Consider the following 115,343-nt stretch of genomic DNA (forward strand, 5'->3'; position numbering starts at 1 on the left):
TATTTCATTTCCAGCAGACCTGTCACTGGTTCCTTTATAAGCTGCAGTATCGAAAAGAAGATGGCCACGGAACGGGGCCATCTTCTTTCTGTTACTCTTCTTTTTTGTTTGCCATTACATTGAAAGGCAGCTTTTCGGCTGCAGCCTGAAGGATTTTGTGATTTTTCACATTTTCCATCAAGAATTCCGTGTACTCATCATCTTTGCACAGAGCGGCGGAATATTCTTTTTTAATATGATTTTCTGCATCAAGATAGGTTGGGAAATCGCCTTCAAATACCCCATTATACTCTACTTTCCAGCCTTCGCTGTCGATTGGGTAGACAAACAAATGATCCTCCAGCCTGTTTTTATAAAGAGAGCCATTTGGGGACTCCTTTAGATTAAAACGATTTTTAGGAGCATCGATTGGCAGCGGCTCAATGGTGAATACCTCTGTGACAAACAGCTTGAATGCTTCTGAAGTCAGGTTACACCCCGAAGCTTTGGCATGGCCGCCGCCTTCAAATTTTCCTGCCACTTCTGAGACATCCACGTGATCATGGATGGTTCTGAGGGAAATCCTTTTTCCTCCGACACTAATGATGGCAATGTAATCCAGGAACGGATAATCCTTCCCCAGCTCATTACCCAATTCGGAATGGTAGGATTCTGCATGAACAATACCCACACAGTAATCGTCCACAAACGACTTGGTAAGCTCCCTTCTTTTTCTGCGGATATACCTTTCAATCTTGGCTTCTTCCATTTCAAGGAGCTTCTGTTCAAATTCATCAAAGAAAAACTTTTCATGATTTTTAAGGCGCGACAGCATTTTTTCTTCAAACTCTTCTAAGGTGAGGAGAAAAAATAAATCATTCAACCTTTTTGCGGTTGTGTTGTTATTCACATCCCACTCCCAGGTATCGTATTGGCGGACAAGTTCAACAAATTCCTCAAGAATTGGTGTTGAGTCAATCTCGCCTTTTTCTTTAAGTTCCTCATAAAGAAGGGATGTTGCAGATGCAAGCCTGCCATCTTTATATTCTACTGTAACAGCTGCCCAGTCATATTCATTTAAGTGTTCTGCACTGCGGTGATGGTCAATCAGTTGCACTTTTCCATCTTTTTTATAATAACTTTCCAGAGCTTCTTCATTTTCTTTATTTACTGATAAATCGGTAATGAACAACTTTGTATTTTTTTGCGGCCTTTTCAAGAACCTGGCCACTTGGAAGTTCAAACCGCCTATGGAATTGTAACGGACTTCAGCCTCGTCTCCCCAGGCTATTTTTGCGATGATGCCGCATCCGACACCATCTAAATCATTATGAGATAGTAAAAAACGTTGCATTTTTGGCCTCCTAGGCTTCTCTATGTATTAATGGTTTTATGTTTTGTCATTTCCTTGCTAATATACAGCAAAAAGCTCCGTCTGTTAAATGATACGGAGCAATTTTTATTGATGGTTTGATAAAAAATGATACATATGTTGATTTCATCAGTTGGCAGGCCTCGGCAATAAACCAACATGAAGTCAATTTTCATAGCTTTTTGTTTTTAAAGACGCTTTTTTTGCAATTAATGTGGCTATTGAAAAGTAATGGATTTCCACTCTAATCAGACGACTCAGCGGGGCGGGCTTTGAGTCTCGGTATCAAAACCTACACTCCCCTTTTATTTCCCCAGACATACGTATGCAGCTGAGGAAGCACCCTGACATCATTCAAGCGTTCACTTTCCGTGACTGCCTCAATAAGATTTTCATAGTCTGTGATCAACCTGGATAGGAATCCACTGCCTTCGTCCACTGAAAGGTCGCTGTTTCCAACTTGAAGGAAAAAAGGCACACCTGGATATCTTTCATGCAGATTTGCTGCGTATTCGAGATCTTCCTCATTGAAGATAACAACTTTTAAGCTGTGACTTCTGCTCACTTTTAATCTCTCTATTATAAAGTCCAATTTTTCAAAGTCTGTTGCCATCCCTGAGCTGGGCGGCTTTGGAGAAAGTGTCAGCTCATCAATTTCCAGGAACCACTCCTGCCACCTGCTGCCCTGTGTTTCAAGAGCTGATGAGACACCATTTTCCTTAAAAATAGCCAGCAGTTCTTCTATCGCAGAGATGAGTGCCGGATTTCCACCTGATATCGTTACGTGATTAAATCGTCTGCCTCCGATGTCACGAAGCTCTTCCCAGATTTCTGCTGAGGTTAATAAACGGATATCGTCTTTGGCAGATCCGTCCCAGGTAAATGCGGAGTCACACCACGAGCAGGAATAATCACAACCAGCTGTGCGGACAAACATGGTTTTCTGTCCGATGACCATCCCTTCACCTTGGATAGTCGGACCGAATATTTCAAGCACCGGTATTTTCCTCATTGCTCTTTGCCTCTTTTCGGACGGAAAATGCAGTAGCTTGTCGGGGTTTCGCGCAAAAACACCTGAAGGCACTGAGCATTGTTTTTCTGTTGATCTAAATGATGTTGAATGATTTCATGCATAACTTCCGCCATGACTTCTGTCGTGGGAAACCTATTTGAACTGTCTTTAAACAAGGGGTCCTCATTAAGTAATGTATGATCAAACCGGTCATGGATGAGTTTTTTAATGGTTGCAAAATTGATAAGAAAACCGGATTGGTCCAGGGTGTCCCCGCCGATTGTAATATTGGAAAAATAAGTGTGTCCGTGTATTTTTTGGCATTTACCGGCGGCTTCGGATGGAATGGCATGGGCCGCAGCGAATTGAAAATCTTTATTAAGCTCGTAGGAATAGGAGTGCTGCGGTACAGGATAAATTTGGCCAATCATACTTTCGCACTCCCCTCTTTGCTGGATAAATAGGCAGACAAACCTTTTCTTCTAAGCTTGCAGGAAGGACAGGTCCCGCATCCATCTCCGCGGATACCGTTATAGCAGGTAAGGGTCTTTTCCCTGACATACTCGAGCATACCCATTTCATCTGCCCATTTCCATGTGGCTTCTTTATCCAGCCACATCAGAGGGGTGTGAACGACATACCCCTCATCCATCGCCAGGTTCAGTGTTATATTAAACGATTTCACAAACATATCACGGCAGTCAGGATACCCGCTGAAATCAGTTTCGCATACGCCAGTAATGATATGTCCTGCACCTATGTTTTTGGCCAGGACCCCTGCGAATGACAGGAATAGAAGATTTCTTCCGGGTACAAAAGTAGAAGGAAGTTCACCTTCCTTTTCAGTGATTTCCTCATTTCGAGTCAGAGCGCTTGGTGCCAGCTGATTCAGAAGACTCATATCCAATACGTGGTGAACCACGTTAAATTCCTTAGCAATTTCACTCGCACATATTAATTCTTCAGAATGTCTCTGTCCATAATTAAAGGTGACTGCTTCCACCTCTTTAAACTCTTTCATCGCCCAAATCAGGCATGTTGTGCTGTCTTGCCCGCCGCTGAATACGACCAGCGCTTTTTCGTTTTTCATTATTGTAACTCCTCTCTCTTTTTAGGTTTATCACCATTTAAAAGAAGAAGGAAGTTCATTGCGTTACTCTATAAGTCAGGAATAATTATTCAATAAAAAACGGCACCCAAGGAGATGCCGTTTCCTTAGTTTTTTATAGAGGGTTAAGCTAGAACCTCTCCTGCATTTCTGCAGCATTCTTCTATTGTTATTTCACTATAGCATACCAGCTGGAGACTGTCATCTCCTTGCAGGATTACTTTCGCAATACAGGCATTGAACAACACCTGAATGAACCTCCTGATTTTATAATCTCTGAAAAGTCCACTTCAACTACTTCGTATCCATGCTGTTTTAATGCACGGTTTACATCTTGATTTTGCGGCAGGCTGAGTACCTTTTTATTTCCGATTGACAGCACATTCGTGCCCATTGTGAACTGTTCTTCATCATTTACTTCAATTAAATTGAAATGTTCAGCCAGCATCTGCAGTTCTTTTGACTTGAACGCCGGGGTGAATACCAGCGCTTGATCAGGTGAAAGAATATTGAACACACAGTCAAGGTGCAAATACTTTTTTTGGAAGGGAACCGGGATGATAGTAAACCCTTCTGCCATTTCTCTCAGCTGGTCGATGGCACCCATGTTTGTTCGATGGCTGACTCCTACGAATACCTTATCCTTATCAACAATAACGTCTCCGCCTTCAATACTGCCGAAATCCAGTTTTTCATATTTATGACCATGTTCCTCCAGCCACTTCTGTAATACCTGATCTTCTCCAGCACGTATATCGCTTCCCATTTCAGATACATAGATGGTATCGCCGATGGTGAATCCAATGTCCCTTGTGAAAACCTGTTCGGGCAGTTGGGGGTCGGGAGTCATATTGATCACTTCTGTGCCATTGTCCTTAAGTGCTTTCACAAAATCATTATGCTGCTTTAAAGCTGTTTTGATATCTATGTTTTTATCAAGAAAGTGTTTTTGAGTTTCATTGATGACCTCATCTATTTTCATATAACGCGGCTGGCAGACAATCACCTTTTCCAACCTATCATATTCACTGTCACAATATTCCGTTTGGTTTTTCCTAATGGTAGTTGCCATTTTTAACCCTCCATAATATATTGCCTTTTAAGAGAATATTCCCATAGAGGCAATGATATTAAACCTTTCAGTGGAGGAGGAGGCTGGCCTCTGGCTTGCCAGCATGCATAAAGATTAATTTTTTAGCTGTAAATGTATTTTTATTCTAAAACCCTTGAAATTAATCCCTTTTCATGAATGAATATTTATATAGATTTTTTATTTTTTCTTGTTCTTTGTCAGGATGGATGCGAGAGTTCCTGCTCTTTTAATGGAATAGTTGATTCCGCTTGCAGCGCATGACTCAAGGGACTGGCACGTTGTAACCAGACTTGATGCCCAGCCCTCAGGAACCCGAGCAGTTCCCCTGACCCCAGCTAAAAGGGGAAAGGGCAAATGCTCATTAAAAAGCCCCTTATTAATTATTCTGTCAGACTAATTAAGGTTCTTTCTGAAGGCATAGCTGAATTTATTATACTCCAAATCTTCATAGAAACGGTGAGCATCTTTTCGCTGCATTCCAGAATCCAGCCCCGCGGTCACACAGCCCTGCTCTTCTCCCCACGCTTCGATAAACTCAAGAAGCTTTCGTCCATACCCTTTTGAGCGGGCAGTTGATCTAGTGACCAGGTCGTAAATAAAAACATGACGGCCGGCATAAAAATTCGTTCTGATTATGACACCTGCCAGCGACACAAGTTCCTCAGCATCATACAACCCGAACACCCTGTATCCTTCCGCTCTCATATCTTTTAAAAGTTTATTGAATGTCCCTTTCTGCAGGTCCGTTCTTAATTCAACCAGTAAGTCATAGACCTGTTCCCATTCATAGTCAGAAACGGCTTCCTTGATGTTCATAGTAATCATCCTCCTGTACCTCTATAAAACTTCCAGAACTATTACTTCTTCATGAAGTGGCAAAAGTCCTTCATTACCGCATTACCGCACTAAGAGGGACTGTCCCTTTCAGCGCTGTAACGTGGTAAATTCCCCAGCCCAATTTATAATGCAGCCCATTCACTGGATATTTGTCCTGCATATTGTTAGGGAGAGGATAATATCAGGAGGTATGATATGTATCAGTTTAGAAACTATCCACAAAATGAAATGGTGATGTCTATCCCAATGAACCAGGGAAATATCCAATCTCAGCCCATGTTTAACTTCGAACCCTATGTCTATGAAACGTTAAAATCTGTAATTGGAAAGGTATTAATTGTATCTACAGTCAGGGATACATTGCGCGGTAAACTAATAGATGTAAAACCTGACCATGTTGTTATGAATGTCGGAGATGAGACTTTCTTTGTGCGGACCTGCCAGATTGTCAGCGTCATGCCGGATTAAGATTTGTAAATTTCTATAATAGAAATGATCTGGCGAAGAGTATACAAAGTTCGGTTCTTTAATTGACCATTGTAATGCCGGAGTTAGTTACACTTTTGCTTAAAGACGAAAAAAAAGCATCTGCTCTACTCGAAGACACTGAAAATCTACCGAATTTTAGAATGAAACAGTGATTAGAAGCACTTATGAGCAAGGGGCAATGCATTTTAATAGATAGAGGGAAAAATTCCCCTTATTTACTAAAAAGCATTGAAATATAGCTTAAATAGAGGGAAAAATTCCCCTTATTTGAATTAAATCTCTAGAAAATAGGGGCTTTTTTTCAAATAAGGGGAAAAACTCCCTCTATTTACTCCAGTATGAGTTCCAAATTGCAATTAGCGGGAATATCTCCCCTTATTTACGTGGATACTTAATTAAGAAACAGACTGCTTCCGCTATAAAGCCCACACCATTGTAAAACCTAAAGAGAAAAAGGCAGGATCGCTCTCTGAAGTGAGCGATCCTGCCTTTTTACTTATTGTTGGATTTCTTCTGTGTCCTGCTCTACTCTGCGCTCTTTCTCCTATTCTACTACATTGCCTTCCGCCGGAATTGGCTGTTCCTTCAGCATTCTGGCAAAATGAATCAGATTGTAAGCCATGATTTTTGTGTTCTGTTTGGTGAAGTCATTATTAAAACCTTCCGCTTCCAGGAAGGAAGGACCTGGTCCTGCTTCGCCAACCCAGTAAACATCAACATTCGGCGGGATAGTGAATCCGAGATGGGACATGCCGTAAATAATGTCTTTAGCAGCGCTTTTCGCACCATCTTCGTTTCCTGTCACAACCGCCCCCGCTACTTTATTGTAATAGAGGTACTGTCCTTTATCATTTGTCAGGCTGGCACCACCATTGATACGTTCAATGACACGCTTGGCAATACTGCTTTTTTCCCCAAGCCAGATTGGCGTGCCAATAACAATGATGTCCGCCTCTTTGACTTTTTCGAAGATTTCCGGCCACTCATCACCTATTCCCTCATCAGGACTCATGCCAGGGGCAACGTTATAATCTGCGATGCGGATTGTCTCCGTTTCAACACCTTCATCCTTCATGATTTCGATGACTCTGTCCATCAGTCCTTGAGTGTTAGAGGTTTCAGGACTTTTCTTTAAACTGCAATTTAAATACAAAGACTTAATAGCCAATACAATTCCTCCTCCATTCTATCTCATTCCCCTTTTATCCTTAATAGCCATTTCTCAAACGGATAATAGAGAGCTATAATAGTATTTCAATAGAATCTATAATTAATCACCGTTTATAAGTTACCGTCATTCTTCTCCTCATTTCTTTCTTGATCAAAGAAAGATATTCTTCTGAAAGATTTTTCGTTTTGGCATGCCTCCAGACTGTCAGCAGCTGTTTATTCGTAAGGTACTTCAATGTTTTCGGACTCATGGATTCCTCCTATCGAAAAGAGAGAACGTCTAAACTTGACAAGTTGATTTCATAGCTTTTTACCCGTTTTTCAGCAAGTTATAACACAGTGTGCAAAAAAGAGAGCTAAAAGAGTTTCTTTACAGAACTTTTGTCCAAGCATAGGTTTACTTCTGCTTTAAAATAATTCTCATCTTTCTAAGTATCATCCTCACAAAAAAACTGCAGTACAAGCAGAATCTGGATGACTCCACTTGTACTGCAGCTGTTTACCTGACTTAATTAAAAATATATTATTAATTAAACACAGAATCCTTTCCTATTGTTTAAGCTGTTTTAATTGAGTCAAAACCGATTTATACTGCCTATCCAGTTCTGTTACATCATCTGCAGGAGATGGCAAGCTTAATCTGCCTATCAATTCTGTGAGCTTTGTCTCGAGCTTCAATATTTCTTCTTCATTTTCATCTAATGAATGGGCTGTTTCTGTCCACCCCTCTAACTGCTTTAATCCCCCATCAAACATACTGATAGTCCTATCATGGAATCTCCATAGCTTATCAGCCACATTTTCAACGAATCTTCTATCATGGGAAACCAGTAACACAGTTCCCGGATAATCTCTTAAGAGACCCTCTAAAGCTTGCAAGGTATCAAGATCTACATGATTTGTTGGCTCATCCAGCACTAGAAGGTTGTAGTCCCCGACAAGCAGCTTGGCAATGGCTGTTTTGACTCGTTCTCCACCACTCAGGACTGAAATCGGCTTGTGAACGTCTTCTTCAAAAAACCTCAGGCGCGCGAGAATGATTCTGATCACATGTTTGGGAATGGTGCTGCCTTCAGTTACAAATTCCAAAATGGTGGAAGAGTCCGGCAGGCCCTGAAGGCTTTGCTCAAAATATCCTGCTTTGACACTTTTGGACATGTCAATCTTCTCAGAAACTTCTTCTACTAGCTGCCTGATCAAGGTTGTTTTTCCGCATCCGTTCCTTCCGATGCAAGCGGTTTTACTGCCAGTTTTCAATTTCAGGTGAGGGCTTTCATAAAGCTTTTCTCCACCAAGATACTTTGTCAGATTTTTAGCTGTGAGCAATGTTTTTCTATGAATCGGAGATTGCAAGACATATTCCATCTTGACCGCATCCCACTCGAATGGTTTCTCTACTTCTTCCATTCTTTCTATTCGATCTTTAATCACTGTGGATACCCGCTCGACTTTCCCCCTTTTTCCTGCAGCCTTTCCTTTATACAACTGCCACTCTGAATTGCCCATTCTAGATGGGGGTTTATCCATGCCCTGGGCCTGCCTCTGTTTTTTATCATACCTTTCCAAAAGCCGCTTCTTTTCTTTAGAGTAGCTTTCATATTTAGCTTCCTGTTCCTTTTTTTCCCGTTCCTTCTCCACTAGATAATCTTCATAGTTACCCTGATATTCTTTTAACCGGCCATCATCCAGCTCCCAAATTTTAGTACATACCGTATCTAACAAACTCCGGTCGTGAGAAGCCAGAATAATGCTCCCGTTAAAGCTCTTTAAGCGTTTTTGCAATTCTTCCATTCTATCCCAATCCAGATTATTGGATGGTTCATCCAGGAATAAAAGACGGTGGCCTTCAGACAATAAAGAATTCAGTTTTTTGATCGTTAATTCCCCGCCGCTGAGATAAGCTTCCTTGGAAGGAACACTTAACTGTTCCATATAACCTATGCCGCAGAACCATTCCACATTTGGATGAAAGCCCGTCATCCCCTGCAGATATTTCAATAGAAGGGATTTCCCTTCTCCATTCCTTCCTATCAAGCCAATTTTGTCTCCCTGATAGATTGTTAATTCTTTCTCATCGAAATATGTTTTTTCTCCAATGGTGCAGACCACATTCTTAGCTCTCATTAATAACATAAAAAAACCTCCCCGAAATGCTCCGGAAAGGTTAGTATATATTCTATGCTCAATATTCAAAAAAAGTACACGCGCAGAAAAAAACAAGAAGCCTTCTTCTGCAGTATGACTGTATACATTTTTGAGCAAGAGTCTCAAATTTATAAAAGTGCTGTTAATTGAGAAGCTGTTCTTCAAAATTATTAACCGCCATAAATGGAGTTAACAGAGCCTTTTATATAAATGGACATACTTATCCTATCCGGAACGAGTCTAATTATTTCATATGCATTTTGCACTTCTCGTTTTTTGTGGGATAGGTAAATTACTTCATTGCTCAAAAATTCAGTCCTTTCTGTTTCGGCTACTGATAGTATATTGGGAATCCTTAGAAATTGCAACTGTTAATAAATTGGTTTTCCTGTTTTTTGAAAAACGTTCTTTTCGCAACGGTTGTGTCTGATGAGAATTAATGGATTTCCGCTCTAGACGGACGACTCCGCGGGGCGGGCGGTGAGCCTCCACGGCTGCGCCTGCGGGGTCTCACCTGTCATCAAAAGTGGAAGCGCCTTGGTCAGCCCCGACAGGAAAATGTTCTCAAGAGAAAAAAAGGCGGTCTTTCCTTTTATTCTCTTGGGGTTATTTGACCCCGAGGGGCTAGGCGCTGGAACTAGACGACGCTATTCCCGCAGGAGATCGTACGCCTTCTGCTCCAATCCTCCTACGTGAAGGAGAATGAAGGTAAAATCGCTCTCTATAGCAAAATTGGAAATCCTCTTGAATAGAAGGTTTTAGCATTTTTTGTTGCTTCCGAAAATATCCCAAGTGCAGGGTCGTTCCCGGATACAAAGATTTCTCTCTAGACGGGGGAACTACTTTTTTCTTCTTGATTACCAAAATAATTCCTGAATAATGGCGTTAGCTTAAGAAGTTAATATTAAATAGCAACAAAGTTTACGAAAAGATCCTTGAAAAATAATACCTCACACATTCTTTTTTCTTTTGCATAAAGTTTTCGTATAAGCCTGATCTGGCCTCTGTGATTGATTTCGTCCTCAAAAACATGGAACCATTTAAAAAAGTTATTGCCCTTTTGTTCGAACCACCAATCGGTCTCACGGTAAAGCCAGCTTTCATCAAGGGAAGCAAATTTCTCCTTCGTTATCAGCCTGGTCGATGAGAGTTCATCCAGATAAAATCCGACTGGTTTTCCTTTAATAGTAAATGCATCAGCCCCCAGCCCTACTGCCGGCTCAAGGGTATCAGCATAAGCATCTATCTCTTCATTGCTCACTTCTTCAAAGGTGAGCTTCTGAAAGACTTTTTCGATTGCTGCCAAATGAGCCAGCAGCATAGCAATCGAATTGAAATCACCGTCATGTCGATAATCGATTTCATCCTGCGTGACATTCTTCAAATCTGCCAATGTCGTAAACCTGGCATAGTCCATCGTAGAAACCAAAACCGAGAAATCCTGTTTGAATCCTTCTTTTTTCTTGATTAATAATAGTTCCTTATCTATATCCATTGCTATATCACCCTGCTCTTTCCCTAATCTACAACCCTATAGTATCATAGAAAATAGTAATATTGTCCAATTCAGAAGGAGATACTCTTATGCAAGAAATAATATCTTTTAGAAATATGACACTTGAAGATCTTCCCTTAATGGAGAAGTGGCTGCAATCACCGCAGGTCTATGAATTTTACGGAGGCAAACCGATGGAGCCTGACAATGTGCAGAAAAAATACAGGCCAAGAATTCTCGACAGCCACCCAGTCAGACCATTTATATTCAGGTACAACAGTAAGCCTGCGGGATTTCTTCAAAAATATGAAATCGAAAAAAAGACAGCGGCGGAGTGGGGATTTGCAGAAGAAAAATCTGTATATGGCATCGTCTGTTTCATCGGAGAACCACAATTATTCAACAAAGGCATCGGAACAAAAATGGTCAAAGAGTTTATAAAAAAAATCATACATGAAGATGCACCAGATTTCATCCTCCTCAATCCTTCCAAAACAAACAAAAGGGCTATCCGCTGCTATGAAAAAGCAGGCTTCAAGGTACGATGTGAGTTAGATGAAAGCACTTCTTTACTGATGGAATACAATTGTTCATTTATCCTGGACAGCCATTCTGTTTAAGACCTGCTCAATGACCGGACGGGTGTAGGAATCAAACCTTTCTACATTATTAAGGTTTATCCAAGCTGCCTCCAAAATATCAGCATTATCAGGAATATGTTTATCCAAGAACAGCTTACCTGATATTATTTCAGCAATGTATGTAAACTTTCCATGTAGAGAGGGCAGCTGTTCAATTACTTTTGTCTGGTACCCTGTCTCTTCCTTCACCTCCCTGATCATTGCCTGTTCTGGAGTTTCCCCTTTCTCTATACCTCCTCCAGGAAAATTCCAGATGATGGCGCCTCTTTGTACATATTGCCTGACCATTAAAACATGGCCATCCCTAATAATGACTCCACGAGAAATCACACAACTCACCCTTTCTTTAGTGGTTCTATTCAGAATTGTACATTATTTCCAAATAAAATTAAATCTGGTAAAATGAATTTCTACTTTTGAAGGAGGAGTGTTTCAATGAATCACCCAATTCGTGTAAAAGCAGGTGCATTAATTATTCAGGACCAAAAAGTCCTCTTGGCAAAATTCAAGGATGAAAACGGAATTCACTATAACCTTCCAGGCGGAGGAGTTGAAAAAGGGGAATCCACCTCTGAAGCCGCTGTAAGAGAAGCAAAAGAAGAAGCGGGTGTCGACGTAATTGTCGCAAACCTGGCGTTTATCTATGAGTATGCGCCTCATCAAAATGATTACATATTCGGAAATACACCGAATCTCAGTCTCTTCTTCGACTGCCGGATTTCCGGGATGGATTCACCCTTGCCTGACTCTCCTGACCTTAACCAGGTAGGAGCGGAGTGGATTCCCATTGTGAAGCTTGAAACGATCACTCTTTATCCTAAAATCCAGCCGCAAATCAAAGCATATGCAGCCGGTTTGTATTCCGCCGATCTGATTGAGGAAAGCAGGCTGGGTAAATAACGGAGGCAATGTTCGCAAGGTACTTTATGTTATTATGTAGAAAACACCTGAGAGGATGGTAGAAGTGTTAACAATAAAAATGACAAAAGAGGAAAAAGAAGAAATAATCGGCCGAATCCAAACTTTTCATTATGAACAGCACGGCGAGGAGATAGGCATGTTGGGAGCAGAAAACCTTTTTGAATTTTTCACTAGAGAATTGGGACCTTACTTTTATAATAAAGGAATAATGGATTCCAAAGATGTCCTAATGGATAAAGTGTTGATGCTTGAAGAGGATCTGTATGCGTTAAAGCGGCCGATTAAATAAGGCGGAAAACAGCCGGCTCCTTTTATATTAATGTAAAAAATCCTGCTTCTTCTTGGCCCGGACTAATTATATCTGCTGAAAAAACCAAAGGAAGAAATCTTCCTTTGGTTCACTCGCTGTTTTCCTGCTTAACTAAAAAATTATTTTACCTTATGAATTTCTTCCGTGGCAAACACTTTTTCAGTATTCAGCACATCAATTTCCAACGCGTTGTCATCTTGATCTTCAATGATACCCTTCAGCTTTTCTTGAGAAATTTCTTCGGTTAACGGTAAGGTTTCCTTAATTTCTATTACCTTGGGTTTTTCACCTTCTTTACGGCTCAGGTATTCTTCTTCAAAAACGAACAAATCTTTTCCAAGTGCCGCAACCAGTTTACCGTCGTTTGCAAAAAGCCTTACCTGAAAAGGAGTCTCAGGATCCATATTTTCATCATTCAAAATCACCTTGATTTCCAATTCCTTACCATCTTCTGATAATGAAACACTGGCATCCTCCACCATTTCGATCTTATTACTGCATCCTGCCAGGAAAATCAGCAAAGCAAGCATAGGCATAGCTATGTAAATCCTTCTCAAGAAAACAACCTCCAATTCTATTTTTCACTTTTTTATCATACTATAAGGAACCCCTGCTGTGAAATTGGTTTTTACAATTTTCAGTACCTGTCAATATAAACGACTCTAAGCTTGATTCCGCTGATTTACTAATCTTATAACTGCTTCAAAATAATTATGATAAACTATACTAGTCTTATATTTATTTCTTAAGGGCGTGATGAATTGAAGAAAAGGCTCGCTGTAACAATTCCTGTTTCTGTTCTTGTCTTTATTTTGGCACTTTGGTTCTTATCCAGTAACTATAGCGAAATTGACCTGTTGACAAGGATCTTGATTGCCTTTGGGGGCACAATTCTTTCTGGAGTGATTACCTATTTTCTATTTCCAGAGAATGAAAGAAAGATATAAAGGATTCTAATTATAACCGGGGTATTGACCCATTAAAAGAACCACCTGTCAGATTAGACAGGTGGTTCTTTCACTCTAATTCATGTATCTGAATCGGCGGCAGCACTTGCTTGATTTGTTCTCTATGGGGCTCGTATTGAGCAGGCAGCATCAGCCTGGAACCTAACTCTTCAGGAGCTTCATCTATTGTGAATCCTGGAGGATCTGTCGCAATTTCAAAAAGAATGTCTCCGTGTTCCCTGAAGTAGATGGCATTGAAATAATTTCTATCCTGGACAGGAGTGACCGGATAGCTGTTATTCTCCAAGTGCTCTTTCCACTCAAGTTGATTATGGTCATCATCGGAGCGCCAGGCAATATGATGAACGGTGCCGACTCCCATTCTTCCTCTCGGTACAGAATCCTTCTTCACATCCACAATATTTCCAATATCTGCTGTGGATTGGAAGCGGATTACTCCGTCTTCCTCACCCGCACTTTCTAGACCCATGACAGTCACAAGTAAATCGGCAGTCAGCTCAGGATTGGCAGATAATAAAGTGGCTCCAGCAAAACCTTTGACGGCAACATCAGAAGTAATTTCTCCAACATTCCATTGATTAAGTTTCCCGCCTTCTCTTTCCACCAGTTCCAATTGAAGACCATGCGTATCATTGAAAACCAGATAGGTTTCTCCGAATCGGATACTCCTGTTAAAAGAAACGTTATACTTTTTCAATCGGTTTTCCCAGAATGACAGCGATCCCTTCGGTACAGCATAAGAGGTAGTCCCCACCTGGCCGCCGCCAATTCTTCCTTTGTGAGCTCCGTCCCAAGGGAAGAATGTGATGATTGTTCCAGGGCTTCCCAGGTCATCACCAAAGTACAAGTGGTAAGTACCCGGATCATCAAAGTTAACCGTTTGCTTGACCATTCTCAAACCCAATACTCCAGCATAAAAATCAACATTCTCCTGAGGATTTCCCACTATTGCCGTTACATGATGAATTCCCTTTATCTTTTTCTCCATAGTATCACTCCTATTGAATCATTGAATGATTGCTGTATTTTGGTATGTCCATTATATGGTATAAGGAGTTTACCCTTCAAATTGCGAAATCTTCTATTTTAGAATAGTATGGCATCCAATGCATATTTCCCTGGACCTGTAAGCGCAAGACCCACTGAAACTGCCAGTAATGCAAGGTTGTATTCATAGCCATTATTTGTGGACCAATAACCGTTTGCATAGTGGACTTTCACAATGGCCGCCAACATAGTGATGGCTATCAAAGTTCCAGCAAGCGGGGTAAGAAGTCCCAGTACAAAGAAAATGCCTCCGACAAATTCAGCAAGTCCTGCCAAAAGCGCCATTAACTTTCCAGGTTTCATTCCTAGAGACTCCAGCCATCCTCCTGTTCCTTCCAAACCATATCCGCCAAACCAGCCAAACAGTTTCTGTGCTCCATGGGCAAAAAACGAAAGACCTATCACCAATCTAATAATTAATAAACCTGTGTCCAACATACCTATTCCTCCTGAAATTATATTTTGAATTCGAGATATCTTATTAAATTTTTTTCATGTAATCTCTTCAAATTAGTTTAATTTATTATTTGGCTTATCATTTTATAATTGTACGTTACCTCGCTAATCTTACCTTCAAATCTAGTTACATCAGTAGTATCGAGAGTTACATTTTTGAGTTGGCTTACATTTGCAGCCTGTTTCAATATGGAAGGATAAAAAGTTTTTTTTAGATAAAAAAGCGGGAATTAATAGAGTATATAGAACTATATTAGTAGTGGATGAAAATTATGGGGGGGGCTATTATGCTTGATGAATATGATAAGTACGATGGATTAGGACTTGCCGCTTTAGTAAAAGAAGGTGATGTCAGTCCCGATGAACTTCTTTCTTCAGCTATTGATCGAATCGAGAAATTAAATCCTGGTTTAAATGCGGTCATCAACAAGATGTATGAGGAAGCTCAAAAGGCTTTGAAAACCATTGACCTGAATCGGACATTTGCAGGAGTACCAATCTTATTAAAAAATGCCCAGCAGGATATAAAAGGCCAGCCCCTGTCAATCGGTTCCAAGGTTTTATCTAACTATATAAGTGACGCAGATGCTGAGTATGTAAATCGCATAAAGAGTACCGGTGCCATCATCTTGGGACAAACCAACGTTCCTGAATTTGCGCTTTTAGGTATTACGGAACCACAGCACTATGGACCATCCAGAAATCCCTGGAATCTTAATCATACACCCGGGGGGTCCAGTGGAGGATCCGCTGCGGCAGTAGCTTCTGGAATGGTTCCCATTGCAGGTGGCAACGATGGAGGCGGCTCCATACGGATCCCTGCCGCTTTCACAGGTTTATTTGGTATGAAACCCACTAGGGGAAGAACACCGGTGGGACCTAAGAAAGGACGATCCTGGCAAGGTGCATCCGTCGATCATATACTAAGCAGAACAGTCAGGGATAGTGCAGCGATGCTGGATGAGACCCAAGGCCTTGAAAAGACAGCCGCTTTTCATATACCTGAGTTCACCGGCTCCTATTTACAATCAGTAAATACCCCTTTAGATAAAGGTCTTAAAATTGCCTTCTCATGCGAATCACCAATTGGCACAAAAGTGCATCCTCAATGCAAGGAAGCCGTTATAAACACAGTAAAATTACTAGAGGATATGGGATTTGCGATCGAAGAAAAACCCCCTCATATCGATGGAATGAAACTGGCCGGAAGCTATATGACCATGTACTTTGGAGAAGTGGCCGCACAAATAGTAAATGCAGAAATTATCACCGGAAGAAATATAAGCATGAAGGATGTAGAGCCTTCGACTTGGCTTCTGAACCAGCTTGGCAAAACCATTTCTGCAGGAGAGTTTGTACAAGCTTTGCAGGTGTGGGATGACTCTGCAAGAATTATGGAGGCCTTTCACGAGGATTATACTTTTTACATTACACCGACCACCGCTTTTCCTCCTTCTAAAATTGGAGAATTGAACCCTTCAACACTGGAAGTCTTTTTGATGAAGGTAGTAGGAGCAACTAATTCCGCTGGTTTATTGAAAAAAAGCGGCTTTGTTGATGAATTGGCTTCTAGAAGCCTTGAAAGGACCCCTTTCACTCAATTAGCCAACCTATCCGGCCAGCCAGCTATGTCACTGCCAATGCACACTACAGAAGAGGGCCTGCCTTGCGGTGTTCAAGTGATGGCTGCCCGGGGAAGAGAAGATCTGTTATTCAGGCTGGCCGGAGAGGTCGAAAAATGCAGCTTATGGAAAGACCTGAGTCCTCCACTGAATCCCTAAACGATCAGCCGGGACATTACACGCAACTTGTTTAAAGCTCATTTTTCCTACAATATTTTTATCTTATAACTTTAGGGTCGCCTCATACTTCTGCATCCAAAAAAGCAGCTGAGTAAATTCAGCTGCTTTCTTAGCATTCTTTATAAGGGAAAATCACTGTAAAAGCAGTTCCCTGCCCTTCCACACTGTCGATATGAAGTTCACCTCCATATTCCTTAAGAATCCTGTTGCAGATTGTCAAGCCAAGACCTGTTCCCGTTCCTTTAGTCGTGAAGAAGGGTTCGTTGATCTGTCCAATTAAACTTTTAGGTATCCCGCATCCCTCATCTGTTACAGCTGCTTTCACCCAGGCTTTTTCAACAGACATGGCAACAGACACACGTCCTCCCCCTTCCATTGATTCTATTGCATTCTTCATTATGTTGATGAAGACTTGCTTAATTTGCTGCTTATCACACAGGATAGCGATTTCCTGTACTTCAATAATGTTATGAATAACCACATTTTTTAATGTTGCTTGAGGTTCAAGGAGCGTAATTACTTCTTCAATCAGAGCAACTAGGTTATGCTGCGAGCGGATGATAGCCTGAGATTTGGAGAGTGAAAGCATCTCACCTGTGATTCTTTCTATCTTGTCTATTTCTTCTCTCATAATTTCGGCATACCTTTTGTTTTCCTCAGGAATTTTGTGCTCCAGCAGCTGCAAAAAACCTTTGATTGATGTTAGCGGATTACGGATTTCATGGGCAATGCCGGCGGACAGCTGTCCGGCAGTCAATAATTTTTCGTTTTTCACTATATGTTCATGCTGCTGTTTATTTTCTGTTATATCTCTCAAAATCACCTGCAGTGAAGGCTTGTTATCTATATTGAAGGGCATGACCACAGATTCAACGAACCTGCTGGTGCCATCAAGCCGAATAAATTCCCGCTCCACCCTTTCGGCGGGCACTTCTGGATGATCAATGACTCTTATTGTCCTTTGGAGGACATCCTCATGATCTCTCCGATGGATAAAATCAAGAACAGATCTGCCGATGATCTCGCTTTCATGCTCTGCTCCAAAAAGCTTCAGTCCAGCCTTATTAATATATTGGAAAATATTATCCGTAACCAAAGCAACAGTGTCAATAGAATTGTCAATCAGCGTTTGATAGTGCTTCTTTTGCATCAGGTACCTATGTTGGAGTGTACTGCTTTCGCTTGAATCCTTCACTATGATATAGTCCAGCTTTTCACCATTCACAGTGATTTTTGACACTACCGTTTCAATTTCCAGCACATTACCTCTCAACGTCAATATATTTTTCAGGGAACTGCTTTGAGGAACATCCCTTTTTAGCAAGGCCAATTCTTTTAATGTGTGCTGATAAGAAGTTTTGTGAGTGAAATCAATTACATGTTTCCCTCTTATATGCTCAAGATCCTCTGCTTCCAAAAGCCTCAGCGCATGTTTATTTGCAAATAGAAAGATTCCATCCCTGCCGAGAAGGACAGGAAACGGAGTAGCTTCCATTGCATTCATGACAGTTGTTTTCTGCTGTAATATCTGTTGATCATTTTGATTCATTTCCATAACACCCTGTCTTCTTTTCATATTATTCACAGTATACCATTTATTGCCTCAGGGCAGACCATGAATTGACAGTCAGTTCTAATTTGTTCAATGATCAGAATGAACGAACTTGATGTGCTCTCAAGATTGGGCTTTATAAATTTAATAGCTTGATTGTCTGCTCGCTCTCTTCAGGAGGGATAGGAGGCAGCAGTCAGAATTCCAAAATAGATATTCAAAAATGCCGGTGAATCACTCCCTCAATAGAGAAACAATATTTGCTGACTGCCCTCTTCTAAAAACGTTTCACCCATTCTCAAAAAACACCAGATAAACGACACTATTGTCGTTATAAGTGGAGGCACTCTAGGGCATACAAAACTAAGACAGAACAAAAGTTTTATTACTTTGATTACGGCTCAAGCAATTTCCAGCAGAGGTGATTGGTTAAGGATTGTAGCAATCATTATACCTGTTGGGTTAAAATGGAAACAACAACCATGCAGATATCTCTGAGTATACTAAGTCTTGCCTTGCCAATGGCTTTATTAGGACCAGTATCCGAAATTACGGCCGACAGGATGGATCGATAAACATTATGATCGCCTCTGATGTTTTAAGAGGATTTCTCATTCTCCTGCTGACTCTTGCAAACATTGTTTGGATGGTCTATGTAATATTTTTCTCTATGAGAATTTTTTTATCTTAAAAAGTTAAGAGAATTGGTGCAGGATGCAAAAATTAAGGGAGCGATGCCCTTCACTTCGATGAACGATTCGAGCACTAAAGTACTGAGACTGCTGGTCAGTGGTATAGTGGTATCTTCATTCGGTACCTACAATGTTTTTATATCGATTCAGCGACTTTTTTCCTTTCTGCCTTCCTGATTATTCTGTTGCCGTAAACGGCGGGAGATTCACATTACAAAATAGAGCAAAGCCAGCAGGCACCTTCTTTCAAAGAAGAGTTCAAGGCAGGATTCAATTTCATCAGGCAGTGCAGTTATCATATTTACGGTTTGTTTCTGTTAGGAGTCAGTTTATTGATCCCGCAGCTATCCGATTCTCAAATTATTGTGCTTTTTCGCAAACTGACAAATGTGTCACCCGATTTATTCGATTATGCCGTAACCGCATCTGGGTTAGGAATGCTCTATACCGGCATCTATTTTTAAAAAAGACTGTTTATAATGCTTACTTATATGTGTCTGGGTGTATGGGGAATTGGAAAAGGATTCGGGGTAATGGCAGGACTTATCTACTTTGATCTAGCCTATTCTATTGTCTGTATTCCAGCGCTTGCCTTGTTGGTGGAAATCTCTGCAGGGATTGTATTCACCCCTTTTCATGCGGCAGTACAAGAGAAAACGACTGTGCATATGATGGGGAGAGTCAGTTGTGTTATCACTAGCATAAGAACAACTGCTACGATCCTATTGCTGAAGTATTTAAGGTGGGTCTTGGGGCTAAAGGAAGAAAAATAGAGAGTAGTGGTGCCAGGCACAAATTAATCAATTTGTGCCTGGCACCACCCTACTGACTTCTATGAAATCCTTTTAAAATATTCAGCAGCATTTATTCTTTTCGAGTGTTCCGCAGCAAGGTGTATCTTCTTTGGATGGAGCCGCTTCTTCAATGATTATGCTGCAGCAATCTTTAGATTTACCACTTTTAGTCATCATTAACTTCTTAAGAATATTCATTTTTCCATCTCCTTAATCAACTTATTTTGATTTATACTTTAAATATATTCTTTGCTCTATCCGTTTGCAACTACTTAATCAAAAAAAGTTGATTTTTTACCTATATAGACAATTAGTTCTGAAAGAAACAATGATTGGGCATTGATTTTTGTAGATTACTTGGAGAAACGGAAACCAAATTCCCTCTCCATAGCCCTCGAGTGAAAATCAACTTGCCATCCTATGCTCGTTTATATAAATGTATTTTTACCATACTTCATTCCCTCTTTTACTGAAAAAAATAATAAATCAATTTTTTTGATTAAACCCATTGACTTATGTAAATTCTGGAATTATGATGAATACATCAAGTAAATTTGATAAAAGAAGGTGAGATTAGGATGAGTAGTCGTCAAGAAATGAAAGATACACCCAAGGTTGAAATGTTTGAAGCTTATGAACGGAAATTCAAAGCCCTGGCTGATAAGAAAAGGCTGCATATAATGAATATCCTTACAGAGAAAGGTGAAATGTGTGTGTGTGATCTTGCACCACTAGTGGAAATGACTCAATCCAAACTTTCATATCATCTCAAGATACTGCTTGATGCAAATGTAATCTTGAAAGAAACCAGGGGAACCTGGAGTTATTATCAGTTAAACCAACAAGAAATCAACCATTTACTATCTGAAGAACTTTGCTGTCTCTTTAGGAAAAACAGTTGTTAACTTTCACTAGCTGCTTTCTTTAGGCTCTTTTCGTACCTTTGCTGGCATGTAGTATAAATTCCGAAATGATGAGTACATCATCAGAATTTTCCGGATAAGCAAGAAAGAAAAGAGCTGATCGCCCGTTAAGAGAAAAAAAACCTGAGTATCAAGGAATAAATATTCCGGCTCATAAGTTTTTTTCAAAATGAATAATTACAAAAACATTTTTTTACTCAATTAATCAATATTTTTTGATTAATTAATCAATTTTTTTTGATATAAAGTAGCAGGAGGGTTCATTATGCTGACCGAAACCATCAAAAGTTTTGTATTTATCGCTTTGGAGCTGACACTGCTTTTCATTGTCATTTCCTTCTTCATCAGTTTATTTCAAGGGATCATCCCTTATGAGAAAATCGAAAGAAAGCTTTCAGGGAAAAACAAAATACTTGCTGCCCTTGCAGCGGTACTTTTCGCGTTCGTCACCCCTTTTTGTTCCTGTTCAACGATTCCTATTGTCGTCAATATGCTGAAGCGAAAAATGCCGTTCGGGATTGTGATGATTTTTTTATTCTCTTCTCCTGTTCTGGATCCGACCATCTTAACAATTATGGGTGTCCTCTTAGGCTGGAAAGTGACCATTCTATATATCCTGATTACTTCAGCTCTCTCAATCATCATTGGTTTTCTGCTTGAAAAACTCGGTTTCGAAAAATCTGTAAAGAATGTGGTTATGACTGGGTATAGAGCAGACGAAAAAAATTTAATTTCAAACTGGCTTTAACTGAAACAATAAGTTTAATGAGAAGTGTTCTTCCCTATTTGATTGCCGGAGCAGCGATCGGAGCAGTCATCCACGGTTTGGTACCAACGGAGTTCATTTCTAACCTGTTTGGGAGTGAGAATTGGTGGCTGATCCCTTTGGCGGCAGTACTAGGAATACCTTTATATATCCGTCTGTCCAGCATGATTCCAATCTCTCAGATACTCATCATGAAAGGAATGGCCCTCGGGCCGGTCATGGCGATGATGATCAGCTCAGCCGGTGCAAGTCTGCCAGAAATCATATTGCTAAGGTCCATCTTCAAAAAAGAATTAGTCTTTACATTTGTTCTCTCGGTTGTTGCCATGTCCACTATTTCAGGATTCATTTTTTACTGGATCTGATTAATAATCGCAGCTATATATGGCGTGAATCGCAACTCCCAAAAACCATGGAGGTGTAAAAATGACAATCAATCATTCAGGAACTTTAGGCAAAGATTATTTCATTTCATATCTAAAACTGGTTATGAATTCAAAAGGCTGTACTGCAGAGCAGGCAAAAGACACTGCGTTGAGACAATTTTTCAAAGGAGAACACCATATCTATGGCCAGGAAACATACAGCGCATTCTTAGAGGCTTATTCTTTCCTCACTAAAAGATAGAGGTTTGCCTCACTCTTATAAAGACAGTTTTCGAAAAAATCCCAAGTGCTGGATTTCCCCCTGGGTACTACCCTGACAACAAGAAAAAGAAGATTACTCCTGCCTGCTTGAATCTTTATAAGGGCACACTGCTGAATGGCAATGCAGAATGTTTTTAAACCACAACATAAATCTGCTGAAAACACTGCACAGGACTGAGAAATAAGTGAATTAAACTTTAAAAAGCTATATAAAAGGACGAAATCTAAAATGATTTCGCCCTTTCTTCCGCTGTTATTCTCTTTTACTCTTACCTTTAACGAATCGATAAGACAAATAAGCAATGTATAAAGGAACAGCCACATAAATCAAATATGGGAACTGCTCATATGTCCCTCTGTAAATGATAAATAATAAACCTGCAATGAATACGGTGATAATCGTACCGTATTTAGGCAGCGGGATGTCCTTTAAACTTGGAATGCGGACCCTGCTTACCATCAGGAAGCATAGGGCCGTGAATACAACAGTTGTTACTATGTTGGGTATAAGATGGCCGAAAAGAGTCAGCAGCGCCAAGATTCCTCCGGCTGCAGTAATAGGGACACCTATAAAATAACTCAGGCCCGTTTTATCTGAACTGATGTTGAACCTGGCCAGTCTGTAAGCACCGAACAAAGGAAACAATCCCGCCACAGCAAATCCCAGCATGCCGAATTGAAAAAAATATGTATAATACACTAAAAAGGAAGGCGCAACACCGAAAGTAACTATATCCGCCAAAGAATCCAGTTCCTTCCCCAGGACACTATCCGCTTTAAGCATTCTTGCCAGACGCCCATCCATGCTATCAAGCATCATGCCGATCAATATCAGAATCGCGGCATTTTTGAATTGTCCGTTAGCAGCAAAACCAATGGACAAAAATCCGCAATATAAATTACCCAAAGTAAACATGTTAGGAATGCTTTTCTTAAGTCGCATTTTGTATTTTTCACTCTCCGTAAGATTCTTTCTAATTTCTATCATTATACCATTAAAAATAACTCGCTCACCCTTTTCTTTTGATTTGGCTTTTTCAAATTGGGTCATTTATTATAGTAATAAGTATTTGATTTTTAACTGAACGGAGGAAAAGCATGGAAACAAAACAAGAGTTACTCGCTGCACTGGAAGAAACAAACCTTTGGATTGAAGACCAGAAAAAAGCATGGTTTTGGGAAAAGTGGACAAGACTCCCATTTAAGGTTCTTGATAAAATCACACCTGAATTCATTCATAAAAAAGTCGGAACTCTGCTTGATGAAATGGGCGGATACATTCAGAATGGCGGCAAATATTTAACATCGAAGAAAAGCATGTACAAGTACATCGAAAAAAAGACAGGAAGAACATTAACCAGTTTAGAGGAAATTGCAGCTCTTGAGCTTATTGAAATGGACAAGCTCAGCAAGGACCTTGCCGGATCCAGAAAAAAGGCTGCTGCCGTACAAGGAGCTACGACAGGTATAGGCGGGCTCTTCACTCTGACGATTGACATTCCCGCACTGCTGGGCATTTCATTGAAAACCCTTCAGGAAATCGCAGTCATCCACGGATATGATCCTGATGATAAAAAAGAAAGAATCTTCATGATTAAATGTTTGCAATTTGCTTCGGCAGACATCGTTGGAAAAAAAGCGATTCTCGACAATCTTGCCGCTTATTACGAGGGGGAAGTTTCAACCAATGAAGTCATGGCTCAACTACAAGGCTGGCGTGAAGTAGTATATACATACCGTGATCAATTCGGATGGAAAAAATTATTTCAAATGGTGCCAGTGGCTGGAATTATATTTGGTGCCTTCACTAACCGGGCGATGATCGCTGATATAGCAGAGGCCGGGAGTGTTCTCTACCGTAAAAGAAGGATAAAAGACAGGCTTCTATCAATAGAAGAAACAGGATAAAATTAATCCCCTCCCTGCTTCTAGGCAAGGCGGGGATTGGTTTGTCAATTCATCCATGAACCTCTCCGTGTCTCAGTTGGGACCGTTCAACCTGGATTGTTGTATGCTTAATATGAAATTCTTCCTCAAGAATATCGATCGCCTTTTGCAAAATCTTCTGGTCGTCTTCCTCATCTTCAATTAATATATGACAGCTTAGCGAGTTCATGCCCGAAGTTATTGTCCAAATATGGAGATCATGAACGTTTCGAATACCCGCAATGCTTTCCAATGTCACTCTTACTTTCTGCACGTCCATTCCTGAAGGAGCTCCTTCCATAAGGATATGGACTGTATGAGTAATGATGCCCCATGCACTTTTAAGGATCAGCAAGGCAACAAAAACACTTATGAGGGGATCAGCCCAATACCAGTCAAACCAAAGCATGATGGCGCCTGCTATTATGGCCCCTACTGAACCTAAGGCGTCTCCAAGGACATGCAGATAAGCGCTGCGCAAATTGACATTTTCTTTGACATCCCCTTTGTTAATCAATGCCCATGCACTCAAAAGATTTGCCAGCAAACCGATAAAAGCGATCACCATCATTGTTCCACTGGCTACAGCAGGGGGTTCCAGCAAGCGTCCATAAGCCTCATACACTATAAATCCCGCTATCAAGAAAAGAGTGGTTCCATTAAGTAAAGCAGCCAGAATCTCAAAACGATAGTATCCAAATGTTTTGGAAGAAGAAGCCGCCCTGCCCGCTATCCACATGGCTGCAAGACTTAATGCCAGTGAACTTGCATCACTCAGCATGTGTCCTGAATCCGATAATAAAGCCAGGCTGTTGGTAATCAATCCGCCGAAAAACTCCAGAACCATAATGCCGGTTGTGATAATTAATGCAATTAGAAGCCCTTTTTGGTTTCCTTCTCTTGTATGATCGTGTTCATGTCCATGCCCGTGTCCATGGTGATGATGCATGTTACTCCCTCCTAGTCATGAAGTGAATGATTGATAACCTGCTTCAGTATTTCTATTACATGATTATCATCATAAGTGTAATAGAACGACTGTCCTTCCCTTCTGGCTTTGACAAGTCTTTGGTTCTTCAAAAAAGATAATTGGTGAGAAACAGCCGATTGCGACAAACCAAGAACTTCGGCTATGTGCCCAACCGAACACTCTTCCTGTGTCAGAAGATAAAGTATCCGAACTCTCGTTGGGTCAGAAAGAGCCTTGAAGGTCCTGGAAACCTTTTCTACAGTTTCTTCTTTTAAAAACTCATGTTTCCCCTGCTCCATTTCGACTACCTCATTTTGTATATATTTTATTATATGAACAAATGCTCATATGTTGATACTTAAAGCATAACATTTTTTCATGAGTATGTAATGTATTCCTGCCTTGATAGGACTAAATAAAATTCCTGAAGTCTGGAAGTTATCTTACAGCCTCTATGAACTCGAAACTATTAGTTGAGACCCGATATATTATCGACCACACTGGCACCCGCCTTTTAGTTATCTAAAATCTTTTGAAAACAGAAAAAGGCGCCTGTTCGAAAACAGGCGCCTTTGATGCGTATTGAGGCGAGAGACCGTGCGCCACATCGCACGTTGCTTAGAAAGCTTGTCTGTCGGCTTACACAATTAGCTCATCGCTTAATAAATATAGCACGCTCCCCTGCCTTTATCAAGCTTTCTTTTCTAGGAAAATAATGACTTTAATCCAGAATGGGCAGTTTGATGGTAAAAATAGTGCCAGTCCCGTCACTGGATACTCTCATATCTCCGCCATGATTTTCAATGATTTTTTTGCTCACGGAAAGTCCAAGACCGGTTCCGTCATCTTTGGTTGTAAAGAAAGGATCAAATACATGAGATATCATGGAAGGCTTAATTCCTGAACCATTATCCTTAAAATGTATTTCCAGGTCGGTCCTTATTTTTATTACGTCTATTGCTATCTTCAACGGACCAGTGCTTGCCTGGAAAGAATTGCTGAACAGGTTGATGAAAACCTGAAGAAATTCTTCTTTATTTCCATTGATAAAGCATCCTTTAGCTTCGTCCGAAATAGTACATTCAAAGGCAATATTATATAACAATGCTTCGCTGTTAAGGAACTTGCTGATGTATTCAATCATGAAAGTTCCAATTTCCATTCTTTCTGAGGAGGTTTCCAGCGGTTTAGCAATTCTCAGGAAATCTGTGATAATCTTGTTCGCCCTGTCTATTTCAGGGATGAGCAATCCTTTTATCAAGGACCCGGTCTCTTTATCCGACTGCCCATGGATCAGCTGCAGGTAGCCCCGCACAGTGGTTAAGGGATTACGGATTTCATGAGCGATTCCAGCAGCAATTCTGCCGGCAAGGCCTCTTTTTTCCGCTTCTTTTACTCCATTTAAAAACTGGAAGGTTCCCACCACTCTGAGCAGTTCGCCATTAGAGTCCCTAATGATTTGCGTATTATTGATTCCGTAGTTTTTATCTAAAACTTCCCGATTGACGATCGGAACTTCCGTCCGGAGAGTTTCCAGAAGGTTTATCTTTGAGTCTGGGAGACCTAATAGGTCGCGGATATGACTTCCAATCACCTCATCCCGCTCTACCCCAAGATCGGCAGCTGCCTGTTTATTACAAAGTGTCACCATCCCGTTAGTATCGATAAAAACAATATGGTGATGCACCAAGTCCAGAATCGGAGTTAAGAAATATTCCATTTGGTCAAATGGGATATCGAGTGTAGAAGTGATGGAGGGAGTTTCCGTTTCGGCAATTCCCTCAATTAAAGAGATGGCCTCCTGATTCTTGATGATTTGTTTCCCCGAAGCAGGGTCGTTGTATGTAAAACTGAAGGGCAGCTTCTTTATCATCTCACGGTAAATCTCAACTTCTTTTTCAAGTTTGTCTGCTCTTTCCTTCAATTCTTCCAGATTATTCTTCATAACATCGTCCTTTAACTGCATTTGTGCCAAATAATTACATAATTCCATTATAGCTTTCTCTTAATATGTATGTAAACAATAGTCTATTATACAGTTTACCCTCTTAAAGCAATAAAAGGGACTGTCCCTTTTAATGCTTCTACATACAAAAGAGGCTGGGTCAAAACCTTATAAAAAGCTCTTTTCAAAAGAATGTGTCTGAGTATAAAGAAAGGATTTCCGCCTGCGATCAGGAACTGGCGGATAACCTAATCTAAAAAATAACATCTTCAAGGTAAGAGCCTAATAACAAAAATGAACCGCATGAGATCAAGTATGTAACCTTGATCTCATGCGGTTTTACTTTTGATGATTTCTACTTGCATCAATTAGTTTTCTACTTTTGTCCCAGCCTCTTTCATCTATTGTCCTTCTGTTTCACTTTGGCAAGCGCCGGTTTTCTCTTAAGAAGTTTAAACAGGACATAACTTACTGTTGTTGTCAGAAGCAAGCCGTTTATAACCCATTGTACATTATTAAAACCTTCTTTTAGAGCAGCCAGATTCCCAATACTTCCGAGATAAAACATGGTGATTGAAACTGGCAGCACCCCTAAGAACGTCAGCATTCCATACCTGGCGGGTTTGATACTGCAGAAGCCGCCAAGGTAAGCAATGTACCCCATTCCCAGAATCCTTCCCAATGTTATGGTCCAATCCCCATACTTTTCAGTCCAGCGGTCGAATTTTTGCTGCTTCTTTTTGGATAGCTTCCTGCGTATATCAGTCTCATATTTTATGCTTAGCCAATAGGGGATAAAGCTGACCATCACATAAAAAACACTGACAGCCAAACTATATAGAATAATCTCCAAGGGACTCGGCTGCAGAATATATCCATATATCAATATGAAGAGTGCTGCCGGAAAAGGTAATGAAACTGCTTCTATTAAAACACCCAGCAATAAGCCCCATATTCCAAGGCCAACAAGGAAATTCATTATCGGTTCAATAGTTTACACATCCTCTAATCATTCTATCTTCCTATGCAATCCTACTATACCCCTTCTGCTTGCTATAGAAACAGTTATTACCCATATGTAAGCTTTATGAAATCTTAACAAACACCTGCAGAAATACAGGCTATAATAAAATTGTCGATTTTTGGCGACTTCTAAATTCAACATACTTCTAGGTGGTATCATTTTGTTACATAAGAAACTTTCTGCCAATATACTAATAATTCTACTGTTAGCCCTTTGTTATCTTGGAATGCTATTAAATATTGAGCTATTCCGGGGAATTGATCTGGTGTTTGGATCGATATTTACTTTTATCCTCATCCGTTATTTTGGCACTGCAATTGGCTTTCTGTCAGCCTTCATAACCGGGGGTTACACCCTCTTGTTATGGGGAAACCCCTACGGGATGGTTTCCTTGCTATTGGAAGCTTTACTTATAGGATTTTTTTATCATAAATACCACAAAAGTTTAGTTTTTCTAGACAGCCTGTTTATCCTATTCATATCCTTTCCTCTCTCTTCATTTTTCAGTCGATATTTACTGGGTATGGATTGGCTGGAAACAAGCCTGATTATGATGAAACAAGGCATTAATATGCTTTTGAATGTTCTTATTGCAAATCTGATGATCATCATTATTGATTCTTTCAGAAGATCGCATGCAGTAAGGAAAGTCTCTTACCAGGAATTATTGTTCACTCTTTTGATGCTCTGTTTTCTGATTCCGGTTGTGATTGGGCTTGTTTTTCAAGGAAGGGCTGAAGTGAATGAAGTAAGATCGGAAATTCAGTCCAAAATCAAGCGCACAAGTACTGAATTAACTCTGAATTTCTACAACTTGTACAGCGTGTATACAAAGCCCTTGGAACGTATTTCAGAAACCATAGCAGAAAATATTAACAATGAGAGGAATACCATTACCCTGCCTGATGAATATCTTTCTGCACAATTTAGAGAAGCATCCCAAGCCGCACCGGGACTTTTAGGTATCTCTCTATTTCAAGGAGAGAAAGAAATTCATCATTATAGTTCAAATACAAAGAATTACTACTCAAACAACACCAATTTATTATCAGAAGAAAAGACAGCAGCTGCCGTTTTTTCTTCTATTAAATCTCCCTACGGGGCCGTGACAGAACCTTACGTTACACTGAATCAGCCAATTACCCTTAGTTCCAATCTTCTATGGGGCAATCTAGTGGGGATAATACCGGTATCAGCTCTTTCTGTTTTAACGAGTGAACTAAATGCCAGGGATTTAAATATAACAATAATCGATGAAAAAAAGAGAATTCTTTATTCAACTCAAAGTGAATTGAATCCAAATGAAGTTTTTGCAAGAAACAAGAAAGAAATAGACTTTGAACGTCCTGATGTTAATAGAATTGAAGAGCATATTTCTTCTTTGAACGAGTGGTCCCAACACTCTTACAGTTCAACTTCTTCTTTCAGTAAAAGTATTCCTTGGAGCACTCATATTTCCATACCAATTTCCGGGTATAAAAATCAATTATATGGAAAGTTAATTACTTTGATGATCTTTGCTTACATATTTGCCGCCATAGCTTTTATTATTTCCATTTCCATCAGTTACTGGCTGCAATTTTCCTTAAGGAAGATAGCCCTCTTGACCAACAATCTCCCTGAGAGAATTGCCAGGGATGAGAAAATCATCTGGCCCCAATTTTTAATTAAAGAAGTGTCTGAAGTAGTCGATAACTTCAGAATGACAGAAAATAAAATAAGGAACATGTTCCATGATATCGTGTCAGCCCAGGAAAACCTCACCTACATGGCTCACTTTGATCTCCTTACAGATGTATATAACCGCAATTATATAATTGAAAAGTTCCATCAGTTTACTGAAAAAGCAGCGGATAGGAAAATGGCGGTATTCTTCATTGATCTGGATCGTTTTAAAACCATAAATGATACACTGGGTCACCATACTGGGGATCGAGTCCTAAAAGAAGTAGCCCACAGATTAAAAAAAGTTTGTGACAAACAAGATATCATTGCCAGACAAGGCGGAGACGAGTTTATTATTTTCGTTCCATTTATAACTTCTGAGGCAGAGGCTGAAATAAAGGGTGCTAAGATCGTAAAGGCTCTCTCCAAAAGTTACAATTTCTTTGGAGAAACCTACCATATTACAGCCTCACTTGGCATCAGCGTTTATCCTGAAGATGGGGAGGAAATACAAACTCTCATTAAAAATGCAGACATGGCTATGTACTCAGCAAAGGAACAGGGCAAGAATAATTACCAATTTTATAATACTGATATCAGGAAGCAGGCAGTTTCAAAAGTCAGGATTGAAAATGAACTCCGGCGTGCAATTGAAAGAAATCAATTGGAACTATACTATCAGCCGCAAGTTGACCTGAAAACAAATAAAATTACTGGAGTTGAAGCTTTGCTCCGCTGGTTTCACCCTGATCTTGGAATGGTCTCTCCCGTCGACTTCATTCCTATAGCCGAAGAATCCGGCTTGATAATAGAAATTGGTGAGTGGGTCATTGAGAAAGCCTGCAGAGATGCTAAACTCTGGAAGAGAGCAGGTGCAGGAAAGCTAAATATAAGTGTGAACGTGTCCATGAAGCAATTTCTTCATGAAGACCTTATCAGGACCATTAAGCACCACTTACATGAGAATAAGTTAAATCCAACGAGCTTAAAATTGGAAATCACTGAAAGTGCGGCTATGTCACAACCCGATAAAACCATCAACAGGATGCTTCTTCTTAAAGATATGAACATCGACCTGGCACTTGACGACTTCGGGACTGGATATTCTTCTCTGCATCATTTAAAAAACCTCCCGGTCGATATATTGAAAATCGACCGGGGATTCATTGCTGATCTGGAAACAAACCAAAATGATACAGCGATCGTCAAAGCCCTTATACAAATGGCTCACAGTTTAGGGATGGAAGTAGTTGCTGAAGGTGTGGAAACTCTTGCACAACAGAATATTCTTGAAAGTATTGGCTGTGACACTCTCCAGGGTTATGTATTCAGCAAGCCGCTCCCTAACAAAGACCTTCTGACAAAACTGCTTCAATATAATCCAAACATGACAAATGGCTGATCCAAAATGTAATTTCTCTGACAGTATCAGTCTGTTCACGTATAGATAGTAGTTTTCGGAAAAGTGTTAAGGGGCAGATTTTTCTTTGAATGAAAGAGCAGGATTTTTCATTCCTTCTTATAGGATTTATTGGTGAAATGTTACGGTATCTAGCAAATTTATATTAAATAGCATTAAAGTTAACCACACAATCTTTATAAAGAACTGCATGCTCCCCTCGTTGACGAAACGAAGTCCTTTCACTATACTGAGTAAAGCAAATCTACAGGAACAGGATGAAAACAATGGACTTTGAAATTAAATACTTGTCCTTTTATGTTGTAGAAGTGGAAGGAAAAGGAGAAAATGCTGATAAGAGATTCAAGCATTTTCAAACACTGGATGAACAAGGTTACGAGAACAACCCTTTAAAAGAATTTCTCGATGGAGAATTAACTAAAATCGCCAAGCGAAAAGTAGACCGGCACAGCAAGTCAGAAGGAGCACCGACTAAGATAGGCCGATTTATCGTGGAACCAGGTCATGAATTGGATTCAAATCCGAACTATAATTTGTTTGACCGTGCCAGGAACCCTGAATCGATCGATGCCTTTAAGGAAGCCTCCCTTCAGTTCGTCAACGCTTACGTAGATGCAAGCGCAGTCAGAGGCGGAGTTTTCATCGTTGCTCTCGCAAAGCTGCGAAAATACTTTGATGATCCCTTTCTATTCCTTATGAAGTGTGATTTTGAACCAAAAGTGGCAAGAATCACAGATGAATCCACTTTGATTCATAATGTTGAAATGGCCATCACCACCAAAAATATGAAATCGATCCAATATCCTTTCATGCCTGAAGAAGGAATGATGGACGAAGCAGAATTGAAAATCCATCAAGCTTCCCACGCCAGGTACTTTGAAGACTTTTTAAAATTCGTGGAGTATGAAAAATCCATGCCGGAAATCGTGAGGACTCAGGTAATGGGAATGGTTCAGGAACACATAGAAGAATCCTACGAACCTGAAAGTGAAGAGAGAGTCGAATTCGAATCAGCTGTAGAGGCCTGGTCAGTCAGTCCGAAACGCGAACTTCAAGAGAGATTCACCACTGAACAGGTCGTAGAAGCCACTTCGCAAATAATTGAACAGTCCCCTGAAGTTGAATTAAAGATGAAACTGGATCATATTGATGTGAAAGCCATGCTTTCTGATTTCGGAGATACCATCCATATGGCAAAAGTGAATGGAAGATACATGCTGTTAATCGAGGGAGATTCTGTTCAATTTGAAAAAGGCGCCTCCCCTATCGAGTTTCTTAAGCCGGATGATCTGCAGGATGTGATTGACCGTATTCAAAAAAGAAGCGAATAACCACCTACTCTTAAGCAGGTTTAATAAAAACAAAAAGGTCAGCCGAATTCCTGAGGCCACTGAAAAAGTTCAACAAAAAGTTAAAAGGCAGAATCGTTTACTACAAAGAGCGATTCTGCCTTTTTCATATAAGGTTTTATGAAAGAGTGTTGATTTCCGTTCCAGGTGCACGACTCCGCGGGGCGGGCGCCCGGCCTCCTCGGCTTCATAAAAAGCGGAAACGGCCGATCAGTGACGTACAGATTTTAGGGCTCTCGCATGAGATTAAGGAATCACGAAGAGCGATAGCGATTCGATGATAACTTATCTATATAAAGTGGAAAGGCCCCCGCTCAGCGGCGTACGGACTGGACTGACTCCGCATGAGATAAAGGAAACACAACGAACACAGTGAGTTGATGTTGACTTATCGCAAGGAGGAGGCAGGGAAGTCAGCTAGCCGTTGGGGCCTTGCAGCTAGATTCGCAAGAAGAGAGACCGAAATCTGCTAGTCGCTGGCCGCTGGAACTGGATTTGCCTGCGGGGTTACGTTCCAGTGGGTGCGTAACCTTGGTCTCACCTGTCATTAAAAGTGGAAGCGCCTCGGTCAGCCCCGACAGGCAAATGTTCTCAAGAGAATAAAAGGCGGTCTTTCCTTTTATTCTCTTGAGGTTATTTGACCCCGAGGGGCTAGGCGCTGGAACTAGACGACCGCTAGTCCGCAGGAGATTGTGCACCTTCCACTCCAATCAACGTTGAGAAAAAGAATAGCCTCAACTAATTGAACCGTCAATATAGGTGGTTGTTTCCAATGATACTACATCAAACAATGATGTTCAGTAAGTATATGGATCTTTAAATATCCTAGTTCCTCATAACAATATGCTTCCTAAAATACTAAATAGTCGACCTATCCTTTATTTTCAGAGAGCTAAAGGATAAATATTGTGGAGAAAAAAGCCGACTCTTTTTCCTTTATTTAGAGTCAGATTTTTCTTTATTAAACAAAGTGACATTCTAAAAATCACCAGATTTTCAGTGTTCTGTAATTCCTACGGCTGACTTTTTCTTTTCAAAATTCTTCACAATTAGAACGAATGGAATACTCTCGTTACCTTTTAACTTAATACTACGAGGAATAAACCCATAAATTACGTCCTTTGCAGTTCCTTTTCCTTTTCCTGACTTAATTCCCCAATGAACTACTCCTTACTGTTTACCTCTTAGAAAAAAATTCTTCAACTTTTCCTGCTATTCCTATTGAAAGGGCATATAATGAAAATTAGAATCTATGTGACCCGGGGGGATACTTTATGCTTACCGACATTAAGCTTAACGAAATAGAAGAATTACGGCTCCTTTGTGAAGAACATGACAACTGTAAGTTAAAACTCAATGAAGATATGCTCCGCTCACGCACCAGCCTGCTGGATGATTACTTCCATTATGAAGATGGAAAATTGACCGGTTATCTGGGGTTATATGGTTTTGGAAAAAGCTATGAACTATGCGGCATGGTTCACCCTCATTATCGCAAAAGGGGTATTTTTCAAAGTCTTTTCAACCAATCCATCTATTCCTTGAAAGAGAGAAAGATCAGCAAACTTCTCATTAATGCGCCAGGCTCATCTCAATCAGGAAAGTCTTTCATTGAAAACATTCCTGCAACTTATTCCTTCTCTGAATACCAGATGAGATGGCAGCCAAAGAAGATACTCAGCGGTAATACCGATATTAAATTGATTCCTGTTACAAAAGAGGACCTGCCTCTGATTCTAGACCTGGATAATTTATGCTTCAATGTAGAACGCGAGGATTCATTGGAGTTTATGCAAATGGTCAAAAATGATAATGAAAGCCATAGCTTCATGATTGAATACAAGGGTGATAAGGTCGGAAAAATCCATATCCAGCAGGAAAAGAACAAAAGTTACATATTCGGATTTGCTGTTCATCCCTCACATCAAGGAAAAGGTATCGGGAGCAGCGTACTGGAGAAAACGGTGAATAACGAAAGCTCTGCAGGCAGAGACATCTTTCTGGAAGTAGCGGCAAAGAATTCAAACGCATTAAAGTTATATGAAAAAGCAGGGTTTGTCTCCTATCAAGTTCAGGACTACTTTGCATATGAAGGTTTATAAGTAGAAGTAAAAAGGCTGTGTCAATTTCACAGCCTGAACCTGTAGACATGGTCCAAAATATGGACCATGTCTACAGGTTTTTTCTGTGTACACCTGAATAATTGGGTGTTTGGAAATGAAAAGTTGATTTCCGCTCCAGGCGAACGACTCCGCGGGGCGGGCGGTGAAGCGAAAGTAGAAGCGGCCGTTCAGCGACGTAAAGATTTTAGGGCTCTCGTATGAGATAAAGGAATCACGAAGAGCGACAGCGATTCGATGATGACTTATCTATATAAAGTGGAAAGGCCCCGCTCAGCGGCGTACGGACTGGACTGACTCCGCATGAGATAAAGGAAACACAACGAACACAGTGAGTTGATGTTGACTTATCTTATAAAGTGGAGAGGTCCCGCTTAGCCGCGTACAGATTGTAGGGCTCTCGTATGAGATAAAGGAATCACAACGAACAAAGTGAGTTGATGATGACTTATCGCAAGGAGAGAGACCGAAATCTGCTAGCCGTTGGGACCTCGGAACTGGATTCGCAAGGAGGAGGCAGGGAAGTTAGCTAGCCGTTGGGGCCTTGCAGCTAGATTCGTAAGAAGAGAGACCGAAATCTGCTAGTCGTTGGCCGCTGGAACTGGATGAGCCTCCTCGGGTGCGCCTGTTTAAAAAGTGTAAGCGCCCCGGGCAGCTCCGACAGGCAAATGTTCCGAAGAGAAAAAAAGGCGGTCTTTCCTTTTATTCTCTTCGGGTTATTTGACCCCGAGGAGCTGGGCGCTGCAACTGGATTGGGGGTTACGTTCCAGTGGGTACGTAACCTTGGTCTCACCTGTCCCGCTAGTCCGGCAGGAGCTCGTACGCCTTCTGCTCCAATCAACCCTTTGTAAACTAAGGCTGGGTTTTTTTGACACCAAAACCTTTGAAAAAATCTGTGTGGGATTCATTTTGTAATCAAAGCACGCTTCCAATCCATTGAAATGTAAAAACTGCCCGTTATTACGACGAAAATGCACTTCTAGTTAAAAACTAATTGATTTATAGACACCTTTCGCTGATTTACATAAACGAGTTTAAACATTCGAGGCACACTGAACTGAATAAAACACTTTACCCTTAGCAGAAAGAAACAACCGAAAGAGTTTTTGCTGATACGAAAACACGGTATGTGTGGGACGACGTTGAAAGGTCTAAAAAATACCAATGCAGGAGATGCTTACATTTCTGCCATGAAGCTTGAGACATCGATAAAACATGGCGAGGGTTATGCCCAGTTTAAACATCAACGATTTTTATTCAAAATTTTACAAACCCCACTCCACCTTTATGTTGGAGTGGGGTTTGTCTATGGTCTGAGAATGTGGACTTACACAGCCTTTTTACTCCCATCAACTCTTATCTCTATAAAAAACATGATACGACTTTATCTCATCATCTATCTCCAATACTCCGAATGAGTAGTAAGGCTGCTTTCGCTTATCCGTAGCTGAACCAGGGTTAAATAATAATGTGCCCTGTTCGAACCTCAGATATGGGATATGAGAATGACCGAAAATAATGATATCAGGTTTCTCATCGAATTCATCCAACACTCTTTTTTCTGTAGTTTTACCCCTACCATCCCCGTGTACGATCCCAATGGAAAATGAACCTGCCTTCAGGACCTGTTTTCGTGGAAATTGGCTTTTGATCTCCTGTGAATCTGTATTGCCATATACACCTTCAACTCTTCCGAATCTCTTTAACCTTTCATGCACATCAAGGCTGTTCCAATCTCCACCATGAATGATCAGGTCTGCGTTTTTCAATTCAGATATGAGGCGGTCTGGAAGCTCCTTCCCTTTATTCGGCATATGTGTGTCACTAATAACGACGATCCTCACGTTATCCCCCCTCTGGAGTTCATTAGTTATTTGTCCAGTTTAGCCCTCTCTATTTCGATTCTCTCTTGAGGTATAGGTGTAAAAAGAGATTCCCGGCCAGAAATTTCTGCCTTCACAGGAAGGCTGAAAGGTTTCCAGCGCCGTTGTTCTTTCAGCTCAAACTGACTATAAATCTTTTCAGCGGTAAATGGCAGAAAAGGAGAAAGCAGGACTGAGAGATTCAGGCTGAGATAGAGACAGCTTTCCAAGATGAACTTTGCTTGTCCCCTGTCTTCTTTTATGACTCTCCAAGGCTGCCCGTCATCGAAATACTTATTTCCCCATCGAATGATATCAAAGGCCCTTCTTGCTGCTTTCCTGCACTCGCCTTTTTCAAGCCATTCACCAGTTTCCTTGAAAACCGTTTCCAATTGATCGGTTACTTTAGGATCGACTTCTTTCATTACGGTTACATTCCCGAACTCTTTTTCATAAAACTTAACCGTTCTTTGAATGAAGTTTCCAAGCCCTCCCAGTAATTCACTGTTATGTTTAAAAACAAATTCCCTCCAAGAGAAATCAGCATCTCTTTTATCAGGATAATTCACACTGAAATAGTAGCGAAGAGAATCTGGATGGTAATCTTTCAATACATCCGGAAGCCAAACGGCCCAATCTTTACTCGTCGATATTTTTCTTTTTTCTAGTGTCACATATTCGCTAGAAACTATCCAATCAGGGAGACTTTCATTTTTAATCCCCTTCAAAACGGCCGGCCAGATGATGGTATGGAATGGAATATTATCTTTTCCATGAACGTAATAAGAAGTGGTGTCCCTATTCCAAAACTCTTTCCAATCACTTCCTGTTTCTTCAGCCCATTCTTTGGCCGCCGATAGATATCCGCTTACTGCTTCAATCCACACATAAATTTTCTTGTCCTCATATCCCTCGACCGGAACTGTTACACCGTTGCCTAAGTCCCTCGTTACCGCTCGGTCATGAAGCCCTTCTTTCAAGTAGCGCTGAGTTAAATTGTTTGCGTTTTCTCTCCATTTATCCCGGCTTTCATCTGCGTATTCCTTTAACTCACTCTGCAACTGTGATAAAGCAAGGTAGAAATGTGCAGTCTCCTTAAGAATAGGAGCTTTCAGGCAGAACTTGCAGTGCTTTTCATCTAATTCAGCAGGGTCCAGAATTCTTCCGCAAGCGTCACATTGATCTCCTCTTGCCCTTTCTCCGCAATCAGGACAATTTCCTTCAACAAAACGATCGGGTAAAAAGCGGTCACATTCCAAGCAGTAGGTTTCTTCTGTTGTTTTTTCATATAGAATATTATTGTCTATTAACTTTTTAAAAATGTTCCGGACTTCCCGGTGATGATAATCTGAATCTGTCCTGCTGTAAAAATCATAGCTGAAGCCGAGGTCCTGAAAGCAGCTCTGAAACTCTCGATGATATCTGTCAGCAATTTCACTAACCTGCAATCCTTCCTTATTCGCTCTGATTTCAATGGGAGTTCCATTACAGTCACTGCCCGAAACATACAGCACACTATCCCCTCTCAGCCGGTAATACCTAGCTAATATATCGCCGGGCAGCAATGCCGCCAAGTGTCCAATATGCAGGGATCCATTTGCATAAGGCCAAGCTCCTCCAATAAAAACGCTCATAACTGATTCCTCCTAAAGTGGTATGAAAACATAAAACCCCCCGTCCATAGATGTATAGACATCTAAGGACGAGGGGTCTGCTCGCGGTACCACCTTAGTTCACTGAAGACTCGCGCCGTCAGTCTCATCAAGTACGGAATGCAAAAAAAGAACATTCTTATACTGTGGCCATGATAACGGAAGCCAATTCCCGTTCCACCCTACACCACCTGGTTCGAATGGAATGCTCAGAGATCATCTTCAATCAACTTTCCCCCTGCTTCTTTTCAGCATCCGAAGCTCTCTGTTAAGGTTCCACATTGATTTACTCTTCTCTTCAACGCAACTAATTATTGTTTACTATATTATGAAATGCGGGAGAAAATTGCAAGTGTTTTTTTCAACCGCATCATTCTCAGCCTTTTTACCCCCTGCAATCTCTACAAGGAAAAACTTTAAGAGGCAGCAATAGAAAAGCTGTCAGCTCTGGAGCTGACAGCTTCTTTTTTAGTTATTCAGCATTTTCCTCTGTGTTTTCAACTGCGTTATTTTCAGTGTTAGTTCCTGTGTTGTTCTCTTCTCCATTATTGCTGCAACCTGCTGCAAAGCCTACTACTGTCAATGCTGTCAATACCATAAGTAACATTTTTTTCATTTTAATAGCCTCCTTTGGAATGTTGCATTGCGAATTACATGTTTATCTTACATGATTTTTTAATCCTGAAAAGGCATTTAACCTTTATTTAACAATCACTTATCAAGCCATTAACAATCCTTAAAAACCCTTTTACAATCCTGTCCTATTTAAGAGTTGACCCTTTTACATCCCAGAAGAACGGCTGCGGGGAATGGGTGATGTGGCTTAATGTATTCAAGAAAAAGCATCAAAAACAGCAGTAATAGAGGGAAAGTATTCTGATATTCACTTAAAAATCAGTTCCCTTTCCCCCCAAAAAACATTCCATTGTTTTTCTGAAATGAGTTCATTTTCTTCTTGAATCTTGCCAAAATGTTAAGACAAAAAAAGCACCATGAATTCTTTGGGGAATTCAAGTGCTTTTTATGTACTGTAGATTTTGAACCTCTAATGTAAATCCGGAACGATTAAGATAAGGGTGCTGATTTTCTATTAAAGATTGATCATCTTAGAGTCGCATACTGGCTCATAACCAATTTCCATATATATTTTGTTGGAAGTCGGATTATCTAAATCTGTGTACAAGGTACAGAATTGGTTGGTTTGAAGCAGTTTTTCACTCAGCTTGGCAACCACGGATCTTCCATATCCCTTTCGCCTGCAGTCTCTTGGCGTATATACGAAATTCACGGTGACTCCGTTATCCGTCTTTCTAGCCTGTCGAGCCATGGAAACCGGAACACCATCCACTTTCCAAAGAAAAACAGAGTCTTCCTCAACCATCTCGGCAGCGCGTTTTCTTGCATCCTCTTTTGGGATTGGTGTCTCTGGAGTATCTTCGGTGAAACCTTGAAGCCATTCTGTTACCAGCTCGATGTCTTTCTCATCAGCCAATTCCATCCTGCCTTGACTGATCTCTATGTCGTTGATGCTCTGCAGTTTATATATTCTCTGCCTCATATTCACTTCATAAGGCTTTTGAGTTTTTTCACTCCAAAATTCTGCCAGGGGTTCGACAGCCATGGTATTTCCTATGAAACCAGGAAGCCTTAAACTTTTCTCTTCAGTGTATTCCCACATAGCTTGCCCTATTGCAGCCACTTTGTCATAATCAAAGACCGTCACAATTAAATAGTGTGGCGGAGTTCTTACAAATACTGCATGGATGGTCTCGCCTTCTTTATAGACAGCCAAGAAAGGATCTTCGTACCGTCCTGTTCTAATTTGATCGAGCAACCCTAATGGCAGGTTGTTTTCTGCTTCTTCCCTTAACAGGAGGGGGCGTACAACTTCATCAAATTGATCTGCATCGGTATAAATAACTAAACTCATTTCCTTCACCTCTGCAGAACAATTCGACGTCCCGCCCTCAATTTCCTCCTGTAGCACTGTATAAAGGGAAATATCCACTTTCTGAGTTACTTAACTAAAGTATCCAAGAATTTTTTAAGTGTTGGGTTTCGTTTTTCTGCTTTCTGGTTCCCCTGCCCTGAAGTGAATTCTTTTGAAAATTCCTCTGAGGTTAATGACTTGGCAGTTTGAAGCCCTGATTTGGTTTTTCGGTTTCGTTTCGTCATGGTCATCATCTCTCCTTTCAATAATTAGTTTCCTCCCCCTTCGGTGCTTTCATTCAAGAGGAAACTGAAGATAATTTGGAAATTTTTATAGCCGATTGGCACATTATTCGTTATAATACTACACAATTCAGGAGGTGTATTTAGATGATCATTCGCGAACTCACTGCAGAAGATGCACAGAAATACTGGGACCTGCGTCTGGAAGCATTGATAAATAACGGAGAGGCATTTGCGGTTACATATGAAGAATCCACTTCCCGTTCCAACCCGGTTGAACGGGTAAGAAATAATCTAGTTTCATCAGGAAGCACTACGCTTGGTGCGTTTATAGATGGGAAACTGGCAGGCAATGTTACGATTTTATTCAACTCTCTTGAGAAAATGAAACATAAGGGTTCCATCGTGGCCATGTATGTTTCTCCTTCGTCAAGAAAACTGGGTATTGGAAGCGCCCTGTTATCTGAAGCTGAAAAAACAGCAAAACAATCAGGTGTTGAACGATTGCAATTGACCGTAGTGACAAGTAACTCTTCAGCTATTAAGCTGTATGAACGAGCTGGTTACAGTTCATATGGGGTCGAGAAACACGCTATGAAAGCTAATGGAGAATACCTAGATGAGATGTGGATGAGTAAGGAACTGCTCTAGCACTTCAAGTCCAGAACAAAAAAGAAGTGAGACAGTTTCTCACTTCTTTTTTGATAATCTTCATGCATTCTCTCAAGAGGGGGGCTCTTGTCACGTCAATGAGAATGATTTTCACTATCATTGTAGTCCATTTTTGGTAACCTGTCAACAAAGTAAATTATTCATCCTGCTTTTTTCAACATTTGGTTCAACGGCCTTCTGGCACTGCTCACATAAACCGCAGCTTTGTACAATAGAAAGCTGGTGAAAAAAATCACCAACGCAGCAAGCTCCAGGTTGATGTAATAACGTAAACCACTTCCAAAAAGGGATAGAGCAGTCTCCCCTTCAGGCGGACCATTAAGGAAAAAGTAGTTGCTTCCGAGAAGTTTATTGAGCAGGTATATTGGGAAGATCATTATATTCAGCATCAACATACCTTTCCAAATGGAGTTGAAGGGCAATGTATACTCCTTTGTTTTCAAAAGATAAACAGCCATTAATGGGATTGCCATATGATGCAGAAAAAACTTCAAAAAACGGTAATGAGGATAATCATAGATTAAATCCGGAGTGATCAAAGCTAAAATGGGAGGGATCAACCCTATATAGTAATAAAAGTAAAAACATTTTGATTTCGTTTCCAATAGAGAAATATTCCAAAAAACGTACTGAAAGAACAAAGCTGAAGGGGAAGAAAGAACCTTGCATCCCAAACACCATAAGTGACAGCCCATACCTGGTATGATATTTCAGAGGTTAATAAAATTAAAAGCAGAAGAACTCCTATCCAATTTGGCAGCTTGGCATTTTTTTGTAAAGTCATCCATAACATAAGCAGGAAGAATAGAAACAATACCACCATATGAGATAGGGAAAACAGTTGAAAGTCCGTCATTTCTCCTGGTATAAACATAAGGTCACCCTCCGTTTCTATATGTATATTTTACAGGGAAAGGGCACTTTCGTCCTCCAATACTCTACTATCTTAATAAAAAATTTACCTCTTCTCAATCTTTTTTCTGTAAATTCTAAATAATTTATCTTTTTAGACTTGCATAAAAAATATATTCCAACTCCCTAAATTGTGGTAAAATTCTAAATTAGAGAAATAGAATAAAAATTTGGGGGTACAATATGAAAGAAAAATTCAAAGCTTTTGGACTTCCTTTAGCAGTAATTTCGGTCTTAATAGGCATAGTTTTTTTTCAGCAGCTTCATACATTGACTGAACTGCCAGATGAGAATTGGAGCCGCTCCATACCTTTTGAAATGGAGACAGAGGAAAAACCGATCGTCTTCCAAAAAGAGAATGAAGTCTTCTACAGTGAAGAAGATAAGGTTCATCACTTCAGCGTAAATGATGGACTGGAAGTAAAGAATGAAGGCGATATCTCCTTTACAGTTCCACGCGGCTATTCTTTTTGGACTGACGGTGAACAATTTGTGACCTTGAGCCAGGGTGTCCTGAAGGTGAGTGGAGTAAGTGAGAAGATAATAGCTGAAGAGGTATCAGGTGTAGCCACACAGGAAGACAAGATCATATTCTGGCAAGAAAGTAATGTTTTCAACTTAGATCTCGAAACTTGGGAACCTATAGCTCTTCACAGCTTTACGAATGAAGTAGCAAATGTATTCTTTGGCAGTGATGGAGGGTATGTGATTGCCCAGCAGACAGATGATGTGAATGCAGACCTGTTCTATGTCACTGCAGACGATACAGTAAATGCAAACCCTTTCATGAAAGTTGCCAATAATAAGAATAACAAACTTGGAAATTTAGCCTATACTGTCCAAAATGGAGAAATCACTTTTCTCTATGATACTCAAATGAGATCACAGGGTGTCCTTTCATACAGTATGTATATGGCAAAAGCTCCATTAAGCGAACTTGGAAGTAATTCACTAAAACCAGAAACAGTAGAAATCATCAATGAAGCAAACGGAGCGAAACTTGAAACACCACGTTATGTGCAGTTCATGAAATCCACTGAAAACCCCACACTTCTCTTCACAGCAGAAGCTCAAGGTGTTGGAGCAGGTAATGCAGTCGCCCTTTATACTGGAACATATGATGGTTCATCTACCATACGTTCTTCATCGATTACAACTACTGATGGAATCTCCCACTTTCCTGTAGATGGATTTGGGGATTCGATTGTATGGCTGGATTATAAAGGAGGAAGTTACAGCCTGTACGGTGCTTCTCAATCACCAGAAGTGATGGCCGCAAGTACTGACCTTTCTTCCCGGTCATGGAAGGAAGCAGGCATAAATACCGTGTTGATGCTGGGGAGCAGCATGGTGACTATACTCGTTTCATTTTACTGGGTCTTGCCGTCACTCCTCTTATTGATTGTGCTTTACATGACCAAACCAAATATTTTCGAGAAGGAAGAAATCAATTGGGTAGAATATGTTTCAATCGCAATATTTGCAGCGATGCCATTTACTTTCATTGATAAAGCGATGAATGGCTACTTTTATGAAATTGCACCTTCTTATCTTACTTTTACAGGAAGCAGCTGGATTCTCCTGCTCATTATCACTGCAGTCTCTGCTGGTGTGTGGAAGTTAGGCCGAGACCCTGAGTGGGGAACATTCGGTGGGGCATTCTATTTCATAGGCGTTTATATCATGTTATATGTAACCAGTATCGGAACCTATGTCTTTAACCTTTTCTAGAGTATATTTTAAAAGAACACGGACTGGATGCCAGCCCGTGTTCTTTGTATTATGAAGATCAAAATGTGCTGATTTTCCTCCATGGCCTTCCACCTTTTATGAAAGTATACACGAGTATGGAGAAAGAGAGCCATACCCCGCCTGCTGAAAATCCTCCCAAAATATCACTCGGGTAATGGACCCCCAAATAAATTCTGCTTACACCAATTAGAAAAACTAACAGCATGAGTACCGCTGCGCCCAGTACTTTCGACCATGTATGATCATACAATCGGAATAAAGCAAAGGCAAGTGCTCCGTAAAAGATGAATGAGCTCATTGAATGGCCGCTTGGAAAGCTGTATCCTCCTTGTTCCACCAACGCCTCAATATCCGGCCTTTCCCTTTTAAAATATTCTTTAAGACCCCAGTTAAAGCCTCCTCCTATAGCAACTGTCAACAAGACATAAACAGCTAAAGAATACTTCTTAAAGACTATAAACAAAATGACAGCAATTGCGGTGAGAAAGGAAATCCATTCAATTCCTCCAAGGAAAGTGATTCCTTTCATGAATTCCGTAACACCTGGAGTCACGAACTTGCTCACCCCTGAGTATACAGCGGAATCGAAAGCTTCGATTTCCCTCTCCTGCCACTCCTCAACAATAGTGATAAAGCCGGCAGTCAATAAAGTGATGAGGCCAAGCCCTATGATGAATATAAATGTTTGCTTCCAATCGATTTGTCTTTTTCTCATTATCTCTCCCTTCACCTCTAGTACAGGTTATTGAGCTTTTACTTTCTTTGTGGTTCTTTTCTTTTTAGGAACTTTTGCAGCCGGAGCCTTTTGTGCTGCTTGTTCCTTTTCTGTTTTCGGCTTAGTATTGTCTATTGATGCCTGTAGGGCAGACATTAAATCTGTAACATTCGCAGCCGGCGCTTTCTCTTTAGGTGTAACAAATTTGTCCCCTGTCTGTTTGGATTGAATGAGATCCATCAATTTCTTACGGTAGTCATCTTCATACTTTTCTGGTTCAAACTCAGTGGACAACTGGTCAATCAGCATGATCGCTGTATCCAATTCCTTTTGCCCCACTTCATCTTCTGCAGGTACATTTGGAACATCACTTGTTTGCCGGACTTCATCTGGAAAATGGATGGTCTCCATCACCATCGTGTTTTGATAGATCCGCACTACGGCAAGCTGCTCCTTTGAACGCATTACGATTTTCGCGATTCCGACTTTGTTTGATTCGACTAATGCCTTTCTCAACAAACTGTATGCTTTCTTGCCTCCCTCATTTGGTGAAATAAAATAGCTGCGGTTAAAATAAATCGGGTCAATCTCTTCGATTTTTATAAAATCAACTATTTCAACTGCTTTTTCTTCACTATTGTCCCTTAACTCTTTTATTTCCTCATCTTCTATGACGACAAACTTCCCTTTTGCAATTTCATACCCTTTTACTATATCTTCGTATTCCAAATCCTTTTCACATACAGGACAAATCTTTTCATATTTGATTGGCGTGTGGCACTCTCGATGCAGCGACCGCATCTTAATATCCTTATCTTCAGTCGCAGCATGAAGCTTTATCGGGATGTTGACAAGACCAAAGCTGATACTTCCTTTCCATATTGTGTGCATGAGAATCCTCCAATTTCATTTGTCTTAGTGTTAATTTGGGGTATTCTGCTGTCAGGCTATCCTATAAAAGTTCTGGAAATACTTCTGAACAGACTGGGAAAGATATAGAATATCCTGTTAGTTTAGTGGTGATTGAAATGAAGCCTATGCTTCCTACATTATTTGAAGAAACACCTGTAAAAGGTAATTGGAACTATGAAGTGAAGTACGATGGATTCAGAGGGATACTGACCTTGCGTTCCGAAAAAGAAATAAGTCTGATCAGCAGAAACGGAAAGGAACTTCTTCCTCAGTTTCCTGAGATAAGAGATTTTTTTGCTGAGATACTCTCTGAGCGAACTCTGCCGCTTCCTATTGTACTGGATGGAGAAATCGTCTTATTGGAGAATGATTTCAAGAGTAATTTCAGCGGTGTTCAAACCAGGGGCAGAATGAAGTCAGCACAGAATATCGAAAAAGCAGCCGACCTAAACCCATGTACCTTTCTGGCATTTGATCTCTTGGAAATTGAGGGAATTAATTTCACAGGAAAACCATACCTTTCCAGAAAAAAGGCATTGAAGGATTTGTTTAAAAACGGAAACATCCCTCTAAAACCTGTTTTCGGCTCCTCTGCCAGGATACAAATGATTCCTGCCTATAATGACAGCAGTGAAGTCTTGAAAAATGTCAGGGATTTTGATGGAGAAGGATTGATTGCCAAAGATAGTGGAAGCTTGTGGGAAGAAGGCAGGAGGACGTCCACTTGGCGAAAAATGAAGAATTGGCGGAAAGCTTCCTGCTTCATTCTTTCTTATGACAGCAAGAATGGATATTATGATGTGGGTGTTTTTAATGAAGAAAAAATCATTTCAATCGGGTCATTCTATTTTGGAATCAGTCCTGAGGAAAAGCATGCGCTGAATTCAATTATCAAGGAAAATGCCTATAAATCCGAGAATGGGAAATCCTATGTGAATCCCGGCATCTGTGTGGAATTAAACTATCTTGAATGGTATGAGAACCAAATGAGAGAGCCTCACTTCCATCAATTTTTGTTTCATTACAAACCGGAAGAATGCACTTGGGAAAGATTAATGACGGATGAAGCGTCCCTTCCTGAAGTCGTTGAAATCACGCATCCGGATAAACCTCTGTGGGATTCACCCGCCATCGACAAACTCCAATATATCCGCTACTTAAGAAAAGTTTCTTCCAGGCTGTTATTCTTTCTTCGCCAACGGCCATTGACAGTAATAAGGCTTCCTCATGGAATGTTCGGGGAATCATTTTACCAAAAAAACTGTCCTGACTACGCTCCTGATTTTATAAAAACAATCAGGATTGATAATATCGACTATATCCTTTGCAATGATTTAGAAACCCTAATGTGGCTTGGCAATCAACTGGCCATTGAATTTCATATTCCGTTTCAAAAAGCAGAGTCGAGTTATGTAAATGAAATCGTCTTCGATCTTGACCCGCCTTCCAGGGACTATTTTCATCTGGCAGTTAAAGCAGCGCAGGAAATGAAAAAATTGTTTGACCAATTGAATCTGATAAGCTTCATTAAAACTTCTGGCAACAAAGGATTGCAGGTGTACATCCCCTTACCGGAGGGGTACTCATGGAGCGATACCCATCTGTTCACAGAATTCATAGCCGATTATTTAACAAACCAGTATCCCGCTGAGTTCACAACGGAAAGATTGAAGAAGAACCGAAACAATCGACTTTATGTTGATTATATCCAGCATGCGGAAGGCAAAACCATTATCTCCCCATATTCTCCAAGAGCCAACGAGGATGCACTTATTTCAGCTCCACTCTTTTGGGATGAATTAACTGAAGATTTGAAGCCTGAACAGTTCACAGTGAAAACCGTCTTAGAGAGGCTTAATAAGATGGGATGCCCTTTTGCAGGATACGAAGAAGCAAAAGAAAACAAAATATAAAAGACATACTCTCCTTTCTTAAAAGTAAAAGAGGGAAAGCGCATTGAAACTTCACCAAGTACAAACTTCTAGTCAGCAAAAGTGATGGTTGAGTGATTCGAACCCCAAAATAATGTCTATTGATTTCCACTCCAGGTGCGTGACTCCGCGGGGCGTGCGGTGAAGCAAAAGCGGAAGCGGCCGTTCAGCGACGTACAGATTTTAGGGCTCTCGCATTAGATAAGGAATCACGAAGAGCGATAGCGATTCGATGATGACTTATCTATATAAAGCGGAAAGGCCCCGCTCAGCGGCGTACGGACTGGACTGACTCCGCATAAGATAAAGGAAACACAACAAACGTAGTGAGTTGATGTTGACTTATCGCAAGGAGGAGGCAGGGAAGTCCGCTAGCCGTTGGGGCGTAGCAGCTAGATTAGCAAGGAGAGAGACCGAAATCTGCTAGTCGCTGGCCGCTAGAGCTGGATGAGCCTCCTCAGCTTCGCCTGCGGGGTTACGTTCCAGTGGGTACGTAACCTTGGTCTCACCTGTCACGCTAGTCCCGCAGGAGGTCACGCACCTTCCGTTCCCATCAAGAAAGTGTATAGGAAATTACGCCACAAATTTTGAAGAACAAAAAGTTCTGTCGTTTGCTATTAAGGGTACATTTTGCATTACCAATAGAGTAGCTTTACCAACAAGATTACAGTTAAATCAAAAAAAAGGAGTGTCAAAATCAATGCGATTTGGCACTCCTATTGATGCGTTATTGTTAATTTTGTACTCGAAATATAAGAACCCGATACATTATTATGCACCTGTCTTTGTTTTTGTATTTCTAAGCATTCAGAAACACACTTTTTTCTACGATTTCTTTTGCGTGATGCTGTAGTTCCGAATACCCTGCCTCTTCATCAAACAAGGTTTGATCCATTGTGATAAAGCTTTCAGGCTCTTTTACATCCACTTCAATGATGAATCGGCTCACATAAGTGGCGTTTCCGATGAGATCCATTGAGAATAGTTCCTCATTCTTATGGACGATGACTCTTACCTTGCCGCCGTTGTTATAAACATCCACTTCTTTTCCATACTCATTCAGCCCATCCAGACAAGTTACGAGCGTAGATGCCGACATTGCAGTTCCGCAGGCGTTCGTGAAACCGACACCTCTCTCAAAGGTTCTCACATAGATGCCCTCTTTGCCGAGATTCTGTACAAAGCTGACATTTACTCCATCAGGAAACAGATTATTAGGTCCATTGACTGTTTCCGAAATACACTTTTGTTCATTAGACAAAATATGTTGATTATCAACAATACTGATTAAATGAGGGTTCGGCACAGCAACTGCTGTAAAAGTCAAAGCATCAGAAATTTCCGGTATCTCTTCTGAAATCAGGGTTTCTTTCTCCATATTCATCGGTAAATGCTTTAATTCAAAAAGCACTGGGGAAATTTCAACCTTATAAGTTGGAATATCAGCGAAAATGGCCGGTTCTTTTGAAACTTTCAAGTCGGCTTTCATTGTTTCAATCGTGATTTCCTCTTTATTTTCCATTTCTGTTACATACCGCCCAACACACCTCAGGCCGTTTCCACACATGGAAGCTTCTGAACCATCTGCATTAAAGACTCTCATCTTTGCGTCACATTTATCACTCCGCAGAACAAAAAGAATACCATCGGCTCCCAGCCCCTTCTTGCGGTCACAAAGGGCAAGAGCTAAATTCTGGCGGTCCTTTTCAGTGAAATGATACGTTTCCGCAATTTCATCAATTAAGAGGAAATCATTCCCAGACCCATGACATTTTATTAAATTCAATTTCATATAAAACCTCCAAGGTGTATCGTTTTGAAGCGGGTATATTATTGCTCCACCTGACAATTTTATCTATTCACAATATATTTAGCTTGCCATATTAAAGCCCAATTCGCAATAGGCAGTAACCTAATTGGTAATATCCATTCATTGGGAAGCTCATTTAATTCAATAATAGGGCAAAACACGTTATCCTTAACAAGTATAACTAATAATCCAACAGGAGGAACAGTTAAATGAATGAGGAATTCAAGTTCTATTTCTCTGTAAAAAAAGTAGTTGTAATAGAAGATGCCCAGAATATTAAAGAAGTGCTTGTACATGCCAAAATAAAAAAAGGCAGAAATGTCTGCCTTGAAAATGAATTCCCTGTCAGGATAACAGAAATCGGCATCTTCCCTGTCCCAAAAGCAATAGCAGAAAGGGTTGAAGATCCAATCCTGCGCCGGATACTTCCTTTTGAGTTGAAAAGATATATTAAACCCCAGAAGAGGTTTCTCGAACCTGGAGACTATAGTTGATCGGCTTCTGCCAAACTTTCCGACTTCAAGTATTCCGCCCTCAAAAGCCCCTCTGCCCATTGACAGGACTGTAAGTAAAAGTGGTTGTACTCACTTTGAGACATAAGGGTATCCATTTCCATTCCGGCCGCTTTCTCCCAGTCTGCCTTCTCTATAGCCGTGACAAGGTCGAGCACCCTTTTCAAATTATTTTGCTTTCCTTTCAATGCGTCACATATTTCATCCTGCAGAGGCATGTCCTTTAACACTTTTTCTATCGGCTGTCCGATGATGTCTTCCATAAGGGAGAACATACCTGTTAAGAAATAACTGGATGGCTTTGCCTCATCTGACAACTTAGTTGAAACCAACTCACACATTTTCGCACGCGTAAGACAGAGTTTAATGACTTCATCTGATATCTGGACAGCGGAACCTGTCATGTCCCTGATTGCCAATACATATATCCACCGCTGGATTTCAATCAGACCCAATAAAATGATCGCCTGCCTGATTGAACTGATTTTGTGCTTGGGCCGGTACGCTGGTGAGTTAATGAGCTTGAGGAGTTTGTAGGAAAGTGAAATATCCTGCTCTATGAGCTCCGCTATCCTTTCCATATTGGGTTCGCTCAGTTCCAGGCTTTGTATAACTTCATAGTAAGAGTGAAAATAGACTGGAACATCATAGGTGCTTAAAATGACAGGCTTACTGAAGAAGAACCCTTGAAACAAAGAGTAACCTCGTTTCTTTGCTTCTTCAAAATCCTTCCGCGTCTCGACTTTCTCTGCCAAAAGCTTAATCTCCAATAGCCGGGCGATCAATTCGATCTCTTCCCTTTTAGCTTCCGATGTTGCCAGCATATCCACTTTTATATAGTCAGCCAGCTTCATCAGTTCTTTACAATAGGGATTGCTTTTGTCAAACACAAAGTCATCTAAAGCTATCTTGTAACCAAGCTGCTTAAGCTCCCGGCAGGTTTTTATGATTTCCGGTGATGGCTGGACAGTCTCCAATATCTCTACCACAATTTCCCGCGGCCTGAAGTAAGTGGGCACCTTCAGCTTCAGCAGGGTTTCCGTGAAATTGATAAAACAAGGCTTGCCCCCAGATAGCTGGTCGATTCCAATATTTAAAAAACTGTTGATGATGACATCAGCCGTCGCCCTGTCGCCGTTTATGTTAGGAAAGAAATTTTCCTGATTATTTCTATATAGCAACTCATAGGCAATTGCTTCCTCATTTTCATTGAAGATAGGCTGCCTCGCCACAAAAACTTCCATTCTCGTTCACTCCTACATGGTCTTAACAACCGATAAATGCAGTACAAAAATAACAGAAAAAAGGGTTATTTTTGAAGATTCCCACTACTAGAATACCAATAATAACTTTCCTCGTCCATCAAATTAAAGCTCTCACTTTACCACTTTAAAGCACTGGAGTTCCCAATTAACAAAAACAGCACCAAGAGCTGTGCAGCCCTGGTGCTGTTTTTGTTAATGGATTGAGTGGATAAGGAAATTGGCCAGAAACAATCCTGCTATTATATATAAAGGAAGCGATACATCTTTTGCCCTTCCATTTGCAACCTTAAGAATAGGATATAAAATAAATCCGATCGCAATTCCATCTGCAATACTATAAGTAAAAGGAATCATAGCAATAATGAAGATGGCCGGAAAAGCTTCAGTTAAATCTCTTAAATCCATATGCCGGATGTTCTGGATCATCAATCCGCCGATAATCATTAGTATCGGAGCAATCGCATGGTCCGGAATCCATTTCAAGTATGGAATGAATAAGGCAGAAGCAAGGAATAGCACTCCCGTTGTCAAAGAAGTCAGCCCTGTCCTGCCGCCTGCAGCTATAGCTGCGGCACTTTCCACTGTGGAAACCGTCGGACTCGTTCCAAATACCCCGCAAGTCGCTGCAGAGAAAGCATTGGACTGAAAAGCTTTTGGATACTTTTCAGGAGTGCCTGCCATATCCATATGGCCATGCACCAATCCGATATTTTCAAAAACCAATACCATTGTGATGGAAAATGCAGCAATCCAAAACGGAAGCTCCAGGATTTTCAGAAAGGACATTTGGCCGAAAACAGATGCATATTCCGATAAGCCCATCCCAGATTGACCTGTTTGCGGTTCTATCCCGAATAGAAACCCAAGCACTGTTCCAAAGCCAATGCTCCAAAGGAATCCGCCTTTGACATTCCTGAAAAACAGAAAAATCGTCACAAGGAAGGTCAGTATAGCCGCAATGACTTTAACGTCACTTATATCTCCCAAGCTGATCAAGGCAGTCGAGCCGCGCTCCACAATCCCGCCTTTTTCAAGACCGATCAGCAGCAGGAACATTCCAAGCCCCACGGTAATCGCTTCTTTAAGAGCTTTCGGAATCGCTTTTGATAAAATACTTGATAACTTCGTAAAAGCAACAACCATGAATAACAGTCCCGAAACAAAGACAGCCGCCAAGGCTTCCTGCCAAGTAAGCCCCATCGACTCCACCAATGTAAAGGTGAACATCGCGTTGATCCCCATCCCAGGTACAAGCAGTATCGGTGCATTGGCCCAGAATGCCATTACCAGGCATCCAAAGAAAGAAGCCAATATTGTGGCCATAACCGCACCTTCAAACGGCATTCCCGCCTCTGAAAGAATCATTGCATTGACAGCAATAATATAGACGATTGTAAAATAGCCGATTGCGCCTGCAGTCACCTCTTTTTTTACTGTTGTTCCATGTTGCTCTAAACGAAAAATACCTCCTGTTGTTTTCATAAATATCATGTCCTCACGACATAGCCCTCTCCCTACCCGCTTACCCAAAAAGGGAAGCCACAAGCATTAATTTTAGCAGATGTACGTACCTTTGCCAACATGTATATTTTTTTGTGCAGCAGCTCCAGAATGCGGTGTCTCTCAAACCGTCCACGAAGAACACTTAGCACCTAAAAATCTGCCGTTGATGGCTCTCACACAGATCACGAGGGATAGATACCTAGCAACTAAAATTCTGATGCTGGCGACTCTCAAACGACCCGGGAAGGACACCTAGCACCTAAAATTCAGCTCCTGGGGTCTCTCGCTCAGATCACTGGGGACACCAAACCATTTAAGGCATATACTTTGTACCACAAACAGTATTTTGTCTCTATGCATGAAAGAAAATGTTTTTCCATCTGATAATTCATAAGTGAATGAGAAGACATAAAAAATAAAAAAACGCAGACGGTTCAAAACCCTCTGCGTTTTCATATGGAAACCAGCACTTCAAAACGGCGTCGTACCGCTATAAATTATTGATTAATTTGGCGGATAAGATTAGCCATTTCAATCGCACTTACAGCAGCTTCCCAGCCTTTGTTTCCTGCTTTTGTTCCTGCCCGTTCAATTGCCTGCTCGATTGTATCCGTAGTCAGGACGCCGAAAATGACAGGCACTTCCTCTTGAAGGCCTACATTGGCTACACCTTTTGCCACTTCACCGCTTACATATTCAAAGTGCGCAGTCGCTCCACGGATAACGGTGCCCAAAGTAATGACAGCGTCATATTTTTTTGAGGCAGCCAGCTTCTTGGCGATGACCGGAATTTCAAATGCGCCGGGCACCCATGTCACTGTAATGTCAGCTTCATCGATTCCGTGTCTTTTCAGTGCATCTTCTGCTCCGCCAAGCAGCTTGCTTGTGATGAATTCATTAAAACGGGCAACTACGATTGCAACTTTTAATCCTGATCCTACTAAATTACCTTCATAAATTGTTTTCATTGTTTTTCCTCCTTAAAATTGAAGTAAGTGTCCTAACTTACTGTGTTTGGTTTTTAAGTATTTTTCATTTTCTGCTTTTGACGGCAGCTGGATGGCGACTCTTTCTTCAACCTCCAGCCCGTATCCTTTGATTCCCGTTATTTTTCGAGGGTTATTTGTCAGGAGCCTCATTTTTGATACTCCAAGGTCTTTCAATATTTGAGCTCCGATGCCATAATCCCGTAAATCCGCGGCAAACCCAAGTTTATGATTGGCCTCGACCGTATCCAATCCTTCTTCCTGAAGCTTGTAAGCTTTCATCTTGTTGACCAGGCCGATCCCCCTGCCTTCTTGACGCATGTAAAGCAATACTCCGCTGCCTTCTTTTTCGATTTGTGTGAGTGCTGCGTGAAGCTGCGGTCCACAGTCGCAGCGATTGGAACCAAATACGTCTCCAGTCAGGCATTCGGAGTGAACCCTTACCAGGACAGGTTTCTCAGGGTTGATTTCCCCTTTTATAAGTGCAACATGCTCCTGGCCTGTCAGCTTTTCCGTATAAGCGACTGCTTTGAAATCGCCGAACTCAGTTGGCATCTGTATTTCAACTTCTTTTTCCACCAGTTTTTCTTCTCTTCTTCTGTATGCAATCAAATCCTGGATGGTAATCATTTTCAGGTTGAATTTTTCTGCAATGGTCTTTAATTCCGGCACCCTCGCCATTGTTCCGTCCGGATTCATGATTTCACAGATGACACCCGCTTGTGTAGAACCGCAGAGTGCCGCAAGATCCACGGCAGCTTCCGTATGGCCGGCCCTTTTCAACACTCCGCCTTTTTTTGCTATCAGGGGGAATACATGGCCGGGACGTTTTAAATCACTTGGCTTTGCCTCTTCTTTTATCATTTCCAGAATGGTGGTTGACCGTTCGAATGCGCTGATTCCTGTGGTTGTATCGATATGGTCCACACTGATGGTAAACGCTGTTCCATATGGATCTGTATTCTGGTCAGTCATAGGGTTCAGTTGCAGCTGTGAAGCTTTTTCCGCAGTTATGGGAGTGCAAATCAAGCCCCTTCCCTCAGCTGCCATGAAATTTATGACTTCGGGGGTGGCCATTTCTGCAAGAGAAACAAAATCACCTTCATTTTCCCGGTCTTCATCATCTATAACAATGATGACTTTCCCCGCTTTTAAATCTTCCAATGCTTCCTGGATTGTATTGAACATTTAGTCCGCCTCCTTATCAACCACTTTTTCAGTCCATGAAGCCATGCTGTGTAAGGAAATCAGTCCCGATATCCTTGTTGCCCGGCTTGGCGGTTTTTCCGCCATTCATGAATTGATAAATATATTTCGCCATCATATCACACTCAAGGTTGACAGTATCCCCGGGCTTTTTGCTGCCGAGAATGGTATCATGCCTTGTCTGAGGGATCAGTGACACTGTTATCGAATTCTTTCCAAGCTCGAACACAGTCAGGGAGGTGCCATCGAGGCAGACCGAGCCCCTGTCAATGAAGTAACGCATTAATTCTTCGGGGATTTCTATCGTGATGTAAAGAGCATTCTCAACAAACTGAGTTGACACGATAGTCCCCGTTCCATCCACATGGCCCGTAACAAAGTGTCCTCCGAACCGTCCATTTGCCGCCATCGCTCTTTCAAGGTTCACAAATGCTCCTGCACCAAGAAGTTTTAGTGAAGTGTTCTCAAAAGTCTCGGGCATCACATCAATAGTGAATGAACGGCTGCTGAAGGAAGTCACAGTCAGACAGGTACCGTTGACCGAAATGCTGTCCCCGAGTTTCACATCTTCCAGTACTTTTTTTGCTGAGATGGAAAGCATCATGGAAGCAGACGATTTACTGATCTTTTCAATCGTACCGATCTCTTCAATTATTCCGGTGAACATCAGGCTCACTCCTTCCTTAATGGCTTGGCAATTATTTTCAGGTCGCTCCCGATTTTTTCTACAGAAGAAAACTCCAGTTCTTCACCTTCTGAGATGAGGCGGAACCCTTCCCCGCCAAAGTTCGGAAAGGCATTAGAGCCGCCAACCAGTTTCGGTGCCATATAAATGACCACCTCTTGGTAAGCCTTTTCTTTTAAAAAAGAAAAATGTACAGCAGACCCGCCTTCAACAAAGAGAGAAGTAACCCTCAGTTCACCCAGTCTTTTTAAAACAAGGTCAATTGAAAGGCTGGGGGAATCCAGTTGTTCAATTGTGACTCCTTTTTCCAGCAGGTATTTTTTCTTTTCGAATGAGGCATTACTTCCACAGAAAATAATCGTTTCTGCATCTTGCACGTCTAAAATTTTGCTTTCAATCGGAATTCTTAAATTGGTATCCAATATTACTCGAACGGGATTTTTTCCACCTCGGGGCAATCGGGTGGTGAGAAGGGGGTTATCTTGTATGACGGTATTTACTCCAACTAAAATGGCATCATGATTATGCCGGTACTTATGTACATCCAGCCTGGATTCTTCAGAAGTGATCCATTTGCTGTCTCCAGTATAGGAGGCTGTTTTCCCGTCAAGTGTCACCGCTGACTTCAGCGTGACATAAGGAGTTTGGTTCTGGATAAAATGAAAGAAATGCTCGTTCAAATCCAAAGCCTCTTCTTCACATATACCTGTCCTGACTTGTATCCCGGCTCTTTCAAGGATCTCTATACCTTTGCCGGCGACCAGTGGATTGGGGTCCACGCTTGCTATAAAAACTCTTTTTAATTTATTTTCAACGATAAGGTTTGCACACGGAGGGGTTTTTCCTGTATGCGCACAGGGCTCCAAAGTGACATAAATATCTGCACCCACGGCTTTTGCACCAGCCTGCCTAATGGCATGAACTTCTGCGTGGGGTTCTCCAGCTTTCAAGTGGGCACCCATCCCGACAATTTCACCATTTTTCACGACTACGGCACCGACTGCTGGATTAGGCGAGGTCTGTCCCTTACCAGCTTTAGCGAGTGACAATGCTAACTCCATATATTCTCTTTCCTGCAAGGATGATATCCTCCTTCTTTAGACAATATATCCCCAAACATATTGCCGGTAAATAAAAAACCCTGAGTGGTTGGAGCACTCAGGGAGATTGTTATCATACTTAAATAAGCGTATAAAAATTAAATTTTTACGCGCTTCTTCCTTCTCCCATCCAGACTTTCACTGTCGGCCTTGGAGTTTCACCAAATCCACCGCCATTTGCTAAAATGACGGGTCACGGACTAAGAACATTTTCGTTCATCACCGCCGGTAGGGAATTTCACCCTGCCCCGAAGGAATTCTATTCGATTGAGTTTACTATACCATAATAATAAAACAGTTGCATCACAGAATGCCTGAATGTTCACACGTTGTAATAATGTATTCAGCTGACTGTGGATGGCACATTAACCATTTTATATACCGGTAAGATTGTGGACAGTAAGCAGTGATTAGAGCTTTAGAGGCAATGTGGTTTTATTTTCGCAGGACCTTCGAGAACTCACTTGAGCAGTCCTTGGAGGCTTGTTGGTCTCTGAGAGCTCAATTGATAGACACCTAATGATCTGTTCTCGTATTCTGTTGTCTCTGAGATTCCAAGAAGGAACTTCAAAAGGCTTAATTCCTCTTTTTGTTCCAGATACCAAGCATCTGGGACCTTGTTTCTTCTTTATGGTAATTCACGGCAGCCTCTCGCTAAATAATGTAGTAATCCTCCATGAACAGCACCACAAAAAGGATGCACCTTACCTTGTCGACATCATCCACTTCTTCAAAATGCAGAATTATACTGGAAGGATCAAATAACTTCTGTATTTCCGCAGGCATACGCCCTCGAATTATCGAGCACACCTTTTTTTCATTTACGGTTAGAATCCAGCCTTCCCCTCTTCTGGAAATGGCAGCCGTATTTCCCCTAGAATCTTTCCAGCCCGCATATGTTCTATCAAGCTTCCTATAATCAACGAGACGATCGAGTGCTACTATGTCATTGCCTCTTTTCATAGCAGCCTGGTGATCATTCATCTTTACTATCCACCTGCTATTGGTACAAGAAGCGCTGCCTTTCATAATTCCATCAAACCCAAAGAAACTATAAGATTTGTCTTTTTTGGTTACAACCAGGCTGCCGCTTTTTCCATTGGCTGGAGTCTGAAGTGCGGCCATGGAACGTCCTACTTCCCTGTCATATATCAAGTACATAAAAATGAAGAATATGCCTGTTAAAAGCATAATGAAATAAAAAAGAATATGCAGACCCGGAATGAGCAAGCTAAGCAGCACAGCCAGAAGCAGCGTTGCTGTTGCTCTTTTAAAATAATGAAGGCTTATCTTTTTATAAAAAAGAGTTATATTCATCCCCTAGTCACTCCTTAAGAGAGTTCTTTTCATAGTATGAAAATGCTAGAGAAAAAAGAACAACTGAAAAATGTAAGCCTAATAGATAGAATTCATGTTAAAATATTCTAAAAAAAGGGGTGACGAAGGTTGATTTATAGAAGGAAAACGTATTTTGTTCATACTTCAATAGCAGAAGAGTTCAATGATCACTTCAATAAAACCCTTCTCCCGGCTCAAATAAGGTATGGAGCCCGCCTTGTCGGCAGATGGCAAGTAAAAAAGACCGGGATACTTTTGAAATTTTTGCTATATGGGAATATGACAGCCTAACAATCTACAAGACCATTGAAAATAAGGTTAAAAGTGATAAAGAGCATGTGGAGCGGGTACAGAATTGGTATAAAAGAATGGGAGGAAGAGAAAATCTTAAGAAGGTATTCTTTTCCATTGACCAGGATTTTATGGAATCCACAGTACTAAGAGAGAAAACAATTTTACATTAAAATGATAATAGGGGACAAAAAAGGCAGAAACGATTCAATTTAGAAATCGATTCTGCCTTTTAATATTAGGCTGTTTTCTCAAAGAATGTGTCTTTATTAAATGAAATGGATTTCCGCTCCAGGCGTACGACTCCGCGGGGCGGGCGGTGAGCCTCCTCGGCTGCGCCTGTTTAAAAAGTGTAAGCGCCCCGGGCAGCTCCGACAGGCAAATGTTCCGAAGAGAAAAAAAGGCGGTCTTTCCTTTTATTCTCTTCGGGTTATTTGACCCCGAGGAGCTGGGCGCTGCAACTGGATTGGGGGTCTCACCTGTCCAGCTAGTCCCGCAGGAGATCGTACACCTGCAGCGAAGATCCTCTTAACTAAAGGGTATGAAGGTAAAACCAGCCGGGAACACCAGTTGCTTCTAAAAATATCCAATAAAATAAAATGCTTTATTAGGAGCCTCCCCAGATAATCAGGTATATCTCTCTAAATTGGGGAGTAGCTATTCTTCTTGCTCTTCAGGATGGCGTTATTTTATATGAAATAGCAACAAAGTTTACGAATAGAGCCAAAATAAAGCAGAAACCGATTCGCTAAATAAATCTACTCTGCCCTGTTCTATTAAATGCGCCTATGTAACCTATCCTAATGTCACAAGTTGAGATTGTACATCCTTCCATGTCATAAGGTCTTCAAACTTGTTTCGGGCATCTGTATATCCCTGATTGTACAGCTCCTCAAGCTTCCTTGGATTCCGCTCAATTCTTCCTACCTTCAACGGAGTTTCAGGACGAATGATGAAAACATTGCCCCTGGCTTCTTCCTCTTCAAGATATTTGACAGTTTGATTATACAGCTTATAACGGTTTATCATCGCTTCTCTTAACCCAGGATACTGAGGATATTTTCTTTTAAGGAGATAATTAAACTTGGAAGGGCTTTTTTCATAACCTTTATTCCTTGTCAAGATAACAACATTCTTCTTAAATCCATCCTCTTCAGCTTTCCTTAATGGAATAGGGTCGCTGATTCCCCCATCAAGTAAATGGCGTGATTGAAATTCAACTACCGGCGCTACGAATGGAAGCGAACTGGATGCGCGAATCGGCGTCAGTACATCTTCACCGTAATCACGCCTATAATGATAGACCGGTTCCCCGGTATGGCAGTCGGTTGTCCCGATTACAAATTGAGATTTGCTGTTTTGAAAGGCTTCATAGTCATAAGGTACAATTTTATTAGGAATCTCATTAAATACAAAATCCATGCCAAACAGTTCTCTCTTTTTGAAATAGTTTCTCCAGGAGAGGTAATCAGGATTTCCAGCAAACCCGATATTCACTTTTTTGTTTCTTCCTTTTTGTTTGGACAGATAAGAAGCGGCAATACAAGCTCCAGCTGAAACCCCTATCACGTATGGAAACTCGACTTCATTTTCCAAAAGATATTCCAGGACTCCTGCTGTATATACCCCTCTCATCCCTCCGCCTTCTAAAACAAGTCCAGTCTGATCGAAAAGCATCAATCTGTCACCTCTTCATCAATAATACTTCACTAAATATAATTGCACTTCGCACATCTCCCAATTATTGTCTCACAAAAACAAATGGAAGTGTATTAATCGGCTTCCCTTTAAGATCGACTTAAAGGGATAAGAGCAGCACCGCATTCTTTTTCATAGTATTCAATAGGACCTGCTTCTCCTAAAACGATATAGGCATATCTCTTTTCCTTCATATCCTGCAGCGCTTCATGAAGAAGCCGGCTGCCCACTCTGCTGTTTCTTTCGTCTTTTAACACACCCATTGGCCCATATATTCCTTTCTGTCCGCGATACACATCATAGGAAGAAAATCCGATAAGCGATACCCCGTCCCACGCCAGAAAAATTGGTATCTCTTTTTGTAAGAACCCGTTATGGATCGACTCTGTCCATGATCCGCCAAAGTTTTCCTCCACAAACTTTAAAACGGCTTGTTGATCTTTTTTTCCCGCTCTTTCAATGACTGCCTGACCGCTTTTGAATTCTTTCTTAGAATATGTGTTCATGGATACAAGCAAATCACGGGCAGTCGTTACAGCCGCTTTTATTCTTTCATGTGGAAGCTCCTTAAGGAATCGGCGTTCATCTTCAGACCATAATTGGTAGAATGCCTTGATGACATGTCCTTCATTCAAATACTGCTGATTGTAATTATTCATGATTTCGAGTGCCCTCTTCCAGACCTGCTCAGTTCGCTTTGAAATACTTGTTGAAAAGTCTTTATGTGTCAGGCTCATCTCTTCTTTTGCCCTTTTGAGAACGAGTAAATCATGTATCTCTTCTTCTACGAGGAGATACATTTCGAGAAGTGTTCCCTTTTTCACAAGAGCTGCACCAAGAAACAGGTCCAAGGGTTCCACCGGTCCCTCGCTGATTGTCTCCGCATAGCTAATTAAACTTTTTACCTTATTGGTAAGAAAATACGCTTCCATGTCCTCTCCCCCTATAACAAAAGACCGATTCTTTAACAGAACCGGCCAGGATTTCTTTACTATATTCTACTTAAGTTCTTGATTTTCCTATGCTAATTCCCTTTTTTTGAAAAGAAATGGTGCGGCCGCCATTATAAGAATAATAATTACGAATGTGGCAATTAAGGTCATCGTCAAATCAGTGGGCCAATTTCCCTTTCCAAGAATTTCAGTTAAATAGGAAGTAATTTGCGAAGGAAACCATTTTAATTGGTTTGAAAGCACGCTGGAGAGAAATGTAATGAAAATCGATACTCCAATAGTCGAGAAAGCTGCCAAACCAGGTGAAGCTGTGAGGCTGCTGAAAAAGATTGTCAACGTTACAATGAAGGACAACCAAAATCCATAAGCCAGTAATGTTCTAATGAAATCAGACACCGCAATTCCATCAAATAATATATTGATATAGTACCAGCCGGAAACCATCCCCATTACATAGGAAACCCAGACAAGAATCATAGCAGCTGTCCATTTAGACAATAAATAGCTAAAATATGATACCGGTTTAACCAGCACAAGAGAGGCGCTTCCATTCTTTCTTTCTCCTGCCACAGTACCCATGAAACCCAGAACTATAATCAAAACGCCCAACGTGCTGTACTGACTGATCACTGCCAGAAGTACTTCTTGGGAGGATGGAGGCGGAATTTCAATCACTGCCCCTTCCGGAAGGTTTCCCACCGCATCCAAAATATCAGGCATATAAAAGGCTGTCAATGGCTCTGTGATCCCAAATAAGATGAAAACGATCGGCATCCAAATCCATTTTAAATTCCTCCTTGATTCAAGCAATTCTTTTCTAAGGAGAACGAAGAATTGTTTCATCACTTCACCACCTTCATGAATATATCTTCCAGGCTGCTCTCGCTTGTTTCGAATCTTATGAGTGGAATAGCATGCTGAACGGCAATCTCCAGCACCTCATTTCTCGCCTTACTGACATCTGAAACTTTAAAATGGACAGTGCCGCCATTTATTGTATGTTCCTGGATAAATGGACTGCCTGTGAAATACTTGATGAATTGATCGGCTGATTCTTCAAACTGTAGTGCAAGCACTGCCTCTTTATATCTCTCTTTAATCTCCAGTAAGGTTCCACCCTCCACTAGATTACCTTGATGGAGAAACAGGACATCATCACAGATTTCTTCTGCATCATTTAATATATGGGTGGAAAACAGGATGGTCGTTTCTTTTTTCAACCTTCCCATTAATTCCAGTACTTCTCTTCTTCCAAATGGATCCAGAGCTGACACAGGTTCATCGAGCATGAGCAATTGGGGTTTATGGATTAGTGCCTGCGCTATGCCCAGCCTTTGTTTCATTCCGCCGGAAAACTCTCCTATCTTCCGCGTTTTTGAGTCAGAGAGACCGACCAGATCAAGAAGATTACCGGTGCGTTTTTGAGCTTCTTTCTTGCTGATTCCAGCAATTTCACCAGAGAATATCATGTACTCCTCCCCTGACATCCAGTCAAAGAAGGATGGGTACTGCGGCAGATATCCGATTAACGAACGGAGATCCTTAGTTTCCGGCAGAAGGTCCGACTGCACACTTCCTGAGCTGGGAGTTATGAGTCCCGCGAGCATTTGAATCGTCGTTGTTTTTCCTGCCCCATTCGGTCCAAGAAGTGCCGTGCACTTTCCTTCTTCCAATTGAAAGGTCACTTTGTCCACTGCAAGCTTTTCTTTATATTCTTTTCTTAATTCCTTAACAGCAATGACATTCATCCATTTTGTCTCCTTCCAATGACAAAGTAGATAATGGGACCAATAATGTTGATGAATAATATGATCAATACCCAGAGCCATTTCGGTCCATTGGTATTCTTGATTCTAATTAAATCCACAAGGGCCGTTACCATTAAAATAAGCTGGATGATCAGCAAAGGAGCAACCAATCCCCAGTTGATTGAGTCTATAACTTCCTGTAGTTCTGCCATCTATATTCCTCCTCATTATTTCATTTTGTTTTCTCGATGATAATACGAAGAAGGGGGAAAATCGTTCACTAATCTTTAAGTTTTTTTTGAAGAAATCTTTGGTTCCTCGTAAAGTATCAGTTGCTTAATATTAGAAAAGCCGTCTGCACTTTTGCGCAGACGGCTTTACTTTCACAATGGCTCTATTCGTAAACTTTGTTGCTATTTTATATAAATACGTAAGATAACACTATTTTCCATTGAAAATATTCGGGTAAGTTAGAAGGAGAGCTGCCCGGTTAGAGAGATAGGAGTCCTAGTAAAGCAGTTTATTTTATCGTTAGGTAAGAGGATTGGAGCGGAAGGCGTTCGACCTCCTGCGGGACTAGCGGGACAGGTGAGACCCCAAATCCAGTTGCAGCGCCCAGTCCCTCGGGGTCAAATAACCCAAAGCGAATAAAAGGAAAGACCGTCTTTTTTCGCTTTGGAACATTTGCCTGTCGGTACTGAGCAGGGCGCTTCCACTTTTTATACAGGCGCAGCCGAGGAGGCTCGCCGCCCGCCCCGCGGAGTCGTACGCCTGGAGCGGAAATCCATTCTTTTTGGACAGCCACAATCTTTGCAAAAAGAGCCTTCACAATTAATCATGCTAACTTGCTCAATCCTATTCCTTATAAGATTCGGAAAATGGCTGGAATTCGATAGTATTCTCCCTCGTAAGCCTTGATTGCTCCAAGTATCGTAAAGATGAAGGCAAGCAGCCCGACAATCGGTGCCAGTATGAACCCAATCAGGACTAACATCAATAGTGAACTTATCAAGCCATAGACAAAATAGGAAATTAGAAAGTTCATATACTCTCTTCCATGGTGGTCAATATATTTAGATTCATCTTTCTTGATGAGCCAGATAACCAGCGGCCCGATAAACACGGTAAAAAAGCTGATAATGTAAATAAATGCGGCTAACAATCTTTCTTCCTTTGTTGATTCCACAAAATCCCTCCTCTGTAAGTAAGACTCTTATCGTAAACCTTGCTGCTATTTAATTCAAATGAAAAAAATCACCATTATTCAGAGATACATCTGTAAACAGAAAGAAAGAGCTGCTCTCCCTGTTCGCAGGAACTCCCTTAGTATCCGGGAGAAAACCCGGCTTCTGGGATTTATCCCAATGCAGCAATCTAAACGAGATGAGTCTTAGAAATTATCCTCTAGTTAACTATACGCATGACAAGTTGAAAAGTTTCGAGTGAAATATAAACTAGTGCCCTTTTATGCTATAAATCGCAAATAGGGACTGTCCCTTTTGGTGCTTTATTGCGGGAAAGTTAAGGTATTCTTCCGGCTTTTTTGAATATAAGTTAATAGATACCTTGTCCAGGAAGGATGAATTTTTATGATGTCTAAATTTGAAGCCTTGATCTTAGGAATGATTCAAGGCTTGACTGAATTTCTCCCGATTTCCAGCACCGGTCATCTGTATATCGGACGGAAAGCTTTCGGATTGGAAGAAGCGGGACTATTCCTTGATACCATGCTTCATTTCGGAACACTTCTTGCAGTCCTTGTAGTCTATCAGAAGGAATTAATGCATGTGATCCGCCACCCTTTCAGCAAGTTGAGTATGATACTTGTCGTTGGAACCATACCTGCTGTCATCATCGGCTTTTCCTTTGAAGATTACTTTGACAGAATTTCAACAACGGGCAGTACCATCGGTTGGGAATTTCTTATTACTGGGCTGGTAATGTATATAGCCGATGGAGTCAAGGATGGTTATAAAAAGCTTGAAGACCTTACTTATAAGGATGCCTTTGTTATAGGCAGCTTTCAGGCCGCTGCCATATTTCCAGCTCTTTCAAGGTCGGGGTTGACGATAGCCGCCGGTTTATTCCGCAAGCTTGACCGCCAGACTGCCGCTTACTTTTCCTTTCTCCTTTCAACTCCAGCCATCCTGGGCGGGCTGGTGATCAAAAGTAAGGATCTTTTCACCGGACATGTTGAAGCTGTATCTCTTACAGCTTTGATGGTCGGGACAGCCGCATCTGCCGTCTTCGGCTATATAGCCATTGTCGCCATGATTAATTTTCTGAAAAACCGCTCCCTGAAAATTTTCTCCTACTACGTATGGGGAGTGGGAGTGATTATTTTAATCCTTCAATGGACTGGAATTTTTTAAGGAGGTTGGGAAGTGGGAACAGAATGGATACTGCAATTGCTTGAGACCCTTTCTGAATGGGGATACCTCGGTATTGCCCTCGGCCTGATGATAGAAATAATTCCAAGTGAACTGGTATTAAGTTATGGAGGGTATCTTGTTTCCGAGAACAAGCTTCATTTCTTGGGAGCACTTCTTGCAGGTGTTCTGGGAGGTACAATGGCTCAACTATTCTTATACTGGCTCGGTCTTTATGGCGGAAGGCCCTTTTTTAATAAGTGGGGAAAATTTCTATTAATCAGTGAAAAACATCTTGAGGCTTCAGAGGAGTGGTTTACCAAGTACGGCACTTTCGTCATCTTTTCAGCCAGGTTCATCCCGGTGGTCCGCCACGCGATTTCCATACCAGCGGGGATAGGTAAAATGAAATTTTCTCTATTCTTCCTCTATACCTTTGCCGCAATGATTCCCTGGACTGTTCTGTTCCTTCTTATAGGAATGGAACTCGGAAATCACTGGGAACAAATTGAAATTGTTGGAAGCCAGTATCTCAAGCCTATTGCCTTTTTAGCAGGATCGTGCATATCTCTATATTTCGCGGTACAGGTCTGGAAGAGCAGAAAAAATAACAAATGAGAGATTGCTTCTGGCTTTTCTTAATATATCAGGTTCACCCAGCTTGTGTATAAGTTAAATTTCGATAAAGGAATTGAAGTCATGCACTCACTAATCTTAAAAAATGCTACTCTTTATACCATTACTTCCGGTATCATTCCAAACGGAAATGTGTGGATTGAAGATGGAAAGATTAAAAAGATATCGACTCACTGGCATCAAACCTTATCAGGTGTAAAAACAATCGACTGCAAAGGTAAACCCCTTTTCCCGGGATTCATTGATGTACACACCCATCTCGGACTATACGATGAAGGAACAGGGTGGGCAGGAAATGACGCAAACGAAACAATCGAACCGATGACCCCTCATATACGTGCGTTTGATGGAGTGTACCCCCTTGATCCGGGTTTTCAGGATGCTCTTAAATACGGAGTCACGACTGTCAATGTCATGCCAGGCAGCGCAAATGTCATAGGCGGAACAACTGCTGTCATCAAGACCTTCGGCAAAAATATTGCATCCATGCTGGTCCGGGAAACTTCCGGTCTTAAAGTTGCACTCGGGGAAAACCCGAAAAGGATACACAGCAATGGAAACAATGATTCCATAACCCGGATGGGAATTATGGGAATGCTGCGGGAAGCTTTTTTCACGCAAAATATTGTGATCAGCCTGAGGAACTTAGAGTGGCCCCTCTGGTCATGGCATTGCAAGGAGAGATTCCCGTCCGCATACATGCTCACCGGGCTGATGATATCCTCTCCGCCGTTCGCTTTGGGGAGGAATTCAACCTTGATATTAGGATTGAGCACTGTACAGAGGGTCATCTCATTGCACGAGAACTTCGCGGCTTAGATTTAAAAGTCTGTGTTGGCCCTACCTTTACCCGCCGCTCCAAAGTTGAGCTTAAAAACAAGAGCTGGCTCACTTATCAAGAACTGACGGATAATGGCGTCGAGGTTTCTATAACTACCGACCATCCATATACTCCTGTTCAGTATTTGAACATGTGTGCCGCCATTGCGGTCAGGGAGGGATGGGATCCCCATAAGGCATTGGAAGGCATCACGATTAACCCTGCCAAAAACCTGGGAATCGATCACAGGCTCGGCAGCATCGAGAGAGGAAAAGATGCCGATCTTGTGCTCTGGAGCGACCACCCTTTTCATTTTATGGCCAAGCCCCTGCTTACCTTGGTGAACGGGGAAATCGCTTTCAGAAATTTGTAGAAAATTGGTGAATTTTTTCATAAAAATTAACGAATTACCTATTTCATTTTATGATTTTTTTTAGTATGATACGAACAGATGATATATTCCATTATATTGTTCACTAGCCGGGCAATTGGATATATGGCTTATGTAATGGAGGGAAGGCAAATGGTGCGCCACCAGTTTCTTGACTGGTCTTAGTGGGTTCGATTCCCACCCCGAAATTTTTTATGCGGTTTATGAAAAATTTCGAGGGTGGAGTCTTTACACTAAAAGACTGCCCTCATGGAGGGATAAAGATGATCAAGAAACGCGAACTGCAGGACTGTCACGTTCTGTTTGATTTAATGGTGCACCCGGAGGTCTTCCCTTTTGTGCGTCAAAAAGCTCATTCCTACGAGGAGTTTCTCTTTTTGTCAAAAAGCACGATAGAAGCCGAAGAACGCGGAGAATTAATTTCACGTACCATCGTTGATGAATGGGGGAGCCCGATCGGAACCATCAACCTTTTTGATATTGAAAACGGGGCCGGCTTCCTTGGCACCTGGATTGGCAAGCCTTACCACGGAAAAGGCTATAACAAGCCAGCAAAAGACGCCTTCTTCCAAGAACTTTTCTATGAGCTGGAAATGGAAACTGTCTTCATGAGAATCCGAAAAGTAAACATCCGCTCACAAAAAGCAGCAGAAAAACTGCCTTACGTTATCAAGGCGAATGAACTAAGGCCTTCCATCTATCAGCAATTGAATGCAGATGGAGATATTTATGACCTTTATGAAATACCAAAAGATTTATATACCATGCACCTCTACAGCACTCCTCAAGAAGAAGAGCAGGCATTGGAGGCATAAGAAAAGCTCTGGATTCCTTTTTTGGATCCAGTGCTTTTTGTTTTGAGAGTGCCTGGAAGTATCCAAACAGCTTTGAGACCAGCAATTTGAATAAAGATACTTATTTTTTTGCACCGAATTTTGCAGCCCATGGAGTTCATACTGTTTAAATGCCTTTTTTACTGCATCTAATCCTTGCACCCTCGGTCTTCATGCTGTTTAACACTCTCTATTACTGCATCTAATTATTCCAGCATTTGACTTCATCCTGTTTAAACTCCTTCTTCACTGCATTAAATCTTTGGGACCTCGGACTTCGTGTTGTTTAACCCTCTCCTTTACTGCTTCAAATTTACTAATCCCTGACTTCATGCTGTTTAACCCTCTCTTTTACTGCATCAAATTTACCAATCCCGGATTTCATGCTGTTTAACCCTCTCTTTTACTGCATCAAATTTGCCAATCCCGGATTTCATGCTGTTTAACCCTCTCTTTTACTGCATCTAACCCTTCCAGCCACTCACTTCATATTGTTTAATCTTTCGTATACTCACACAATATCAGCAATCTGAAAGTGCACGAGGTCTTTAAATCTTTAATTGCAAATCCCCGAGGATTTATCTGCCTGCAAAGATTCCAAACCTACAGAAAAACATTGCTCCACATTTCTCTCCCTATCCCTCCTCTATGGTTCTCAGCAATCTTAATCGTCTAAAAGAAGACAACAAAAAAGACTGATACCATCCAGTACCAGTCCCTTTAAATACACTATTTGGATAATCGAGAAAGCTCATTATACATATCTTCAATTGTGTAAGAAGATTTATTCTTTTCCATTGCTGTGATCATTTCATCGCTGTTTTCTTCCAATTCATCAAGCTTCTGCTTGAAAGTTTCCGGAGTCAGCTCTTCCTCTTCCAGCTTTAAGGCAATTCCCTGTTTCACAAATGAATCCGCGTTGATGATCTGGTCTCCCCTGCTCGCTTCTCTGGAAAGGGGAATAAGCAGCATTGGCTTTTTTAGAGCAAGAAATTCAAAGATTGAATTTGAGCCTGCCCGCGAGATGACAAAATCCGTCATATCCAGGAAGTGCGGCAGCTCAGTGGAGACATATTCATACTGCTTATAACCCTTTTGCACCAAAGAAGGCTCCAGATTGCCCTTTCCGCATAGATGGACAATTTGATAGTTCTTCAGCAGTTCATCAAGATTTTTACGGACTGCTTCATTGATTTTGCGGGAACCCAGGCTTCCTCCCATTATCATCAAGACAGGCTTGTTGTCATAAAAGCCTGTAAGCCGCTTTCCTTCTGCTTTGTCACCGGAAAATAACTCTTCACGGATGATTGCCCCGGCACAAATGGCTTTATCCGCCGGCATGCTGTTCAATGTCTCGGGGAATGTAGTGAAAATTCTGGTCGCAAATGGAACAGCCAGCTTGTTGGCAAGACCCGGGGTAAAGTCAGATTCATGGATTGCCGTTGGTATTCCGGACATTTTAGCAGCCATCACAACGGGAACAGAAACGAAACCGCCTTTTGAAAAAATGACATCAGGTTTGGTCCGCTTAATGACCGTCCTGGCCTCCATAAGGCCTTTCATTACTTTGAAAGGGTCCGAAAAATTCTTCCAGGAAAAATATCGGCGCAATTTACCGCTGGAAATTCCATGATACGGAATTTCAGGAAATTGTTCTGTAATGATTTCATTCTCAATTCCTTCTTTTGATCCTATGTATGAAACCTTCCATCCCTGTTTTATAAAAAAAGGGATAAGGGCAGCGTTGACAGTTACATGTCCGGCAGATCCCCCGCCGGTAAAGAGTATATGTTTGCTCATATTCAAGCTCCTATCCATAAAGTATCATTTTCATTATACACGGTATTTCACTAAACTTTATCAAGAATATATATTAACACGGATCTCTGCCGCTTTCGAGCGGCAATGATCCTTTTAATCTTTCCTTACCCTTGCAGGCTCCGAATTATGATATAATTCACTAGTTCATTTATTTTCAAGTGAAATTTTGGTTTTGAGAGGCTGTAGATCATGAGACAAACCACCACTTTAAAAGAAAAATTCAACCAGTTTCTCGTTGTGCTGGTTCCCATATTAGTTACTCAGCTGGGCATGTTCAGCATGAGCTTTTTTGATACCATGATGTCCGGGAAATTTTCATCAATCGACTTGGCAGGCGTGGCAATCGGCTCCTCGCTTTGGGTTCCCATTTTTACGGGACTGAGCGGCATATTGCTTGCCGTCACCCCTATTGTCGCCCAGTTAGTGGGAGGAGGCAAACAAAGGGAAATCGCTTTCTCTGTCATACAAGGTATCTATGCTGCGGGAGTCCTTGCGCTTCTGGTCATCCTTGCAGGTGTGTTTCTGCTGGATCCGATATTGAACAATATGAACCTTGAAGAAGGCGTAAGGATTGTTGCAAGACAGTATTTAATTGCACTGGCATTCGGGGTTGTTCCGGTGTTTGTCTACAATGTTCTGCGATCCTTTATAGATGCATTGGGGATGACCAGGGTGACGATGTATGTAACGCTTACGTCGTTGCCAATTAATATCTTCTTCAACTATGTTTTGATTTTCGGTAAATTTGGGTTTCCTGAAATGGGTGGTGTCGGTGCCGGTGTAGCTTCATCTATAACTTACTGGCTTATAACCCTGATTGCCTGGTTGGTCATTGCCCGCTACTATCCACTTAGAAAATATAATATTTTCGGAAAGTGGTTCGCCGTATCACTCTCCAAGTGGAAGGAAATTCTTCTTATCGGAGTTCCAATTGGCCTGTCGATCTTCTTTGAAGTCAGTATTTTTTCAGCAGTCACCTTATTCATGAGTGAATACAGTACGAATGTCATAGCGGCTCATACAGCTGCCATCAATTTTGCATCCTTTCTATATATGATTCCATTGAGTATTTCGATGGGATTGACGATTGTCGTAGGATTCGAGGTTGGTGCCAAGAGGCTGGAGGATGCAAAGACTTACAGTTTGATGGGGATTTTCACCGCAATCCTCCTTGCCATCTTTTACGGAATCATCCTGCTGCTTTTCAGAGAGCCAATATCCATTCTCTATACTGATAATCCGGAAGTTAGTGCTCTTATCGTGAACTTCTTACTGTATGCCGTGCTCTTTCAGCTTTCGGATGCCATTCAGGCACCTGTACAAGGAGCTCTTCGAGGGTATAAAGATGTCAATATCACCTTTATCATGGCTTTGATTTCCTATTGGGTCATCGGCCTTCCCCTTGGATACATCCTAGCAAAATTCACCGAGTTCGGTCCTTACGGGTACTGGGTAGGGCTGATTTCCGGTCTGACTGCCGGAGCCATCACCCTCTCATGGCGGCTGGTGATTGTTCAAAAGAAAACAAAAATGAAAGTAAAAAGCACCTATTAGAACAACTAATAATTTGAGAGAAAAAGGTTAACTTACCGCAAAAAAATGGAGACAAAAATCGCTAGTGATTTTTGTCTCCATCTATTATATGTAATTTATAAAAAGCCGATTTCCCCGTTCAGGCAGCCCTGCTGACTATCGGACAGTCTGCCAACACCTTATGGGATTCTAATTCAATCAGGATGAATAGAATGTCGCTCAGGTCTTTCTATCCTACTCCTCTTCCAAAATTTTATCATATGTATAAAAAGGTTTGTCTTTCCCCATGAATTGGATTTTGCCCATCTTAGTATATCCATTTTTCTTGAATAAAGATTGTGCTTTTTTATTAAGTGAATAAGTATCCGTCCTTATGTAATAAACACTATTTGCTTTCGCCACTTCTTCTGTCTGTTTGATCAATAGCGATGCAATCCCTTTCCCCCTTACATCTGGATCCACCACAAGACGATGAAACAAATACGCAGGACCTTCTTTCCTCCATGGCGATGTCTTGTATTCCCCTGGCTCTGATTGGTCGATTGTGATGCTTCCGGCTGCCTTATTCTCCTGATCTACAGCAACATATAAGGACCCGTTTTCAACATCCTTATTGAAATCAGCAGCAAGAGGGTATTCATCCGTCCACTGATCTATATCCTCGCTTTTCATAATTGCCACTGTTTTTCTAACCATCTTCATTATATCTTTAATATCATCCATGTTTCCTTTTCGAATTCGGTAAGCCACTCATGTATCTCTCCTTCTTCACTAGCTCTGTCGATGAATTGAATCTTTGACAGAACCGTTTTGTGCTTTTGAAGTTACCATTAAATTCTATTCATTTCAACTCAAGTGCTGTTTTGCCAGCAAGGTTATAGTTACCTTTCATGGCTTGTTTCATGCAAAAAAAGCAGTGGAACAAAGCCAAAAAAAGGAAAGCCTGAAACTCAGGCTTTCCACTCTATTAATATATTATTTTCCGATAAACATTTGAGTCCAGTAGTTACCATCAGCATCATGGCCCACACCTATATGAGTAAAGTTGCTGCTCATGATGTTTTTGCGGTGTCCCTCACTGTTCATCCATGCTTTCACTACTTCTTCAGGTGTTTTTTGTCCCATTGCAATGTTCTCACCGGCTGCACGATAGTCAATACCAAAACTGTTCATCATATCAAACGGAGAGCCGTATGTCGGACTAGTATGAGAGAAATAATTCTTTGTCTGCATATCGTTAGATTTTTCCCTTGCCACATTGCTTAATTCAGCATCGGCTGTTAAGGCAGGAAGCCCCGCTTTAGCTCTTTCCTGGTTAGTCAAATCCACTACTTGTCTTTCAAACTGACTGAGTGATCCACTTGCATCTTCTGCCGTTTGCTTAGGCTGTTCTGCTGGCTGCTGCGGTGCCGCAGGAGCTGTGCTTTCAGGTGCTGCTTCTTTTGCAGCTGGTGTCTCTGCTGAGACAGGCTGTTTTTCTTTTGCTGGCTGTTCTTGAGCCGGTTTGCTTGTTTGCTGCTGATTTTTCCACTGTATATTATATTTAGACATAATTTCCTGGATCCACTTATTAAGTTCATCTTGGTTTCCAGAGAATTGATGTGTGTGTACCTTTTGTTGGGTTTGAATATCGTTACCGCCTGCCGCTTCAGCATTATTTAAAAAGGGAGCGGCCATTAATGTAAATGCAGTAGCTGTTGAAACGAATAGTTTCTTCTTAGTATTCATGTTGTTCCTCCTCTGAAATGTGGTTGCTGTGTTGCACAACCATCATATCACCGGAGTTTCTGTCATAAACTTGGCTAAAACTGTAAGCAGAAGATTTAAGTTTAGTGATGTCCCTCAAAATCGTATAAAACTCTCATGAACAGTGAGTTTTTGAGGAATCTCAACTTTTAACTCCTATGTAAAAAACAGACAAAGGAACTGAAACTTACCAGGTTTAAAGTATTGACAGACTTTTATAACGATATGTTTTTTTTCAAATATAACAGCAGGTTTTCAATGATTAAAATTTATTGGTATGAACGCAATTCCCCTGCTATCAAGGTGTAATAGTCAATGAGCTTATACTTTTCATCTATTGCTAAGTTAGATTCTGTAATTCTTTTGATTGCAAAATAATACTTTGTTTCTTTATCCACCCGCACCCTGGGGTGGCTGTTTTCATCCTTCAGTTCCCTGATTATTGCTTGTTGCAGGATGGCTGCTGAATCTTCTTCTGCTGATTTCAGCTCGCGGCTTTTCCAGATTTTTTTATATAAACTCAAAAGTTCTTCATAATTGGGCTCCATGCTTGCCTCCCCTTCTATTTAAATGAATATTTTATTGTCCTGCTTCTCATACTAATACTAAATACGAAAGGATGGTGGCATTTCAATGAGCACTCCATACCGATGTCCGAATTGTAAAACCAACCGGTCCCGTTTCAATATTATACAGCAGGTTCCTCAGAGTGTGAAACTGGACCCCGGATCTGGCGAAGTAGTCCAGCAATACGATAACAGCAACCTGGACCCGTTCCACATTCCATATAAAGGACCACAGTATAAAGTTCAATGCGGGGCTTGCGGACTAGTGGAAGATGAAAGGACATTCAAAAAATTTGGTGAAAGCTAATTTATTTAGCTTTCTTTTTTTGTCTGTTTCTTAGAATCCATTCTGGTATGGTGCTGCTATATGGAGGCATTTTTACATCCTGCCCGCTGCTCCCGCTTCAATCTCCTTAAAAAAGCATGATTAGAGAGTAAGTTGCGCCTGTCCATCTATACAGGAGAATCTGTCCTTCGTTGAAAATCCCTGATCCCTCCATTTAAGGCTGTATCCATAGACGCATTTCACCCATCTATAAAAAGGGCTGTTATTCCTGGGCGTGCACAGTGTCTTTGCAGGGTGAATTGCATATGTTAGTAGCATGAAATCTATATTAGGAGGAATTTAGCATGAGCGATGATTCTAAAAAACACCCGAAAGCAATCCCTTCAACTGTTGTCGACCTGCTGATCAGCGATATATTCAGAAAAAATGGCGTAAAAGAAGATGTAGTGAAAGGAAAGCTTTCTGACGAACAAAAAAAATGGATAAAAGAGATGGTTCAAGATTTAAGCGGCCAGGTCGATTCTTTTGTTAATTCTAATGATAAAAACAAAAAGAATAGTAGTTCAGTAGTTTATGACCGCCTTTATCAAGGGCGTCTTTTTATTTTTCAATTCACCGCAAAATGGTTATTTTACTCAGGGAATCTGCACACTCCCTCAGGACAAGTGAATAATAGTATATAGCATACCAATAAAAAGGAGTGTTAATTGATGAACAAAAATTACAGTTACAATAATAGCTATTGCCCTGGAGATCATGAATATGAGAGCCACGGAAGCAGCTATGGTTATCAGGATAAATGTCATGGTAAAGATGATGATTATATCGTCCTTCAAGATGGAACACAGGTTTCAATGAACGACCAGGAATCAGATGAATTGATCTGGATCAGAAACTCTTGCAATGTGTCTGTGCAAACGACGGATACACAAGCTGCGGTTTCTCTTCAAGTCGGTCTTCAACTGGCAATTGCTCTGGTGGTCAGCATCACCGTTGGAGATTCAGATAAAGGCAAGGCGGTTGCTCAAGAACTATTCCAAAAATTCGATGCTGAGCAAACAAACTATCAAAAAATTTATATTGATAATTCCAAGGATGTTAACGTGACAACAACGGATACTGACTTGGCCGTTAATATCCAAGCGTTGCTTCAAGTTCTTGTTGCGCTGGTAGTTAAATTGGATATTCTATAAAAAACTAAAGAGGTGAATTAAAAATGGAAGAAAAAAATGGAGAGCACTAGATCATCACTGTGATGATAAAGGCCATGGAGCAGATGTACAACAAGATGCCGATCAGTACGTTAAAAATGAACAGAAGTCATATGAGTGGATTATCATCAAAGACTCAGAGGGTGTAGATGTACAAACTACAGATACCCAAGCAGCGGTTTCCCTTCAATTAGGAATCCAAGCCGCAATTGCTGCCGTCATCAGTATCACAATTGGTGACTCTGACCAAGGCAAAGCAGTAGCTCAAGATATTAAACAATTCATTAAAACAAGACAGAGCAATAAACAAAAGACCATAATCGAAAACTCCAAGAAGGTAAAAGTGGTGACAACCGACACCGACCTGGCCATCAATATCCAAGCTCTTCTCCAGATCCTTGTAGCAATCGTCGTTAAACTGGATGTACTATAATCATGGCAAAAGACATTCATGAACTTGTCAAACAGCTGCAGGAGATGAATAGTGGATTTCTAAAAAATCTAATGTCGCAGCAGAAGAGAACAAAAAACCAGCGTAAACTACAAGAAGACCTTAAAAAGAATCAAGAATCGTTAAACGAAACTCTGAAAAACAAATTCGACCTTTCGGATAATGATGACTTAAAAAGCTTGCTTGATAAATTGAAGTAAACCTTTTTTACGAGATAGCGCTGAAACCCAATTATAAACTAAAAGACCATCCTGTCCCAGGGATGGTCTTTTGCATTTACGCTTTCAGTGATTGAGATTCCTTCGTTCTGCCATCATCTTTCACAGGTTCTTCTTTATTCGTCATCCGCAAAGGAATTTCCTTCAAAAAGAACGTAAGCAGGAAGCCTGCAAACAGGACGAATGCTCCAATCAAGAAAACATTTGTGAGAGAATAGCTCAATGATTCTCTGACTATTTCAATCATTTTTAAAAATACACCTTGCATCTCATCCGGTAAGGAAGCCTGAATTTCCTTCAGCTTCTCTCCATTCATTAAACTTTGGGGACTTTGCAAACTCTGCAATTGTACCGCTGCTTCAGGCGGCAATTCTTCCAGATTCGAACTGCTCCTTAATTTGGCAAGTTCCTGATTCATCTTAGAAGACATAGAATTATTCATGACAGTTCCCATTATGGCAACTCCAACCGTGCCGCCTATCTGCCTGAACAACTGTGTAGCTGCTGTGGCAACTCCCAAGTACTCATGCTGCACTGCGTTTTGAACAGTTAAAGTAAAAACAGGAAAGCTGAGGCCAAGACCTGTACCCACAATAATCATATTGATAACCGCTGTTGTATTGGTCGTTGCGGTACCCATGAGTGAGAGCGACGCCAAACCGCTTCCCATTATAAACAACCCGGTCAATGCGATTAATTTATATTTTCCAGTCTTAGTAATGAGCTGGCCTCCAATAGCTGATGCAAATACCATACTCAATGTCATAGGCATCATGACAAACCCCGATTTCGTTGCTGAAGTCCCTATAACTCCCTGAATAAAGAAAGGCATATACATAATTGCCCCGAACATGCCTGCCCCAAGAATGAACCCAATAGCATTAGAAAGGGTGAAAATTTGATTCTTGAACAGATGCAGAGGAAGAACAGGGTTTGCAGCGCGTCTTTCTATTCCTATGAAAAAGATCAGTGAGGCTGCCGTTACTGTAAACAAGCCGATGATTTGGAAGGAAGCCCAATCAAAATCATTTCCTCCCCATGTAAAAGCCAATAATAAAGGAATAATGGTAAGGGACAGCATGATAGAACCCAGATAATCCACTTTCCTTCTTTCCTTAACAGGTTGAGAAGGAAACAAACGCCAAATCATTAGAAAGGCAACCAATCCAAAAGGAAGAAACACCCAGAATACCCAATGCCACTCCGCATTATCAACTATCCAGCCGCCAAGCGTCGGTCCAAAAACACTTGCCAAGCCAAATACACCACTCATAAGCCCCTGCCATCTTCCCCTTTCCCTCGGTGCAAATAAATCGCCTACAGCCGTAAATGCTGTGGACATGATCATACCGGCACCAAATCCTTGGATTCCACGGAAAGCAATCAGCTCTATAATGGATGAAGATAAACCATTAAGGAATGACCCTGCAGTAAAAACGCCTATTCCAATCAAGATGAAGGGTTTTCGCCCATACATATCGGACAACTTGCCGACAAGAATGGCTGTCACAGAAGAAGTCAGCATAAAGATGGTAAAGACCCAGCTGTAGTATTCAATCCCCCCCAACTCAGAAATGATGGTTGGAAGAGCTGTCCCGACAATCGTCTGATTCAAAGCGGCAAAAAGCATTGCCGACATGATGGCCAACATGATTAATAATTTCTTTTTCGGCTCTAAATGTTCCATATTGCAGCCCCCTGTATTAATTTATCTTATAAATATTTAACCTCGTGAACCTTTTAACATAAGGAAAAGGGTAACTTTCTGCACTGAGAAAAGTTAGCCCTTCTATTTCTGCCATTATTTAGTTCTATATAATTTGGTGAATAAGTAAATTAATTGCTGAATTTCATCCTGGGAAAAAGTATTGAATTTCTCCTGAAAGTACTCTACTTTTATTTGCAGGCACTTCTTTAGGATTTCACTTCCCTTTTCAGTAAGAGCCAGTTCAACCACCCGGCGGTCAGCAGAGGATCTCTTCCTCGTAATATATCCTTTTTCGGAAAGATTATCAGTGACACTTGTTATGTGGCTTGCAGAAACATCCATCTTCTTCGATATATCAGATGCTTTCATATCACCGTGTTCTGAAAGGTATTTTAGCACAAGCAGTTCTCCGCTGGATAAATACTGTCCATACAGTCTTGTGATATCCTGTTTCATCATCCGGAATACATTACGGAATAATTCTTCTAATTGAAACATTTCACTATTCAATAATATCTTACACCTTTCAAGAAGAAAAATAGTTCACTCGGTTAACTATTTAATCTTACGATAAATATATCGCAGGGTCAACCATTTTCGTTTCTCTCCAACTCTTTTAGTTCGTGCGTGATCATTGCTTCATTAAGGTTTTCTCCTATAATGACAAGTGTCCTTGGAAGGTTCATATCTTCCGGCAGCAGGACCGGCATTCCATAAGAGTATTGAAACATGAAAGGATATTTTCTTCCAGTGAAAGGAATGTATCCTTTCATCCGATAAATCGTTTCGGGGAGTCCCCTAAGCCATTCTTCAAAATCTGTTTGGGAAACAGGTCCGGTAAAATGATGAACATGAGCGCGTAGGTTCAGTTGATGACCTATGGCACTCTTTTCCCTCTCCCCTGCCGCAGCTTGCCCCTGAAGTTCAAACACGCTGGATGAAGATACCTTGCTATAATTCGTCATGATCAGCTTAGCGCCAGGATTCAACTGCTGGATTTCAAAAAGGGCTTTCCCTTTTTCCATTTCAGTCAATAAATCTTCTTTATTGAAAATAAGAAGATGAGCATGACGTATTTGTTCCCTCATTAACTGAAGCACTTGAGGGCTGTAGGCCCCTCTTGACACCCATTGTTTCCCGTCCACCACTGTAATGATTCCTTTAAAATGAAAGCGATCAGCGAACAGCGGCGACATAACGGCATCAACCACTTCAACGGGGTGGGCTGCACCTGTCGTTTCTATAACCAGCACATCGAATTCATCCTGAAACAGAAGTTCCTGCAGCTGAGACTCCAATTTATCCTGTATGGAACAGCAAATGCATCCATCAAGGAGTTCCTTTAAGGGCGTATCTTCTTCAACTTCCTGCGAATCTATGGAAACACTTCCCAATTCATTCATTAATACAGCCGGCTTTAAATTTTTTCTTTCAGCGCAGCAATCACATTCTTCAATAAGGTCGTTTTCCCGCTTCCTAAAAACCCAGAAAGCAGATAGACATCTTTTTTCATCATAATCTTCCTTTCAATCCTTCTTAGCCCATTCTAGTCGAAGAAAGCGGGCATTACAATCGTAAGACTCTATTTGATATAATGAAAACACCTAAGGAGGTCGCTGTATTGCTGAATTTAACAGGAGAACGTGTTATCCCTGAAATGATGGACCCAATGAATGGAATGCTTCTTGAACACCTGGCAAGATATTACTTCGCTATGGAATATGCAAAAGGAAGAGTTCTGGATATTTCATGCGGTACTGGATATGGATCAAAAATCATTGCTAAAGCCCGGAAGGCTTTCCTTGATGAAATTATTGCCGTAGATAACCACGAAGAAACGCTGCAATATGCGAAAGCGAAACATTACCATCCATTAATTCAATATCTAAAGATGGACGCGGAAGACCCGAAGCTTCCAGGAACACTGGGGCAGTTCGACTTGATTATCAGTTTCGAGACTATTGAACATTTGGCCCGCGAAAAAACGTTCACAGATAATCTCTATCATATGCTCAAGCCAGGAGGCACCCTCATACTATCCACTCCGTTTGGAGCTGGGCGAGGGCAGCCGACGAATGAGAAATTCCACGTCCATCAATTGACTGAAAAAGAATTCATTGATTTATTTGATGATTATTCTGAAAAGGCATTCTACTATCAAAGAAGTGTTCTAGTCGAACCTAAAAGAGAAGGAAAACGTTATCCTTTTGGCATAGCTGTTTGTAAAAAATAAGTTCTTTTCATATGAATTGCTGATTAATAGTGCATTCTAAGTATTATGTATAGTGACAATTAAAGAGCACGAAAATTTATGTTAAAAGTCCAAGAAAGATACCCAAGAGCCTTCAACCTTCATATCCTTGGGGGTCACAGGTAAGGTTATGATTTAAGAAGAAGCTTCTAAAATACAGTCGAGGGTTTCAGGTGCCTCCCGGGAGCAGTACGAGGGACACCTGAGAGCCGTTTTTCGTTGCTTAGTGTCACTCACGAACGATTTGAAGGGCAGCTGGAGGCTATTTTTGGTTTCCAAGTATCTCTCGGGCAGGTTTGAAGGACACCAAGAGGCCGTTTTTTTGTTGTTGGGTGTCTCTCGGGAGATGCTTGAAAGATACAAGAAAACTTTTTTTGCCAAGTGTCTCTCACCACATCACCAAAGATTTTAGATAGGCTTTTCTAAATAAGTTCTTAATCTACTTATGAAATCCTTCAGTTTTCTCCACCCAAGAACTTTACTGCCGCCTCAGCATTCGCTTCTGCATCCAGTTCCAAAACAAGACCGTCATCCTTGGTGATAACATTTTTGTAGGTATCCTTTACCGGAATTCTTAGAGAGTCAAATGATTCAAGCGGACTAAGCATGGATGTTACACCTAGCTTAATCAAATCATTCAGAGCAAGATCTGTTTCAACGGCCTTTTTTCCTTCTTTCATAAGGCTGGATACTGTCTTGATTCCACCGCCCTCTGTCAGCTGCTTCGTTATAGCATGCTGGACGACTTCCATGACCTCCTGCTGTCTTCTTACCCTGCCAAAATCACTCTCGCTATCTTTGCGGAATCTCACATAGTTCAATAGCTGCTGTCCATTCAAAACCTGCTTGCCTGGTTCCATATCCCACTTCCAGTAATTGATCATCTCGGCCGGCACCTCCATTTCAATCCCCTTTGGAAGCACTTTATCAACAATCGATACAAATCCTTGAAAATCGATTGTTAGGGTTCGGTCTGTTCTGACATCGAAATTCTCTTCAATCGTCTCTTTTAAAAGCTTGTCCCCTCCCCAAGCATATGCATGATTGATTTTACTTTTGCCATACCCGGGGATAAAAACGTATGAATCTCTCATAATGGACATTATTTTAGCTGTTTTGGATTCTGAGTTATATTGGGCAATCATAATCGTATCGGCCCTGGATGCTTCATTTCCCCGCTGGTCGGATCCAATGATCAACACATTCAACGCTTTCTTTTCTTCAGCAAATAAACTGATGCCATCTTTTTGATTTTCTTTCATTTCAATGCTGGTTATATTCTCTGGTTTTTCTGTTAATATCATATTCTCACCATTCTCAGCTGCTTCTTCTTTTTCGATCCAATTGTCAGAGCAGCTGTGAATGAGCAAAACGCAAACTGCTAGTTGAAGTATCCTTCTAATGGATTTCAATCAATACACCTTCTTTTAAAATGGCTCTTTTCGTACTTTATTGCTATAAATCATGAACCTCGTAAGTTAACACCATCACTCACCGGAATTATCCAGGTTAGCAAGAAATAAAGAGCTGCACCCTTCCTTTTGAGAGAAAAACTTAGTATACGGGGTGAAATCACGGTTCAGGGATCTCTCCAAAAGCAACAAAGAAACATGATGATGGTATCATTGTAGGCTGGAGAAAAGCAGTCTATACAAAAAAACTTCAATAATAATTGTAGTTCGTGTACTTTAATTGAAGATCAACCCCATTAAAAAACCGGTTTACAGGAAACCACCTGTAAACCGGCTGTTTATAGACAGTTAGTTCAGTTTTTCGGAAAGAACTTCAACTGCCTTATTCACTTGTGTATCATTTTTCTGAATGAGGGTTCTCATATTTTCCATAAGTTTAAGGATGCTTTCGCTGTTCAATGTTCCTGTGACTTCCAGGTCTTCTGCTTCCTGGAACTCCCTCACAGCTTCTGTTGTCTGGTCATCGAAGAATCCGTCCGTTTTGCCAGGCTCATAGCCAGCAGCTTTCAGCATTTCTTCTGCAGCCTTCACCTGATCGGACAAGTCTGACTCTTTAAGCTCCTGATCTGGATTGATGTATGGAAGTTCTGCATAAGCAGGCAGGGAAACTTCATGATCCGGTTTAATGCCTTTTTCATGAATCCATGTTCCTTCTGGTGTCAGCCATTTTGCCGTAGTGAATTTCATGTTGGATCCATCAGTAAAGTTTTCGGAAGTTTGAACGGTCCCTTTTCCAAATGAATTAACGCCAACCAATGGGATATCAGAGGATTCGCTGACAGCGGCAGCCAAAATCTCTGAGGCACTCGCGCTGCCCTTATCAATCAATACTGTAACAGGAATATCGATTTTTTGTCCGCCTTCTGCGGCTATAGTTTCTTTATTCCCTTCACTATCTTCCACTTGCAGAAGGAGATCACCCTTTTCTACAAACAAGGAAGAGATTTTGATTGCTTGGTCAAGCAGTCCGCCTGGATTTTGACGAACATCAATGATCAGGCCTTTCATGCCTTCAGCCTGCATTTCCTCTAAAGCATTTGTAAGTTCAGTGTAAGTATCATCTGAAAAACTGGTTATCTGGACCTTAGCTATGCCATTATCCAGCATTTCTGCATACACGGTTTCAATAGGGATTTCGTCTCTTGTGATCGTTACCTCGGTTGATTCTTCAGTTCCTGGACGCTGGATGGTCAAAGTAACCTTTGTCCCTTTTTCTCCCCTGATTTGAAGAACTGCATCCGTTACACCAACCCCCTGGATACTTTCTCCGTCAACTTCAAGGATTTTATCATTCGGACGCAATCCTGCTTTCTCTGCGGGAGACCCTTTAATTGGAGACACTATCGTAATATTTCCATCCTTCTCCTGTATCTCAGCGCCTATTCCCTGGAAAGATGAAGTAATGCTTTCTTCAAACCTTTTTGCTTCTTCTTCATTCATATAATCTGAATAAGGATCTTCGAGGGAATCAAGCATTCCATTAATAGCACCGTTAACAAGTTCCTCTTGTTTCAAGTCCATGAAATAATCATCGTTTAATGCATCATAAGCTTCATACAGCTTTTGAAATTCATTTCTTTCCTGCACCCCGACATTCACCGCTTTTTCATCGCCAAATGCCAGGGCAAAGGTCGTTATGCCCGCTGTTGCGAATACCAAAACGAAGATTAACATGACAAATTGAAATTTACGGATTTTTATGTATCCGGACGGGTTCTGTTGAGTTGAATTATTACCACTTTGCTGCTGATCATTGTCCATAAACCATCACCACTTTCATTGCATATCTTGCTAGCATATTTTCCTTAGGATAGCATGTTTCTTGAAATTTTAACACTATTTTTACACCCTGCCCATTTTATCAGCTTCTCACATTTATCGAAAGGAAAACCCTTTTCGTGTTTTAGTATGAGTTAAAAGAGCTGTAAAAAAACCAACAGTACTGACTGCCAGCAAAGAATGCAGAAACGAATATGTGCCAATCAAGCTGAACCCCGCAAGCAGCACTAGTGTATCAATTAAAAAAATGATGAATCCGACATTCCATCCTGTACTTTTACCTATGATTTGAGCAAGGAGGTCCGTTCCACCTGTTGCGGCTTCAGCGAGCAGCATGAGGCCGATTCCCACTCCTACAAATACTCCTCCCGCCAAAGCCGCCAAAATAGGAATCATATAAATATTCTCTGAAATAGGCTGAAGCACATCAATCAGAAGCGAAGACAGCCACAAACCATGTATACTCTTGAAAAATAAATTTCTGTCGAGGAAGAAAGCAAGAACATATAGGGGGATACTCAGGATTACTATCGTCAGACCAGGTTTAAGATCAAGCCAATAGTGGCTGATTAAACCTATCCCGATCATCCCTCCATCCAAAAAATGCTGCGGAACAAAAAAAGCATTGATCCCGATGGCCACCAAAAGACTTCCGAGCGCAATTTGAATGTAAACCTTGTACACAACTCCATCCCCCCATATCGTTTCCAAGTATGCGGCCGTCTCCTTATAAGCCTGTACACCTTATTAACATATATGTGAAGAGCAGTGGTTTTATTTATATAAAGCTGTTTTCGCATAAATTGCTGCTTTCGGATATCTCCGGATACTAGAGTTTTTCTCTTTAGCTCTTTTCTTTCATATTTACCAGGATATTTTAGATGAATTTTGGCTGGCATTATTAACCGAATTCATATGTAAAAGCAACAAAGCTCACGAAAAGTAACGGGTTCTGTTTTGAAGGACAAGCTTCTAATTATTCAAAGAAATGGTTGAGTTATTCACAACCAAAAACAATGTCTATTGATTTCCACTCCAGGTGCGTGACTCCGCGGGGCGTGCGGTGAAGCAAAAGTGGAAGCGGCCGTTCAGCGACGTACAGATTTTAGGGCTCTCGCATGAGATAAAGGAATCACGAAGAGCTTAGGCGATTCGATGATGACTTATCGCAAGGAGAGAGACCGAAATCTGCTAGTCGCTGGCCGCTGGAGCTGGATGAGCCTCCTCGGCTTCGCCTGTGGGGTCTCACCTGTGACGCTAGTCCCGCAGGAGGTCACGCACCTTCCGTTCCAATCAAATCATTGCTGACTTTCTATAAATAAATACTCTCCTTTATATTAATATTGGGATTGAAAGTGCATAGGAAATTGTGCCACAAATTTTAAAGAACAAAAAGTTCTGTCATTTGCTATTTGGTTACATTTTGTATTACCAATTGAACAGATCAACCAGCAAGAATACCGTTAAATAAAGGAAAAAGGAGTGTCAAAATCGATGCGATTTGGCACCCCTTTTGACGTGTAATTTTTTTTGCACTCGAAAACAGAACCCGTTACACGAAAAGCTCCTTATGTAAAAATCAAATATCCTGTTCGCCTTGCTTTCCTTATGCAGATATTTTTGTTGGAAGAAACATTTAGATAGTATTTGGCTTCGTTAGATTAAAAATCCTGCTAATCACCGACCAACAGGAAAACATCCATATAAATATAGCCTGGAGGTAGATTCCCCCAGGCCTGTGCTTTGCTAAATCTTTTTAACATTGTTGAAATACTCTTCAAGAGTCCAGTCATTTTCATATATTACCTGAGCAGGCTCTTTTCCAACATATCTAAAGTGCCACGGTTCATATTGATATCCTGTTATGTCTTCTTTTCCTTTAGGATATCTTAAAATGAACCCGAATTGGTGTGCATTTTCTTTCATCCACTTACCTTCTGGTGTATTTTCAAGTTCTATACTGACTTGAAAATCATTGCTCTTGCTGGATATATCCATAGCCAGTCCGGACTGGTGTTCACTGTTTCCTGGCGGCGCTACAGCTTTTACGGCTTTTTCTTCCCCGAATTGCTTGATTTCTCTCTCCAGCAGCGCTTGCTGGTATTGATAAGATCGGTATCCTGAAATGGCAGTCAGATACTGTCCATCTTGTTCGGCGGCAGCAAACATTTCCTCCAATGCCTTTGCGGCTTCTTGACGTATGTAGGCTTTCTCAATATCCTGGCTGCCGAAAACAAAAGGCACCTCTGGTCTTACCAGATCATTGGGTTTGTAATCACCAGTAAGCCCGAATTCTTTATTAACCAGCGCCAAGGTGTTTTCCGGGTTGGTTATCACCTTTTTCCCCTCAACTGTTTGAACATTATTAAAGAACTGAGATTCAAGCTGCAAGGAAGGCGGCACCTCTTCTTCCTCTTGTGCTGGACCATCTTCGCCTGGTGTTTCCTCAGCTTGGGTGTTTCCGTTCTCTGCATCAGTGGTTTCCTGACCATCCTCGTTTATGCCTGGTTCATTTTCCTGCTGGCTATTGTCTGGCCCTTCTTGCTCCTGAGCTTGTTCATTGGAACCAAATAAATCTTTAGTCCAATCCTCAGCCTGCTGACATCCTGAAAGCAGCAGCACCACTGCCGGCACCATGACTAATTTCTTCATTTCTTTCACCTTCTCTATCTTTGTCTAAACCATCATACCATTTCTGATAGAATCTGTAATCCGGGTAAACTTTTCATGTTTTGACTCATCTTCCCTGCTTGTTTAACAGCGCTTTTTTTAATTCAGCCTCATTACCTTAATGTATGTCCGTTTAAGGTGCCGGAATCCTCGGGTAGCAGAAGCGGTCCTGGAGTCAGGCTTCTCCCCCAACAAAACAAAAGCCCTGCCGGATTTCCCGGCGAGGCTTGGGCACATTTATTTAATCGCTGCTTCAAGAGCAACTTCGATCATTTCATTGAACGTTGTTTGTCTTTCTTCTGAAGTTGTTTCTTCACCTGTGATGATGTGATCAGAAACAGTCAGGACAGACAATGCTTTCCGGCCAAATTTGGCAGCCAGTGTATAAAGTGCAGACGTTTCCATCTCAAGTGCAAGGATTCCGTATTGCGCCCACTTTTCATGTTCCGCGTTATCATTGTAGAACATATCAGCAGTGAAGACATTACCTACCTTCAGGTTTAATCCTTTCTCTTCACCTGCATCGTATGCTTTTTTCAAAAGGGAAAAATCAGCAGTTGGGGCATAATCAATACCTTTGAATGTCAGGCGGTTCATTTGAGAATCAGTCGAAGAACTCATCGCCAGGATGACGTCCCTCACTTTAACATCCTTTTGGATTGCTCCGCATGTCCCTACACGAATCAAATTCTGTACGTTATAGCTTTGCATCAGCTCATTGATATAGATAGAGATGGAAGGCACACCCATACCGGTTCCTTGAACAGAAATACGCTTCCCTTTATATGTACCTGTGTACCCGAACATGTTTCTTACTTCGTTGTAGCAGACAGGGTCTTCCAAAAATGTTTCAGCGATGTACTTTGCACGTAAAGGGTCTCCCGGAAGCAGGACCGTTTCGGCTATTTCATTTTCTTTGGCACCAATATGTATACTCATTTAAATTCCTCCTGTTTTGGGGTTGTAAAATCACCAAATTACTCACACCTTAGTTTTCTTCCCTCGGCCAAGGCTATGCATGAACATTGTAAGCTTTTTTACCAATTCATGCAACGAAGACATATCCGGGATAACACAAAGCGAAGTGGCCAAACTAAAATCAAGGAGGGATTACTATGGCTAAAGAAAAAATGAGCAAAAAACTTCGTCAGGCTGTCGATTATGCGAACAACACTAATCCATCTTCGAGGTCGAGAAACCAGCCAGACTCTTCTAAAACAGAAAGATTCAACAGCGGGAGGTAACGAGTATGGGAAAAAAACACCGGGCGCGCATTAACCAACCTAAAAAAATAACCATATTCCCCAAGAGGCGATCATCGCTGAACACGAAGCACACAATAAAGAACATTCTGGCAGCAAACGTAAGAATGGGCCTGGGGACAATATGTAATAAAAAGGCTCATTCGTAAACTTTGTTGCTATATGTGAAAAGATAGCACTAAAATGCATGGGAAATAGCCATGTGAGCACGAGATAAAAGAGCTGCTCTCCGATTAAAGAGTAATAACCTCAGTATCTCCGAAAGAAGCAATTTATGGGAAAACAACCAATAAAAAGAGAAGCTGACCATACAAGGTCGGCTTCTCTTCTTTTTACCAGTCTCTTTTCGGATACTCTGCTGATATTTAAATTGAGCTTCGACCCCCTGATTCACCGTACATTCTTCCCTTAGTTAGAGAAAATTAGTAGTATCCGGGGGAATTTCCGGTTCTTTGGTTTTCCGAAGCATTAAAATATTTGCCGGCTTGTCCATTTCATTATTTTTCCTCTTACATACTATATTAATGAATTCAATGTAGAAAGGAGAAATTTTAATGAGAAAACCGAAAGTATATTCAACAGGTGTACTTAGACGACAGCCTGACGCAGTAACGGTGACAGTCAACCTGATGAATTTTTGTTCAACTGAAGAAGTGTGGGTGGAGGTTTGGGACTGGTCTTCCTATACCAGTCCTCAAAGAATTCCTGTTTTAATAGGTGATAACGATGAAGTTCATTTTCCCTTCTGCCTGCAGCCAAAGAGTCTGGCCGTAATGTATGCGCCCCTCCAAGGAGTTACTTTCTATGAAGTCAGGGTCGTACATGCAGGAGGGAACAATCTAATTGCCAACACATTTGGAAGAAATGTGGACCTTGAGGCCCAGGAAGAAAATACAGTGCTTGATTCCCAATTCATTACCGTCGATCTTGATTGTTTTGGACAGGCTCCTGAATAATTAGATCAAATAAAACCTGGCTCAAATTCGACCTTTTGAGCCAGGCTCTTCAATATCTTTTCATTTCCGCCCACACTTCCAAACACTTCATCTGATAATGACTCTGTTGACTTCCCTCCATCCTCCAGGCTCAAGTCTGAAGTAAAAATGTCCGCGTCTGCCTTCATCAATAAAAATAATATCGCCTGTAGTTATATATCTCCCTTTATAATCACCCGGCATTCGGTCTGGAACATTGAAAAGCCTGAATGTCTGATCCAGGGCTGCCATCCTGTCTTGTGCCGGCACTGCCATGCGGTATACTTTTTTATAACCTTTCCGTTGGCCGAATTGAGGTGTCTGAAAGATCGTGACATCATAGGTTTTTGTGTAAGATTTTGGGCGAATGATTTTTTCAAGCAATGCCATAAGAACCCCTCCATTATTTAGTTCTTATAGAATTAGCTTTTGCCCTTGTCGAATCCTTCATCGTAATTAGACTGCTTTTGTCGAAGAAAGAAAATTAGGAAAATTGATCTAACACTTTTGTGATTTTTTCATCAATTGCCGGGATATCGGAAGCGGAAATCGTCATTTTCACCATCGATTCATCCATTTCCAGAGCTTCGGCCAAGAAACCGCCGAACCCTCTCGCTTTTCGATCCACTTCAAACAGGATGGTCAAGGAAGAAGGGGACTGATTCAGAAATACAACCTCGAGTTCATCCAGCCTGCTGCGGTAAACCCCTGATGCCGGGATAAATTCAAATTCCTGGACAAATGGGTTTCTGCCTCGCAAATGCCTTGGAGCTTGCTCGCAATCTGCTTTCCTCAATTTGAAGCCCAGCCTTTCCAAAGATGTAAAGACCGAGTTTATCATGTCATTAGGCAGAATCTCGATATAATCCTTATCCTTTGGATCAACCGCATTTTTAATATCCAATCCAGTTGCTACCCAAACACGAGTATTTCCGACAGTCACTGGTGTTTCGAAAGGAAGCTCGAAACTTACCGGAAATTGTTTGGTTTCACTTGCTTTTATTACAAAAGGTTCTGATATCTGTACTTTTTCTATACATGCACTGTCCGTGTATTTTTTATCATCAGATTCCCGGATATAGGTGGTATATAACATCAAATAGATAGAATCTACTTCCTGTTCCACATTACCGCCTTTGACCTCCACAATTCCTGATACTCTTTCTCCGCCTGTATAACTCGTTTTTTCCAATTTTGTATCAACTGACGCTGCACCAATTCCGACTGAAGCAAATACCTTATTAAAAAACGACATACAAAACCATCCCTTTTCTATTTGATTTTTTGTATAGCTCTTAGCGAATTAAAACAATTTGGCTCTTCAAAAGCTTTTTCATACTCCCATTAAATGATTACGTTCAGCTTCTTATGAAAGTTTCACACTGGAGTGAATTATTATGGTTATTACGCTGGTACAAAATCTATTCACAACCAAAGAGACGAAGATCCCACTCATGAAAACGAGTGATGTTGAGAAGGTAAAAGAAAGAATTCTTCACAAAGTGAGCAGCCCGCTTGCGATACTTGCTGATGAGCAAGAAATCATAAAGGAAATCAAGAACGAGACTTTTCTGAAAAACGCCAACAATGTTACCAGGACAAAAGCGTATTTGGATTTCTACTGCAGCCACCCTGAGATTCACTGGGCATTTCTTGCTCATATGGTATCAAGAAATGCAGGATACCATATGACAGACTTAAAGGGAGAACTCCTTCCATCCATTATTGAACGGAAAGAAGCAGAAAATTTCTTTTTGTTTCTGGAAAGAGCCAATGCTTATATTTTTCACGATGCCTATCCCCAACTCCTGCTTTACCATCAAAGTATTAAAAAAAGAAGCCTTTGTTTCACCTACTTCCGGCCTTCGGGGTTTCCAGGGCAATGTCCGTTTTCTGGGAGCGATTTTGGCAAGAAAGAGAACCGGTTGAACTCTCACTCTCGTTAATTATCAATGAACAAAACATGCTGCAAAAAAGACTTCTTTCAAAATTGGATGAGGGTTATCTCCAAGAAAAGCTCTTGTTCCTTCTGCAAGACAGGCTTGAGTTGACAACTGTTTTCTTTCCTTATATTAAAAAATTGAAAATCAAACAAACCTATTCCCTTGCCGGTACCAGTGTTTCACACTTTGAAGACCCTCAGAAACGAATTGAAATCGGCAAAAGATTATACAGTATCCTTTTCCTGAAAAAAACAGTCAAACAATCCTCCTTGGAATTCGCTGTGAACACCCCTCACACTGGTTCCAGGAGCGACTACTGGCCCGACAGCTATTCTTCAAGTCCCACCGATGGTAAAAGAATTTTCAGTCCTCTCTTGAAAAGTGTCTGGAAAAACGTCCCTCATACTTTTTTCTCAGAGGACTGGATAAATGAAAGAACGCTCCGGGACCTCGATATCCTTAAAGCCATCTCTATCCCCAAACACTTTGATGTCACGTTACAAGCGAAAGTTTTAGTTAAGTTTTCAGCAAAATTAAAAAATCTTTCAACCCGAACAAGGCTTCCCGTTTAGAGGAAGCCTTCAATATGTAGCGAGACATAAGTTCTGTCTCATATAAAATCAATATTCATCATCGTCCGGATCTTCATCGATGATGCATTTTTCAATTAAATACTCAAATGTAATGTCAGCGATTTCCTCTAATTCTTCTTCTGAGGGTACATACCCTCTGCGAACAAGCTCCTGAAAGAAAAATTCAGCTATTTCTTCCGTATCGATTAACACTTCGATTTCACGCATAGTATCGCCCCCTTGTACTTCAATCTATGAAAATCAAAAGAAAGTTATGCAAGCTGAAAAAAGTTTTCATATCCCTGCTTGGACAAGCATAAAGTGAGGATACAAAGGTGAGGCATATAAATTATATACCTTAAGGAGAGTTGACAATGGATGCGTTGAAAACACTGAAAAGTTTCGTTGAAGAGGATATCTTAAATGATGATGGAGTAATTATTAAAGGTATGGAGTGCTTGCTAAGCTGGATTCTTAAGGCCTTTTTCATTCTTAGCTTTCCAGTGTTCCTTCTATGCTTATTGTAAGGTAATTCCTGATTCTTAAGTTACATCAGAATTCGAATTCAAGTGATTCTTGAGCTGATCTACAATCGAATTCATTTTTCGTTTATATTTTTTATCATTGAAAAGATAGTATAGTGTTTTGTAATCGTTATAATGATCAAGCAGGCGATCGACAATGCTGTCATCCTGATATCGAGGAGAAGGCAGCAATGCTTTATCGTGTTTAACAGGAGTAACAATTCCATATTTTTTAATATAAGTTTCAGCTTGATCATAGTCGGCAATGAGAGTCAATTCGTCTTCATCAGCCTCCAGCCATTCACCATCGTGGATCCTGGTCAATTCATAAATGACATCTTCCCAGGCATCTTCTTTATATCTCCAAATTTCAGTTCGGAAACCAACCACTTTAAATAAATCATTATCATACCCTTTGACTCTGACTAAATCCCCAAACAGAAATCGGTATTCAATATCGATTTGTTCCTGTTCAAGCAAGTATCCATCGTACTCATCCAGCAGCCTTAAACAATCTTCCTTGAAAAGACCTTCACTTTCATTTACTTCATATACATATTCTCCTTCAAGGAGCTTTATATTCGTCACTTTCCCCACTGTCCCATAAATCGTCACCACAACAGTGTCGCCAGCCTTAAATTTCGGTTGTTTTCGCTTGCTCATTTTCTCCCCTCCCCGTTTAATTTATTTGTTATTATCATATGCAAACCCAGAAATAACGCTCATCATTGCAGCCCATTGAGACAAGTTTTTTATTAATCATTTTTCAAAGTAAGAGGATTTTAGAAGATCCTGTCATTGTATATGGCTGTTTTCACAAAGACTTGGCTGTATTAAAAGTAAGGGATTTCCACTCCAGACGCGCGACTCCGCAGGGCGTGCGGTGAGCCTCCTCGGCTTCATAAAAAGCGGAAGCGGCCGTTCAGCGACGTACAGATTTTAAGGCTCTCGTATGAGATAAAGGAATCACGAAGAGCGTTAGCGATTCGATGATGACTTATCGCAAGGAGAGAGACTGAAATCTGCTAGTCGGTGGCCGCTGGAGCTGGATTCGCCTGCGGGGTCTCACCTGCCCGCTAATCCCGCAGGAGATCGCACGCCTTCCGTTCCAATCCTTCTATGCAAAAGGGGGAGGAGAAAATTGCTTTCAAAAGCAACAATCTTTTAGCAAAGAGCCTTGTCTATTGAAGGCCTGCTGGCTGGCAATATTTATAATTATTTTTGGTCCTAAGGAACATTTAACTGGCTGCTCTGTTTGTTCATGCCACTTCTTGAACCTTTATGCCGCTCTATCCTCCCAGAACGCAGCCAAAGTTTTCTCCATAAAAAAAGCCCGCTTTAAGCGGACTTGTCCTCATTGTGTGAGGTCAATATCAATTGAATCGTATATGTTCAATTCAAAGTTTTGATTTTTTTTATGAGTTTAACGGAAACCCTTTCGTCACCTTCCCAATTTACCCTATACTCATCTACCGAAGTAATTTCAGATTGGTACGGTTCATAGTCTTCATACCTCATTAAATCGCGGTTAGCCTTTCCATAATACACCCTTATGGAATGAAATCCGTGGCCTTCATCCGGAAGTGAAGTCATTTCCCTTATTTCAATCCTGTATTGGCCATTTGGAGATTCATTTGATTGAACTGTAGATGATTTAAAACCGGGTACATCTTCTTTAATTACTACAGCCTTCACTTGCTCATCAGTGAAATCAATTTCAATAGTTTCAGGTTGTTGTTCATCGCCGTATAATGTGACATTTGCGGTATCTTCCTGATCCCAATTCACTTCAACATTCGACGAGGAAAGAGTTGAACCGTCATTGCTGATGGCTCGATCCAGTTGTCCCCCTTTGTATTTAATTCTGACTTTCGAGGGTCCAAACCAAAAAGCAGATCCTTTCTCTACGATTTCAATGGTAAATTGATTACTCGGCGAATTGCTTACTTTCAATAGACGTTCCTCGTAATACATCTCATAAAGGAATACTCCCGTAATCAAAACCAATGGCACTATAATCAAAATAACCATCCAAGTAAGACAGCCCCATTTCGCCTTTTTACTATCTGTAGGAAAAGCGTCCTCTTTATTCATTGAATGCTCCTTAAAATCTTTTTCTAAGTATACGTTATTCACTGAAGAAATTACCGCTCAGAGCCCCCCGAAGTTTATAATGTTAATAAAGGTAGATTGATTAACCATAAGGAGTGCAGAATTATTTAATGTTCCACAAAACCCGAGCAAGATAAATAATAAGAACTTTACCTTCCCGGCGGAACAATTAATACAATCAGCCCCATCTCTCTTGGCCATCTGATGTAGTCGTTCCAATACTTCCAACATACCCATGACAGCCCAAAAGAGCAAGCGCCCCTTTTAACCCAGGGCGCTAAGTCCATTCCAGCGGGTACGCACCCTCGCGCGCAGAAGCAGGTTTCAGAGCAGCTGCTTAATGATATCTTTAAAAATATAAAAAAACCGCCTGAAAAACAGGCAGCCGTTTACCCTTTAGTATTTTTCTTCAATCAGGTATTGCTCCCAGGCTTCATCAAAAACCCGCATACTCTCCAGATACAGACCATTCAATTCCAAGTATGAACTGACCTCGTCATAGTCTTCTGCCTGCTTGGGGAAGGCAAGGTCGTCATACACATTATTGGCGAAGGCTGTGAGTTCATCACGATCGGTAGGCTGGCGGTATTTCATCAAGAAGTGGTAGAATGATTTTCTCATAGTAATCTCCTGCCCTGTAATAACTGTTTAGTGTATTTATTGCTTTACTTAAGTTGGTTCTTTTCGTAAGGCTGTTTTCGCAAAGATTGTGGCTGTATTAAAAGTAAGGGATTTCCACTCCTTCTATGAAAAAGGGGGAGGGAAAAATTGCTTTCAAAAGCCAAAATCTTTTAGAAAAGAGCCTTTCGTAAACTTTGTTGCTTTTTAATATAAAGTTGGTAAGATAACACCGTAATTAACCTTAAATATCCTGGTAAGCAAGAAAGAAAAGAGCTACTCACCCCTATTAGAGAGAACCTTAGTATTAGGGGGGAAAATCCGGCTTTTGGGATTTTTCCGTAAGCAACAGTTTATGTGACAACAGCCTTTGTATTAGAATACATAAACAATCAGGAAACGTAAAGAGAAACGGAAAGCCTCATTCAATCAAAACGGAAATAATTTCTTTTGAGTTTCCTTTCAATTTTCATCAAATCCCGATATGAAACCCTCTCTCCAAGCGGCTTTGTGTCTATCAACAGGAGCTGGTCTTCCAATTCGATTGTAACCGCTTCCTCGGTAAACACGATTCCGCACCCGCTGCAAAAAACCTGCGGCGTTCCTGTTATTTCGATTGCCCTTGAACCATCCGGCAATTCCCAAAAAACCGGCCCTCTGCTTCTATATGCTTGTTCTTCCCCGCACCATTCGCACTCAAACCTTTCAATCATCGGCTGAGTCTGCCTTTTCCATTTTTTTGAGCTGTGCTTGGAACTTTTTCTCCTTTAACACATCCCTTTTCTCACGAAAATCTTTCAATGACTTATGTTCTGGATTGGTGACATAATTTTCTCTCCTGTTCTGCCTGTGCAGCCCCTCCGGAACGAGAGTGGATTTCGATTCATTCATGAGTCCTGTAACGCCTATGGACGATTGAAAATCTTTTAATGGATAAATGGAATTAAAGTACTCGTCTGCCTTGCCCGGTGTATAATTTTCAGGTTCCGGATAGGTGGTGATGACCCCTTCGAAGTTCCGGAGAACCACTTTTCCGGCACTCTGTGAAATAAGGTAATTCGGCTGAAGTGCAATCTTGCCTCCCCCGCCTGGTGCATCCACAACAAAGGTAGGGACTGCATATCCCGAAGTATGGCCTCTTAAACCTTCGATGATTTCAAGCCCTTTTGAAACAGGAGCTCTGAAATGTCCGATTCCTTCTGAAAGGTCACACTGATAAATGTAATAGGGACGGACGCGGATCTTCACAAGGTCATGCATCAGTTTCTTCATAATAGGTACGCTGTCATTGATTCCTGCAAGGATGACTGCCTGATTTCCGACAGGAACCCCTGCATCCGCAAGCATCTCACAAGCTTTTTTGGCTTCCTCGGTTATTTCGATGGAAGTATTGAAATGAGTGTTAAGCCATACGGGGTGATACTTTTTCAGGATGCTGCACAGGTTCTCCGTGATTCGATGAGGGAATACTACCGGTGCTCTAGTACCGATGCGGATGATTTCCACATGGGGAATCTCTCTCAGATTCTTCAAGATATATTCAAGAATCTTGTCATTAATCAGGAGTCCATCTCCTCCTGAAAGCAGCACATCCCGGACTTGAGGGGTTTCTCGTATATAATTAATTGCTTCATCAAGCTGTTTCTTTGGCACACCCATTCCTATTTGGCCCGAAAAGCGCCTTCTTGTACAATAGCGGCAGTACATAGAACACTGATTAGTGACCAGAAAGAGCACTCTGTCAGGATATCTATGTGTGAGCCCGGGAACCGGAGAATCTTCATCCTCATGCAGAGGATCCTCCATATCATATTTCGTTTTATGAATCTCCTTTCCTATTGGCACAGACTGCATTCTGATAGGGCAACGGGGATCCTGTTCATCCATAAGCCATGCATAATAGGGAGTTATGTTCAGAGGAATGGTCTTCGTGGAAATCCTGACCCCTTCCTCTTCTTCGGGAGTCAAGTTAATCACTTTTTTCAAATCATCCAGAGTCCTTATTGTATTTGTCAGCTGCCAAATCCAATCATTCCATTGCTCCTCTGTGACATCCTTCCATACTTCTATGTCTTTCCAATGTCTCTTCGGCTTATATAAATCATTCAACATGTGAAGCACCAACCCTTCTCCATCTTTTCACTAGACTGACAGCCCTTCAATGCAATTTTTCAAGCAGATTTCAAGATACTTCTAGGCTATGTTGGGCCGGGAAAAATGGTTTCTGGTTTTGTTATAAGATTTTACCCATCACTTAAATCCTTCCACCAAATGTTCATATCCTCCATCTTGTCGAATATATAACAGTTATTCACAAGCCTGCCCCCATAACGATAACCGAGTTGATTAAAGGCTGCGTTCATTCCGTAAGAAAGCGATCTGGCTATCGTATAGGCACAGTAAATGTGCTGCTTTTCCAGTTCTTCTTCCAGTCCTGCCAACAGCTGTTTCATAAGGCCCCCTCCTCTGAAAGCTGGAAGTGTGGCACAATCAGTCAACTCAGCACATCGAAGACCTTGATCTATTTCAGCAGACGCAGCACTGATGATTTCACCGCTTTTTTCCACAAACAGAAAGACTGTCCCACCTTCAATCGATTTCTGTACATACTCCGGGTCCTGCATGGGTACCGGGTAAACCGGGAAGACCTTTTCATACAGTCCAGCCAGCCTTTCAGCATCCCCTTTACCAGCCTTTTGGAGATTGTAGGAATATAAAGGGTGCTTCTCCTCAGGTTTCAGCTGCTGAACCTCTCCCAAGATCTTGTTGGATTTCTCCCATTCAGAGGAAAGCTTCCTCTCTACAGTCAGGAACTTTGCTAAAAAATAGGCATCACTTCCATGAAAGTATCCTTTAATAAAAGCCTCCAGCTCGTAACCTTTTTCTAAAAAAGCATGCAGATGTTCAGTTTGCGACTTGACGATCACTTTCTCCGCAGCAGAGGCATTTGCTGCTTTATCAATTATTTGATTTACTTCTTCCAACTTCCCAGAATAACTGTCGACCCTTATCCTTTCATTAAAGGAATCGCAATAGATATTGACGACCGCTTTTTTTCCTGTGATTTCCTTGCTGAATTGCATGCTGTTCCCTGCTTTCTCTTTTTAACTATTTTTCACTGAACCGGTAATTATTTGAACCTCACTCTAATAGCGCCAGTATAATTTTTAAATAAACTGACTCTGGCACCTTGTTAATGATCATTAAGCACCCCCTGGTTGGGTACGTCTCTCTTAGGCATCAGGTCCGCCACACCACTTGATAAGGGCATAGGCAATCACTTCTGCTGCAAGCAGGATTTTGGGGACTTCAATGTATTCATTTGCATCGTGAGCCGCTTCGGTGGTGCCGGGTCCAAATACGATGACAGGAATATTTCCTCCCTTTGACAAAATCCCTCCATCTGTCCCCCATGGTGAAGCTTCGATGACCGGATTGGAATCCAATACGTTTTTATAGGCGTCTGCCATCACACCCAGGAATGGATGGTCAGGTTCAAGACTTCCAGGCTGCCACCTTCCTCCAAACCACTCCAACTGTACAGGATGGTGTTCAAACCAGCTGTCATTCTCGGAAAGCTTCTTCAGGCAAGATCCTAATTCGTTCTCAACTTCTTCCATCGTTTCATTCGGTCCAACACCGATTCTTCCCTCTATCACTGCCAAGTCCGGGACTGAGGATGGCCATTTACCACTCTCAAATTTTCCTATATTAATTGGGAAAGGGATTGGTATATTTCTATAAAGGGGATCTGTCACATTCTCATTTCTTTTTCGTTCCAGCAGCTGCAGTGCATTTAAGACGGCAGCAGCCTTTTCAATTGCACTCACCCCCTCATAGCGGGTCCCGCCGTGAGCCTGCTTCCCTCTTATAGACAATCTGAACCACATGGAGCCCTGCTGTTTCGGGAACATTTTTAAGTTCGTTGGTTCAGGAATGATCGCAGCATCTGCTGTGTAGCCCCTTAGCAATGCAGCCAAGGTACCTGTCCCTCCGCTTTCTTCTTCAATTACACTCTGAAAAATGATATCCCCTTTTAGATCAATCCCATTTTCTCTTAATGCTTCAATTGCAAGTAATAGAGATACTGTTCCGCCCTTCATGTCGGTTGATCCTCTGCCGAAGACCTTTCCGTTAAGGTACTCTCCGCTATATGGGTCGATAGTCCAGGCAGTTTCATCTCCTTCAGGCACCACATCAATATGTCCATTAAGGATGATTGACCTTCCTCCGCCTTTCCCTTTTATCACTCCAACAACATTGGGGTTTCCCTGGAATTCTTCACGGTCGCAGCGATAGAATGGGTGGTTCTCTATCTCCTTTTTTCGATTTCCCAAATATCCAGTTCCATTCCTAATTCTCTGCATTTCTCTATAATGACCGCTTGTGCTTTGGATTCATTGCCGCGGACACTTTTTTCCTGTATTAGCTTTTGCAAGAGACGGACAGCCTGCGTTTCCTGGCTGTGAATCCATTGTTTGACCGCATTTTTGTCCATTTCTTTCACTTCCTTTTTACATAATATAATGTTCACTTCACGTTTTTTACCTAACCTGAAGTTTTGTCATCATGGAGGAACATATTGCAGGAATTTTCTCTTGAGGTTTCTTTTAGTAAGCTTCTATGGGACACTTGATCGGTTTCAGCGAAGTGCTTCTTAGGTTTCTCCTATGGAACACTTAAGCGCTTTTTTCCCAGCGAAGTGTCTTTTAGAATGCTTCTATTTCACACTTGAGCGCTTTTTTCTCAGCGAAGTGTCTTATAGAATGCTTCTATGTCACACTTGAGCGCTTTTTTCTCAGCGAAGTGTCTTATAGAATGCTTCTATGTCACACTTGAGCGCTTTTTTCCCAGCGAAGTGTCTTTTAGTAAGCTTCTATTTCACACTTGAGCGCTTTTTTCCCAGCGAAGTGTCTTTTAGTAAGCTTCTATTTCACACTTAAGCGCTTTTTTCCCAGCGAAGTGTCTTATAGAATGCTACTATGCACTTGGGTGCTTCTGTCTCGTGGAAGCAACTTAACTTTTTAATAATGAAATTTTTCATACAATGACCTTAAAATCGCCGGAGTGTTTAAATGAACATCAGATTCTCAGATACTTCAAAATCAGCTTCTGTATTTAGGGTAAGATCAGCCAGTGTGTATGGTTTAAATATTTCCAGGAGCCTTATTCCAGTTGCAGTTACTTCAAACACCCCCATATTTGTGATGAGCATGCTCACACATTTTGGAGCAGTCAACGGCAGCTTGCATTCTTTAACGATTTTGCTGTTTCCGTATTTATCACAGTGAGCCATCAACACAATGACTTTTTTAGTCTTCATCGCTAATTCGGTTGCTCCTCCCATCCCGGGAACTTTCTGACCGGGAATGATCCAGTTGGCGAGATCTCCTTTTTGGCTAACCTCAAGAGCCCCCAGGATTGTGAGATCAAGCAGTCCCCTTCTGATGATGCTGAAAGCCGTCAAGCTGTCAAAATAACTTCCCCCAGTTTCCAGGGTGACCGGGAATCCCCCGGCATTGCAAAGGTTCTGGTCTTCCTCCCCAGGCACTGGTGTCTTTCCAATTCCCAGGACTCCATTTTCCGCATGAAAGAGGACGTTTTTCACCCCATCCAGATGATTCGGAACTATAGAAGGTATACCGATTCCCAAATTAACGACCATGCCATCACGGATCTCTCTAGCTGCTCTGGCTGCCATCTTATTTTTCTCTGTTACTCCCAAGCCCACTTCCAGTCCACCCCTTTAGAAAGAACGATTTTATCAATGAAAACTCCGGGTGTTACAATTTCCTCCGGATTGAGCTCACCCGGTTCCACAATTTCTTCCGCTTCCACGATTGTGATATCTGAGGCCATTGCCACTAAAGGGTTGGTATTTCTTGCGCTTTTGTCATAGACAAGATTCCCAAGCTTATCAGCTTTCTTTGCATAGATGATACCTGCTTCTGCTGTCAACGCTGTTTCGGTGAGATACGTTTTCCCTTCGATTTCAATCGTCATCTTGCCTTTATTCAAAAATGGGTCATCCCAGCCAACATCCGTGATAATTCCGTACAATCCGCTTCCACCCGCTCTTATTCTTTCAGCAAGAATTCCTTGAGGAGAGAATTCCACTTCCAATTTCCCTTCGCTCATCAGCCTTCCAGCCACAGGATTACTTCCAATATGAGAGGCAATCACTTTTGCTGCTCTTCCTTCTGAAACGAGCTGTCCTATCCCGATTGAAGGAAATCCTGTATCGTTTCCTATTAAGGTTAGACCAGATAGTTCCCAATGAAGAAGATGTTTGATTATTGTAGGAGGTGATCCCACGCCCCCGAAACCCCCAAACATTAATGTCATGCCATTTCGGAAAAATCCCTTTATTTCTTCGTAATCACAGACCTTTTGTTCCCCCATGTTCTTCCCTTCCTTCAATTCATATCTCTGTAATGGCTTTAAACGTTCTTTCTAACCGGTTTATCAGCTCATCCAATTCAGGTAATGTAATTGTGAATGGGGGAGCAATCAGAATTGCCGAACCGCTTCGCCCGTCAATACCTGCAGCTGCTGGATAAAGAAGGAGTCCTTCCCTCTTCGCTCCATCTACCAGTAATGAAGTAAAAGCTGCATCTATTTTTTCCCGTTAACAGACCCCGCGAATTCAATCCCTATCATCAGCCCTTTTCCCCGGACATCCCCGATAATAGAATAGTTCTTCTTCATTATCTTCAATTGATTTTGCAGATACTTAGATTTCTCTCCAACTCCTTCAATCATCTTCTCTGATTTAATGAGTTTAAGGACAGCGAGGGCTGCCGCACTTGAAAGAGGATTTGCACTGAAGGTATGACCGCTCATTATGACTTGCGAGCCCTGAAGAATCGGTTCCAAAACTTCCTTTGTTACAAGCGCAGCGGCAATAGGGGCATACCCAGCACTCAAGCCCTTGCCCAGCGCCACTATGTCGGGTTGGACTCCCCAATGTTCCATAGCCAAAAAAGTGCCTGTTCTTCCACAGCCCGTCATCACCTCGTCTGCAATGAAAAGAATCTCATATTTTTCACATATTTCTTTCACAACCTTGAAATATTCCGGGGGTGCCTCTATTGCCCCTCCTGCTGCTCCGATAACAGGCTCAGCGATAAACGCAGCAACATTTCCTTCTCCTATTCTTCTAATCACTGTTTCAAGCTGTCTGGCACATTGAACATTGCATGCGGGATAGGTTTTGCCGAATGGGCATTGATAACAATATGGGGGTTCAACGGCCGGCCAGTCTCCCACAAATGAATCAAACCTTTCCCTTCTGACAGGGTGCCCAGAGGCTGATAAAGCTCCAAATGTAATTCCGTGATAGCTTAACCAACGGGAGATCACTCTGCGTTTGGAAGGCCTTCCTTTCTCCTGCCAATGCTGAATAGCAATCTTTACAGCGGTTTCAACTGCTTCTGAACCGCTGTTGACCAGGAAGCACCAATCCAGCCCCGTTTCTTGTGAAAGAAGGGCAGCAAGTTGTTCACTTGGCTCGTTCGTGAACTGCGAACGATAAACAAACGAAACCTGCTGCCCTTGCCTGTAAATAGCTTGCAATATTTCCTGAATTCCATGGCCGATATTAGCTGTCACTGCACCAGAACATGCATCCAGGTATTCAAAACCCTCCTTGTCATAAAGAAATACACCCTTGCCATAATCGATTTCGGGATAACCCTCCGATAGCATCGGTTTGATTAGGTGAGAACGAGGCATGAAACCCCCTCCTGATTTATAGTGGAGTTCTACTCTTACTAATACTTATGTTTAATTAGGAGAATCTTTCTTGAAAAAGTTAAACTTAAAGTGCAAGCTCGAATCCTGTTTAAGAATTATCTCTTGTGAATGCTGACTGACAGTATGAATTCTGCCAAACTGATACCATCTTCTGTTTGTACGGCATTCTGACTCTATAAATTCAGACAATCCACCATTCTATTTGAAGACACCATGACCGTACCTAACCCGTCAAACTACCCTATTCACCCCTCTGAACAGCTCCCTGACTGGACTGGCCTGCAAATCAAAATGTCCTGTAACCCCATATGACCCTGATTTAAAATTTTTCAACAAAAAAGACCGATTTAGATATCGGCCTTTTTAAGCGTTACGTCAGTTAGTATTCAGCTTTACATCAGCATTTAGGCGCGTAGCAAACCGCCCCGATAATGATCAATAAGATAAACAGCACAACTATCAGCGCGAATCCACCCGCATATCCCGCACCAGCTACAGGTGCTGCAGGATAAGCATAGCAACAATTGTCATATCCGTAATGCATATACATACCACTCCTCGGATTTATTTCTGCTTCACCATTAAAGTATGTATAAAGCGCCTAATGTGTTTGGGCTTTTGCCCAGATAGAGCAGGATAACATTTAGAAGAAGCACTTCCCCAAAGTTCCAATTTGCTTTATACTTATCAAAATAGTAAACACTTTTAGGGTTCAACTGTAAGAAACCGTTAGGCTCTTTTCGTAAACTTTGTGGCTATTTGATATTAATTGCGAAAGATAGCGCCATAATTAACCGGAAAACCTGTAAAACAAGAGAGAAAAGAGCTTCTTTATTCTTTTAGAGCGAAAAAGCCTAGTATCCAGGGGGAAAATCCGGCTTTTGGAATTTTCCGAAAGCAACAATGTATGCGAAAATAGCCCACCTTTAAGAACTTTAGAAGCAACGAGGAGATCAGGATGAAGTACTTAATAAAAAATTTCTTTAATGGTGTATTGACCATTCTGCCAATCGGTTTGGTGATATACGTAGTGTACAAGCTTTTTATTTTTCTTGACGGTCTGCTGGGGAATGTACTGAAGCCGTATATGGATGAAAATTATATACCTGGTATAGGAATATTGGCAACGGTTATATTAATCACACTGCTCGGCTGGCTTTCCACAAGGTTTATAACAGGTTCGTTCATCAAACTGCTTGATTTCACACTAAAGAAAATACCCTTGGTTAAGACTCTTTACAGCATCATCAAGGATACAGTCCATTCTTTTATTGGTGAAAAGAAGTCATTTTCAAAAGTGGCCCTCGTCACTCTTCCCGGCACTGGGATGAAATCTCTCGGATTTATAACGTCAGAAGAACTGGATCAGTTCCACGCGCCGCTAGAGCAGTATGTTGCAGTCTATATTCCGCAAACCTTCCAGGTGGCCGGATTCACATTTTTGGTTCCGAAAGATGAAGTAAAAATAATAGATGTCAGTCCTGAAGATGCGATGAAATTCATTTTATCCGGAGGCATGACCTCTTCGAAAAGGTAAAATATGTATGATTCTGCTTATGAATCGGTATGGTGTTGTTATCTCTTCTGGATTACATACCACCTTTATATGTTTAACTAAAATCTTAGTGAAATTAGCAGGTCAACAAAAAAAGAGCTGAGAAATTTCAGCTCTTTTTGTTATTTTGCAGTAACCGTCATTACCTGGCTTTGACCGGCTGTTACTTCTCCAACTTCTGCTTTTTCGACTGTGGCCAAGTCATCTCCATTAGTGACAATGACAGGTGTGATGGTGCTCTTCGCTTTCTCTTTTACAAGATTCATATCAAATGTCACAAGCGGGTCTCCCACTTTGACTTTTTTTCCTTCAGATACATGAGCTTCAAACCCTTCCCCATTCATGGACACTGTTTCCAGTCCAATATGAATAAGAAGTTCTGCTCCATTTTCCGCCTTGATGCCGACAGCATGTTTGGTTGGAAACACTTGTATAATCTCCCCGTTTACAGGTGAAACGACTTTCCCTTCCGTTGGTTCGACGGCAATTCCGTCACCCATCATTTTTTGGGAAAATACAGGATCAGGTACCTCTTCAAGGCTTAGCATCTTTCCAGTTAGAGGAGAATGTACGTTAATGGAACTAGGTGCTTCTTCTTTTTTACCGAAAAATTTCTTAAGCATTTTAATCAACCTTTCTTTGTCTGAAGTTTGTTAGCTGTGTGTATTTTTCAAGGAATGATTCATGCTGCTGGATAAGCAATCACTCAAAGAGTTTATTATATTCGCCATACCCCTCTTTTTCAAGGTCTTCCTTAGGGATGAACTTCATTGCTGCTGAGTTGATGCAGTATCTGAGCTGATCCGGTCCGGGACCATCATCAAATACATGACCCAGATGAGAGTCGCCAGATTTGCTTCTGACTTCCTTTCTGACCATAAAGTGGCTGTAATCCATCTTTTCTTCTACTTCCTCTTCTGTTATCGGTTTGGTGAAACTCGGCCATCCGCAGCCTGCATCATATTTATCTTTACTGCTGAACAGCGGTTTGCCCGAAACGATATCTACATAGATACCGTCACCGAATTCGTCCCAATACTCATTTTTAAAGGGAGGTTCTGTTCCATTATTTTGAGTCACCTCATACTGAATGGGTGATAAATGTTTTTTCAAGTCTTCTTTTTTCTTCACTGCTGCTCCCCCCAGTGTTGTTTAGTAAATGCTTTACGTCCTGAACCTATACTGTACCGTTGATAATGTGAAGGATTCTTCTTGTAGTACTGCTGATGATACTCTTCAGCTTCATAAAATTTTTTGGCCGGCAGGATCTTGGTCACGATGGGTTTCTGGAACTTACCGCTTTTGGCAAGGTCCTGCTTAGATTCTTCCGCTGCGATTCGCTGTTCTTCATCATGATAGAATATGGCAGTCGTATAAGATTGTCCCCTGTCAAAAAACTGTCCGCCTGGATCAGTGGGATCTATTTGCTGCCAGTAAAGTTCCAGCAATTTCTCATAAGGAAACTTTTCCGGATCATAGGTGATTTGGACAGCCTCATAATGGCCCGTTGTTTCTGAACACACTTCGCGGTAGGTTGGATTTTCCTTCTCTCCGCCTGTATAACCGGAAACAACATGGATTATGCCCGGCATTTCCTCGAACGGCTGAACCATGCACCAAAAGCAGCCGCCTGCGAAGGTTGCTTTCCGTGTTTCAGGATTTTCCTTCATCAATCTCATCCTTTCTCCGTTCTCCATAACAATATTCCCTTTATTGCATAATTCTAACGTGAAAATGATGAGAGGTAAAAGAATTAGATCACCGGCGGCCCACTCTGTTCTGGCTGACCTTTTTCCACTTCTTTTTTTCCAGAGATTGAAGACGTTTATCGGCTCTTCTCTTGCTATATTGGATTTCTCTTTGCAGTTTCTGATAACTTATATATCGTTCCTCATGCAGAAGACCTTGTTCAATAGCCTGTCTGATTGCACATTGAGGTTCCTCTTCATGTGTGCAATCCCGAAACTTGCACAGCTCAGCAAACTCTTCCACGTCCCTGAACTGTGTGGAAATCCCTTCATTGCCTTCCCACATTTGCAGTTCCCTCATGCCGGGGGTGTCAATGATGAATGCTCCATTTTCAAGAAGGAACATCTCCCTGTGGGTCGTCGTATGCTTCCCCTTGCTGTCTTGCTCTCTTATCTCCTTTACAGCCTGCAGGCTTTTGCCCGTCAAACTGTTTAACAGTGTTGATTTCCCAACACCGGAAGATCCCACTAACGCAGCTGTTTTTCCATGAGACAAATATGGACTGAGTTCTTCGATACCCCTGTTTTCAAACGAAGAAACAGGAATGATCGGTACTCCCATTGCGACTGCTTCCACCTCAGCAGATTTTTCTAAAAGGTTATCACATAAGTCCGCTTTACTTAGGATTAAAACGGGGCTTGCTCCGCTTTCCCAACAGAGAAGCAGATACCGTTCTAATCTGTTGATGTTCAAGTCTCCGTTTAATGACGTGACAATAAATAAAAAATCGATGTTGGCAGCGATAATTTGTTCCTCTGCTTCATCTCCCGCTTTCTTTCTGGAGAATTTGCTTGTGCGGGGCAGTACGTTCTCGATCATCGCCTGTTCATGCTCCAAAGGTTTGAATCCTACCCAGTCACCGACCGCAGGTAAGTCCTCATTGGATTGAGAATGATAGTAGAACTTTCCTGTGAGCTTCGCTTGATACTCACCCGCAAGAGAAAGCAGTGTGTAGACACCTTTATGTTGAGAGGTCACTCGCCCAATTTCGAGTGCCTCATTCTTCAACTGATTCGCCTTTTCTATGAAAATCTTTTCTAATCCGTTCAAATTGTTTCCTCCTAATAAATCCGGGCTCCCCGAAAAATTTACATACAAAAAAACCATGGCATAGGACACGGCCATGGTTCATATGCATATCGAAGAAACAGTTTAATCCTAAACAGGATCAACTAGGCATCATGATAAATCCGCACATTGAAAACAGGCCGTGTCAGTGAAATCAAAGACAAAGTACAAATTGGATTTACTCATAACACATCACCTGCTTTCTATTTAATAACCCTATTATGGCATCCTTTACCAGAAATTACAACGTTTTTTTAATTTTCACTATTTCAACCTTCTGCTCACTTAATTTTGCTTGTGATGTACTGGGTGTTTTCACCATTTTTCCCTGAAAGGCATAGTGTATTGAAGTAAATTCGAAAATAGGAGAGAGATGAATGACAAACAAAGAAGCCTATCTTCAAAAAGCTGCCATGTACGATTTATTATCCATGTATTATAAATACACTGACCCCAGACTGCACATACATTATTATCAGAAGCACTTAAAGTATATGCAAAAAGGCATTTACGGCATGAGGGACCAGCATCAAGACCGACCGGCTCAGGTAAGGGTCCTGCACGCTGTCCCTGATGCTCCGAATGTAGATGTATATGTAAACGGAAATCAAATATTGAGTGATATAGGTTTCAAAGACATCAGCGGATTCATGCCACTGCCTGCTGGAAAATATCATATTGATATATACCCAGCAGGCACCAGTGTCAGCACTGTCATCAGCAAAAAAGTAACGGTGGAACCAGGAAAGATTTATACTCTTGCGGCTGTAGGGAAAGGAAATAAATTGCAGCTTCTTCCTTATGTGACAGATCCGTTCGTCCCCCAAGGTGAAACAAAAGTACGCTTCATCCATTTGTCACCGAATGCTCCGGCGGTCGATATTGCCGTTGCAAAAGGGGATGTCATCTTCCCGAAGGTTTCGTTCAAGCAAGCAACGGATTACCTCGGGCTGACGCCGATGACTGTGAATCTCGAGGTGAGAGCTGCAGGTACGAAAGATGCTGTATTAAGTGTACCAAACGTTTCTTTTCAGCCAAATCAGGCTTACACCATTTTTGCAGTCGGTCTGCTGAATGAATCACCAGAGTTGGATGCACTGTTGGTTATGGGGTAAAATTATCCGGACCTTTTCCTGATATATATTAATATTGTTTTGTATAATCTGTCTGCGTTCAAATACCTTTGAGAACCCAGATGAGATTCGGATTCTTTACTGTATTCCATGAGTCTAGGTTACCTAACTCTCCTGACCATGTGAGAAAAGGGCATCAAGGGAGCGTCGTGCTGACCTATCTCTGCTGAAAATGAGAAAAAGGGCTACTTGAGAACTCCTAGATGCTCTATCTCTGCTGATATTGAGGAAAAAGGGCAACTAGGAAGCACTTAGATGCCCTACCGCTGCTGATAATCAGAGAACAAGGCATCATGGAAGCTCCTTGATGACTAAAAGAAGATGAGTCTGCTAGAATAGGGCATCAAAGAGAATTTTCCAAATAGAAAAATGATGGGGCACTAACACCCCATCATCATTCTTGCGCCTAGTATTATTCAATCAACTGGCACCAGCATATTAAAGACGATATTATCATTTTCCAAATCGAACTTTTCTGCCCTTACTTTCAGATCACTCTTCATTTCCAGGTTTTGCAGTGATACATAAATCAATTCTTCGTTTGGCTGGATCTTGATCCATTCTGGGAATTCATAAGAATCCCTTATAATTTTTAATACATGCTCTACCGGCAGATTCAGCGCTCCTACAGAAATGGAGTCTTGCTTCAAAAGCAGATCCCCGTTTTCCAGGGCTTTTGGCTCAAAAGTCATCTTAAAGTTTATTTCGCTGGTGAAGACTGGTACAGCACCATTAAGTACCACCTGGTCATCCAACACAACTGAGTAATCCACGGGAGCTGTGAACTCGTCCTCAATATAATGGTCGATTATTTGATTTAAATCCTTCTTGGTCGCTCTTATTTGAAAAGCGACGTTCTCTCTCTCATTTAAGCTTTCTTCAGGCAGCTCATCATCTTCAATCGGGACCATCAACAAAACGGCAACGAACAGAATCACCAAGATGTTGAAACCCAGAAGAGTAAAAAAGCTTGCCTTCCATTTTTTTTCATTCTAAAGCCCCTCTTCCCCAACACTGAATTCACTTTGAGTCAGCTCTGATAACGTTTCCCGTTCCGTTAATTCCTCAAACATTCTATCCGCCATTAATTCGTAACCTTCATCATTTGGATGGAAATAGTCACCCTCGAACAGGAGACTGTCCTGGCCTTCGATAAAAATATCGTTTACTGTAATAAACGCCGTCCTCTCATATTCAGCTAGTACTTCTTCACTGAATAGATTCCAGTTTAAGATAACTTCATCAACCTCTTTGATCTCAGAGAACCAGGTATTGAAAGGATTATAGATTCCCACCAGCACAATGCCGGCATCCGGGTTATACTGTCTGATGAGTGTCAGTATCTCACGCAGGCGATCACCATAGTTAACCATTTCTTCGTTAAAGACGGCCAGATTTAAATTATATAGGTTCTCTTTAAATACCTTCATGACATCATTGCCGCCGATCGTAATGAAAACCAGGTCAGAATCTGAGACGGCCTTGCCTACATCTTCTTCATTCAACCTTTTCAATAACTGATCGGTACGTCTTCCCCTTACCCCATAGTTTATGAACTCGGCATCTCTTATCGAGTCAAGGTTTTCAAGATGCATCTGCAAATATGGAACGTATCCACCGCTTTTTGTGCTGTCCCCCACTCCCTGAGTTAAGGAATCACCGATTGAAACAATTTTAATATCTTTCGGTATAAAGTCAGCAGGCGGCTGTTCTTTTTGCAGCAAGGTATGAGTAACTTGCGGATGAGATACGATATCCTCGCCAGAACAACCTGAAACAAATATGAAAAGGAATAAGAGAGAGAAGAGAATTTTTTTCATAAGAACGATCTCCTCTCTTTTTTATTGGCTGTTTTCTAAAGTTGCTGCTCTAAAATCCCCACTGAATAGCTAGACTTTACTCACCCAAAATAGAGAGCGCCTCTTTTCTAATGCATGGTGTGAGTCTTCGAGATAATTAATAAAATGCAGCAAAGATTTGGTAAAAAGCCTTTTTGTTTTCATTATATCATGAGAGTTTATGAAGTCCGACTTTTTTTGCTCTGCTGGTTTTACCTGATGCCGGCAATGCTGATTATCAATCCTTTTTTCACAGATGTCTCTCACCATAAAATACATTTAAAGCGGGGCAGCGGGTTAATGCATCTTTCAATAATTTTTAACGAGCTGGAGGATTTTTAAACGTTTGAAATACTTTTTTGATAAAGCTGGGATAGTTAAAATTGACTGCTACGTAATGCGTTTTCCAATCCGCTTTTTCGGTACTGTCCCTAAAGTCGCCTGAACTTTGGCCGAGTGCAGTGCCCAGGTTAACTTCAATTTCAACGGGGATCTTCACAAATTTCATCTCTGAGCCAGGCTGGATTGCCCATATTGCAAGAAGGTCATGCAGCGGGCTCCCCGCGAGGCCCGGATACGTTTTCTTATAAAACTTTTGATAATAGTCAACCAAAGGTTTTATGATTTTCCCTACTTTATCATCGGTCTGTTCAAAGTAATTATCAAGTTCGTTTATCATCTGCGGTGTGAAAATCGCATACTTGGTGACATCTAAAGGGATGATGTAGACTGGCTTCGGGGACAATTGCAAAACGATATTGGCTGCATAAGGATCTCCGTAAATATTCGCTTCAGCCAAAGGGGTAATATTCCCCGGCACTCCAAATGCTCCGCCCATGAGATAAATATCGTTCACTAATTTCATAGTTTCCGGATACAGTATAAACGCCGTCGCTAAAGAAGTCAGCCTGCCTGCGCTGAATATAGTTATATCATCCTGATATTTAGTGATGATATTTTTGACTTCAAAAAAATTCTCCAGCATTGATTCGTCAGCATGGTAATTCTCCGGGATGATCGGTCCCAGACCGGCTATGCCGTGAATCTCGGGAAAATATTGCGGCAGCTCTCCTGTCAACGGAGATACAGCACCTCCAATTACCGGCCTTTCCGCACCTGTGAGCGCTTGCAGATATTGCACATTCTTTAAAGCGGTCTCCTTTGATACATTACCGTAATCAGCAACAATTCCCACTACCTCGATATCTTCACTATAAAATGCATAGAGAAGGGCTATTACATCATCTACCCCGAAATCAGAAAACAGCAGAATTTTCTTCTTTGCCACTCATCACCACTCCTTACATTAAGATCTTCTCGTAAACCTTGCTGCTATTTTTGTGTTAGATACCACCGTAACTCACCGAAGTTTCGTGACAGACTTTTAACAATTGATCATTTATAAACCACAGAATTACCGAACCTGTTATGATGAAAATATTCAATAAAGGAAGTGATATTCAGTTTATGAGAAAAGGGATAGCTTTATATATTGTTAGTCTGGCAGTACTGATGTTATTCATCGCAGGCTGCAGTTCCAATGAAAAAAACCGTTCAACTTCTTCAGATGAGCATGTGCATCATCATGAGGAACTCGCTAACGGGGATATAAGAGAAGAGACAGCAGGACCTGAGCAGCTGCCGTCCTTTTTAGATGAAAAGGATGACAACATTAGGCTGGTCTATGCCTCTGCCGCCCAAAATCCTGACTTATTGGAATACATTCCATGCTATTGCGGATGCGGGGAATCTGCTGGGCACATGAACAATCTGAATTGCTTCGTCCATGAAATAGAGGGAAATAAGGTCATCTGGGATGATCATGGCACAAGGTGTCTTGCTTGTCTGGAAATCGCTGCCGAGTCCATTGTAATGTACGAAAAAGGAGAATCTATTAAAGATATCCGTCATTACATTGATGAAAAATATGAAGAAGGATATGCAAAACCGACGCCGACGCCAATGCCTTCTTAAGGGCAGGCTCTTTTCGTAACACTCTTTTCGCAATGGTTGTGGCTATTGAGAAGTAATGGATTTCCGCTCCAGTCGCACGACTCCGCGGGGCGTGGGGTGAATTAAAAATCGGAAGCGGCCGTTCAGCGACATACAGATTTCAGGGCTCTCGATGAGATAAAGGAAACACAACGATCGGAGTGAGTTGATGTTGACTTATCGCAAGGAGAGAGAACGAAACCTGCTAGTCGCTAAGTCCGTTCCAGTGGGTACGGACCCTCGGCCGCTGGAGCTAGATTGGCCTCTACTGCTGCACAAACCAGTCCGTTTCCTATCTTCTAAACAAAAGGAAGGTTCCCGTCAACGGAACCTTCCTTTTATTCAATCTGTATAATACATAAACCCAATCGCGCCCGGTCCTGTATGTGTACTGATAATCGGCGTCGTATCCTCAATTTCGATAGCTTCATAGCCGGTCAATTCAGTAATCCGGTCTTTTAGCTTGTGTGCGAGGTCAAGCCCATCTGCATGGACAAGGCCAACTCCGCGGATTGTCTTTCCTTTTACGTCTTCCATAAACTGAGATGCTAAGTATTTGACCACCTGTGAATGGCTTCGCACTTTTGCTACGGGAGTATATTCCCCTCCAGCTAATGAAGCAATCGGTTTAATATTCAACAGAGATCCAATCAAGGCCTTCCCCTTACCTATCCTTCCTCCCTTGACAAGATTCTCCAATGTGTCAACAACCACAAATAGATTGGTTTCATTTCTGACTTGATTCAGCCTTTCCAGGATATCTTCAAGGCTTTGTCCGTCCATTGCCATCTTTGCAGCCTCTATCACCTGAAAGGCAAGTGCTTTTGAGATAAAGCGCGAGTCAATCACCTTTACATTCGCAGAGCTCATTTCAGCCGCACTTTCAGCGGATCTTACGGTACCGCTCATATTTCCCGTCATATGTATAGATAGCACAATGCTTCCATCGCTGCCCAATTCGTCATACAATTTGACAAATTCTCCTGCAGGAGGCTGAGAGCTTTTAGGAAGTTCATTGGACTCCTTCATCTTCTCCATGAATTCTTTTGGAGTGATGTCGACCCTATCCAGATAATTCTCGCCTTTTATTGAAATAGACAGAGGTACTACGTGAATACCGTATGTTTCAATATCTTCTTTTGAGAGATCGACAGTTGAGTCCGTTACAATTTTGATATCTTTCATTTCCACACATCCTTGTCTCGTGTATGCTTGTATTATACCTTGATATGGAACCGTTTTAAAATGTTTTACTGTCTGTCGGCGCTTCTTTTTTAAAACGGCATGTTCAAAGGCTCATTTCGTTAACTTAACTGTTATTAATTGCATAGAATAACGCCATCATTTACCCGCAGTATCCTGGTAAACAAGGAAGGAAAGAGCTGCTTCCCCTGATTATAGAGAACAACCTTAGTATTCCAAATAATATCGGGACATGAGGTTTTTCAATTACATCAATATATGCGAATACTGCATCAAAAAAGAAGCACCTCCCAAAAGGAGTGCTTCCGAATCAAGAGCTATGCATTATTTTTTAATTCTACGGCATGATAGATACTTTGGTATTCCGGCCATTTCAAATGTCTCTTTAAATAATCTCGGAAACTGAAAACTTTCTTTCCGGGAGCCTGATTAATTTCTGTCAGAAACATCTGAAGCCGCATATTGACTTTAAAATAGAGCGGGTTATCATTGGCCAACACTGGAATGTCTAAAATCTTTACCTTCTGTCCATAACCATTTTTGAACTCAAGGCTTTTCAGTAACAAAATATCAATCCTCTTTTTCACCCGTTTGAATATATTATACCTTATAATCCACTACGACAGAAATGTTGTTGATGGATTTTCAACTTTTTATTACGACAAATTCCCCAATGGATTTACACAAGACTCAAAATCGTTCCTGGTAGAATTAACTTCCTGTGATACTTTATACTTTGTCATGGACTCTGCTGGAAAAGGGGCCAGCAGATCCTTTACTTCGCTAAAGCTGTATTCACCCGTCGAAATCCATTTGTTAATACTTTCCTCTCCTTTAAGGATGACAGGCATCCTGTCATGCACCGGCTTTACAAGATCATTGGCAGAAGTTGTAATGATCGTCGAAGAAACAGTTGTTGAATTATCTTCTTCCTGCTTGTCCCACAACCCGGCAAAAGCAAAAGGTTCATTATCCTTCATCATAAAGCGATAGGGCTGCTTTTTCCCGTCCACTCTCTCCCACTCAAAGAAACTATCCGCCAAAATGGCCGTTCTCTTTCTGTTCAGCAAGTGCTTGAAGCTCGACTTTTCTTCCAACGATTCACTTCTGGCGTTAATAAGCGGCTTCCAACTCTTCTTATCTTTTACCCATGATGGGATAAGTCCCCATTGAATTGGCCCTCCCCTTCGCTTTCCTTTACCCATAATCAAGGACAACACTATTTGAGATGGGGCAACATTGAATCTCGGTCCCCATTCATCAACCAGTTCGTCAATGAGAAACTTCTCAATCAGTTCTTCATAAGATATTGTCAGTGTAAATCGTCCACACATGCCTGCCGCCTCCCTCTCGTATGTAATTACAATTATGACACATATTATATAAGACTTTTTAGAGCAAACCCACTAAAAGCATTGGAGGTTGGTTATATATGGATTATAAACTTAGTTCCGTCGATAGTGAAATCCCTGTTGTCCTCACAATAGATCCGGATAACGGCATCTATACCATACGTAAAAGCGATACAAGCGGGGAGGTATTTAACGACCCTGAAGATCTATTGAACTGGTATGAAAAAAACTTAGAGCCCGCCCACTTTTCTTCCTCGAGTGAATACAAGAAAGCCCTTCAATGGATTAAAGATAATATTCATTAAGTTTTCTGGTGTGCTTTACTCTTGGGTTTTAATATCTTTCATTTGCCATACCGCCTCCGCCATATTATGATAAAATCAGGATAGAAAAAGGAGGTACAAATCGGTTGGCCTTTGATTATACAGACTGGAAAGAAGAATTAGCGAACGCTATCACTCATGGAATCGGCTTTCTCCTCAGCATCCCTGCTCTTGTGCTGCTGATAATGGCTGCGGTTGAAAAAGGGACCGCATGGCATATCGTAAGTTATACAATATTCGGGGTAACCATGCTGCTTCTTTATTTATTCTCAACATTGCTACACAGCTTTAAGCCATCCCCAACCAAAAAACTGTTCGCCATACTGGATCATTCAGCTATTTATCTGCTGATCGCCGGAACGTACACACCATTTATGCTAGTAAGTTTCCGAACCCCTTTAGGCTGGACCATATTTGGAATCATTTGGGGCCTGGCTATAGCAGGAGTTGTCTTTAAATGTTATTTTGTCGACCGTTATCAAATCATTTCAACCCTGGTTTATCTTCTTATGGGGTGGATGATTATCATTGCCGTCAAGCCATTATATGAAATCTTAAGTCCGACTGGATTTCTTCTCTTGTTGACTGGCGGAGTTTTCTATTCAATTGGTGCAGTTTTTTATGTATGGAACAAACTTCCATTCAACCATGCGATTTGGCACTTATTTGTTTTGGCTGGGAGCACTTTCATGTTTCTATGTGTACTGCTATACGTTTAAGGATCAGCATTATATACAAGAAAAGACCCTGCAGGCATCCAGCAGGGTCTTTTCTTCATTCATTTAACTGTATCAGGATACGAGTTTTACAAGCATATGGGAAAGCATATGCTGCTCTTCTTTATTACCAGCTTTCCATAGTTCATAAAGAAGTTTTTCTTCACGGTTTTTCGGCTCTTCGTGCTTAGCCAGATAATCTCCGACTTTCTGAGCCGCTTTAGCTTTCTGTTCTTCATTTAAACCTAATTTGTCAGCTTTATCTACTTTATCACCCAAATAGGATTTAAAGCTTTCGAAGTTGGAAAGAATGTCTTCTTTTTTATCCTCTGACATGTCGGAAAGTTTGCCTTCTACTTGGTTGCCTACTTTACTGTCATTAGTATTTGTATTGTGTTCCATTCTGTCTCATCTCCTTAATATTTATTGTTACAGTGTCTATATTCCCGGTTCGCATTAGACTAAACCATCCGGAGCACACTGAAATAATAATATTGATAAAGACAGAAAACCTCACTTTAAGAAGCTTTGTTTAACTTGCTGTTTTCTATGATTCCCTTTACGAAATCCGCCATCTCCCTTGGCGTCATGCCTTGATATTCACTGAGAGGAACAGCTGGCAGGACGTCTATCTTTACGGAAGCCGGCTTGAGCCCTCTTTTTTGATTTTCATAAATATCGGCTGTGCCAGTGATATGGATAGGCACAACCGGTACCCCGGCTTCCAGGGCAATTCTGAAAGCCCCAGTCTTAAAATCGGCGATTCCCCGGCCTTTACTCCTTGTCCCCTCAGGAAAAACCACCAGAGAGTGGCCGTCCTTCAATTTAGCGATACATTCTCTCAGGGAGAGCACAGACTGTCGTTTATTCTTTCTGTCCACAAAAACACAGTTCAAAACATCCATCCAGCCACTGATGATGGGAACTTTTTTAACCTCGATTTTTGACATGAATCCAAATGGTTTCCCTATATACCCTAATAGTACAGGTATATCAAAATCCCCCTCATGATTGGAAACGAACAGGACAGGTCCATCGGGAATATAAGCTTCCCCTGATACTGCCACGGAGGTGCCAGTACGTTTAATAATCCCTTTGGCCCACCGTTTGGCCATCGCGTGTCTCTTCCTGTCTTTTTCTTCAACAGGGAGTGGTCCGCCAATTTTTTTCATCCTAATAAGATTGGGCACGCTATAAATCAAATATAATGCCATAAACGATAGTACATATATGAAACGAATCATGATGAAACCCCTTTCTGATTTTCTCTTTGTAATTATATCTTTTTTCTGTGGGCCTGACTTCTTTTCTCAGGAAGTTTTGATAGAAGATAGTATAGGTATTTACTTTACTGCCATTTTTACATGACGTGTCACTAATTCAATCCTGATTTTGAAATTTTTTTCCGAAAGCAACTATATTTGAAAACAGCTATTTAGAAAAAACCACTGAATATATTCCTTCATAGAAAAAGCTGACAGGATTTGAACTACCCGTCAGCTTTTATGTTTGATTATTTCTTTTTGTATTCTTCAAAAACATAATGATAGGGATTTTTTTCGTTTTGTACCCCCTGCTTA

General features: G+C 41.3%; 114 protein-coding genes, 8 pseudogenes, 2 riboswitches and 1 other annotated feature (1 of these 125 cut by a window edge). Of the genes and pseudogenes, 40 read left to right on the top strand and 82 right to left on the bottom strand.

The window, feature by feature from the left end:
- Positions 1–91: 91 nt before the first annotated feature.
- The 6 genes from B9Z54_RS15470 to B9Z54_RS15495 form a co-directional block, all read right to left on the bottom strand.
- Positions 92–1,333, bottom strand: a complete 1,242-nt coding sequence (locus B9Z54_RS15470) for a DHH family phosphoesterase (protein ID WP_113929234.1) — start codon at positions 1,331–1,333, stop codon at positions 92–94.
- A gap of 310 nt (positions 1,334–1,643) precedes the next feature.
- The gene (queE, locus tag B9Z54_RS15475; protein ID WP_113929235.1) at positions 1,644–2,363 is read right to left on the bottom strand and encodes a 7-carboxy-7-deazaguanine synthase QueE; all 720 of its coding nucleotides are present in this window, start codon (positions 2,361–2,363) and stop codon (positions 1,644–1,646) included.
- Complete coding sequence (queD, locus tag B9Z54_RS15480; RefSeq protein ID WP_113929236.1) at positions 2,360–2,794, bottom strand: 6-carboxytetrahydropterin synthase QueD; 435 nt, start codon at positions 2,792–2,794, stop codon at positions 2,360–2,362. Before queD ends, queE begins: the two co-directional genes overlap by 4 nt.
- Complete coding sequence (gene queC, locus B9Z54_RS15485) at positions 2,791–3,453, bottom strand: 7-cyano-7-deazaguanine synthase QueC (protein ID WP_113929237.1); 663 nt, start codon at positions 3,451–3,453, stop codon at positions 2,791–2,793. The genes queD and queC overlap by 4 nt, the downstream gene beginning before the upstream one ends.
- Before the next feature lie 119 nt (positions 3,454–3,572).
- Positions 3,573–3,617, bottom strand: a riboswitch (PreQ1 riboswitch).
- Positions 3,618–3,688: 71 nt separating this feature from the next.
- Positions 3,689–4,543 (bottom strand): dimethylarginine dimethylaminohydrolase family protein, encoded by an 855-nt coding sequence (locus B9Z54_RS15490; RefSeq protein ID WP_113929238.1) that lies wholly within the window; start codon positions 4,541–4,543, stop codon positions 3,689–3,691.
- A 414-nt stretch (positions 4,544–4,957) separates the two neighbouring features.
- Positions 4,958–5,380 carry a GNAT family N-acetyltransferase gene (locus tag B9Z54_RS15495; RefSeq protein ID WP_113929239.1) on the bottom strand — a complete coding sequence of 141 codons (423 nt, stop codon included), beginning with the start codon at positions 5,378–5,380 and terminating at the stop codon, positions 4,958–4,960.
- Positions 5,381–5,596: 216 nt separating this feature from the next.
- Here B9Z54_RS15495 and B9Z54_RS15500 point away from each other — a divergent pair, with 216 nt between their 5' ends.
- Positions 5,597–5,869, top strand: coding sequence for a YuzF family protein (locus B9Z54_RS15500; protein WP_240189952.1), 273 nt, complete (start codon positions 5,597–5,599; stop codon positions 5,867–5,869).
- A gap of 565 nt (positions 5,870–6,434) precedes the next feature.
- Here B9Z54_RS15500 and B9Z54_RS15505 read toward each other — a convergent pair.
- From B9Z54_RS15505 to B9Z54_RS15525, 4 genes are all read right to left on the bottom strand, one after another.
- Positions 6,435–7,058 carry a flavodoxin family protein gene (locus B9Z54_RS15505; RefSeq protein WP_113929240.1) on the bottom strand — a complete coding sequence of 208 codons (624 nt, stop codon included), beginning with the start codon at positions 7,056–7,058 and terminating at the stop codon, positions 6,435–6,437.
- Between the two features lie 106 nt (positions 7,059–7,164).
- Complete coding sequence (gene sda / locus B9Z54_RS15510) at positions 7,165–7,311, bottom strand: sporulation histidine kinase inhibitor Sda (RefSeq protein WP_113929241.1); 147 nt, start codon at positions 7,309–7,311, stop codon at positions 7,165–7,167.
- A gap of 298 nt (positions 7,312–7,609) precedes the next feature.
- Positions 7,610–9,193, bottom strand: coding sequence for a ribosomal protection-like ABC-F family protein (gene abc-f / locus B9Z54_RS15515; RefSeq protein WP_113929242.1), 1,584 nt, complete (start codon positions 9,191–9,193; stop codon positions 7,610–7,612).
- Positions 9,194–10,109: 916 nt separating this feature from the next.
- A complete protein-coding gene (locus B9Z54_RS15525) occupies positions 10,110–10,700 on the bottom strand; it encodes a DinB family protein (protein ID WP_113929243.1) in 591 nt (196 codons plus the stop codon).
- Positions 10,701–10,789: 89 nt separating this feature from the next.
- On the opposite strand from B9Z54_RS15525, the gene B9Z54_RS15530 reads away from it, so the two are divergent.
- Positions 10,790–11,320, top strand: a complete 531-nt coding sequence (locus B9Z54_RS15530) for a GNAT family N-acetyltransferase (RefSeq protein WP_113929244.1) — start codon at positions 10,790–10,792, stop codon at positions 11,318–11,320.
- On the opposite strand, the gene B9Z54_RS15535 is transcribed toward B9Z54_RS15530, so the two are convergent.
- Positions 11,291–11,671: an NUDIX hydrolase gene (locus B9Z54_RS15535; RefSeq protein WP_113929245.1), complete on the bottom strand. Its 381-nt coding sequence runs from the start codon at positions 11,669–11,671 to the stop codon at positions 11,291–11,293. The two genes, B9Z54_RS15530 and B9Z54_RS15535, sit on opposite strands and share 30 nt — an antisense overlap.
- 105 nt (positions 11,672–11,776) lie before the next feature.
- Between B9Z54_RS15535 and B9Z54_RS15540 the strand changes: the two genes are divergently transcribed.
- Both B9Z54_RS15540 and B9Z54_RS15545 read left to right on the top strand, forming a co-directional pair.
- Positions 11,777–12,241, top strand: coding sequence for an NUDIX domain-containing protein (locus tag B9Z54_RS15540; protein ID WP_113929246.1), 465 nt, complete (start codon positions 11,777–11,779; stop codon positions 12,239–12,241).
- A gap of 55 nt (positions 12,242–12,296) precedes the next feature.
- The gene (locus B9Z54_RS15545) at positions 12,297–12,551 is read left to right on the top strand and encodes a DUF2164 domain-containing protein (RefSeq protein WP_240189953.1); all 255 of its coding nucleotides are present in this window, start codon (positions 12,297–12,299) and stop codon (positions 12,549–12,551) included.
- 140 nt (positions 12,552–12,691) lie between these two features.
- On the opposite strand, the gene B9Z54_RS15550 is transcribed toward B9Z54_RS15545, so the two are convergent.
- Positions 12,692–13,129 carry a hypothetical protein gene (locus B9Z54_RS15550; RefSeq protein WP_113929248.1) on the bottom strand — a complete coding sequence of 146 codons (438 nt, stop codon included), beginning with the start codon at positions 13,127–13,129 and terminating at the stop codon, positions 12,692–12,694.
- Positions 13,130–13,333: 204 nt separating this feature from the next.
- Between B9Z54_RS15550 and B9Z54_RS15555 the strand changes: the two genes are divergently transcribed.
- On the top strand, positions 13,334–13,519 hold the full coding sequence (locus B9Z54_RS15555) for a histidine kinase (protein WP_113929249.1): 186 nt from the start codon (positions 13,334–13,336) through the stop codon (positions 13,517–13,519).
- A gap of 70 nt (positions 13,520–13,589) precedes the next feature.
- Here the strand turns inward: B9Z54_RS15555 and B9Z54_RS15560 are convergent, their stop codons facing one another.
- On the bottom strand, positions 13,590–14,528 hold the full coding sequence (locus B9Z54_RS15560; RefSeq protein WP_113929250.1) for a ring-cleaving dioxygenase: 939 nt from the start codon (positions 14,526–14,528) through the stop codon (positions 13,590–13,592).
- Between the two features lie 98 nt (positions 14,529–14,626).
- Positions 14,627–15,025, bottom strand: coding sequence for a DoxX family protein (locus B9Z54_RS15565; RefSeq protein WP_113929251.1), 399 nt, complete (start codon positions 15,023–15,025; stop codon positions 14,627–14,629).
- 305 nt (positions 15,026–15,330) lie between these two features.
- Between B9Z54_RS15565 and B9Z54_RS15570 the strand changes: the two genes are divergently transcribed.
- Positions 15,331–16,824 (top strand): amidase, encoded by a 1,494-nt coding sequence (locus B9Z54_RS15570; RefSeq protein WP_113929252.1) that lies wholly within the window; start codon positions 15,331–15,333, stop codon positions 16,822–16,824.
- Positions 16,825–16,954: 130 nt separating this feature from the next.
- On the opposite strand, the gene B9Z54_RS15575 is transcribed toward B9Z54_RS15570, so the two are convergent.
- The gene (locus B9Z54_RS15575) at positions 16,955–18,394 is read right to left on the bottom strand and encodes an ATP-binding protein (protein ID WP_162785251.1); all 1,440 of its coding nucleotides are present in this window, start codon (positions 18,392–18,394) and stop codon (positions 16,955–16,957) included.
- Positions 18,395–19,568: 1,174 nt separating this feature from the next.
- Between B9Z54_RS15575 and B9Z54_RS15580 the strand changes: the two genes are divergently transcribed.
- Positions 19,569–19,862: a hypothetical protein gene (locus tag B9Z54_RS15580; protein ID WP_113929254.1), complete on the top strand. Its 294-nt coding sequence runs from the start codon at positions 19,569–19,571 to the stop codon at positions 19,860–19,862.
- 81 nt (positions 19,863–19,943) lie between these two features.
- On the opposite strand, the gene B9Z54_RS24920 is transcribed toward B9Z54_RS15580, so the two are convergent.
- Positions 19,944–20,081 carry a hypothetical protein gene (locus B9Z54_RS24920; protein WP_162785252.1) on the bottom strand — a complete coding sequence of 46 codons (138 nt, stop codon included), beginning with the start codon at positions 20,079–20,081 and terminating at the stop codon, positions 19,944–19,946.
- Positions 20,082–20,461: 380 nt separating this feature from the next.
- Between B9Z54_RS24920 and B9Z54_RS15585 the strand changes: the two genes are divergently transcribed.
- The 3 genes and pseudogenes from B9Z54_RS15585 (at position 20,462) to B9Z54_RS15595 (ending at position 22,199) form a co-directional block, all read left to right on the top strand.
- Positions 20,462–20,788 carry an ArsR/SmtB family transcription factor gene (locus B9Z54_RS15585; RefSeq protein WP_113929255.1) on the top strand — a complete coding sequence of 109 codons (327 nt, stop codon included), beginning with the start codon at positions 20,462–20,464 and terminating at the stop codon, positions 20,786–20,788.
- A 283-nt stretch (positions 20,789–21,071) separates the two neighbouring features.
- Positions 21,072–21,937, top strand: a pseudogene (locus tag B9Z54_RS15590) (permease).
- Positions 21,938–21,998: 61 nt separating this feature from the next.
- Entirely contained in the window at positions 21,999–22,199 is a 201-nt protein-coding gene (locus B9Z54_RS15595; RefSeq protein WP_113929256.1) for a hypothetical protein, read from the top strand.
- Between the two features lie 273 nt (positions 22,200–22,472).
- Here the strand turns inward: B9Z54_RS15595 and pssA are convergent, their stop codons facing one another.
- A complete protein-coding gene (gene pssA / locus B9Z54_RS15600) occupies positions 22,473–23,162 on the bottom strand; it encodes a CDP-diacylglycerol--serine O-phosphatidyltransferase (protein ID WP_113929400.1) in 690 nt (229 codons plus the stop codon).
- 155 nt (positions 23,163–23,317) lie between these two features.
- Here pssA and B9Z54_RS15605 point away from each other — a divergent pair, with 155 nt between their 5' ends.
- Positions 23,318–24,127, top strand: coding sequence for an EcsC family protein (locus B9Z54_RS15605; RefSeq protein WP_113929257.1), 810 nt, complete (start codon positions 23,318–23,320; stop codon positions 24,125–24,127).
- Positions 24,128–24,176: 49 nt separating this feature from the next.
- Here the strand turns inward: B9Z54_RS15605 and B9Z54_RS15610 are convergent, their stop codons facing one another.
- The 4 genes from B9Z54_RS15610 to B9Z54_RS15625 form a co-directional block, all read right to left on the bottom strand.
- The gene (locus tag B9Z54_RS15610) at positions 24,177–25,094 is read right to left on the bottom strand and encodes a cation diffusion facilitator family transporter (RefSeq protein WP_113929258.1); all 918 of its coding nucleotides are present in this window, start codon (positions 25,092–25,094) and stop codon (positions 24,177–24,179) included.
- 11 nt (positions 25,095–25,105) lie between these two features.
- Entirely contained in the window at positions 25,106–25,414 is a 309-nt protein-coding gene (locus B9Z54_RS15615) for an ArsR/SmtB family transcription factor (RefSeq protein WP_113929259.1), read from the bottom strand.
- 422 nt (positions 25,415–25,836) lie between these two features.
- A complete protein-coding gene (locus B9Z54_RS15620; RefSeq protein ID WP_240189954.1) occupies positions 25,837–27,108 on the bottom strand; it encodes a two-component system sensor histidine kinase NtrB in 1,272 nt (423 codons plus the stop codon).
- Between the two features lie 349 nt (positions 27,109–27,457).
- A complete protein-coding gene (locus B9Z54_RS15625) occupies positions 27,458–28,039 on the bottom strand; it encodes a DedA family protein (RefSeq protein WP_113929260.1) in 582 nt (193 codons plus the stop codon).
- Positions 28,040–28,244: 205 nt separating this feature from the next.
- Between B9Z54_RS15625 and B9Z54_RS25800 the strand changes: the two genes are divergently transcribed.
- The 4 genes from B9Z54_RS25800 (at position 28,245) to B9Z54_RS24925 (ending at position 34,842) form a co-directional block, all read left to right on the top strand.
- Positions 28,245–31,151: an EAL domain-containing protein gene (locus B9Z54_RS25800; protein WP_240189955.1), complete on the top strand. Its 2,907-nt coding sequence runs from the start codon at positions 28,245–28,247 to the stop codon at positions 31,149–31,151.
- Positions 31,152–31,435: 284 nt separating this feature from the next.
- Positions 31,436–32,500 carry a DUF3900 domain-containing protein gene (locus B9Z54_RS15635; protein ID WP_113929261.1) on the top strand — a complete coding sequence of 355 codons (1,065 nt, stop codon included), beginning with the start codon at positions 31,436–31,438 and terminating at the stop codon, positions 32,498–32,500.
- Between the two features lie 1,292 nt (positions 32,501–33,792).
- Positions 33,793–34,620 (top strand): GNAT family N-acetyltransferase, encoded by an 828-nt coding sequence (locus tag B9Z54_RS15645; protein ID WP_113929262.1) that lies wholly within the window; start codon positions 33,793–33,795, stop codon positions 34,618–34,620.
- A 66-nt stretch (positions 34,621–34,686) separates the two neighbouring features.
- The gene (locus B9Z54_RS24925; RefSeq protein ID WP_162785253.1) at positions 34,687–34,842 is read left to right on the top strand and encodes a hypothetical protein; all 156 of its coding nucleotides are present in this window, start codon (positions 34,687–34,689) and stop codon (positions 34,840–34,842) included.
- 1,145 nt (positions 34,843–35,987) lie between these two features.
- Here the strand turns inward: B9Z54_RS24925 and B9Z54_RS15655 are convergent.
- The 5 genes from B9Z54_RS15655 to B9Z54_RS15670 all read right to left on the bottom strand — a co-directional run bounded on the left by B9Z54_RS15655 (position 35,988) and on the right by B9Z54_RS15670 (position 40,348).
- Complete coding sequence (locus B9Z54_RS15655; RefSeq protein WP_113929264.1) at positions 35,988–36,482, bottom strand: metallophosphoesterase family protein; 495 nt, start codon at positions 36,480–36,482, stop codon at positions 35,988–35,990.
- A 26-nt stretch (positions 36,483–36,508) separates the two neighbouring features.
- The gene (metG, locus tag B9Z54_RS15660) at positions 36,509–38,134 is read right to left on the bottom strand and encodes a methionine--tRNA ligase (RefSeq protein WP_113929265.1); all 1,626 of its coding nucleotides are present in this window, start codon (positions 38,132–38,134) and stop codon (positions 36,509–36,511) included.
- 61 nt (positions 38,135–38,195) lie between these two features.
- Positions 38,196–38,463 (bottom strand) — a binding site (T-box leader).
- 161 nt (positions 38,464–38,624) lie between these two features.
- A complete protein-coding gene (locus B9Z54_RS24930) occupies positions 38,625–38,768 on the bottom strand; it encodes a hypothetical protein (protein WP_162785254.1) in 144 nt (47 codons plus the stop codon).
- A gap of 474 nt (positions 38,769–39,242) precedes the next feature.
- On the bottom strand, positions 39,243–40,082 hold the full coding sequence (locus B9Z54_RS15665; protein ID WP_113929266.1) for a GNAT family N-acetyltransferase: 840 nt from the start codon (positions 40,080–40,082) through the stop codon (positions 39,243–39,245).
- A gap of 86 nt (positions 40,083–40,168) precedes the next feature.
- On the bottom strand, positions 40,169–40,348 hold the full coding sequence (locus B9Z54_RS15670) for a hypothetical protein (protein WP_113929267.1): 180 nt from the start codon (positions 40,346–40,348) through the stop codon (positions 40,169–40,171).
- Between the two features lie 126 nt (positions 40,349–40,474).
- Here B9Z54_RS15670 and B9Z54_RS15675 point away from each other — a divergent pair, with 126 nt between their 5' ends.
- Positions 40,475–40,975, top strand: a complete 501-nt coding sequence (locus B9Z54_RS15675; protein WP_113929403.1) for a GNAT family N-acetyltransferase — start codon at positions 40,475–40,477, stop codon at positions 40,973–40,975.
- A gap of 161 nt (positions 40,976–41,136) precedes the next feature.
- Here the strand turns inward: B9Z54_RS15675 and B9Z54_RS15680 are convergent, their stop codons facing one another.
- A complete protein-coding gene (locus B9Z54_RS15680) occupies positions 41,137–41,601 on the bottom strand; it encodes a YwaF family protein (RefSeq protein ID WP_162785255.1) in 465 nt (154 codons plus the stop codon).
- A gap of 490 nt (positions 41,602–42,091) precedes the next feature.
- Between B9Z54_RS15680 and B9Z54_RS15685 the strand changes: the two genes are divergently transcribed.
- Positions 42,092–43,639 (top strand): hypothetical protein, encoded by a 1,548-nt coding sequence (locus B9Z54_RS15685; protein ID WP_113929269.1) that lies wholly within the window; start codon positions 42,092–42,094, stop codon positions 43,637–43,639.
- A 58-nt stretch (positions 43,640–43,697) separates the two neighbouring features.
- On the opposite strand, the gene B9Z54_RS25805 is transcribed toward B9Z54_RS15685, so the two are convergent.
- Entirely contained in the window at positions 43,698–44,375 is a 678-nt protein-coding gene (locus tag B9Z54_RS25805) for a phosphatase PAP2 family protein (RefSeq protein ID WP_240189956.1), read from the bottom strand.
- Between the two features lie 27 nt (positions 44,376–44,402).
- The gene (gene ku, locus B9Z54_RS15695) at positions 44,403–45,266 is read right to left on the bottom strand and encodes a non-homologous end joining protein Ku (RefSeq protein ID WP_113929270.1); all 864 of its coding nucleotides are present in this window, start codon (positions 45,264–45,266) and stop codon (positions 44,403–44,405) included.
- A 35-nt stretch (positions 45,267–45,301) separates the two neighbouring features.
- Here ku and B9Z54_RS15700 point away from each other — a divergent pair, with 35 nt between their 5' ends.
- On the top strand, positions 45,302–47,200 hold the full coding sequence (locus tag B9Z54_RS15700; protein ID WP_345840741.1) for a DNA ligase D: 1,899 nt from the start codon (positions 45,302–45,304) through the stop codon (positions 47,198–47,200).
- Positions 47,201–48,017: 817 nt separating this feature from the next.
- On the opposite strand, the gene dapF is transcribed toward B9Z54_RS15700, so the two are convergent.
- Positions 48,018–49,010 carry a diaminopimelate epimerase gene (gene dapF, locus B9Z54_RS15710; protein WP_113929271.1) on the bottom strand — a complete coding sequence of 331 codons (993 nt, stop codon included), beginning with the start codon at positions 49,008–49,010 and terminating at the stop codon, positions 48,018–48,020.
- 227 nt (positions 49,011–49,237) lie between these two features.
- On the opposite strand from dapF, the gene B9Z54_RS15715 reads away from it, so the two are divergent.
- Entirely contained in the window at positions 49,238–49,522 is a 285-nt protein-coding gene (locus B9Z54_RS15715) for a diaminopimelate epimerase (RefSeq protein ID WP_113929272.1), read from the top strand.
- Here the strand turns inward: B9Z54_RS15715 and B9Z54_RS15720 are convergent.
- The 7 genes from B9Z54_RS15720 to B9Z54_RS15750 all read right to left on the bottom strand — a co-directional run bounded on the left by B9Z54_RS15720 (position 49,513) and on the right by B9Z54_RS15750 (position 57,602).
- Complete coding sequence (locus B9Z54_RS15720; protein WP_113929273.1) at positions 49,513–50,784, bottom strand: EAL and HDOD domain-containing protein; 1,272 nt, start codon at positions 50,782–50,784, stop codon at positions 49,513–49,515. The genes B9Z54_RS15715 and B9Z54_RS15720 overlap by 10 nt on opposite strands.
- 213 nt (positions 50,785–50,997) lie before the next feature.
- Complete coding sequence (locus tag B9Z54_RS15725) at positions 50,998–52,287, bottom strand: NCS2 family permease (protein ID WP_113929274.1); 1,290 nt, start codon at positions 52,285–52,287, stop codon at positions 50,998–51,000.
- A 518-nt stretch (positions 52,288–52,805) separates the two neighbouring features.
- Positions 52,806–53,276, bottom strand: a complete 471-nt coding sequence (ribH, locus tag B9Z54_RS15730; protein WP_113929275.1) for a 6,7-dimethyl-8-ribityllumazine synthase — start codon at positions 53,274–53,276, stop codon at positions 52,806–52,808.
- Between the two features lie 12 nt (positions 53,277–53,288).
- Positions 53,289–54,482 (bottom strand): bifunctional 3,4-dihydroxy-2-butanone-4-phosphate synthase/GTP cyclohydrolase II, encoded by a 1,194-nt coding sequence (locus B9Z54_RS15735; RefSeq protein WP_113929276.1) that lies wholly within the window; start codon positions 54,480–54,482, stop codon positions 53,289–53,291.
- A 28-nt stretch (positions 54,483–54,510) separates the two neighbouring features.
- Positions 54,511–55,167 carry a riboflavin synthase gene (locus B9Z54_RS15740; RefSeq protein ID WP_113929277.1) on the bottom strand — a complete coding sequence of 219 codons (657 nt, stop codon included), beginning with the start codon at positions 55,165–55,167 and terminating at the stop codon, positions 54,511–54,513.
- Positions 55,168–55,172: 5 nt separating this feature from the next.
- A complete protein-coding gene (ribD, locus tag B9Z54_RS15745) occupies positions 55,173–56,264 on the bottom strand; it encodes a bifunctional diaminohydroxyphosphoribosylaminopyrimidine deaminase/5-amino-6-(5-phosphoribosylamino)uracil reductase RibD (protein WP_113929278.1) in 1,092 nt (363 codons plus the stop codon).
- 135 nt (positions 56,265–56,399) lie between these two features.
- Positions 56,400–56,545: riboswitch (FMN riboswitch) on the bottom strand.
- Positions 56,546–56,939: 394 nt separating this feature from the next.
- Complete coding sequence (locus B9Z54_RS15750) at positions 56,940–57,602, bottom strand: hypothetical protein (RefSeq protein ID WP_113929279.1); 663 nt, start codon at positions 57,600–57,602, stop codon at positions 56,940–56,942.
- 248 nt (positions 57,603–57,850) lie between these two features.
- Here B9Z54_RS15750 and B9Z54_RS15755 point away from each other — a divergent pair, with 248 nt between their 5' ends.
- The gene (locus B9Z54_RS15755; RefSeq protein ID WP_345840742.1) at positions 57,851–58,087 is read left to right on the top strand and encodes a pyridine nucleotide-disulfide oxidoreductase; all 237 of its coding nucleotides are present in this window, start codon (positions 57,851–57,853) and stop codon (positions 58,085–58,087) included.
- Between the two features lie 622 nt (positions 58,088–58,709).
- Here B9Z54_RS15755 and B9Z54_RS15760 read toward each other — a convergent pair.
- The 6 genes from B9Z54_RS15760 to B9Z54_RS15790 all read right to left on the bottom strand — a co-directional run bounded on the left by B9Z54_RS15760 (position 58,710) and on the right by B9Z54_RS15790 (position 63,499).
- On the bottom strand, positions 58,710–59,591 hold the full coding sequence (locus B9Z54_RS15760; RefSeq protein ID WP_113929280.1) for a patatin-like phospholipase family protein: 882 nt from the start codon (positions 59,589–59,591) through the stop codon (positions 58,710–58,712).
- 110 nt (positions 59,592–59,701) lie between these two features.
- Positions 59,702–60,544, bottom strand: coding sequence for a GNAT family N-acetyltransferase (locus B9Z54_RS15765; protein WP_113929281.1), 843 nt, complete (start codon positions 60,542–60,544; stop codon positions 59,702–59,704).
- An 87-nt stretch (positions 60,545–60,631) separates the two neighbouring features.
- On the bottom strand, positions 60,632–61,408 hold the full coding sequence (locus B9Z54_RS15770; RefSeq protein ID WP_113929282.1) for an ABC transporter permease: 777 nt from the start codon (positions 61,406–61,408) through the stop codon (positions 60,632–60,634).
- Complete coding sequence (locus B9Z54_RS15775) at positions 61,408–62,313, bottom strand: ABC transporter ATP-binding protein (protein WP_113929283.1); 906 nt, start codon at positions 62,311–62,313, stop codon at positions 61,408–61,410. Before B9Z54_RS15775 ends, B9Z54_RS15770 begins: the two co-directional genes overlap by 1 nt.
- Complete coding sequence (locus tag B9Z54_RS15780; protein WP_113929284.1) at positions 62,310–62,525, bottom strand: PLD nuclease N-terminal domain-containing protein; 216 nt, start codon at positions 62,523–62,525, stop codon at positions 62,310–62,312. Before B9Z54_RS15780 ends, B9Z54_RS15775 begins: the two co-directional genes overlap by 4 nt.
- Before the next feature lie 650 nt (positions 62,526–63,175).
- Positions 63,176–63,499 carry a DUF4870 domain-containing protein gene (locus tag B9Z54_RS15790; RefSeq protein WP_113929286.1) on the bottom strand — a complete coding sequence of 108 codons (324 nt, stop codon included), beginning with the start codon at positions 63,497–63,499 and terminating at the stop codon, positions 63,176–63,178.
- 406 nt (positions 63,500–63,905) lie between these two features.
- Between B9Z54_RS15790 and B9Z54_RS15795 the strand changes: the two genes are divergently transcribed.
- From B9Z54_RS15795 to B9Z54_RS15810, 4 genes and pseudogenes are all read left to right on the top strand, one after another.
- Positions 63,906–64,685, top strand: a complete 780-nt coding sequence (locus tag B9Z54_RS15795) for an undecaprenyl-diphosphate phosphatase (RefSeq protein WP_113929406.1) — start codon at positions 63,906–63,908, stop codon at positions 64,683–64,685.
- Positions 64,686–64,697: 12 nt separating this feature from the next.
- Positions 64,698–65,300 carry an undecaprenyl phosphate transporter UptA gene (gene uptA / locus B9Z54_RS15800; RefSeq protein ID WP_113929287.1) on the top strand — a complete coding sequence of 201 codons (603 nt, stop codon included), beginning with the start codon at positions 64,698–64,700 and terminating at the stop codon, positions 65,298–65,300.
- An 81-nt stretch (positions 65,301–65,381) separates the two neighbouring features.
- Positions 65,382–66,511 (top strand): annotated as a pseudogene (locus B9Z54_RS15805) (amidohydrolase).
- 281 nt (positions 66,512–66,792) lie between these two features.
- Positions 66,793–67,344 carry a GNAT family N-acetyltransferase gene (locus B9Z54_RS15810; protein ID WP_113929288.1) on the top strand — a complete coding sequence of 184 codons (552 nt, stop codon included), beginning with the start codon at positions 66,793–66,795 and terminating at the stop codon, positions 67,342–67,344.
- A gap of 747 nt (positions 67,345–68,091) precedes the next feature.
- On the opposite strand, the gene B9Z54_RS15815 is transcribed toward B9Z54_RS15810, so the two are convergent.
- Positions 68,092–69,162, bottom strand: a complete 1,071-nt coding sequence (locus B9Z54_RS15815) for an undecaprenyldiphospho-muramoylpentapeptide beta-N-acetylglucosaminyltransferase (RefSeq protein ID WP_113929289.1) — start codon at positions 69,160–69,162, stop codon at positions 68,092–68,094.
- 210 nt (positions 69,163–69,372) lie between these two features.
- Between B9Z54_RS15815 and B9Z54_RS15820 the strand changes: the two genes are divergently transcribed.
- Entirely contained in the window at positions 69,373–70,737 is a 1,365-nt protein-coding gene (locus tag B9Z54_RS15820; protein ID WP_113929290.1) for an MATE family efflux transporter, read from the top strand.
- A gap of 213 nt (positions 70,738–70,950) precedes the next feature.
- Here B9Z54_RS15820 and B9Z54_RS15825 read toward each other — a convergent pair whose 3' ends face one another.
- The 3 genes from B9Z54_RS15825 to B9Z54_RS15835 all read right to left on the bottom strand — a co-directional run bounded on the left by B9Z54_RS15825 (position 70,951) and on the right by B9Z54_RS15835 (position 73,010).
- The gene (locus tag B9Z54_RS15825; protein ID WP_240189957.1) at positions 70,951–71,466 is read right to left on the bottom strand and encodes a GNAT family N-acetyltransferase; all 516 of its coding nucleotides are present in this window, start codon (positions 71,464–71,466) and stop codon (positions 70,951–70,953) included.
- Between the two features lie 225 nt (positions 71,467–71,691).
- On the bottom strand, positions 71,692–72,444 hold the full coding sequence (locus B9Z54_RS15830) for a CAP domain-containing protein (RefSeq protein ID WP_113929291.1): 753 nt from the start codon (positions 72,442–72,444) through the stop codon (positions 71,692–71,694).
- 287 nt (positions 72,445–72,731) lie between these two features.
- Entirely contained in the window at positions 72,732–73,010 is a 279-nt protein-coding gene (locus B9Z54_RS15835) for a hypothetical protein (RefSeq protein ID WP_113929292.1), read from the bottom strand.
- 85 nt (positions 73,011–73,095) lie between these two features.
- Here B9Z54_RS15835 and B9Z54_RS15840 point away from each other — a divergent pair, with 85 nt between their 5' ends.
- The 5 genes from B9Z54_RS15840 (at position 73,096) to B9Z54_RS15860 (ending at position 75,176) form a co-directional block, all read left to right on the top strand.
- Positions 73,096–73,335, top strand: a complete 240-nt coding sequence (locus B9Z54_RS15840) for a DNA alkylation repair protein (RefSeq protein WP_113929293.1) — start codon at positions 73,096–73,098, stop codon at positions 73,333–73,335.
- Between the two features lie 323 nt (positions 73,336–73,658).
- Positions 73,659–73,997 carry a hypothetical protein gene (locus tag B9Z54_RS25300; protein ID WP_205207721.1) on the top strand — a complete coding sequence of 113 codons (339 nt, stop codon included), beginning with the start codon at positions 73,659–73,661 and terminating at the stop codon, positions 73,995–73,997.
- Between the two features lie 27 nt (positions 73,998–74,024).
- A complete protein-coding gene (locus B9Z54_RS15850; protein ID WP_113929294.1) occupies positions 74,025–74,507 on the top strand; it encodes a spore coat protein in 483 nt (160 codons plus the stop codon).
- A 16-nt stretch (positions 74,508–74,523) separates the two neighbouring features.
- Positions 74,524–74,958 (top strand): spore coat protein, encoded by a 435-nt coding sequence (locus B9Z54_RS15855; protein ID WP_113929295.1) that lies wholly within the window; start codon positions 74,524–74,526, stop codon positions 74,956–74,958.
- A gap of 2 nt (positions 74,959–74,960) precedes the next feature.
- A complete protein-coding gene (locus tag B9Z54_RS15860) occupies positions 74,961–75,176 on the top strand; it encodes a hypothetical protein (RefSeq protein WP_113929296.1) in 216 nt (71 codons plus the stop codon).
- A gap of 76 nt (positions 75,177–75,252) precedes the next feature.
- On the opposite strand, the gene B9Z54_RS15865 is transcribed toward B9Z54_RS15860, so the two are convergent.
- From B9Z54_RS15865 to B9Z54_RS15875, 3 genes and pseudogenes are all read right to left on the bottom strand, one after another.
- Complete coding sequence (locus B9Z54_RS15865) at positions 75,253–76,881, bottom strand: MDR family MFS transporter (protein ID WP_113929297.1); 1,629 nt, start codon at positions 76,879–76,881, stop codon at positions 75,253–75,255.
- A 114-nt stretch (positions 76,882–76,995) separates the two neighbouring features.
- Positions 76,996–77,412 carry a MarR family winged helix-turn-helix transcriptional regulator gene (locus B9Z54_RS15870; RefSeq protein ID WP_240189958.1) on the bottom strand — a complete coding sequence of 139 codons (417 nt, stop codon included), beginning with the start codon at positions 77,410–77,412 and terminating at the stop codon, positions 76,996–76,998.
- 77 nt (positions 77,413–77,489) lie between these two features.
- Positions 77,490–78,415, bottom strand: a pseudogene (locus B9Z54_RS15875) (CobW family GTP-binding protein).
- A 108-nt stretch (positions 78,416–78,523) separates the two neighbouring features.
- Here B9Z54_RS15875 and B9Z54_RS15880 point away from each other — a divergent pair.
- Entirely contained in the window at positions 78,524–79,135 is a 612-nt protein-coding gene (locus B9Z54_RS15880) for a class I SAM-dependent methyltransferase (protein ID WP_240189959.1), read from the top strand.
- Positions 79,136–79,608: 473 nt separating this feature from the next.
- Here B9Z54_RS15880 and B9Z54_RS15885 read toward each other — a convergent pair whose 3' ends face one another.
- The 5 genes from B9Z54_RS15885 to deoD all read right to left on the bottom strand — a co-directional run bounded on the left by B9Z54_RS15885 (position 79,609) and on the right by deoD (position 86,013).
- Positions 79,609–80,457: an LCP family protein gene (locus B9Z54_RS15885; protein WP_148952888.1), complete on the bottom strand. Its 849-nt coding sequence runs from the start codon at positions 80,455–80,457 to the stop codon at positions 79,609–79,611.
- A 456-nt stretch (positions 80,458–80,913) separates the two neighbouring features.
- On the bottom strand, positions 80,914–82,386 hold the full coding sequence (locus tag B9Z54_RS15890) for a lmo1851 family serine protease (protein ID WP_113929300.1): 1,473 nt from the start codon (positions 82,384–82,386) through the stop codon (positions 80,914–80,916).
- Positions 82,387–82,500: 114 nt separating this feature from the next.
- Positions 82,501–83,115 carry a YitT family protein gene (locus tag B9Z54_RS15895; RefSeq protein WP_240189960.1) on the bottom strand — a complete coding sequence of 205 codons (615 nt, stop codon included), beginning with the start codon at positions 83,113–83,115 and terminating at the stop codon, positions 82,501–82,503.
- Positions 83,116–84,150: 1,035 nt separating this feature from the next.
- Entirely contained in the window at positions 84,151–85,056 is a 906-nt protein-coding gene (locus B9Z54_RS15900; RefSeq protein ID WP_113929301.1) for a M15 family metallopeptidase, read from the bottom strand.
- A 255-nt stretch (positions 85,057–85,311) separates the two neighbouring features.
- Positions 85,312–86,013, bottom strand: a complete 702-nt coding sequence (gene deoD, locus B9Z54_RS15905) for a purine-nucleoside phosphorylase (protein ID WP_113929302.1) — start codon at positions 86,011–86,013, stop codon at positions 85,312–85,314.
- Positions 86,014–86,189: 176 nt separating this feature from the next.
- Here deoD and B9Z54_RS26225 point away from each other — a divergent pair, with 176 nt between their 5' ends.
- On the top strand, positions 86,190–86,318 hold the full coding sequence (locus tag B9Z54_RS26225; RefSeq protein ID WP_275887815.1) for a hypothetical protein: 129 nt from the start codon (positions 86,190–86,192) through the stop codon (positions 86,316–86,318).
- Positions 86,319–86,890: 572 nt separating this feature from the next.
- Complete coding sequence (locus B9Z54_RS15910) at positions 86,891–87,292, top strand: hypothetical protein (protein ID WP_113929303.1); 402 nt, start codon at positions 86,891–86,893, stop codon at positions 87,290–87,292.
- 87 nt (positions 87,293–87,379) lie between these two features.
- Here B9Z54_RS15910 and B9Z54_RS15915 read toward each other — a convergent pair whose 3' ends face one another.
- Together B9Z54_RS15915 and B9Z54_RS15920 are read right to left on the bottom strand one after the other, a co-directional pair.
- Positions 87,380–87,700 carry a YodL domain-containing protein gene (locus tag B9Z54_RS15915; RefSeq protein WP_187444273.1) on the bottom strand — a complete coding sequence of 107 codons (321 nt, stop codon included), beginning with the start codon at positions 87,698–87,700 and terminating at the stop codon, positions 87,380–87,382.
- A 94-nt stretch (positions 87,701–87,794) separates the two neighbouring features.
- Entirely contained in the window at positions 87,795–88,565 is a 771-nt protein-coding gene (locus B9Z54_RS15920; protein WP_113929304.1) for a sporulation protein, read from the bottom strand.
- Between the two features lie 199 nt (positions 88,566–88,764).
- On the opposite strand from B9Z54_RS15920, the pseudogene B9Z54_RS25810 reads away from it, so the two are divergent.
- Positions 88,765–89,825, top strand: a pseudogene (locus B9Z54_RS25810) (DUF2515 family protein).
- A 48-nt stretch (positions 89,826–89,873) separates the two neighbouring features.
- On the opposite strand, the gene B9Z54_RS15935 reads toward B9Z54_RS25810, so the two are convergent.
- A complete protein-coding gene (locus tag B9Z54_RS15935; RefSeq protein ID WP_113929306.1) occupies positions 89,874–90,053 on the bottom strand; it encodes a YozD family protein in 180 nt (59 codons plus the stop codon).
- A 146-nt stretch (positions 90,054–90,199) separates the two neighbouring features.
- On the opposite strand from B9Z54_RS15935, the gene B9Z54_RS24935 reads away from it, so the two are divergent.
- Positions 90,200–90,352, top strand: coding sequence for a hypothetical protein (locus B9Z54_RS24935; protein WP_162785256.1), 153 nt, complete (start codon positions 90,200–90,202; stop codon positions 90,350–90,352).
- Between the two features lie 15 nt (positions 90,353–90,367).
- On the opposite strand, the gene B9Z54_RS15940 is transcribed toward B9Z54_RS24935, so the two are convergent.
- The 11 genes and pseudogenes from B9Z54_RS15940 to B9Z54_RS26715 form a co-directional block, all read right to left on the bottom strand.
- Positions 90,368–91,012 carry a hypothetical protein gene (locus B9Z54_RS15940; protein ID WP_113929307.1) on the bottom strand — a complete coding sequence of 215 codons (645 nt, stop codon included), beginning with the start codon at positions 91,010–91,012 and terminating at the stop codon, positions 90,368–90,370.
- Positions 91,013–91,741: 729 nt separating this feature from the next.
- A complete protein-coding gene (locus tag B9Z54_RS15945; RefSeq protein WP_113929308.1) occupies positions 91,742–92,443 on the bottom strand; it encodes a hypothetical protein in 702 nt (233 codons plus the stop codon).
- A gap of 414 nt (positions 92,444–92,857) precedes the next feature.
- The gene (locus tag B9Z54_RS15955; RefSeq protein WP_113929310.1) at positions 92,858–93,082 is read right to left on the bottom strand and encodes a YozE family protein; all 225 of its coding nucleotides are present in this window, start codon (positions 93,080–93,082) and stop codon (positions 92,858–92,860) included.
- Positions 93,083–93,504: 422 nt separating this feature from the next.
- A complete protein-coding gene (locus tag B9Z54_RS15960; RefSeq protein WP_113929311.1) occupies positions 93,505–93,792 on the bottom strand; it encodes a YokU family protein in 288 nt (95 codons plus the stop codon).
- Positions 93,785–95,191: a lysine 2,3-aminomutase gene (gene kamA / locus B9Z54_RS15965; protein ID WP_113929412.1), complete on the bottom strand. Its 1,407-nt coding sequence runs from the start codon at positions 95,189–95,191 to the stop codon at positions 93,785–93,787. The genes B9Z54_RS15960 and kamA overlap by 8 nt, the downstream gene beginning before the upstream one ends.
- Before the next feature lie 131 nt (positions 95,192–95,322).
- Positions 95,323–96,162, bottom strand: coding sequence for a putative beta-lysine N-acetyltransferase (gene ablB / locus B9Z54_RS15970; RefSeq protein WP_113929312.1), 840 nt, complete (start codon positions 96,160–96,162; stop codon positions 95,323–95,325).
- 150 nt (positions 96,163–96,312) lie between these two features.
- A pseudogene (locus tag B9Z54_RS15975) lies at positions 96,313–97,577 on the bottom strand (peptidase).
- Positions 97,578–98,150: 573 nt separating this feature from the next.
- Positions 98,151–98,810, bottom strand: coding sequence for a 3-oxoacid CoA-transferase subunit B (locus B9Z54_RS15980; RefSeq protein WP_113929313.1), 660 nt, complete (start codon positions 98,808–98,810; stop codon positions 98,151–98,153).
- On the bottom strand, positions 98,795–99,481 hold the full coding sequence (locus tag B9Z54_RS15985) for a 3-oxoacid CoA-transferase subunit A (protein ID WP_113929314.1): 687 nt from the start codon (positions 99,479–99,481) through the stop codon (positions 98,795–98,797). Before B9Z54_RS15985 ends, B9Z54_RS15980 begins: the two co-directional genes overlap by 16 nt.
- Before the next feature lie 19 nt (positions 99,482–99,500).
- A pseudogene (locus B9Z54_RS15990) lies at positions 99,501–100,813 on the bottom strand (aspartate aminotransferase family protein).
- Positions 100,814–101,231: 418 nt separating this feature from the next.
- A pseudogene (locus tag B9Z54_RS26715) lies at positions 101,232–101,324 on the bottom strand (YjcZ family sporulation protein); the annotation flags it as partial.
- Between the two features lie 468 nt (positions 101,325–101,792).
- Between B9Z54_RS26715 and B9Z54_RS16000 the strand changes: the two are divergent.
- Positions 101,793–102,371 carry a DUF502 domain-containing protein gene (locus B9Z54_RS16000; protein WP_113929316.1) on the top strand — a complete coding sequence of 193 codons (579 nt, stop codon included), beginning with the start codon at positions 101,793–101,795 and terminating at the stop codon, positions 102,369–102,371.
- 140 nt (positions 102,372–102,511) lie between these two features.
- Here the strand turns inward: B9Z54_RS16000 and B9Z54_RS16005 are convergent, their stop codons facing one another.
- The 4 genes from B9Z54_RS16005 to rsgA all read right to left on the bottom strand — a co-directional run bounded on the left by B9Z54_RS16005 (position 102,512) and on the right by rsgA (position 105,188).
- Positions 102,512–103,012 (bottom strand): PTS sugar transporter subunit IIA, encoded by a 501-nt coding sequence (locus tag B9Z54_RS16005; protein WP_113929317.1) that lies wholly within the window; start codon positions 103,010–103,012, stop codon positions 102,512–102,514.
- 79 nt (positions 103,013–103,091) lie between these two features.
- Entirely contained in the window at positions 103,092–103,520 is a 429-nt protein-coding gene (msrB, locus tag B9Z54_RS16010; protein WP_113929318.1) for a peptide-methionine (R)-S-oxide reductase MsrB, read from the bottom strand.
- On the bottom strand, positions 103,517–104,086 hold the full coding sequence (gene msrA, locus B9Z54_RS16015; protein WP_113929319.1) for a peptide-methionine (S)-S-oxide reductase MsrA: 570 nt from the start codon (positions 104,084–104,086) through the stop codon (positions 103,517–103,519). The genes msrB and msrA overlap by 4 nt, the downstream gene beginning before the upstream one ends.
- A gap of 61 nt (positions 104,087–104,147) precedes the next feature.
- Positions 104,148–105,188, bottom strand: a complete 1,041-nt coding sequence (gene rsgA, locus B9Z54_RS16020) for a ribosome small subunit-dependent GTPase A (RefSeq protein ID WP_240189961.1) — start codon at positions 105,186–105,188, stop codon at positions 104,148–104,150.
- A gap of 395 nt (positions 105,189–105,583) precedes the next feature.
- Between rsgA and B9Z54_RS16025 the strand changes: the two genes are divergently transcribed.
- The gene (locus B9Z54_RS16025; RefSeq protein ID WP_113929320.1) at positions 105,584–106,321 is read left to right on the top strand and encodes a DUF4397 domain-containing protein; all 738 of its coding nucleotides are present in this window, start codon (positions 105,584–105,586) and stop codon (positions 106,319–106,321) included.
- A 434-nt stretch (positions 106,322–106,755) separates the two neighbouring features.
- Here the strand turns inward: B9Z54_RS16025 and B9Z54_RS16030 are convergent.
- From B9Z54_RS16030 to B9Z54_RS16040, 3 genes and pseudogenes are all read right to left on the bottom strand, one after another.
- Positions 106,756–107,313, bottom strand: a pseudogene (locus tag B9Z54_RS16030) (YpmS family protein); the annotation flags it as partial.
- 18 nt (positions 107,314–107,331) lie between these two features.
- A complete protein-coding gene (locus B9Z54_RS16035) occupies positions 107,332–108,159 on the bottom strand; it encodes an SGNH/GDSL hydrolase family protein (protein ID WP_240189963.1) in 828 nt (275 codons plus the stop codon).
- Positions 108,160–108,496: 337 nt separating this feature from the next.
- Positions 108,497–109,465, bottom strand: a complete 969-nt coding sequence (locus tag B9Z54_RS16040; RefSeq protein ID WP_113929323.1) for a nucleoside hydrolase — start codon at positions 109,463–109,465, stop codon at positions 108,497–108,499.
- 179 nt (positions 109,466–109,644) lie between these two features.
- Here B9Z54_RS16040 and B9Z54_RS16045 point away from each other — a divergent pair, with 179 nt between their 5' ends.
- Positions 109,645–110,151 (top strand): PCYCGC domain-containing protein, encoded by a 507-nt coding sequence (locus tag B9Z54_RS16045; protein ID WP_113929324.1) that lies wholly within the window; start codon positions 109,645–109,647, stop codon positions 110,149–110,151.
- 360 nt (positions 110,152–110,511) lie between these two features.
- Here B9Z54_RS16045 and B9Z54_RS16050 read toward each other — a convergent pair whose 3' ends face one another.
- From B9Z54_RS16050 to B9Z54_RS16060, 3 genes are all read right to left on the bottom strand, one after another.
- Positions 110,512–111,354 carry a DegV family protein gene (locus B9Z54_RS16050; protein WP_113929325.1) on the bottom strand — a complete coding sequence of 281 codons (843 nt, stop codon included), beginning with the start codon at positions 111,352–111,354 and terminating at the stop codon, positions 110,512–110,514.
- A gap of 335 nt (positions 111,355–111,689) precedes the next feature.
- Complete coding sequence (locus tag B9Z54_RS16055) at positions 111,690–111,938, bottom strand: DUF2535 family protein (RefSeq protein WP_113929326.1); 249 nt, start codon at positions 111,936–111,938, stop codon at positions 111,690–111,692.
- A 90-nt stretch (positions 111,939–112,028) separates the two neighbouring features.
- Positions 112,029–112,706: an SOS response-associated peptidase gene (locus B9Z54_RS16060; RefSeq protein WP_113929327.1), complete on the bottom strand. Its 678-nt coding sequence runs from the start codon at positions 112,704–112,706 to the stop codon at positions 112,029–112,031.
- A gap of 98 nt (positions 112,707–112,804) precedes the next feature.
- Here B9Z54_RS16060 and B9Z54_RS16065 point away from each other — a divergent pair, with 98 nt between their 5' ends.
- Positions 112,805–113,029: a hypothetical protein gene (locus B9Z54_RS16065; RefSeq protein WP_113929328.1), complete on the top strand. Its 225-nt coding sequence runs from the start codon at positions 112,805–112,807 to the stop codon at positions 113,027–113,029.
- Between the two features lie 104 nt (positions 113,030–113,133).
- Positions 113,134–113,766, top strand: a complete 633-nt coding sequence (gene trhA / locus B9Z54_RS16070) for a PAQR family membrane homeostasis protein TrhA (RefSeq protein WP_113929329.1) — start codon at positions 113,134–113,136, stop codon at positions 113,764–113,766.
- Between the two features lie 72 nt (positions 113,767–113,838).
- Here trhA and B9Z54_RS16075 read toward each other — a convergent pair whose 3' ends face one another.
- The 3 genes from B9Z54_RS16075 to B9Z54_RS16085 form a co-directional block, all read right to left on the bottom strand.
- The gene (locus B9Z54_RS16075) at positions 113,839–114,165 is read right to left on the bottom strand and encodes a DUF3243 domain-containing protein (RefSeq protein ID WP_113929330.1); all 327 of its coding nucleotides are present in this window, start codon (positions 114,163–114,165) and stop codon (positions 113,839–113,841) included.
- 116 nt (positions 114,166–114,281) lie between these two features.
- On the bottom strand, positions 114,282–115,007 hold the full coding sequence (locus tag B9Z54_RS16080) for a lysophospholipid acyltransferase family protein (protein ID WP_113929331.1): 726 nt from the start codon (positions 115,005–115,007) through the stop codon (positions 114,282–114,284).
- A 269-nt stretch (positions 115,008–115,276) separates the two neighbouring features.
- Positions 115,277–115,343: the 3' portion of a dihydrofolate reductase gene (locus B9Z54_RS16085; RefSeq protein ID WP_113929332.1), read on the bottom strand. 419 nt of this gene lie beyond the right edge of the window; the window shows 67 of its 486 coding nt (coding positions 420–486); its start codon lies beyond the right edge, outside the window; the stop codon is at positions 115,277–115,279.

Origin of the sequence: Bacillus sp. P14.5 (assembly GCF_003316765.1) — a bacterium.
Classification (GTDB): domain Bacteria; phylum Bacillota; class Bacilli; order Bacillales; family Bacillaceae_B; genus Rossellomorea.

Excerpts from the sequence above, each read along its gene's own strand:
- B9Z54_RS15470 (WP_113929234.1), bottom strand. The coding sequence starts at position 1,333 with ATGCAACGTTTTTTACTATCTCATAATGATTTAGATGGTGTCGGATGC.
- queE (WP_113929235.1), bottom strand. The coding sequence starts at position 2,363 with ATGAGGAAAATACCGGTGCTTGAAATATTCGGTCCGACTATCCAAGGT.
- queD (WP_113929236.1), bottom strand. The coding sequence starts at position 2,794 with ATGATTGGCCAAATTTATCCTGTACCGCAGCACTCCTATTCCTACGAG.
- queC (WP_113929237.1), bottom strand. The coding sequence starts at position 3,453 with ATGAAAAACGAAAAAGCGCTGGTCGTATTCAGCGGCGGGCAAGACAGC.
- B9Z54_RS15490 (WP_113929238.1), bottom strand. The coding sequence starts at position 4,543 with ATGGCAACTACCATTAGGAAAAACCAAACGGAATATTGTGACAGTGAA.
- B9Z54_RS15495 (WP_113929239.1), bottom strand. The coding sequence starts at position 5,380 with ATGAACATCAAGGAAGCCGTTTCTGACTATGAATGGGAACAGGTCTAT.
- B9Z54_RS15500 (WP_240189952.1), top strand. The coding sequence starts at position 5,597 with ATGTATCAGTTTAGAAACTATCCACAAAATGAAATGGTGATGTCTATC.
- sda (WP_113929241.1), bottom strand. The coding sequence starts at position 7,311 with ATGAGTCCGAAAACATTGAAGTACCTTACGAATAAACAGCTGCTGACA.
- abc-f (WP_113929242.1), bottom strand. The coding sequence starts at position 9,193 with ATGTTATTAATGAGAGCTAAGAATGTGGTCTGCACCATTGGAGAAAAA.
- B9Z54_RS15525 (WP_113929243.1), bottom strand. The coding sequence starts at position 10,700 with ATGGATATAGATAAGGAACTATTATTAATCAAGAAAAAAGAAGGATTC.
- B9Z54_RS15530 (WP_113929244.1), top strand. The coding sequence starts at position 10,790 with ATGCAAGAAATAATATCTTTTAGAAATATGACACTTGAAGATCTTCCC.
- B9Z54_RS15540 (WP_113929246.1), top strand. The coding sequence starts at position 11,777 with ATGAATCACCCAATTCGTGTAAAAGCAGGTGCATTAATTATTCAGGAC.
- B9Z54_RS15545 (WP_240189953.1), top strand. The coding sequence starts at position 12,297 with ATGGTAGAAGTGTTAACAATAAAAATGACAAAAGAGGAAAAAGAAGAA.
- B9Z54_RS15560 (WP_113929250.1), bottom strand. The coding sequence starts at position 14,528 with ATGGAGAAAAAGATAAAGGGAATTCATCATGTAACGGCAATAGTGGGA.
- B9Z54_RS15565 (WP_113929251.1), bottom strand. The coding sequence starts at position 15,025 with ATGTTGGACACAGGTTTATTAATTATTAGATTGGTGATAGGTCTTTCG.
- B9Z54_RS15570 (WP_113929252.1), top strand. The coding sequence starts at position 15,331 with ATGCTTGATGAATATGATAAGTACGATGGATTAGGACTTGCCGCTTTA.
- B9Z54_RS15575 (WP_162785251.1), bottom strand. The coding sequence starts at position 18,394 with ATGAATCAAAATGATCAACAGATATTACAGCAGAAAACAACTGTCATG.
- B9Z54_RS15580 (WP_113929254.1), top strand. The coding sequence starts at position 19,569 with ATGCTTACTTATATGTGTCTGGGTGTATGGGGAATTGGAAAAGGATTC.
- B9Z54_RS24920 (WP_162785252.1), bottom strand. The coding sequence starts at position 20,081 with ATGAATATTCTTAAGAAGTTAATGATGACTAAAAGTGGTAAATCTAAA.
- B9Z54_RS15585 (WP_113929255.1), top strand. The coding sequence starts at position 20,462 with ATGAGTAGTCGTCAAGAAATGAAAGATACACCCAAGGTTGAAATGTTT.
- B9Z54_RS15595 (WP_113929256.1), top strand. The coding sequence starts at position 21,999 with ATGACAATCAATCATTCAGGAACTTTAGGCAAAGATTATTTCATTTCA.
- pssA (WP_113929400.1), bottom strand. The coding sequence starts at position 23,162 with ATGCGACTTAAGAAAAGCATTCCTAACATGTTTACTTTGGGTAATTTA.
- B9Z54_RS15605 (WP_113929257.1), top strand. The coding sequence starts at position 23,318 with ATGGAAACAAAACAAGAGTTACTCGCTGCACTGGAAGAAACAAACCTT.
- B9Z54_RS15610 (WP_113929258.1), bottom strand. The coding sequence starts at position 25,094 with ATGCATCATCACCATGGACACGGGCATGGACATGAACACGATCATACA.
- B9Z54_RS15615 (WP_113929259.1), bottom strand. The coding sequence starts at position 25,414 with ATGGAGCAGGGGAAACATGAGTTTTTAAAAGAAGAAACTGTAGAAAAG.
- B9Z54_RS15620 (WP_240189954.1), bottom strand. The coding sequence starts at position 27,108 with ATGGAATTATGTAATTATTTGGCACAAATGCAGTTAAAGGACGATGTT.
- B9Z54_RS15625 (WP_113929260.1), bottom strand. The coding sequence starts at position 28,039 with ATGAATTTCCTTGTTGGCCTTGGAATATGGGGCTTATTGCTGGGTGTT.
- B9Z54_RS15635 (WP_113929261.1), top strand. The coding sequence starts at position 31,436 with ATGGACTTTGAAATTAAATACTTGTCCTTTTATGTTGTAGAAGTGGAA.
- B9Z54_RS15645 (WP_113929262.1), top strand. The coding sequence starts at position 33,793 with ATGCTTACCGACATTAAGCTTAACGAAATAGAAGAATTACGGCTCCTT.
- B9Z54_RS24925 (WP_162785253.1), top strand. The coding sequence starts at position 34,687 with ATGTCTACAGGTTTTTTCTGTGTACACCTGAATAATTGGGTGTTTGGA.
- metG (WP_113929265.1), bottom strand. The coding sequence starts at position 38,134 with ATGAGCGTTTTTATTGGAGGAGCTTGGCCTTATGCAAATGGATCCCTG.
- B9Z54_RS24930 (WP_162785254.1), bottom strand. The coding sequence starts at position 38,768 with ATGAAAAAAATGTTACTTATGGTATTGACAGCATTGACAGTAGTAGGC.
- B9Z54_RS15665 (WP_113929266.1), bottom strand. The coding sequence starts at position 40,082 with ATGAGTTTAGTTATTTATACCGATGCAGATCAATTTGATGAAGTTGTA.
- B9Z54_RS15685 (WP_113929269.1), top strand. The coding sequence starts at position 42,092 with ATGAAAGAAAAATTCAAAGCTTTTGGACTTCCTTTAGCAGTAATTTCG.
- B9Z54_RS25805 (WP_240189956.1), bottom strand. The coding sequence starts at position 44,375 with ATGAGAAAAAGACAAATCGATTGGAAGCAAACATTTATATTCATCATA.
- ku (WP_113929270.1), bottom strand. The coding sequence starts at position 45,266 with ATGCACACAATATGGAAAGGAAGTATCAGCTTTGGTCTTGTCAACATC.
- dapF (WP_113929271.1), bottom strand. The coding sequence starts at position 49,010 with ATGAAATTGAATTTAATAAAATGTCATGGGTCTGGGAATGATTTCCTC.
- B9Z54_RS15715 (WP_113929272.1), top strand. The coding sequence starts at position 49,238 with ATGAATGAGGAATTCAAGTTCTATTTCTCTGTAAAAAAAGTAGTTGTA.
- B9Z54_RS15720 (WP_113929273.1), bottom strand. The coding sequence starts at position 50,784 with ATGGAAGTTTTTGTGGCGAGGCAGCCTATCTTCAATGAAAATGAGGAA.
- B9Z54_RS15725 (WP_113929274.1), bottom strand. The coding sequence starts at position 52,287 with ATGAAAACAACAGGAGGTATTTTTCGTTTAGAGCAACATGGAACAACA.
- ribH (WP_113929275.1), bottom strand. The coding sequence starts at position 53,276 with ATGAAAACAATTTATGAAGGTAATTTAGTAGGATCAGGATTAAAAGTT.
- B9Z54_RS15735 (WP_113929276.1), bottom strand. The coding sequence starts at position 54,482 with ATGTTCAATACAATCCAGGAAGCATTGGAAGATTTAAAAGCGGGGAAA.
- B9Z54_RS15740 (WP_113929277.1), bottom strand. The coding sequence starts at position 55,167 with ATGTTCACCGGAATAATTGAAGAGATCGGTACGATTGAAAAGATCAGT.
- B9Z54_RS15750 (WP_113929279.1), bottom strand. The coding sequence starts at position 57,602 with ATGAATATAACTCTTTTTTATAAAAAGATAAGCCTTCATTATTTTAAA.
- B9Z54_RS15755 (WP_345840742.1), top strand. The coding sequence starts at position 57,851 with ATGGCAAGTAAAAAAGACCGGGATACTTTTGAAATTTTTGCTATATGG.
- B9Z54_RS15760 (WP_113929280.1), bottom strand. The coding sequence starts at position 59,591 with ATGCTTTTCGATCAGACTGGACTTGTTTTAGAAGGCGGAGGGATGAGA.
- B9Z54_RS15765 (WP_113929281.1), bottom strand. The coding sequence starts at position 60,544 with ATGGAAGCGTATTTTCTTACCAATAAGGTAAAAAGTTTAATTAGCTAT.
- B9Z54_RS15770 (WP_113929282.1), bottom strand. The coding sequence starts at position 61,408 with ATGAAACAATTCTTCGTTCTCCTTAGAAAAGAATTGCTTGAATCAAGG.
- B9Z54_RS15775 (WP_113929283.1), bottom strand. The coding sequence starts at position 62,313 with ATGAATGTCATTGCTGTTAAGGAATTAAGAAAAGAATATAAAGAAAAG.
- B9Z54_RS15780 (WP_113929284.1), bottom strand. The coding sequence starts at position 62,525 with ATGGCAGAACTACAGGAAGTTATAGACTCAATCAACTGGGGATTGGTT.
- B9Z54_RS15795 (WP_113929406.1), top strand. The coding sequence starts at position 63,906 with ATGTCTAAATTTGAAGCCTTGATCTTAGGAATGATTCAAGGCTTGACT.
- B9Z54_RS15810 (WP_113929288.1), top strand. The coding sequence starts at position 66,793 with ATGATCAAGAAACGCGAACTGCAGGACTGTCACGTTCTGTTTGATTTA.
- B9Z54_RS15815 (WP_113929289.1), bottom strand. The coding sequence starts at position 69,162 with ATGAGCAAACATATACTCTTTACCGGCGGGGGATCTGCCGGACATGTA.
- B9Z54_RS15820 (WP_113929290.1), top strand. The coding sequence starts at position 69,373 with ATGAGACAAACCACCACTTTAAAAGAAAAATTCAACCAGTTTCTCGTT.
- B9Z54_RS15830 (WP_113929291.1), bottom strand. The coding sequence starts at position 72,444 with ATGAATACTAAGAAGAAACTATTCGTTTCAACAGCTACTGCATTTACA.
- B9Z54_RS15835 (WP_113929292.1), bottom strand. The coding sequence starts at position 73,010 with ATGGAGCCCAATTATGAAGAACTTTTGAGTTTATATAAAAAAATCTGG.
- B9Z54_RS15840 (WP_113929293.1), top strand. The coding sequence starts at position 73,096 with ATGAGCACTCCATACCGATGTCCGAATTGTAAAACCAACCGGTCCCGT.
- B9Z54_RS25300 (WP_205207721.1), top strand. The coding sequence starts at position 73,659 with ATGAGCGATGATTCTAAAAAACACCCGAAAGCAATCCCTTCAACTGTT.
- B9Z54_RS15850 (WP_113929294.1), top strand. The coding sequence starts at position 74,025 with ATGAACAAAAATTACAGTTACAATAATAGCTATTGCCCTGGAGATCAT.
- B9Z54_RS15860 (WP_113929296.1), top strand. The coding sequence starts at position 74,961 with ATGGCAAAAGACATTCATGAACTTGTCAAACAGCTGCAGGAGATGAAT.
- B9Z54_RS15865 (WP_113929297.1), bottom strand. The coding sequence starts at position 76,881 with ATGGAACATTTAGAGCCGAAAAAGAAATTATTAATCATGTTGGCCATC.
- B9Z54_RS15885 (WP_148952888.1), bottom strand. The coding sequence starts at position 80,457 with ATGATATTAACAGAAAAACCAGAGAATATAACCAGCATTGAAATGAAA.
- B9Z54_RS15890 (WP_113929300.1), bottom strand. The coding sequence starts at position 82,386 with ATGGACAATGATCAGCAGCAAAGTGGTAATAATTCAACTCAACAGAAC.
- B9Z54_RS15900 (WP_113929301.1), bottom strand. The coding sequence starts at position 85,056 with ATGAAGAAATTAGTCATGGTGCCGGCAGTGGTGCTGCTGCTTTCAGGA.
- deoD (WP_113929302.1), bottom strand. The coding sequence starts at position 86,013 with ATGAGTATACATATTGGTGCCAAAGAAAATGAAATAGCCGAAACGGTC.
- B9Z54_RS26225 (WP_275887815.1), top strand. The coding sequence starts at position 86,190 with ATGGCTAAAGAAAAAATGAGCAAAAAACTTCGTCAGGCTGTCGATTAT.
- B9Z54_RS15910 (WP_113929303.1), top strand. The coding sequence starts at position 86,891 with ATGAGAAAACCGAAAGTATATTCAACAGGTGTACTTAGACGACAGCCT.
- B9Z54_RS15915 (WP_187444273.1), bottom strand. The coding sequence starts at position 87,700 with ATGGCATTGCTTGAAAAAATCATTCGCCCAAAATCTTACACAAAAACC.
- B9Z54_RS15920 (WP_113929304.1), bottom strand. The coding sequence starts at position 88,565 with ATGTCGTTTTTTAATAAGGTATTTGCTTCAGTCGGAATTGGTGCAGCG.
- B9Z54_RS15935 (WP_113929306.1), bottom strand. The coding sequence starts at position 90,053 with ATGCGTGAAATCGAAGTGTTAATCGATACGGAAGAAATAGCTGAATTT.
- B9Z54_RS24935 (WP_162785256.1), top strand. The coding sequence starts at position 90,200 with ATGGATGCGTTGAAAACACTGAAAAGTTTCGTTGAAGAGGATATCTTA.
- B9Z54_RS15940 (WP_113929307.1), bottom strand. The coding sequence starts at position 91,012 with ATGAGCAAGCGAAAACAACCGAAATTTAAGGCTGGCGACACTGTTGTG.
- B9Z54_RS15945 (WP_113929308.1), bottom strand. The coding sequence starts at position 92,443 with ATGAATAAAGAGGACGCTTTTCCTACAGATAGTAAAAAGGCGAAATGG.
- B9Z54_RS15955 (WP_113929310.1), bottom strand. The coding sequence starts at position 93,082 with ATGAGAAAATCATTCTACCACTTCTTGATGAAATACCGCCAGCCTACC.
- B9Z54_RS15960 (WP_113929311.1), bottom strand. The coding sequence starts at position 93,792 with ATGATTGAAAGGTTTGAGTGCGAATGGTGCGGGGAAGAACAAGCATAT.
- kamA (WP_113929412.1), bottom strand. The coding sequence starts at position 95,191 with ATGTTGAATGATTTATATAAGCCGAAGAGACATTGGAAAGACATAGAA.
- ablB (WP_113929312.1), bottom strand. The coding sequence starts at position 96,162 with ATGCAATTCAGCAAGGAAATCACAGGAAAAAAAGCGGTCGTCAATATC.
- B9Z54_RS15985 (WP_113929314.1), bottom strand. The coding sequence starts at position 99,481 with ATGGGGGAACAAAAGGTCTGTGATTACGAAGAAATAAAGGGATTTTTC.
- B9Z54_RS16000 (WP_113929316.1), top strand. The coding sequence starts at position 101,793 with ATGAAGTACTTAATAAAAAATTTCTTTAATGGTGTATTGACCATTCTG.
- B9Z54_RS16005 (WP_113929317.1), bottom strand. The coding sequence starts at position 103,012 with ATGCTTAAGAAATTTTTCGGTAAAAAAGAAGAAGCACCTAGTTCCATT.
- msrA (WP_113929319.1), bottom strand. The coding sequence starts at position 104,086 with ATGGAGAACGGAGAAAGGATGAGATTGATGAAGGAAAATCCTGAAACA.
- B9Z54_RS16025 (WP_113929320.1), top strand. The coding sequence starts at position 105,584 with ATGACAAACAAAGAAGCCTATCTTCAAAAAGCTGCCATGTACGATTTA.
- B9Z54_RS16035 (WP_240189963.1), bottom strand. The coding sequence starts at position 108,159 with ATGAAAAAAATTCTCTTCTCTCTCTTATTCCTTTTCATATTTGTTTCA.
- B9Z54_RS16045 (WP_113929324.1), top strand. The coding sequence starts at position 109,645 with ATGAGAAAAGGGATAGCTTTATATATTGTTAGTCTGGCAGTACTGATG.
- B9Z54_RS16050 (WP_113929325.1), bottom strand. The coding sequence starts at position 111,354 with ATGAAAGATATCAAAATTGTAACGGACTCAACTGTCGATCTCTCAAAA.
- B9Z54_RS16060 (WP_113929327.1), bottom strand. The coding sequence starts at position 112,706 with ATGTGTGGACGATTTACACTGACAATATCTTATGAAGAACTGATTGAG.
- B9Z54_RS16065 (WP_113929328.1), top strand. The coding sequence starts at position 112,805 with ATGGATTATAAACTTAGTTCCGTCGATAGTGAAATCCCTGTTGTCCTC.
- B9Z54_RS16075 (WP_113929330.1), bottom strand. The coding sequence starts at position 114,165 with ATGGAACACAATACAAATACTAATGACAGTAAAGTAGGCAACCAAGTA.
- B9Z54_RS16080 (WP_113929331.1), bottom strand. The coding sequence starts at position 115,007 with ATGATTCGTTTCATATATGTACTATCGTTTATGGCATTATATTTGATT.